The sequence below is a fragment of the Erysipelothrix piscisicarius genome, from assembly GCF_003931795.1.
In the GTDB taxonomy this organism is placed as follows: Bacteria; Bacillota_I; Bacilli_A; order Erysipelotrichales; family Erysipelotrichaceae; genus Erysipelothrix; species Erysipelothrix piscisicarius.
On sequence record NZ_CP034234.1, the window covers coordinates 115344 to 230686 of the forward strand.

107 protein-coding genes, 11 tRNA genes and 10 pseudogenes (2 of these 128 cut by a window edge) are annotated in these 115343 nt (G+C 35.8%); 29 read left to right on the plus strand and 99 right to left on the minus strand.

Features of this window, described 5'->3' with window-relative positions:
• Positions 1–465, plus strand: partial view of a TraB/GumN family protein gene (locus EEI45_RS00530; protein ID WP_125163721.1) — the 3' portion only. The gene continues 678 nt to the left of window position 1, outside the view; only the last 465 of its 1143 coding nucleotides appear in the window; its start codon lies off the left edge, out of view; its stop codon occupies positions 463–465.
• Between the two features lie 42 nt (positions 466–507).
• Here the strand turns inward: EEI45_RS00530 and EEI45_RS00535 are convergent.
• Positions 508–1436: pseudogene (locus tag EEI45_RS00535) on the minus strand (IS30 family transposase).
• Between the two features lie 85 nt (positions 1437–1521).
• Here EEI45_RS00535 and EEI45_RS00540 point away from each other — a divergent pair.
• A pseudogene (locus EEI45_RS00540) lies at positions 1522–2829 on the plus strand (IS3 family transposase).
• A 594-nt stretch (positions 2830–3423) separates the two neighbouring features.
• Here the strand turns inward: EEI45_RS00540 and EEI45_RS10045 are convergent.
• The 16 genes from EEI45_RS10045 to EEI45_RS00620 form a co-directional block, all read right to left on the minus strand.
• Positions 3424–3741 (minus strand): acyltransferase family protein, encoded by a 318-nt coding sequence (locus tag EEI45_RS10045; protein ID WP_125163722.1) that lies wholly within the window; start codon positions 3739–3741, stop codon positions 3424–3426.
• Positions 3738–4790 (minus strand): NAD-dependent epimerase/dehydratase family protein, encoded by a 1053-nt coding sequence (locus EEI45_RS00550; protein ID WP_125163723.1) that lies wholly within the window; start codon positions 4788–4790, stop codon positions 3738–3740. The genes EEI45_RS10045 and EEI45_RS00550 overlap by 4 nt, the downstream gene beginning before the upstream one ends.
• A 162-nt stretch (positions 4791–4952) precedes the next feature.
• Positions 4953–5945, minus strand: coding sequence for a 2-hydroxyacid dehydrogenase (locus tag EEI45_RS00555; protein WP_125163724.1), 993 nt, complete (start codon positions 5943–5945; stop codon positions 4953–4955).
• A 21-nt stretch (positions 5946–5966) separates the two neighbouring features.
• Complete coding sequence (locus tag EEI45_RS00560; protein ID WP_125163725.1) at positions 5967–7010, minus strand: AEC family transporter; 1044 nt, start codon at positions 7008–7010, stop codon at positions 5967–5969.
• A 393-nt stretch (positions 7011–7403) separates the two neighbouring features.
• Entirely contained in the window at positions 7404–8138 is a 735-nt protein-coding gene (locus tag EEI45_RS00565; protein ID WP_125163726.1) for an IspD/TarI family cytidylyltransferase, read from the minus strand.
• A 230-nt stretch (positions 8139–8368) separates the two neighbouring features.
• Complete coding sequence (locus EEI45_RS00570) at positions 8369–9508, minus strand: CDP-glycerol glycerophosphotransferase family protein (RefSeq protein ID WP_125163727.1); 1140 nt, start codon at positions 9506–9508, stop codon at positions 8369–8371.
• A gap of 17 nt (positions 9509–9525) precedes the next feature.
• Complete coding sequence (locus tag EEI45_RS00575; protein WP_228410407.1) at positions 9526–10407, minus strand: LicD family protein; 882 nt, start codon at positions 10405–10407, stop codon at positions 9526–9528.
• 55 nt (positions 10408–10462) lie between these two features.
• Positions 10463–11137: a sugar transferase gene (locus EEI45_RS00580; protein WP_125163728.1), complete on the minus strand. Its 675-nt coding sequence runs from the start codon at positions 11135–11137 to the stop codon at positions 10463–10465.
• The gene (locus EEI45_RS00585; protein ID WP_125163729.1) at positions 11130–12341 is read right to left on the minus strand and encodes a DegT/DnrJ/EryC1/StrS family aminotransferase; all 1212 of its coding nucleotides are present in this window, start codon (positions 12339–12341) and stop codon (positions 11130–11132) included. Before EEI45_RS00585 ends, EEI45_RS00580 begins: the two co-directional genes overlap by 8 nt.
• Complete coding sequence (locus EEI45_RS00590; protein ID WP_228410408.1) at positions 12331–14190, minus strand: polysaccharide biosynthesis protein; 1860 nt, start codon at positions 14188–14190, stop codon at positions 12331–12333. The genes EEI45_RS00585 and EEI45_RS00590 overlap by 11 nt, the downstream gene beginning before the upstream one ends.
• A 225-nt stretch (positions 14191–14415) precedes the next feature.
• Entirely contained in the window at positions 14416–15420 is a 1005-nt protein-coding gene (locus tag EEI45_RS00595; RefSeq protein WP_125163731.1) for a stealth family protein, read from the minus strand.
• A 41-nt stretch (positions 15421–15461) separates the two neighbouring features.
• Positions 15462–17213, minus strand: coding sequence for an EpsG family protein (locus EEI45_RS00600; RefSeq protein WP_228410409.1), 1752 nt, complete (start codon positions 17211–17213; stop codon positions 15462–15464).
• A 231-nt stretch (positions 17214–17444) separates the two neighbouring features.
• Positions 17445–18269 carry a helix-turn-helix domain-containing protein gene (locus EEI45_RS00605; protein ID WP_125163733.1) on the minus strand — a complete coding sequence of 275 codons (825 nt, stop codon included), beginning with the start codon at positions 18267–18269 and terminating at the stop codon, positions 17445–17447.
• A gap of 493 nt (positions 18270–18762) precedes the next feature.
• Entirely contained in the window at positions 18763–20388 is a 1626-nt protein-coding gene (locus EEI45_RS08780) for a hypothetical protein (protein ID WP_228410410.1), read from the minus strand.
• 290 nt (positions 20389–20678) lie between these two features.
• Positions 20679–21803 (minus strand): hypothetical protein, encoded by a 1125-nt coding sequence (locus tag EEI45_RS08785; protein ID WP_228410411.1) that lies wholly within the window; start codon positions 21801–21803, stop codon positions 20679–20681.
• Between the two features lie 128 nt (positions 21804–21931).
• A complete protein-coding gene (locus tag EEI45_RS00620; RefSeq protein WP_125163734.1) occupies positions 21932–23380 on the minus strand; it encodes a helix-turn-helix domain-containing protein in 1449 nt (482 codons plus the stop codon).
• A 168-nt stretch (positions 23381–23548) separates the two neighbouring features.
• Between EEI45_RS00620 and EEI45_RS00625 the strand changes: the two genes are divergently transcribed.
• The gene (locus tag EEI45_RS00625; RefSeq protein WP_125163735.1) at positions 23549–24862 is read left to right on the plus strand and encodes a helix-turn-helix domain-containing protein; all 1314 of its coding nucleotides are present in this window, start codon (positions 23549–23551) and stop codon (positions 24860–24862) included.
• Between the two features lie 115 nt (positions 24863–24977).
• Here the strand turns inward: EEI45_RS00625 and EEI45_RS00630 are convergent, their stop codons facing one another.
• The 5 genes from EEI45_RS00630 to EEI45_RS09855 all read right to left on the minus strand — a co-directional run bounded on the left by EEI45_RS00630 (position 24978) and on the right by EEI45_RS09855 (position 27985).
• Positions 24978–26723 (minus strand): MucBP domain-containing protein, encoded by a 1746-nt coding sequence (locus tag EEI45_RS00630; RefSeq protein ID WP_125163736.1) that lies wholly within the window; start codon positions 26721–26723, stop codon positions 24978–24980.
• Positions 26724–26941: 218 nt separating this feature from the next.
• Positions 26942–27091 (minus strand): hypothetical protein, encoded by a 150-nt coding sequence (locus EEI45_RS08510; protein WP_164503741.1) that lies wholly within the window; start codon positions 27089–27091, stop codon positions 26942–26944.
• A 45-nt stretch (positions 27092–27136) separates the two neighbouring features.
• Positions 27137–27577, minus strand: a complete 441-nt coding sequence (locus EEI45_RS00635) for an HXXEE domain-containing protein (protein ID WP_125163737.1) — start codon at positions 27575–27577, stop codon at positions 27137–27139.
• A gap of 39 nt (positions 27578–27616) precedes the next feature.
• Positions 27617–27835, minus strand: coding sequence for a hypothetical protein (locus EEI45_RS00640; protein WP_125163738.1), 219 nt, complete (start codon positions 27833–27835; stop codon positions 27617–27619).
• 24 nt (positions 27836–27859) lie between these two features.
• Positions 27860–27985 (minus strand): hypothetical protein, encoded by a 126-nt coding sequence (locus tag EEI45_RS09855; protein WP_267128130.1) that lies wholly within the window; start codon positions 27983–27985, stop codon positions 27860–27862.
• 64 nt (positions 27986–28049) lie between these two features.
• On the opposite strand from EEI45_RS09855, the gene EEI45_RS00645 reads away from it, so the two are divergent.
• Positions 28050–28610, plus strand: a complete 561-nt coding sequence (locus tag EEI45_RS00645; protein ID WP_125163739.1) for a TetR/AcrR family transcriptional regulator — start codon at positions 28050–28052, stop codon at positions 28608–28610.
• A 114-nt stretch (positions 28611–28724) separates the two neighbouring features.
• Here the strand turns inward: EEI45_RS00645 and EEI45_RS00650 are convergent, their stop codons facing one another.
• The 6 genes from EEI45_RS00650 to EEI45_RS10050 all read right to left on the minus strand — a co-directional run bounded on the left by EEI45_RS00650 (position 28725) and on the right by EEI45_RS10050 (position 33696).
• Positions 28725–29612, minus strand: a complete 888-nt coding sequence (locus tag EEI45_RS00650; protein WP_125163740.1) for a choline kinase family protein — start codon at positions 29610–29612, stop codon at positions 28725–28727.
• An 892-nt stretch (positions 29613–30504) separates the two neighbouring features.
• On the minus strand, positions 30505–30783 hold the full coding sequence (locus tag EEI45_RS00660) for a hypothetical protein (RefSeq protein ID WP_125163742.1): 279 nt from the start codon (positions 30781–30783) through the stop codon (positions 30505–30507).
• Between the two features lie 594 nt (positions 30784–31377).
• A complete protein-coding gene (locus EEI45_RS00665; protein ID WP_228410412.1) occupies positions 31378–32316 on the minus strand; it encodes a hypothetical protein in 939 nt (312 codons plus the stop codon).
• Between the two features lie 32 nt (positions 32317–32348).
• Positions 32349–32774, minus strand: a complete 426-nt coding sequence (locus EEI45_RS00670; protein ID WP_125163743.1) for a hypothetical protein — start codon at positions 32772–32774, stop codon at positions 32349–32351.
• 84 nt (positions 32775–32858) lie between these two features.
• Complete coding sequence (locus tag EEI45_RS00675) at positions 32859–33083, minus strand: hypothetical protein (RefSeq protein WP_125163744.1); 225 nt, start codon at positions 33081–33083, stop codon at positions 32859–32861.
• 349 nt (positions 33084–33432) lie between these two features.
• Positions 33433–33696 (minus strand): recombinase family protein, encoded by a 264-nt coding sequence (locus EEI45_RS10050; protein WP_125164892.1) that lies wholly within the window; start codon positions 33694–33696, stop codon positions 33433–33435.
• A 536-nt stretch (positions 33697–34232) separates the two neighbouring features.
• Between EEI45_RS10050 and EEI45_RS08790 the strand changes: the two genes are divergently transcribed.
• Positions 34233–34313 (plus strand): DUF4314 domain-containing protein, encoded by an 81-nt coding sequence (locus EEI45_RS08790; RefSeq protein ID WP_228410553.1) that lies wholly within the window; start codon positions 34233–34235, stop codon positions 34311–34313.
• Positions 34314–34508: 195 nt separating this feature from the next.
• Here the strand turns inward: EEI45_RS08790 and EEI45_RS00695 are convergent, their stop codons facing one another.
• The 6 genes from EEI45_RS00695 to EEI45_RS00720 all read right to left on the minus strand — a co-directional run bounded on the left by EEI45_RS00695 (position 34509) and on the right by EEI45_RS00720 (position 39390).
• Complete coding sequence (locus tag EEI45_RS00695; RefSeq protein ID WP_125163745.1) at positions 34509–34988, minus strand: hypothetical protein; 480 nt, start codon at positions 34986–34988, stop codon at positions 34509–34511.
• Positions 34989–35539: 551 nt separating this feature from the next.
• Entirely contained in the window at positions 35540–35848 is a 309-nt protein-coding gene (locus EEI45_RS00700) for a hypothetical protein (RefSeq protein ID WP_125163746.1), read from the minus strand.
• Positions 35832–38015 (minus strand): N-6 DNA methylase, encoded by a 2184-nt coding sequence (locus EEI45_RS00705; protein WP_125163747.1) that lies wholly within the window; start codon positions 38013–38015, stop codon positions 35832–35834. The genes EEI45_RS00700 and EEI45_RS00705 overlap by 17 nt, the downstream gene beginning before the upstream one ends.
• Positions 37994–38320, minus strand: a complete 327-nt coding sequence (locus EEI45_RS00710; RefSeq protein WP_164503742.1) for a hypothetical protein — start codon at positions 38318–38320, stop codon at positions 37994–37996. The genes EEI45_RS00705 and EEI45_RS00710 overlap by 22 nt, the downstream gene beginning before the upstream one ends.
• Positions 38301–39149, minus strand: a complete 849-nt coding sequence (locus EEI45_RS00715) for a DNA-methyltransferase (protein ID WP_125163749.1) — start codon at positions 39147–39149, stop codon at positions 38301–38303. Before EEI45_RS00715 ends, EEI45_RS00710 begins: the two co-directional genes overlap by 20 nt.
• Before the next feature lie 40 nt (positions 39150–39189).
• Positions 39190–39390, minus strand: coding sequence for a helix-turn-helix domain-containing protein (locus EEI45_RS00720; RefSeq protein WP_125163750.1), 201 nt, complete (start codon positions 39388–39390; stop codon positions 39190–39192).
• 529 nt (positions 39391–39919) lie between these two features.
• Between EEI45_RS00720 and EEI45_RS10055 the strand changes: the two genes are divergently transcribed.
• Positions 39920–40138 (plus strand): phage NrS-1 polymerase family protein, encoded by a 219-nt coding sequence (locus tag EEI45_RS10055; RefSeq protein ID WP_407644013.1) that lies wholly within the window; start codon positions 39920–39922, stop codon positions 40136–40138.
• Here the strand turns inward: EEI45_RS10055 and EEI45_RS00725 are convergent.
• The 24 genes and pseudogenes from EEI45_RS00725 to EEI45_RS00830 all read right to left on the minus strand — a co-directional run bounded on the left by EEI45_RS00725 (position 40104) and on the right by EEI45_RS00830 (position 52431).
• Entirely contained in the window at positions 40104–40529 is a 426-nt protein-coding gene (locus EEI45_RS00725) for a single-stranded DNA-binding protein (RefSeq protein WP_125163751.1), read from the minus strand. The two genes, EEI45_RS10055 and EEI45_RS00725, sit on opposite strands and share 35 nt — an antisense overlap.
• Positions 40480–40704, minus strand: coding sequence for a hypothetical protein (locus EEI45_RS00730; RefSeq protein ID WP_125163752.1), 225 nt, complete (start codon positions 40702–40704; stop codon positions 40480–40482). Before EEI45_RS00730 ends, EEI45_RS00725 begins: the two co-directional genes overlap by 50 nt.
• Positions 40705–40847: 143 nt before the next feature.
• Positions 40848–41186, minus strand: coding sequence for a TraM recognition domain-containing protein (locus EEI45_RS00735; RefSeq protein ID WP_228410554.1), 339 nt, complete (start codon positions 41184–41186; stop codon positions 40848–40850).
• Between the two features lie 24 nt (positions 41187–41210).
• Complete coding sequence (locus EEI45_RS00740) at positions 41211–41603, minus strand: hypothetical protein (protein WP_125163754.1); 393 nt, start codon at positions 41601–41603, stop codon at positions 41211–41213.
• A gap of 68 nt (positions 41604–41671) precedes the next feature.
• Positions 41672–41845 (minus strand): hypothetical protein, encoded by a 174-nt coding sequence (locus EEI45_RS08515; RefSeq protein WP_164503743.1) that lies wholly within the window; start codon positions 41843–41845, stop codon positions 41672–41674.
• The gene (locus EEI45_RS08520) at positions 41846–41986 is read right to left on the minus strand and encodes a hypothetical protein (RefSeq protein WP_164503744.1); all 141 of its coding nucleotides are present in this window, start codon (positions 41984–41986) and stop codon (positions 41846–41848) included.
• Positions 41987–42647: 661 nt separating this feature from the next.
• Positions 42648–42723: transfer RNA gene (locus EEI45_RS00745), tRNA-Phe, on the minus strand.
• A 2-nt stretch (positions 42724–42725) separates the two neighbouring features.
• Positions 42726–42802: transfer RNA gene (locus tag EEI45_RS00750), tRNA-Met, on the minus strand.
• A 70-nt stretch (positions 42803–42872) separates the two neighbouring features.
• A tRNA-Ser gene (locus tag EEI45_RS00755) sits at positions 42873–42961 on the minus strand.
• Positions 42962–43016: 55 nt separating this feature from the next.
• A tRNA-Ile gene (locus EEI45_RS00760) sits at positions 43017–43093 on the minus strand.
• Between the two features lie 33 nt (positions 43094–43126).
• A tRNA-Met gene (locus EEI45_RS00765) sits at positions 43127–43203 on the minus strand.
• A gap of 29 nt (positions 43204–43232) precedes the next feature.
• Positions 43233–43309 (minus strand) — tRNA-Pro (locus EEI45_RS00770).
• A 5-nt stretch (positions 43310–43314) separates the two neighbouring features.
• Positions 43315–43391: transfer RNA gene (locus EEI45_RS00775), tRNA-Arg, on the minus strand.
• A gap of 40 nt (positions 43392–43431) precedes the next feature.
• Positions 43432–43518: transfer RNA gene (locus EEI45_RS00780), tRNA-Leu, on the minus strand.
• Between the two features lie 5 nt (positions 43519–43523).
• Positions 43524–43597: transfer RNA gene (locus tag EEI45_RS00785), tRNA-Cys, on the minus strand.
• A gap of 198 nt (positions 43598–43795) precedes the next feature.
• Positions 43796–44845, minus strand: coding sequence for an ABC transporter substrate-binding protein (locus EEI45_RS00790; protein ID WP_125163755.1), 1050 nt, complete (start codon positions 44843–44845; stop codon positions 43796–43798).
• Complete coding sequence (locus EEI45_RS00795; protein WP_125163756.1) at positions 44842–45642, minus strand: ABC transporter permease; 801 nt, start codon at positions 45640–45642, stop codon at positions 44842–44844. Before EEI45_RS00795 ends, EEI45_RS00790 begins: the two co-directional genes overlap by 4 nt.
• On the minus strand, positions 45642–46487 hold the full coding sequence (locus EEI45_RS00800) for an ABC transporter permease (protein ID WP_125163757.1): 846 nt from the start codon (positions 46485–46487) through the stop codon (positions 45642–45644). Before EEI45_RS00800 ends, EEI45_RS00795 begins: the two co-directional genes overlap by 1 nt.
• A gap of 115 nt (positions 46488–46602) precedes the next feature.
• A pseudogene (locus EEI45_RS00805) lies at positions 46603–47529 on the minus strand (ABC transporter ATP-binding protein); the annotation flags it as partial.
• 12 nt (positions 47530–47541) lie between these two features.
• A complete protein-coding gene (locus EEI45_RS00810; RefSeq protein WP_125163759.1) occupies positions 47542–48075 on the minus strand; it encodes a helix-turn-helix domain-containing protein in 534 nt (177 codons plus the stop codon).
• Between the two features lie 160 nt (positions 48076–48235).
• Entirely contained in the window at positions 48236–48544 is a 309-nt protein-coding gene (trxA, locus tag EEI45_RS00815) for a thioredoxin (protein WP_125163760.1), read from the minus strand.
• Between the two features lie 65 nt (positions 48545–48609).
• The gene (locus tag EEI45_RS00820) at positions 48610–49488 is read right to left on the minus strand and encodes a diacylglycerol/lipid kinase family protein (protein WP_125163761.1); all 879 of its coding nucleotides are present in this window, start codon (positions 49486–49488) and stop codon (positions 48610–48612) included.
• A gap of 146 nt (positions 49489–49634) precedes the next feature.
• Positions 49635–51749 carry an LCP family protein gene (locus EEI45_RS00825; protein ID WP_125163762.1) on the minus strand — a complete coding sequence of 705 codons (2115 nt, stop codon included), beginning with the start codon at positions 51747–51749 and terminating at the stop codon, positions 49635–49637.
• Positions 51721–52431 carry a hypothetical protein gene (locus EEI45_RS00830; RefSeq protein WP_125163763.1) on the minus strand — a complete coding sequence of 237 codons (711 nt, stop codon included), beginning with the start codon at positions 52429–52431 and terminating at the stop codon, positions 51721–51723. Before EEI45_RS00830 ends, EEI45_RS00825 begins: the two co-directional genes overlap by 29 nt.
• 125 nt (positions 52432–52556) lie before the next feature.
• Here EEI45_RS00830 and yfcE point away from each other — a divergent pair, with 125 nt between their 5' ends.
• Positions 52557–53096, plus strand: coding sequence for a phosphodiesterase (yfcE, locus tag EEI45_RS00835; RefSeq protein ID WP_125163764.1), 540 nt, complete (start codon positions 52557–52559; stop codon positions 53094–53096).
• A 59-nt stretch (positions 53097–53155) separates the two neighbouring features.
• Here the strand turns inward: yfcE and EEI45_RS00840 are convergent, their stop codons facing one another.
• The 7 genes from EEI45_RS00840 to EEI45_RS00870 form a co-directional block, all read right to left on the minus strand.
• Positions 53156–54823: an LCP family protein gene (locus EEI45_RS00840; RefSeq protein ID WP_228410413.1), complete on the minus strand. Its 1668-nt coding sequence runs from the start codon at positions 54821–54823 to the stop codon at positions 53156–53158.
• A 127-nt stretch (positions 54824–54950) separates the two neighbouring features.
• Entirely contained in the window at positions 54951–55601 is a 651-nt protein-coding gene (locus EEI45_RS00845; RefSeq protein ID WP_125163765.1) for a hypothetical protein, read from the minus strand.
• A gap of 128 nt (positions 55602–55729) precedes the next feature.
• Positions 55730–56524 (minus strand): hypothetical protein, encoded by a 795-nt coding sequence (locus tag EEI45_RS00850; protein WP_125163766.1) that lies wholly within the window; start codon positions 56522–56524, stop codon positions 55730–55732.
• Positions 56518–57222 carry an ABC transporter ATP-binding protein gene (locus EEI45_RS00855; RefSeq protein WP_125163767.1) on the minus strand — a complete coding sequence of 235 codons (705 nt, stop codon included), beginning with the start codon at positions 57220–57222 and terminating at the stop codon, positions 56518–56520. Before EEI45_RS00855 ends, EEI45_RS00850 begins: the two co-directional genes overlap by 7 nt.
• Entirely contained in the window at positions 57215–57586 is a 372-nt protein-coding gene (locus EEI45_RS00860; protein ID WP_125163768.1) for a GntR family transcriptional regulator, read from the minus strand. The genes EEI45_RS00855 and EEI45_RS00860 overlap by 8 nt, the downstream gene beginning before the upstream one ends.
• A 56-nt stretch (positions 57587–57642) precedes the next feature.
• Complete coding sequence (gene argS, locus EEI45_RS00865; RefSeq protein WP_125163769.1) at positions 57643–59283, minus strand: arginine--tRNA ligase; 1641 nt, start codon at positions 59281–59283, stop codon at positions 57643–57645.
• A gap of 15 nt (positions 59284–59298) precedes the next feature.
• Positions 59299–60150: a DegV family protein gene (locus EEI45_RS00870; RefSeq protein ID WP_125163770.1), complete on the minus strand. Its 852-nt coding sequence runs from the start codon at positions 60148–60150 to the stop codon at positions 59299–59301.
• 110 nt (positions 60151–60260) lie between these two features.
• On the opposite strand from EEI45_RS00870, the gene EEI45_RS00875 reads away from it, so the two are divergent.
• Positions 60261–60337 (plus strand) — tRNA-His (locus tag EEI45_RS00875).
• A gap of 36 nt (positions 60338–60373) precedes the next feature.
• On the opposite strand, the pseudogene EEI45_RS00880 reads toward EEI45_RS00875, so the two are convergent.
• Positions 60374–61276 (minus strand): annotated as a pseudogene (locus EEI45_RS00880) (LysR family transcriptional regulator).
• Between the two features lie 146 nt (positions 61277–61422).
• Between EEI45_RS00880 and EEI45_RS00885 the strand changes: the two are divergent.
• A complete protein-coding gene (locus EEI45_RS00885) occupies positions 61423–62802 on the plus strand; it encodes a pyridoxal phosphate-dependent decarboxylase family protein (RefSeq protein WP_228410414.1) in 1380 nt (459 codons plus the stop codon).
• 85 nt (positions 62803–62887) lie between these two features.
• The gene (locus tag EEI45_RS00890; RefSeq protein ID WP_125163772.1) at positions 62888–63817 is read left to right on the plus strand and encodes a hypothetical protein; all 930 of its coding nucleotides are present in this window, start codon (positions 62888–62890) and stop codon (positions 63815–63817) included.
• Between the two features lie 34 nt (positions 63818–63851).
• On the opposite strand, the pseudogene EEI45_RS00895 reads toward EEI45_RS00890, so the two are convergent.
• A pseudogene (locus EEI45_RS00895) lies at positions 63852–64778 on the minus strand (IS30 family transposase).
• 88 nt (positions 64779–64866) lie between these two features.
• Between EEI45_RS00895 and EEI45_RS00900 the strand changes: the two are divergent.
• Positions 64867–66194, plus strand: a pseudogene (locus EEI45_RS00900) (IS3 family transposase).
• A gap of 134 nt (positions 66195–66328) precedes the next feature.
• On the opposite strand, the gene EEI45_RS00905 reads toward EEI45_RS00900, so the two are convergent.
• Genes EEI45_RS00905 through EEI45_RS09865 form a run of 3 tightly spaced genes read right to left on the minus strand, consistent with a single transcriptional unit; the run spans position 66329 to position 68578 of the window.
• Complete coding sequence (locus EEI45_RS00905) at positions 66329–67399, minus strand: NAD/NADP octopine/nopaline dehydrogenase family protein (RefSeq protein WP_125163773.1); 1071 nt, start codon at positions 67397–67399, stop codon at positions 66329–66331.
• Positions 67400–67419: 20 nt separating this feature from the next.
• The gene (locus EEI45_RS09860) at positions 67420–68166 is read right to left on the minus strand and encodes an MFS transporter (RefSeq protein ID WP_267128131.1); all 747 of its coding nucleotides are present in this window, start codon (positions 68164–68166) and stop codon (positions 67420–67422) included.
• On the minus strand, positions 68138–68578 hold the full coding sequence (locus EEI45_RS09865; RefSeq protein ID WP_267128132.1) for an MFS transporter: 441 nt from the start codon (positions 68576–68578) through the stop codon (positions 68138–68140). Before EEI45_RS09865 ends, EEI45_RS09860 begins: the two co-directional genes overlap by 29 nt.
• A gap of 169 nt (positions 68579–68747) precedes the next feature.
• Between EEI45_RS09865 and EEI45_RS08795 the strand changes: the two genes are divergently transcribed.
• The 5 genes from EEI45_RS08795 to EEI45_RS00930 are packed head-to-tail and all read left to right on the plus strand — an operon-like array spanning position 68748 to position 72736.
• Entirely contained in the window at positions 68748–69515 is a 768-nt protein-coding gene (locus EEI45_RS08795; protein ID WP_228410415.1) for a BglG family transcription antiterminator, read from the plus strand.
• Complete coding sequence (locus EEI45_RS08800) at positions 69502–70626, plus strand: BglG family transcription antiterminator (RefSeq protein ID WP_228410416.1); 1125 nt, start codon at positions 69502–69504, stop codon at positions 70624–70626. Before EEI45_RS08795 ends, EEI45_RS08800 begins: the two co-directional genes overlap by 14 nt.
• A 12-nt stretch (positions 70627–70638) precedes the next feature.
• Entirely contained in the window at positions 70639–70923 is a 285-nt protein-coding gene (locus EEI45_RS00920; protein WP_125163774.1) for a PTS sugar transporter subunit IIB, read from the plus strand.
• Positions 70924–70934: 11 nt separating this feature from the next.
• Positions 70935–71387, plus strand: a complete 453-nt coding sequence (locus EEI45_RS00925; protein ID WP_228410417.1) for a PTS sugar transporter subunit IIA — start codon at positions 70935–70937, stop codon at positions 71385–71387.
• Positions 71388–71389: 2 nt separating this feature from the next.
• The gene (locus EEI45_RS00930) at positions 71390–72736 is read left to right on the plus strand and encodes a PTS galactitol transporter subunit IIC (RefSeq protein ID WP_125163775.1); all 1347 of its coding nucleotides are present in this window, start codon (positions 71390–71392) and stop codon (positions 72734–72736) included.
• A gap of 65 nt (positions 72737–72801) precedes the next feature.
• Here EEI45_RS00930 and EEI45_RS00935 read toward each other — a convergent pair whose 3' ends face one another.
• From EEI45_RS00935 to EEI45_RS00940, 3 genes are all read right to left on the minus strand, one after another.
• On the minus strand, positions 72802–73305 hold the full coding sequence (locus EEI45_RS00935) for a ribonuclease E inhibitor RraB (protein WP_228410418.1): 504 nt from the start codon (positions 73303–73305) through the stop codon (positions 72802–72804).
• A 46-nt stretch (positions 73306–73351) separates the two neighbouring features.
• Positions 73352–73522: a DUF695 domain-containing protein gene (locus tag EEI45_RS08805; protein WP_228410419.1), complete on the minus strand. Its 171-nt coding sequence runs from the start codon at positions 73520–73522 to the stop codon at positions 73352–73354.
• Positions 73523–73632: 110 nt separating this feature from the next.
• Positions 73633–74535: a nucleotidyltransferase family protein gene (locus EEI45_RS00940; protein WP_125163776.1), complete on the minus strand. Its 903-nt coding sequence runs from the start codon at positions 74533–74535 to the stop codon at positions 73633–73635.
• Between the two features lie 183 nt (positions 74536–74718).
• Here EEI45_RS00940 and EEI45_RS00945 point away from each other — a divergent pair.
• Positions 74719–74792: transfer RNA gene (locus tag EEI45_RS00945), tRNA-Thr, on the plus strand.
• Positions 74793–74853: 61 nt separating this feature from the next.
• Here EEI45_RS00945 and EEI45_RS00950 read toward each other — a convergent pair.
• Positions 74854–75423, minus strand: a complete 570-nt coding sequence (locus EEI45_RS00950; RefSeq protein WP_125163777.1) for a hypothetical protein — start codon at positions 75421–75423, stop codon at positions 74854–74856.
• Between the two features lie 247 nt (positions 75424–75670).
• On the minus strand, positions 75671–76120 hold the full coding sequence (locus EEI45_RS00955) for a hypothetical protein (protein WP_125163778.1): 450 nt from the start codon (positions 76118–76120) through the stop codon (positions 75671–75673).
• Between the two features lie 137 nt (positions 76121–76257).
• Here EEI45_RS00955 and EEI45_RS00960 point away from each other — a divergent pair, with 137 nt between their 5' ends.
• From EEI45_RS00960 to EEI45_RS00985, 6 genes are all read left to right on the plus strand, one after another.
• The gene (locus EEI45_RS00960; RefSeq protein WP_125163779.1) at positions 76258–76746 is read left to right on the plus strand and encodes a GNAT family N-acetyltransferase; all 489 of its coding nucleotides are present in this window, start codon (positions 76258–76260) and stop codon (positions 76744–76746) included.
• A gap of 92 nt (positions 76747–76838) precedes the next feature.
• The gene (locus EEI45_RS00965; RefSeq protein WP_125163780.1) at positions 76839–77459 is read left to right on the plus strand and encodes a TetR/AcrR family transcriptional regulator; all 621 of its coding nucleotides are present in this window, start codon (positions 76839–76841) and stop codon (positions 77457–77459) included.
• The gene (locus EEI45_RS00970) at positions 77443–78201 is read left to right on the plus strand and encodes a phosphopantothenoylcysteine decarboxylase domain-containing protein (RefSeq protein WP_125163781.1); all 759 of its coding nucleotides are present in this window, start codon (positions 77443–77445) and stop codon (positions 78199–78201) included. Before EEI45_RS00965 ends, EEI45_RS00970 begins: the two co-directional genes overlap by 17 nt.
• The gene (locus EEI45_RS00975) at positions 78198–78746 is read left to right on the plus strand and encodes a flavoprotein (RefSeq protein ID WP_125163782.1); all 549 of its coding nucleotides are present in this window, start codon (positions 78198–78200) and stop codon (positions 78744–78746) included. The genes EEI45_RS00970 and EEI45_RS00975 overlap by 4 nt, the downstream gene beginning before the upstream one ends.
• Positions 78743–79498 carry a type III pantothenate kinase gene (locus EEI45_RS00980; RefSeq protein WP_125163783.1) on the plus strand — a complete coding sequence of 252 codons (756 nt, stop codon included), beginning with the start codon at positions 78743–78745 and terminating at the stop codon, positions 79496–79498. Before EEI45_RS00975 ends, EEI45_RS00980 begins: the two co-directional genes overlap by 4 nt.
• Positions 79488–80105, plus strand: coding sequence for an ECF transporter S component (locus EEI45_RS00985; protein ID WP_125163784.1), 618 nt, complete (start codon positions 79488–79490; stop codon positions 80103–80105). The genes EEI45_RS00980 and EEI45_RS00985 overlap by 11 nt, the downstream gene beginning before the upstream one ends.
• A 29-nt stretch (positions 80106–80134) precedes the next feature.
• Here EEI45_RS00985 and EEI45_RS00990 read toward each other — a convergent pair whose 3' ends face one another.
• From EEI45_RS00990 to EEI45_RS01065, 16 genes and pseudogenes are all read right to left on the minus strand, one after another.
• Positions 80135–80668 (minus strand): GNAT family N-acetyltransferase, encoded by a 534-nt coding sequence (locus EEI45_RS00990; RefSeq protein ID WP_228410420.1) that lies wholly within the window; start codon positions 80666–80668, stop codon positions 80135–80137.
• 280 nt (positions 80669–80948) lie between these two features.
• Positions 80949–81512: a Maf family protein gene (locus EEI45_RS00995; RefSeq protein WP_125163786.1), complete on the minus strand. Its 564-nt coding sequence runs from the start codon at positions 81510–81512 to the stop codon at positions 80949–80951.
• Positions 81513–81541: 29 nt separating this feature from the next.
• Positions 81542–82267, minus strand: coding sequence for an NYN domain-containing protein (locus tag EEI45_RS01000; RefSeq protein WP_125163787.1), 726 nt, complete (start codon positions 82265–82267; stop codon positions 81542–81544).
• Positions 82268–83602, minus strand: coding sequence for a sensor histidine kinase (locus EEI45_RS01005; RefSeq protein WP_125163788.1), 1335 nt, complete (start codon positions 83600–83602; stop codon positions 82268–82270).
• The gene (locus EEI45_RS01010; protein ID WP_125163789.1) at positions 83599–84255 is read right to left on the minus strand and encodes a response regulator transcription factor; all 657 of its coding nucleotides are present in this window, start codon (positions 84253–84255) and stop codon (positions 83599–83601) included. Before EEI45_RS01010 ends, EEI45_RS01005 begins: the two co-directional genes overlap by 4 nt.
• Positions 84256–84265: 10 nt before the next feature.
• Positions 84266–85587, minus strand: a pseudogene (glmM, locus tag EEI45_RS01015) (phosphoglucosamine mutase).
• A 13-nt stretch (positions 85588–85600) separates the two neighbouring features.
• On the minus strand, positions 85601–86992 hold the full coding sequence (locus EEI45_RS01020; RefSeq protein WP_125163790.1) for a CdaR family protein: 1392 nt from the start codon (positions 86990–86992) through the stop codon (positions 85601–85603).
• A complete protein-coding gene (cdaA, locus tag EEI45_RS01025) occupies positions 86973–88133 on the minus strand; it encodes a diadenylate cyclase CdaA (RefSeq protein WP_125163791.1) in 1161 nt (386 codons plus the stop codon). The genes EEI45_RS01020 and cdaA overlap by 20 nt, the downstream gene beginning before the upstream one ends.
• A 122-nt stretch (positions 88134–88255) precedes the next feature.
• On the minus strand, positions 88256–89941 hold the full coding sequence (locus tag EEI45_RS01030; RefSeq protein WP_323368221.1) for an ABC transporter ATP-binding protein: 1686 nt from the start codon (positions 89939–89941) through the stop codon (positions 88256–88258).
• Complete coding sequence (locus EEI45_RS01035) at positions 89925–91451, minus strand: ABC transporter ATP-binding protein (protein ID WP_228410421.1); 1527 nt, start codon at positions 91449–91451, stop codon at positions 89925–89927. Before EEI45_RS01035 ends, EEI45_RS01030 begins: the two co-directional genes overlap by 17 nt.
• Positions 91452–91706: 255 nt before the next feature.
• Entirely contained in the window at positions 91707–93650 is a 1944-nt protein-coding gene (locus EEI45_RS01040; protein WP_125163793.1) for a DUF2207 domain-containing protein, read from the minus strand.
• A 41-nt stretch (positions 93651–93691) separates the two neighbouring features.
• Positions 93692–94260, minus strand: a pseudogene (locus EEI45_RS01045) (LemA family protein).
• A gap of 121 nt (positions 94261–94381) precedes the next feature.
• Positions 94382–94875: pseudogene (gene smpB, locus EEI45_RS01050) on the minus strand (SsrA-binding protein SmpB).
• Positions 94796–96985 (minus strand): ribonuclease R, encoded by a 2190-nt coding sequence (gene rnr / locus EEI45_RS01055; protein ID WP_125163794.1) that lies wholly within the window; start codon positions 96983–96985, stop codon positions 94796–94798. The pseudogene smpB and the gene rnr overlap by 80 nt, the downstream one beginning before the upstream one ends.
• A 30-nt stretch (positions 96986–97015) precedes the next feature.
• Positions 97016–97243, minus strand: coding sequence for a preprotein translocase subunit SecG (secG, locus tag EEI45_RS01060; RefSeq protein WP_125163795.1), 228 nt, complete (start codon positions 97241–97243; stop codon positions 97016–97018).
• Between the two features lie 237 nt (positions 97244–97480).
• Positions 97481–97687: a helix-turn-helix domain-containing protein gene (locus tag EEI45_RS01065; RefSeq protein WP_013852454.1), complete on the minus strand. Its 207-nt coding sequence runs from the start codon at positions 97685–97687 to the stop codon at positions 97481–97483.
• A gap of 300 nt (positions 97688–97987) precedes the next feature.
• Between EEI45_RS01065 and EEI45_RS01070 the strand changes: the two genes are divergently transcribed.
• Positions 97988–100339: an anaerobic ribonucleoside triphosphate reductase gene (locus tag EEI45_RS01070; protein WP_125163796.1), complete on the plus strand. Its 2352-nt coding sequence runs from the start codon at positions 97988–97990 to the stop codon at positions 100337–100339.
• Entirely contained in the window at positions 100329–100874 is a 546-nt protein-coding gene (gene nrdG / locus EEI45_RS01075) for an anaerobic ribonucleoside-triphosphate reductase activating protein (RefSeq protein WP_125163797.1), read from the plus strand. Before EEI45_RS01070 ends, nrdG begins: the two co-directional genes overlap by 11 nt.
• A 196-nt stretch (positions 100875–101070) precedes the next feature.
• Here nrdG and EEI45_RS01080 read toward each other — a convergent pair whose 3' ends face one another.
• Positions 101071–101802, minus strand: a complete 732-nt coding sequence (locus EEI45_RS01080; protein WP_125163798.1) for a tyrosine-protein phosphatase — start codon at positions 101800–101802, stop codon at positions 101071–101073.
• A 245-nt stretch (positions 101803–102047) separates the two neighbouring features.
• Here EEI45_RS01080 and msrA point away from each other — a divergent pair, with 245 nt between their 5' ends.
• Positions 102048–102581: a peptide-methionine (S)-S-oxide reductase MsrA gene (gene msrA, locus EEI45_RS01085; RefSeq protein ID WP_125163799.1), complete on the plus strand. Its 534-nt coding sequence runs from the start codon at positions 102048–102050 to the stop codon at positions 102579–102581.
• Positions 102582–102960: 379 nt separating this feature from the next.
• On the opposite strand, the gene EEI45_RS01090 is transcribed toward msrA, so the two are convergent.
• Together EEI45_RS01090 and EEI45_RS08810 are read right to left on the minus strand one after the other, a co-directional pair.
• On the minus strand, positions 102961–104229 hold the full coding sequence (locus EEI45_RS01090) for a glucose-6-phosphate isomerase (protein ID WP_228410555.1): 1269 nt from the start codon (positions 104227–104229) through the stop codon (positions 102961–102963).
• A 24-nt stretch (positions 104230–104253) separates the two neighbouring features.
• Positions 104254–104592 (minus strand): annotated as a pseudogene (locus EEI45_RS08810) (S1 RNA-binding domain-containing protein); the annotation flags it as partial.
• 78 nt (positions 104593–104670) lie between these two features.
• Here EEI45_RS08810 and EEI45_RS01095 point away from each other — a divergent pair.
• On the plus strand, positions 104671–105135 hold the full coding sequence (locus EEI45_RS01095) for a divergent PAP2 family protein (RefSeq protein WP_125163801.1): 465 nt from the start codon (positions 104671–104673) through the stop codon (positions 105133–105135).
• Positions 105132–105371: a NifU family protein gene (locus tag EEI45_RS01100; RefSeq protein ID WP_125163802.1), complete on the plus strand. Its 240-nt coding sequence runs from the start codon at positions 105132–105134 to the stop codon at positions 105369–105371. Before EEI45_RS01095 ends, EEI45_RS01100 begins: the two co-directional genes overlap by 4 nt.
• A 59-nt stretch (positions 105372–105430) precedes the next feature.
• Here the strand turns inward: EEI45_RS01100 and EEI45_RS01105 are convergent, their stop codons facing one another.
• From EEI45_RS01105 to EEI45_RS01120, 4 genes are all read right to left on the minus strand, one after another.
• A complete protein-coding gene (locus EEI45_RS01105) occupies positions 105431–107236 on the minus strand; it encodes an ABC transporter ATP-binding protein (protein ID WP_125163803.1) in 1806 nt (601 codons plus the stop codon).
• Positions 107223–109388, minus strand: coding sequence for an ABC transporter ATP-binding protein (locus EEI45_RS01110; protein ID WP_125163804.1), 2166 nt, complete (start codon positions 109386–109388; stop codon positions 107223–107225). The genes EEI45_RS01105 and EEI45_RS01110 overlap by 14 nt, the downstream gene beginning before the upstream one ends.
• A 250-nt stretch (positions 109389–109638) precedes the next feature.
• Positions 109639–111426, minus strand: coding sequence for an N-acetylmuramoyl-L-alanine amidase family protein (locus tag EEI45_RS01115; protein ID WP_125163805.1), 1788 nt, complete (start codon positions 111424–111426; stop codon positions 109639–109641).
• 248 nt (positions 111427–111674) lie between these two features.
• Positions 111675–113023, minus strand: a protein-coding gene (locus EEI45_RS01120) for an IS3 family transposase (protein WP_125163806.1) whose coding sequence is annotated in 2 segments (ribosomal slippage) — positions 111675–112549 and positions 112549–113023 — 1350 coding nt in all. Because the reading frame shifts where the segments join, the coding sequence is not laid out codon by codon here.
• Positions 113024–113087: 64 nt separating this feature from the next.
• Between EEI45_RS01120 and EEI45_RS01125 the strand changes: the two genes are divergently transcribed.
• On the plus strand, positions 113088–114026 hold the full coding sequence (locus EEI45_RS01125) for an IS30 family transposase (RefSeq protein ID WP_125163807.1): 939 nt from the start codon (positions 113088–113090) through the stop codon (positions 114024–114026).
• A 33-nt stretch (positions 114027–114059) separates the two neighbouring features.
• Here EEI45_RS01125 and nadE read toward each other — a convergent pair whose 3' ends face one another.
• Positions 114060–115343: the 3' portion of an NAD(+) synthase gene (gene nadE / locus EEI45_RS01130; RefSeq protein WP_125163808.1), read on the minus strand. Its footprint extends 471 nt past the window's final position; only the last 1284 of its 1755 coding nucleotides appear in the window; the start codon falls outside the window, past its right edge; it ends in the stop codon at positions 114060–114062.

Genomic DNA, 115343 nt, shown 5'->3' on the forward strand with positions numbered 1-115343 from the left:
CTTTATGAACTAAATCAAATCCCCGCAAAGAAAAAATTGAATTTATCAGGTTGGATCGTACCGGGAATAATTATTTTATTACTGGTTGCGCTCACGCTTAAAAATCCACACATGGCTCTTAACGATCTTTTGGTGTGGTTTGCATTAAGCGGTGGCCTTGCAACCCTTGGTGCAATCATTTGCCTAGCACACCCGCTTACAATTCTCACAACAGCCCTTACCGCATGGATTGGGACACTCTCCCCCGTTTTAGGCGTCGGTATGTTTGCAGGTCTTATGGAAGCATATCAACGTCCACCAACATTCGAAGATTTTGATGCCTTATCCACGCATGCAACCCAACCGAAAATGTGGTTTAAGAACAAAGTTTTACGTATTTTACTAATTTTTGTAATTACATCACTCTTTAGTTCAATCGGCACATTTATTGCCGGTGGAAATATTATTGGTTCACTATTCAAATAAAAAGAGTTCAGTACTTTAGTGCTGAACTCTTTTTATCTTTTATCAAATCTCAACCGCACCACTTTCACTTTTATTAAAGTCTATCTCATAGGCCGTTTTGAAGTCAAATATTTTTCGCGGCATTGAGTTAATTTTGAAGCAAATATCATCAAGATATTGTTGCGCTATATCATACATTGATTTTCCTTTTGGTATAAACCTTCTAACGATTGCATTCGCTCGTTCATTGGTTCCACGTTGAAAAGAACAGTATGGATCACACTTATATAGTTTCACACCCAACCGCTTGGCTGTAATTCCTAATGTTTTAAATTCAAGTCCATTATCTACTGTTATCGATTTCGTGGTTATATTATTCTCTTCAATAAATTTTCGAATTAAGTTTGATGTGTAATAGTCATATCGATATTCTGCTTTAATAAGCCAGGTCATTCTTGAGCAGCGGTCTACAATGGATATAATCGCTGCAGATTCATGTTTCTTACCGATTATAGAGTCGATTTCGAGATGGCCAATCTCGTTACGTTCCTCAATGTATTTAGGTCTAAGGCTAATGGAAGTACCGTTTTCTCTTCAAGTTCCATCTCAAGTGATTCATCATTCCACTAATTCTCTTTTACGTTTTCGACGTTTATAGCACATTCTATTTGGTTTATATCAAGTTTACCTTGATTAATCCAGTTATAGACTTGCTGCGATGAAACACACGGTTTATATGGATGATATCGTTTATAGTTACTCAAGCATACTTCTACAATGAACTTTAGGATCATAGTGAGAATGCAGATATTCGATTAAGTGGGAATATTTTCTCGAATATCAATCGTTCGTTTCTTATAGACATTATTTTATATCTAGAAATCGTAGAATGAGATATATTGAGTTTACGTGCTGCCTTGCGCATAGAGTAGCCGATGCTTAATAGAATATCAATTTGGTCTTTCATTTTTATCTAATTGTTTATACTTCATATGGGAGCTCCTTTAGTGAACCGCACGAATCTTGGACAAAGATGAGGAGGTGCGGTTTTATAACTAAGCTAACACGAAAACAAAAATTGAAATATATGAAAACGAAAGTTAGGACAATCAGTATGTTCATTAGTAAATGAGTATGGTATTAATAAATCAAGTATTAAATATTTGGTAAGACTTATCGATCAACATGGACCCAATGTTCTAAGACGAAACAAAAATCACTTTTATTCTCATGAATTTAAGTCAGAAGTAATAAATCGGATATTAATGGATGGAGAAAGTACAATAGCTATCGCCATCGAACTTGGATTAAGTTCTGATGGATTGATTTACAATTGGATTAAAAATTATAAAGAAAACGGCTATAATGTCATAGAACGGAAACGAGGTAAACCATCTATGACAAAACCAACTAAACTGTTAACAGTTAATGATGAACTAAAGGCATTGAAGAAAAACAAGTATTTGGAAGCGGAGAATGAATATTTAAAAATTGAATGCCGTAGTGAAACAAGGGTGGAGCGCGAAAGAAGAAACCAAAGTAGTTTCCTTACTACGACAAAATATCCCTTAGAGATTCTTTTAAAATATCCGGACTCGCTCGATCTACTTACTACTTCTACGTTTCAAAATTGATTTTGATACCAAAACGACGAACTCATGCAAGAGATTATAGAAATCTATTATGATCACAAGGACGATATGGTTATCGTAGAATTACTTTAGAACTAAATAATCGAGGAATTCGTGTAAATCACAAGAAAGTCTTGAGACTTATGAATAAAATGGGATTACATTCAATCATAAGAAAGAAACGTAAGTATTCTTCATATAAAGGGACAGTGGGAACCATTGTTGAGAATCGAGTTCAAAGAGATTTTGAAGCTGATAAACCCAATCAAAATGGTTTACGGATATCACTGAGTTTAATGTGCAAGGAAGAAAATCTATCTTTCACCAATACTTGATGCATATGGTAGATACATTGTATCTTACAACATATCTACAAGTCTAATTTGGATCAAACTAGAGACGTGCTTCACAAGGCATTTTCTTGTAACGATACGCAAGGAACAATTATTCATTCGGATAGAGGATGGCAATACCAACATCAATTTTATGTGAAAGAATTAGAAGCACATTCGATGATTAGAAGTATGTCAAGAAAGGAAATAGTATTGATAACGGACTCATGGAGGGCTTTTTTGGGCTACTAAAATCAGAAATGTATTATGACCAAGAACATAAGTATAAAAAGGTAGAAGAATTAGTTGATGCAATTGATGAATATATCGACTCTTATAATAACAAGAGAATTAAGAGCAAACTAAAAGGACTGACCCCTGTTCAATACAGGAATCAATCCTTAAATTTAAAAGATAATTAGCTTGTCCAAAATTTGGGGTTCAGTTCATAGTCGGGTGGGCTCCTTTTATTATACAAAAACAACCGCACCTTGGGTGGTGCGGTTGAGATTTGAATTTAGGATCCGTCAAATATTGTATAATTAGAACAGAAATGACTATAACAGCAAATGACTGACAACCTAGCATATACCTCGAAATCAAGATTGAAAAAACTTTAAAAAATGGTATTTTCGTAATAATTAAATTCACAGGACCTAGAGAGACTAATATTACTAGAGATATAATCAAGATAAATGAAGGCATTTTTTCGTTTTTGTAAACAAGTGGACCCAATGTTGTTCCAAATAGAAACACTGGAATTCTTGAGAGTAGAATTTCATAATATCTGTATGCATCTGAATTCAAATAGAGAAAAAATGCGAGTCCAATCGTGTAGAGAATAATTGAAAAATAAATTATATTTTGCCTTCCAGAATTAATTTGTTTATAAATCAGAGGATAAATTAAATAACAGATAGATATTATTAGCAAAAACCAAAATGAACTTACATTTCTATTCATAAATAGAATTTGCTTTAAAAATAAATCTAGAGTGTAGTTTCCAGTCGCTAACATCAAGAAAAAAAAGGGATCGCTACAAAAATATAAATCTTACAGAGGCGACTAAATCGTCGTTTGTAGAACGCTTGTAACGATTGATTAGGATTTTTTTTCATAGAATAATATAAGGAAACCCCTGACAAAATCAAAAATAAATCAACACCCATATTACCTCTCTTAATGATATTAATTATCGTCCAATTATAGCTAATCTGCTTTGGAAATGACTCCCAAATGTGAAAAACAATTATCCAAATTATAGTAAATCCGTATAACTGATCTCTATACTCACTAAACATACCCCATGTTAATGAGTTTTTTTGATTACTCATTGATTTGTTTCCCTCTCATCTATTGTTAACGATTCTAGAAGTCTAGAATATGCTTCTCGAATTTCTATCTTAGGACTCCAACCTATTTTTTTTATCTTGTCACTGTTAAGTTGCATTTTATTAATTGGCGCATACATTGTGCTCTCGTCAAGATCGAAAACAACTTTTTGATTACTACCATATTCATCAATTAACCATTGTGCAACGTCTTTTATACGCATTGAATCAGAATCTCCTGAAGCATTATATATTTCTCCAGAATCGCCATCCGCTAGCAATACTAGAATTGCTTTTAACGCATCGGTCAAGTAGCAAAAATTAACAACCGTTTCTCCTGTGCTTTTTAACACGATATCATCATTTTTGATGATACAATCACAAAAATATTTGAAGACTCTGTTTTCATTTTTTGTTATTCCCGCACCAAAAGTTTGAGCTAACCGTAAAGAGGTTACATTTACATTATACTCTTGGCTATAAGAATAAGCTAAAAGTTCAGTTAGGCGTTTCGATTCTGGGTATGAGCTTCTTAATGAGGTTAATGGAATTAATCCAAGATTATCCTCTTCCACATTATCACATTCGATTGTTCCATAACTTTCCATAGATGACACATTCACCATGCTCTTTACATTATTTACTCTAGCCAAATTTAATACATTCATTGTCCCAAGCACTATCGACTCAATAGTTTCGACAGGATTATTGACAAAAAAACTAGATTTAGTTGGTGCCGCCGTATGAACAATATAGTCAATTCCCAATTCAGAAATATTAATATTTTCAATGGATTTTTCGATATAACGTACCGATTCGTAGCCTGGATAAGTTGATAATTGTTCTCTTGATCTGTCTCTATCACGAACAAGAAGTACAATTTTAATGTTCGAATTATAAATCCTATTTCTGAGCAGAAACAATTTAGCCATAATGCTTCCAATCAAACCTGTTCCACCAGTTATTAAAAAAGTATTTGCGTCAAATTTTTCCCATTTCACTTCCTCAGATTCAATAATTTCAACTAAATCCTCATACTCTACTCGATTCATAATTCATCCCCTATCTAAGTATAAAAAAAGAACTACTCAACATTACTATTATATCTAAGAGCAACTACCCATTCAACCTAATCAAGAGTATTTTGAATATTTATTCAAAAAAAAATCAACTGTCCAAAATATAAACAGTTGATTAAATTTCATGTTTCTAAACTATACTAGTTGATTTTTTGATTCGCCTTTTTCGATAAATTCTTGAAGGTTTTCATATGAATATTCAACCATGTTACTTACGGCTTCATCTGTGTATGAACCAACATGTGGTGTTACAAGTACACGTGGATAAAGATTATTCAAACGTGTTTGTAATTCATCAAATGCTTCTCCAGATAAATCTTTATTGAAGTATTTTGTTTCATTCGCAAGAACATCCGCTGCAAATCCTTGGATTTTACCAGATTCAACTGCATCAAGAATATCATTAATGTTTTGAAGTTCTCCACGTGAAGTATTCATAACAATAACGCCATCTTTCATTTGAGCAATTTTCTCTGCATTCAAGAATTCATCATTTGAACCTTTAAAGTAAGGCATATGCATTGAGATGATGTCAGACTCTTTTAATAGTGTTTCAAGATCTACTTGAGTACATGTATCGCCAAGGTAGTCTTTTTCAACAACATCGTACCCGATAACATTCGCACCAACGCCTTTGAAGATTGTAGCTGCGGTAAATCCGATTTTACCTAAACCAATAATCCCAACCGTTGATTTACGAATTTCTTTACTAAACATAAAGTCATCAATTTTAAAGTTTCCATTATGAGTGTTGTTTGCTGTGTACTGAGTATGACGTGCAAGTGTTAATGAAAGTGTTAATGCTAATTCAGCAATCGCATTTGGTGAATAAAATGGTACATATGCAACTTTCAAGCCAAATTCTTTAGCGGCTTCTAAATCAATATGGTTATATCCTACTGTACGTGTTAACACATACTTAACGCCATAATTTTTATAAATTTCTAAATTTTGGCGATTTCCTGGGCAATTACCGCGAAGCATTACTGCTTCACAACCTTCTGCCATATGAACTGTTTCGTCATTTAGCATTTTTTCTGTTAAGACTAAGTCAAAATTAAATTTTTCATTTAATTCCACAAAGAATTGTTTTTCTACTGGTCGAACACCGTAGCATAATAGTTTCATTTTAAATCTCCTTTTTGATTCTTAGATAATTCCTACGCCATGTAATGCTGTAAGAATTACTAACCATAAAATGATTGCAACAATCGATAATACTGTAGCAACAAGTGATGCGTTTGACGAGAATAATGCTTCTTTATCAAAGTTAATTGCATAACTTACTGCAACGGTTGCAGGTGGAGTTGCCAACATGATAATAACACCAGTGATTGCAACATAGTCTAATGGTAAGAAACCAATTTGCTTGAAGATGATCATAATCACAAGCATAATTGCAGGAACAATTACCAATTTACCAATTGAGTAAATCCATACGTTAGCGTCTTTAGTTGCATCTTTAAGTGAGATTTTTGCTAAAGTCATACCGATTGCTAACCATGCAAGTGGTGATGATAATGATGATAAGTAACCAACAGCATTCATAAACCATGGAAGTGTAGCATCTAAACGTAAGAATGCAACGGTCTTCGCAGTTTCACCAGCGCCTACTGTAACTTGTGGTAAGCTTGCTTGGAACATCCAAATTAAGAATCCTAAGAATGTTGCAATAATGATTGGATTAAGAACAATTTGTTTTAAGTTTTTCTTCTCGAATTTTAGACCTGAGAATAAGATGTAGCCATATGAGTATAAGAATACACGGTATGCTACGTTAAATAAGTTTGCGTAAAGTGCGCCTTCATTTCCTAAGAAAGCTGAAATAATAGGAATACCGAAGAATGTTGTCGATCCGAAAATTGTAAGTCCACGCATTGCATCAAGTTTATCACCTTTATATTTAGCTGTATAAGCTAATGTGATAAGAATTAAAAGTACATATGCAACAAAACCAAAGATGAATGAGTTTAAACCAACAGTAAAGGTTTCAGGTTTAATATCTGTCATAAATGCTTTAAATGCTAATGCTGGTAACGCAACATTAAGCAATACTGCAGTTAATGCTTTTGATGCATCATCTGTAACTTTATTTGTTTTCTTTAGGTAGTAACCTAAAAGGATAATTGATATTGTTGAGAATATCGCACCTAGAAATGCCTGATCAGACAGGACTTGTTTTATAATATCCATTAATTTCTCCTCCGTTAATTGATATTTCAAAAAGCACATTTGCTTCCTTAGCGCTTCTTGGTATAAACATAATACTCCCATAACGTTGCCTTATGGTGTGATAACGAAAAGTATTATAGACTTTTTGCGTCAATTATCACATATTTAAACCATATTTACCTAACTATGTGAATTATATGCTGTTTTTTAACAAATTAATCGTGGTTCTAATAAATATAAGACAATATTAATCAAATATGATCAGATGGATAAACTCAAAATGAAATATGAAAGATCTATTTTTAATCGCCTTAATCTACTATTCATCAAAAATCGACATAAATTTTAGTTATGGCGAGTATTTCATATCAAATAACAAAACATCCCCAATTTCTCAGAGATGTTTTGTTATTTTTAAGATAAGACCTGTCCTTCTTCTCTTTTCTTATTCAAATTGTATAGTGCTTCAAAAATAAAATAATCTTCATAGTTCGTGATTTTGATATTTGAACTATTCCCTAAAACAAATGACATCGCATGATTATATTTATACATCATGCTGCATGAATCGATATTATTTGTAATGCCCAGATCCATTTCTTTGAGATGTGTATTATAGATATCTTTCATAAAAAATGTCTGAGGTGCTCTTGCATAAAATAAATCTTCTCTCTTTAAGACTTCCATGATTTTGGCTTTATCTTCACTCTTAAATACTGTTTCGGTAGCTGGAGCAACGGTTACTGCAGCTCCATGAGTTCTTGTGGTAACTATATTTTCTAGTATAAGATTTTCTGATATTATAGGGCGAACACCATCATGGATTAGCACGACAGTATTTTCGCAAGTTCTATCGTCCTTATATACAGCATCGAGTCCGTTAAATATTGAGAGCTGGCCAGTCTCTCCTCCCTCTACAATCCACTGAACCTTGTCTAGAGAATATTCAGCTACAAGTTCTTTCATGTAATCTATGTATTCTGCAAGGATAGTAACTACAATCCCATCAATCGCAGAGCAATTGTTGAATTTTTCTAATGTATGAACAATTATTGGCTTATCATCAATATTTAAAAACTGCTTAGGTTTTTCAGTATTTCCCATTCTACTACCGGTTCCACCAGCAAATATAAGTGCTATATTCTGCATTATTTCCTCCTATATTATTTGTATAATTAATTAACCCTCTAAATTAACGCCTCTTTTTTCAGATAGATAATCGATTATTATCAATCGATATAAAGCAGTAAAGTTAGATATCTAAATGTAAATTAAAATATTCAGAAGTTTATTCAAAAATAACATATAAATAAACTGACATAATTGTAAGAGAATCATCCTTGAGTTTCCTTACGAAATCTTTAAATCCTAAAACTCAATTATTTATGAATACCCTCTCTTATTGTTTTTCTTAATATATACTCACCAATTGACTTTGTGGCTTCTCCAGATTCAAAGGACTGTAAATCTTTATGGTGTGAAACCAATTTCTGCTGATAATCCTCATCGTTAAAATCCGATATATTTTGAATTAACTTATCAAATGTGAGTGCTAATGAATATGGCCAGGAAGACGGATCCGTATAAAATTCTCTCTCTTTTTCTTGATATTCTGCAATATCTGTTGAGAGGAGAAAAACTGGTTTATAAGAAAGCGAAAAATCCCACATACATGATGAAAAGTCAGTAATAAGAACATCACTTGCCAAGAGTAATTCTTGCATATCTGGATAATTAGAGACGTCAATGATTCGAGGATCATTGACCTTAGATGTCTCATAATAGTGACTTCTATATAGGATAACCCATGACCCTTTCATTTTTGCTTCAAGTGTATCTAAAAGCAGGTCAAAGTTAAACCTCTCGAGTGCAAAATCAGTTACATTTCTAAATGTAGGTGCTATTAATACAACCTTTTTATTTGCGATATTGAGGTTGTTTTTGACCTGTTGAGCTAGCGATTCATTTCCGTTAACTAAGATATCATTTCTTGGCATTCCCTTTTCCATTATCTCCCCGAGATAATCAAAGGATTCATGTAGTGTTTGACTTGAGAATGCTTTACTACTTGATAAATATAAATCAACTCTACGATTTTTATCTCGAACATTTTTGGCATTGAAAGAACTTCCATCTTTTCGAGATGTCCCAACCTTTTTATAAGAACCGCCACCATGCCAAGTGTTTATTACAGTCTGACCCTTTCTTTTCGGTATTATTGACCAACTCTCGGAGTTTTCAACTACAATATTTGCAGTTAAAACGTAATAAATGTACTTCAAACTCTTATATCTAACTTTTTTAATAGGGGCATCAAAATGAAACTTTTCAGTACTCTCAAATGCCCATATTAAATCTAATTTATTAGAATAATCCTCTAAATATTCATAAATATACTTCTGATTACATCCATATTGCTTACCATTATAGGCATTGAAAATAATCCTGTTTTTTTGAATAGGAAAAACAAAAAAAATCTTTAAAGCATTACGAATGAGAACAATTAAATAATATTTCAAACAATCATCTCCTCTCTTTAATCTTTAATACAGTAATATTTATTTTTAAACTTGTGATATGGTTCTTCAGTATTAATATATGCAATATTATGTTTCGCAATTCTTTCTTGTACTGGTGGCAACGCCATGTAATCACCAAAGATTAAAGTCAAGTATCGATCATAACCCTTAATCACAGGTAAGCTAAGGTGTTCAAACGGAACTCTAACTACAGACTCAAAATCATCCTTAGGATGTAATGTTGTCATTCCTCGGATACTACCAATTAATTCAGTAACCTCATCCGAGTCTTCCCACCGATGCTTAGTCATTCGTCTTTCAGCACGTTTCCAAATATTGTATCGAGTCTTTTTCCAAGGAACTACTGCATAGATAAAACCCGTCACTATTAGAATAGCCTTTCCTTTGTTATCTGGAAGTCTCTGAGTATTAAACAAGGCAAATATAAAAGCATTATAAAGTTGAAGCAATCTTTTTACTTTACTTTTTGGTGCTCCATCTATCGGCATTATTTCAATACCAATAGAATGAATAACATCATCATTTATACTATGTTTATTTATGAATGTTGTTTGCGTATCTTTTATTCCAATTCCAGCATCATGATAATTAGATTTTAAATCTGATCTTACCAGTACATACTGCGAATTAATAGACTCTTGATTCCATATTTTTGATAATTTTTCATAATCATCACGTGGCATCATAAGATCTACATCATCATCCCACGGGATAAAGCCATGATGACGAATCGCACCAATCAGTGTTCCACCTAGTAGAGAATACTGCAAATTATGCTCAGTACAAAACGCATCAAAATATTCCAAAATTTCTAAATTCTTTTCTTGTAGTGCCTTTAATTCTGTTTCTTTAACATCGAGTAAATCAAAAATTTCCACAAACTTCAACCTCTTTTCGTTTCAACTTACAATCACAAACTTAATTAAATCTAAATTAACTGAAAACAACTTTTTTTATGGTTTTCAATATTAACTTTACGTCATATAAAACCGAGTATTTTTCTAAGTAGGTTAATGAATTGTTTAATTTTTGTGGTAACAATACCGTTTCGTAGTAATCGATACGATCTGAATTTTCTTCTAAAAATAACTCTTCATCTCTTAGTTCTATTGAACTAATATCCGTAATACCAGGTTTAATCGTGAATAGTTTTAGGTGCTCATCGCTATAATACGGAAGATATTTAGGCACCTCTGGTCGCGGACCTACAAATGACATTGTTCCAAATAACACATTAAATAATTGTGGCAGTTCATCAATTTTGTACTTTCTTAGAACGCGGCCTGGCTTCGTTACCCTTGGATCATTTCCTACAGTAACCAGTGGACCAATCTTATCCGCATCCGGTACCATTGTTTGAAACTTATAAATGTTGAATAATTTCAAGTTTTTCCCCATCCGCTGTTGTTTATAAATAATTCGATCTTTTGTAGATAATTTTATCCATATTGCAGCAATAATAAATATTGGTGATAATACTATGATTCCCAACAAACTAAAAAGTAAATCAAAAATTCTTTTTGTAAATCGTTTAAATAATGATATTTTACGCTCTGAACCAGTAACTAAATTTATTTTACTATCGATAACACTTTGGTAATTAGTCATTTAGAACCTCAATTAAATTTTCAACAACATATTCTACGTCTTCAAGAACCATCAAACTGTTTAATGGTAATGTGATTTCATTCTGATAGAAATTGTATGCAGCTGGATAGTCATCTATTTCAAAACCTAAATTTTTATAAGCAGTTAATAGAGGAAGTGGTTTATAGTGTACATTTGTTGAAATTCCTCGTTCCGCCAATTTAATAATTATGCTATTTCTTTCCTTTTCGTTTATACCATCTATACGAATAAAGTAAAGATGAGAACTAGAATCTTGATACTCGTTCAAATGATCAAGATGTAAGATATTCTTAAATTTTCGATCGATTTGTTCGTTGTATGAATTTACAAGATGATTTCTAACCTCAAGAATATCATCGTAACGTTCAAGCTGAGAAATTCCGATTGCTGCTTGAATATCAGTCATATTACATTTGTAATTCGGTGCGATAATATCGCATTCCCAAGAACCCGGTACATTCTTCGCAAGAGCATCTTTCGATTGCCCGTGTAAAATGAGAAGCATATATTCTTTATATAGTTCTTCATTAACAATAAAACTTTGATTTCTCCATGTTACAGCGCCGCCTTCTGCCGTGGTTAAATTTTTCACAGCATGAAAAGAGAAAGCTGTAAAGTCCGCAACTTCTCCTGACATTTTCCCTTTATATTTAGCGCCAAATGAATGAGCTGCGTCAGCCATAACAATTATTCTTCCAAATGATGATTGAAGATTATTGTTTGGTGTAAAGAGTTCTTTCTTTCTTTCAACAATTTCAAATATTTTATCATAATCACACATTATTCCAGCAATATCCACCGGAATAATCACTTTCGTTTTCTCTGTGATTGCTTCTTCCAATAACTTGTAATTCATTTCTGGTTTTCCTTCTTGAATATCAACAAGAACGATTTTAGCACCTACATGATGAATCACACTTGCGGATGCAGTATAAGTATAGGCACTCGTAATTACTTCATCTCCCGGCCCTACACCTAAAAGACGTAACGTCATTTCCATTGCCGCTGTCGCAGAATTCATTGTCACAACTTTATCAGTATTACAATATTCAGCTAATTGTGATTCAAATAGTTTAGTTTTAGGGCCTGTAGTAATCCAACCCGATCTCATCGCTTCAACCACAAGTTCTATTTCTTTTTCGGAAATATCAGGTGGTGAAAATGGAATGTTTCTAGTTTTCATTATTCTTCTCCTTATGAGTGTATGTCGGTACGACCTTATGTAAATTTAAGGATATTTCGCTATCCTCCATTAAAAGTAGCGACTCTAATGTTTCCAACGATTCATTTATTGTTTGTGAGTCAGTTATAATCGGATTTGCTACATAGATTAAATTATTCTCAGTTTTTTTAAGACCTTCTTCCGACATAAGTAATTCTTCATATAACTTTTCTCCCGGACGTAATCCAGTAAATTTAATCTCGATTTCTGTATAGGGTTGGAATCCACTCAACTTGATGACTTGTTCTGCGAGATTTAATATTTTTACTGGTTTACCCATATCTAAAACAAATATTTCTCCACCGTTTGCATAAGCAGCTGCTTGAAGTATAAGACTGACTGCTTCTGGAATTGTCATAAAGTAGCGAATAATATCCGGATGTGTTACGGTAACTGGTCCCCCTTGTTCAATCTGTTTTCTAAATAGAGGTACAACCGAGCCATTTGATCCCAAGACATTTCCAAAACGCACCGCAACATATTTAGTTTTAGAATTCGCGTCTTTACTCTGAAGCATCATTTCGTTAAAGCGTTTTGTCGCTCCCATAATATTTGTTGGGTTAACTGCTTTGTCAGTGGAAATGTTGACGAATAACTTTACGTTATTTTTATCTGATAAATCAATTAGATTCTTTGTTCCAAATATATTGTTTTTAATCGCTTCCTTTGGAACATACTCCATAAGTGGTACATGCTTGTGAGCAGCTGCATGAAAAACAACAGTTGGCTTTTCTTGTTCAAAAAGACATTCAAGTGCATCCAAATCACGTATTGATGTTATTACTGCTTTCACTTCTATCTTAGGAATATCTCCAGAACGCATGAGCATATTCAGTTCTTGTTGAATTTCATACAAACCATTTTCATTAATATCAAGTAGGATTAATGACTCGGGAGAGTATTTAATTAGCTGTCTAACAAGTTCTGACCCGATTGATCCCCCTGCTCCGGTTACTAAAATTCTTTGCCCATCTAATTGCTTAAAAATACCCATATCATCAATTACTATCTCAGGTCTATTGAGCAAGTCACTAATTTCTATTTTACGAAGACTGTTTTTTAGATTTTTGTTTTGAATCAACTTTTGTGCTGATTCTACTGTCTTTACGTCCACACCAATCTTTATTAGTTTATTTATTATTTCCTTTTGAGTATTTAAGGGTTGTGATGGCATCGCAACAAAAACACACTCGATGTCATATTTCTTCACAACTTTTTCAATATCATCATGATTTCCAAGAACAGGGACAGAATAGATGATACTATTTTTTAAACTTGGATTATCATCAATAAAACCAATTACTTTATATCCATATTCATTATTTCGGCTAATTTCATTTAAAATCATTTGACCCGCGCTACCAGCGCCATAAATCAAGATTGAGTGGAGTTTTTTTCCTTTTACCGCTACCCGTTCTTTCTTGTCATAATAGTAACGAACAACAAAACGAACTGAAAGCTGTAAGAGTGTATTAAGCCCAGTAATGATAATCATTGCTCGAGCACCAATCAGCTCATTGTTTCGAATAATTATTATCACCCAACAGGATAAAAATGCCATAATATTTGCGAGTCCGATTCGAATCGTTTCATGGACCGATATTTTTCTCCAAACCATCTTATCCAATGAAAACATTTTGTAGAAGATGAGATACACAACAAGGATTAACCCAACTTCAAAGATCCCAACTCGTTGATATAATAAATCCATTGCATAATGTGAATTATTAAGTATCGATAATCCACAAACAATTGAAAAAATTAAAACCAAAATATCAAAAACCACCATGACAACTTTATTCTTTTTCATTAATTTCCCCAAACCTTCCCCTAATAGTGCTTTTAAGTGTATATACAACGAAAATATTATATCACATAATATCAATAAATATCGGTTAATCAATGTGACATTCCCGTACACAATCTTCACAACAATCACAAATAAATGCTTTTTCTAAGCCTGTTTACTCATTCAATCAAAAATAAAATGAGCTCCGATTGTATTCGAAGCTCATTTCCATGTTTATTAACTCTATTATTTTTTTTCGAATTCACTTATCAATGAAAGTTTTGAGTCGAATGCAGCAGTAAGTGTCTCAATGATAGTATCAAGATCATCGCCATTGTAATGGTCATTAAGACAGACCATCTTGTACTTCGTATCTTTGATTGCTTGAGCGCCTTTTTCAGCTTCTTCAAGGCTGTCAATGAGGAAACGATCACCAATTTTATGGCTTCTTGGCATGAAATTCCCCTCACACATCTGCCATTCTTTAATGACCCATTGGTTTACATCATATTTATAATCTCGAATTTGGTGTAGACATGTTTGATGTAATACATCATATTCTTTTTCCCAAATTGTTTCAAAAGTTGATTTTAAAAACGAAGTGGGGAGATGTTGTTGGTAAAGTCCTGGGAACCGTGACCAAGGTGTAAAGATGAGATTTAAAGCATTCAACACACCATTTCGGTAATTATACCACTTCCATGGATTCTTTTTAATCACTTGTCTTTTACTAAAGTTTTGATTAATGACACCAATATCATTAATCATAATATTCGAGATTGTATCATACCGCGCAGGAACAATAGGATTAATTACTGCAGTATCACAAGGGAGACCCTCTTTAAAAAAATCTTCCGGTTTCATTGGCTTGTTAATAAAGGTATCATCATTAAAATAAACGAAATGCTCACTTAGTCCCTCGATTCGATGCAAATTTAATTCAATTACATGTGATGAGAACGTTGGTAAATATTCTTTTGGAATATAGTCTTCATGTCGAATAATTTTTAACTTGGGATGTTCTGTGTTTAAAAAATCCGGAATATGTCCATAAGTAACGAAGTAAATCTTATTAACCCAAGGGGTGTATGCTTCAATAGCTCTAAACCAGTACTTAAATATACCCCAATCACGATAATCGTTCACAACTGGATCTATATTATTGTCTTCTAACTTCATACGATCCCTAAGCCAATTTTCGTCACTACCATCTACCCACGGAACTACAAAATCAATTTTTATGTTATTCATCCAGGAATTCCTCCTTACTTTTGAACTTTTTTCTTAATTCTTTACTCATATAGTTCCATCCAAATGACATTTCCATCATAGTCTATATATTCTCGCGAATATTTTGTTGTTCCAATCGCGATACCATTTGAATCAAAAGGAGTGATAGACGAATAAAATTTATCGGTAAGAATAGAACCATTTTGGTCAACTATGGAAAAATAATTTGAAAACGGTGTTTGAATCATGTAGTAAGAGCGATCATTGAAAATTAAGTCCTTATAGGAAGCACCACGCCAAACTGTATTTTTATTGTATGCATCCAACTCTTTATTCTCTATTACCTTGTGTTTATGAATGATAGTCATCGGAAAATGTTTGAACTCTCTCTCTAAATCTTGAGAGAACTTATTCTCTATTTCTGTCCTAACCAATTCAGAATCAATGACCAATGGGTTCCCTATTTTTCGATAGAGCTTACTCGTAAAAGTCCGTTCCCCAATCGTTTCTTCAACAAAAGGACCATAAATTTTAAATCTGCTTTTCGCAGTTGGCAATTCCACGATTTGTCCTTTTTCATTCACAATACCGTAGGTTAGATAATCTTCGCCTTTTTTCACTTTTTTGCTATCTGGAAATTTTACGGATAAGTGAGCAAGATTTGGGTCATAAAGTGCTTCTTGAGTATAAACAGTACGCATTTTATGTTTTTGATAATCTTTAACTTTAACTTTTACTAATTCACTATTTTGAACCTCAAAAGCATACATGTTATTAAAACTTGCATAGTTTTTTTGGAAAATAGTTTCAAAATTTAATCGAGTTGATGAGTATTCATAGCCAGTGCGTTTTACCTGTTTCGTTAACTCATTATAGAACTGAATTCCACTAAATCCTAGAATTGCAACGAAGGCTAACTTATATAGCTTTTTATCCTTATAGAGGCCTAAAATCATAGGTATAACAACCACTGTTCCATAATAACCAAAAACAGTCACTCGAGTTCCAAGTACTTTTGAAAATGGCAAATAGAAATATAACAACATATTTAGAATAACAAAATCAATTAAACTTTTTTGTTTTTCGTAACTTTCGATTAGCTTATTGTAATGAAGCATCGTTACTGCAAAAATTGAAAATCTCAATAAAAAAGGAACACTTAAGATTTTTATATTTTCTGCATCAGAATAAAGAAGAAATTTTGATAAAATAGGAACATTTTCAAAAATAGAAAAGAAAGCTGGCGTATATACTAAACGTGTTAATGGAAACAATATAAATATTATAGTGAAAATTTTAAAATTCCATTTAATTTTTGTCGCTATGTAAATAATTGGAACTATTAACGCAGTTCCATGTATGAAGAACAATAGAGCTGTTGTTAATCCTTTAATTTTCCAATCGAAATTACGATCTCGATTAAAGTAGACATACATTGCTCCAACAATAACGATAACTTGTCGTAACGCACCCAAATTCCAATATAAGAAAAATGTTGAGAAATAAAGTAACGTTGCCATTTCAAAATAATCAGAACTGTCTTTAATCCAAAGTAACGCTACAAGAAGAATTCCTGTACAAAGTAGTCCTGAGAAGACATGATAATTCATACCGACTGCACGACCTGCCAACATCAATACTTTAAACAAAGTCTCAATTTTTGGTAAACTTGCAAACGATTCATTGATCCGATGAGGATCAATGGACTCATAAATTGTCTGATATGAAAAATAATCTGCACCCACACCAAATCTTAAAAAGATAATTAAGACAAACGGTAGTGCAGCAACTATAAATTTTTTCTTTGAGTCCAAGTGTTTCCCAAAGTATAAAAATGCACATAAGTAAATAAAACTAAAATAATACACAATAAGCTCCTCACATTCATTAAACTGCTAGATTAATATTCATCAATGATTAAGAATAAAACTAATATTCTCGTTAAATACCAATAATATAATACCATATTATTAAAGGCAATACTTTTATTGTATCTTTGAATTAAACAATCCAGTTCTATGCCCATTAGCATGTGAGGCTAAATCTTACAGTCCTTTTTGATATGCGGCTTCGATTAAATCATACTCATCCGTAATGGCTTCTAAGATCCCATACGTATCAACAACGCTTACGCCGTGTTTTTCAAAAAAATTCATGATTGCGGAAAAATGTTTGTATTCATCGCTTTGTGGATAAAAAAGACGATCAAGGTTTAACGTATAAGTCTCTTTACGATCTGTTGTAAGAAGCAGATAGAATGCTTCTCTTCCGACAACAGTTTGTCTTCTTCGATAATTTAATCCTTCGTGCGTGCCGGGATCATACCCTTCATTATTAAAATAGATTTTGATCGAATCAATTGAATCATATGGAATTTGTTTCGTTTTACGTTTGCCCATAAAACTTAGGAATGAAGCAGTTAATTTCAGTTTTGTACCTACATATACCTCAATGCCCTGATTCCAAACGGTAAAGTAATTGTAGTAGTCTTTGAAATTTCGAAAACCAATCAAACTCACCATCCCATAACAATACCCAAACGTCAATAAAACAACAAGCAGATGTGGCTTGATTGCATAGGCCACAAAGCATACAAGTGTCGTCAAAAGAACAAATATTACGAAAAAGACTTTCGATCTATTTTGACCAAAACTAAAGGGGATTGGAAACGTTTCTTTTCCCTTCACCAATTCATCTAAGGGAATCCCAAGTATTTCACTAAGGCGGACTAAATTATCAATAGACGGAAGACTTTCGCCTCGTTCCCATTTGGAAATTGATTGCCGTGAAATGTTTAATTTTTCTGCTAACATATCTTGACTCATCTTTTGTTCTGTCCGGTAGAATTTAATTTGTTGGTTTATTATCATAATCACCACTCCTTCTATCCAAATGCTAGCACAGTACCGTTTTTTAGCCTAGAACCTTTTAGTTGCGACATAGAAAAAACTACTTAGGAGTAGCTTTCTCTTAAATTATAGTGTTTGACATAAAAATATAACGCAATGCCATTGAGAATAAACTCCACGAGACAACAGCCCATGATAATCGTAAACATTGTTGGTGCTATATCCATTATCGTACCGAAATCATCATGATTCACTAAGCGGACGATAGAATAATATTCACTCAACAAAAACAAGATTGGAAAGATAAACGATAAAGAATAGTAAAGTTACCAATGTTTCATGCGTCCCGTTAAACTCCTAAAGAGATTCAACAACACAATCAAAACAGAACAGATACTTGTAATTACCCATAGATATTCCATTTGCATTCCCTCCACTCGATTAACTCCATTCTACCATGTATGTAAAAGTAAAAACAAACAGAATCAATCTGTTTGTTTTTACTCATTATTGTTTATTTACGACGTTTCTTATAACCTTTGAACACAAAGAGACTCCCTATTCCAATCGCGAGATAAGGTGTCTTTAACGATGCAATTCCAGTATTAGGAAGGGTCGTATTGGGTTTCTCGGATTCTTTGGGTGTATCTTTCGGTGTTTCCTTAGGCTCTTCTTCGTAAGGTTTATAAGGATTGTCTTCTGGGGTTAAAATCCCAGTATGAACCGCAACTTTTAAGGGTTCGATGGCTGGATGACCATTGATTGCCACTGCAAATGAATTCCATGCCGTAAGGCTTGGTGAATCTTCCAAGATGCGAGCTACCACATCAGGATTGGTAATTTGTGATTGGAATGTAAATTCGAAATCTTGAAGTTCAGAAAGGTGTTGTTGATCTTTTAATTCAATCTTAAAACTTTGAACTGTGCTCCAGTCTGTGATATCTGATGCCAACATCCAGTTTGGTTCCTCTGTGTTTTGATCTACAATCACATCAAATCCTTCCGTTGTAAGGACATCATTTAAATCCTGACGACTTGGATTCGATGTCGTACTATAGAACACATTAAACAACGATTCATCGACGCCAATCGGTCCACTTAGACTTACATCAAATTCACTGTTACGCTGCGTAAAGTCTGTGATTCCGCGATCACCAATATTTGGCAAAATATCCATGAGTACAAATTGATCAATCACTTTTCCGGTACGGTTTTTAAGTTGAATTTTGTAATCAATTTTATCGTTTAATTCAACATGGGCACGGGTATCGTAAAGTGCATCGTGTTCATTTTTGACCCACTTTTTGATTTCCAGTTGATAATCTGAAATCATTTGATAATGATTTTGGCTTTGAAGCATTTGCTTTGATTCAAAAACGGATTGCGTTGTATGACGATCGTAATCAACCATCAATGTATCTTGAATTGTAGGATTGGAGACCGCAAGGGTTTCAAAGGTCTCATTTGCTTCAAGTAATGTAAATATTTTAAAATTAAGATCTTGCAGATCGCCTGCGATATCCACATCAAAAATTTGACTGGTGGATTCATAAGGTGCAAGTTGTTTTAGATTCCACGTAATGTGGTAAACATCATGGTTCCCACGACGTTGCGCAAGTCGCTCAATCGATTGAATGTTTCCTTGTGGATTGAGATCTTTAAACTGCACACTCTTCGGAACATAAATAATTGAATGAACGTTATCCTTTACTGCACCAACAGATGATGGCTCATTTACTATTTGAACCTTGAGTTTATTCGATCCCTTATAAATTTGACCTTTATATTGATCTAGTAATTCAATACTGTTGGTTACTGTTGGATGATATGCTTCATGATTTTCAGTGACATTTGCCCAACGCGGAGCAGCAAGGAAGTGAAATCCTTCGAACCACGCATTGACACGCCCATCTGGGAAGGTAATGGTGTAATCATTTTCGGCATTGTCTTTAAAATCATAAAGTTCACGAACTAAAGCCGTACTGCTTCCATAACGAAATGCCGTTTCAATATCCATCTCATTTTTTAATTCCGTAATGTTTTCCTTCGCATCTTCACGCCATGTGTCTTTGATGGCAAATGTATAAGTAGGCATACGAGAAAGTCCATTGTTTTCTTGTGGAAGGGGTTCATCAATCATCATTCCTGGAACAGTGGTCTCAAAATCGTATTGAATATGCGCAATCTGAGTTGTTTCAGGTAAATTCTTTTGTTTTAAGATTTCTTCGCGGGTAATAATTTGATCATGGCTTAGATCTTTAAATGTTGCGATGATTTGTTTTTGATCATCATAGACATGAGCATGAAGGATTGGTTGTTCATGCAGTGGTGTGGCATCCCCATAGTCCGTTGTTGGTCGATAATCAAAGCGTCCGGGCGCTAAATGATTCTAAGCGTAAATGTTTATTAATATAGTAGTTCCACTTGTACTCAACATAACGATCGTCTGCCCCATGTTCCAAAGCTGTCATTTGATGGGGCGTAGGTTAATGTTGCCCAAGGGTATACAGTTGGGCGCTTATTCAGTGCTTCAAAATCCGTTGAGTGTTTACCAAATGGATCAATCGGGCTAAAGTGTCCGGGAACATACCAATTCCCATCTACCTCAGGTGTTTCACTTTCAGATGGATATAATGTGGTTTCCGCATACCCTTGATCGTCCAGGGTCACATCATCCACATTTATAAATTCAAGTCGTGACGTCACACCGACACCTGACACTGGTTCATCTAACGATCCCGGTTTCTCTTGATAATTTACCTTTAGATTTTCATAAAATAATGTTGTTTCGTTTTGATCTTGTTCTTGGTATGAAGGTGCATCAAAATACCACGTTAACGTACGTGTATCCAGATCGACTAAATCTGGAGAGGGTCCTTCAATCATGCCTTTGTATTCTAAAGATTCATGATACGTTTCTTGAATCTTAATTTGCGTTCCCGCTTTGATATAAAGTTGTCCTTGTGGTTGACGATCAATTTGTGCTTTGGTAACCCACACACTTTCCATGCCTGGGCTAAGTCCTAAAGAACCCTGATACTTCTGATTCTTTAATCCTTCATATGCTTTCGTTATCTTTAAAGGACTGCTCGCTTGCACTTGTGTCTTTAAATTAAGGGTTGGGTTGGTCCGTTGATCCGTTGAGACCTTAATCTCAAACGATACATTTTCCGTCGTTTTGGTTGTACCATTGGGTACGCTAAAAATTAAGGGAACTTCAAGGTATGTACCTGATTCAAAGACTTCTCGTGTTATTTCAAGTCCAGTGTTGGTAGCACTGACGTGATATAAATCACCCAACGCATTCTTAATAGAGGTTATGTCCATTTCCACAAAATCTTGCATGAATACCTCAATTTTTAGATTTGTAAATGTTGTGTGAGCTCCTGTTGCCTTAAGTTTCAATTCAATACTGTTTTTTTCACCACTATTGAACGTGTCATAGGTCATGCTTGCATGACTTTCAAGGTTAAACGCCTCAAAATTAGCGCTTAACGGAACTATGGATAGAAGTAATAAAAAGCTGGATAATGCAATCATCAATTTCTTTTTCATCATCACACTCCTTTGTTTCATCATTATATAAGGTGTCATGAAAACGAGACATTCTAGATTTACAATCGCATTGTATTTTTTGGATTTTAGCCTCCCAAACAGAGTTATAAGACGCTGTATTCTCAACCTTACTTAGGTTGTAAATTATGATTTTCATGCATATTAAGGGTTTGGTGGCATGTGTATAATGCTTCTAAAATCATCACATATTGATTTTGCGTTGGGTAATCATCCACCAAGATGATTTGGGGGTATTCTGATCGCACAGCATTTCCAACAATGATATCGTAAGCATCATGTTGGATTTCGCAAGCACTACAACATGTCACAATAAAATCTGTTGTATTTAATTGAAATCTTCCAAACAAATCACTTTGAAGATACCTTGCATGATGTTCACCCAAATCTGAGAAAAATAGAATTGATATTTTTCTGGGGATGAGTTCAAGCATCTCTGGACAATTCATAATGGTCCAATACAATAGATCATTTAAATATAGTTTGGGATCAAGTTGAACCACCGGTTCCACAGATTCGATCGCACCTAAAAAATGACTTTTGAGCCAGGGTCTTTCCTTATCAAGCCCATTCATAAATTCTGCAATCCGATCGATAAACAACGATGTTTTAAACGGGTAAAGCATATAATTATTGAGCAATGTTTGATGCGTCGTTGTAATAAACGCTTGGGTTGATGGTGATAAATTCTTCTGTGTCGCTTCCATAACATGGTTCAGAATTTTCTGTGTATATGGCTCTATAATGCTTGGATTTAATACTGGTGTATGATAATACATCACTTCTGAGAGACTTTGAATACAGATATGCGCATCAAATTCTCGATAGTCTTTAAAGATGGGTTCAAAACATGCATCTTGGATGGATGTTTTTTCCATTAGACAGAGATTACTGTGATAACCTTGACGTTCTCTTAACTCTGATACCGCAAATAAGGTCACACTAAAAACAAGGGTTAATCGATCGTAGTAAATACCTCTTGCCTGAAAGATGTGTTGAATCATGGCCGTACAGGCTTCCGTATTCATTTTTAAGATTGAGTCAAGATGTTCCGATCCATACAATTCCAAAACCATACATGTTACAAATTTACGAATATAATGTTCTTGATCTGAAACAATGCTTACAGGAGCAAAACCATTGCGTTGAATTTGAATTCCATTGGATTTAAAGGATGCGTTTATCGCACGAAGTGACCGATAAAACGTGGATTCACTGATAAAAAATTGTTCCATTCGGAGTTCATTGGATGTATTAGGATGTAAGAAAATATCCACAAATAATGAAATCGAAGTCGCCCTTAACAAAAATGTTCGTAAGATTTTGTCGTTAAGTTTTTGATTGTACTGATCAACGTAGTATCGTCCATGTAGATTTTGAATTTTCAGTTCCGGTTCCCATTCTTGGGCAATTTGGTCTAAATAATTATAAATTGTTTTTTCCGAACAACCGCATTGTTTGGATAACTCCGCAATCGAAGCTTGCGGCCTATCATCACTGTTTAAGTATGTAATAACACGATAATGATTTCTATCTGTCGTATTAAGTAATGTCCACATATTCCCCTCCACAATCATATCGTTACAATTATACCTTCAAAACACATCATTATTTTAATGATATGCCCCCCTAAAACGCAGTTCATATTCCACACAAACTTCAAAGTGCTTATAAATCACTTTTATGGTATTTGTGCTATAATACGATTAATAATGGGAAGTAGTTCTTTGAAACAACTTGTAAGTTATAAAACACAACGTTTGTTGCTGATAATGGAAGCTTTAACCTATTCGAAGTCGATTTATATCTCCGAGATTCAAAACATAAATCAATGCAGCCGTACTACCATATACGATGATATTGATTTTTTAATTAATGAATGGGGATCTTATCTTGAACTAACAACCGATAAGACTCAGCTCTCGATGCGTAATTATGCGATGTGTGATTTAATTGATTTTAAGACCGACTTACTCCAGTCTGAGTTTTCCATTAACCTACTTATTCATATTTTTTTAAATCCTTACTGTACCTTATACGATCTTGTAGATTCGCTTCAATATAGCGAATCCTATATTCGCAAACAAATATCAGAAATCAATATGTATCTTACGGTCTACAACAGTCAAATTTTCTATGATCCGAAAACGCGAAAATATGCACTGATTACCTATAATTCATTTACATTTTGTTTTCTCATAGCGGAAATATTAATTCTTATGGATATGCCTGATGTGCTGCCAAAGATTGAAATCTTTATTGATGCGAAATTTTGGAATCAGTTTAACGAAGCGGATATTTTCTTATCCGCTCATTCCACCGAAATACTCCAATGTGCACTTAATGTCTGTAACCTTCGCATCAACCAGAAATTTTACTCTATGGAACGTCTCAGTCATGATTATCAAACTGCCAAAGAAATGTTGATTCTTTCAAATTTTCTCGATGAAACACGAGAATACTTTGATGCCCATATTACAAAATTTTTAAAAGAAAATGGATTTATTTTAAGCAAACTAAAACTGAAAGAGTTGTTGGATTTATATACGATTATTGTCATTAAAGCGTATCTTTTCCCTGAAAAAATTGATCGATTCTCCAATCGCTTTGATTTATTTTATCAGAAGTTTAAAAGAAACAATCCCTATTTCGCAGGCATCTTTGAACAATACCTCGATAATTTCCAAATCAAGTTTAAAATTAATGTTCGTGAGTATGCTGGTGAAATCATGTTTGAACTTTATTCTCACGTCCATGATTTACGAAAATATCCAATATTAAAAATTGGAATCTATAGTGATTTGGGGATTAATCACAACCAATCTTTACTCCTAGGAATTCGTAAACACTTTACCGTTCAAAACTTACAAATCTATAATCCCTATGATCATTACGATATTGTCGTTACAACATCAACCGCCCATGTCAGTCAATTTCATAATTTTGATGAATTGATTACAGTTTCTGACTTGCTCGGACAATATGATTTTATGGAAATCTATAATGCGATTTATCGAAAAATTGATCTTGTTGCACCATAAAAAAGACTGATTAGAATGGAGTAGTAAACTAAAAGTAGACAAGTAAAAAAGACTTGTCTACTTTTAGTTTACTACTCCACCCTAATTTGTGTATCTTTTTCGACACTTACATTCCCTAACGTGATGCAATGCTTTTCTTACGAATGAAAAGCCCAATTACAATAAAAACAATTCCAATCTGACTTAAAATCAGTCGTATGCCCGTTGGTGGCAGTAACGTCTCTTGATGATCTTCAGTACGCACCGCTTTCACAGGCTTCTTTGAATCAACCTTAACCGCTTCGGTTTTTTTATCCACAACCACCACATCGTCGTGCTGTTGGTTGGGGCTATCTGGTTCTGTTTCATTTGGAATGTCTATCTCTTCAGACGGTTTGTCTCCAGGTTTCGCAATCACTGCTTCGTCCACCTTCTGATATTGAAGCGTTATCGGTTCCATCTCAACTTCAAATGTTTTCGGTAACAACGCGACATCAAACAATGACTGATAGCCTGCACGATTGAGATCATTCCAATCAATCACATCATGATGATCTCCTTCAATGACATCCGATTGAGCGAGTTCTTTTCCAGACACATCAACATAATGGATTGTCAGTGATACTTTAAGCGGATCTAATGAAACGTAATGGATGGATTCATCATTAAACATAAGTTCTGAGGCTCCATACATTGTGGATGCATAGCCACGAATGCTTGGTAGAAGGACCGCTTGCGAAGATCCAATGGATCCTGATAACCTAATCGGATCACTGAGTTCCACTCCAGTCTTTGAAGAAATAAATCGAACTTCTCGTGTGAGTGTTTGAAGTATTTCAAAATTAAAAATTAAATGTGAACCTTTAAAGGGTCCAGACTCAACATTCAATACGGCGCGATATTGCCCAGGAATTTGGCTAATGGATTGATCAATATAAATTCCCTTGTCATCCACATGATCATCAAGCACTAAATCCGAAATATACGCCGAATCATTTCCTTCTACTTTATAGAGTTTAAAATTTGTTGTTTCATTATGCTTTACTAATTTTTGATAAAGGTTATCTGAAGAAAGATGCACCAAATCCCCTTGTGAAATCCCTTGTTCAAAATTATATGTTTTTTGTTGGTCTCGAACCTTATAATTTATGAGGTTATCTTGGAGTAATTCATACTCCTCATCCGTTAGGTTTGTGATTTCATTAAGCATTAGATTCACATCCTTTAATTTTGGACCCTCAAAAAGATTTTCAGGTAGCGTCTCGCTCTTCAATCCATATACATTAAACTCCTTAAGCACATCGCGATTTGGAATGTTTGTAGGCCCCTTAACAAATGAATTTCCAACTGCGAGATTTGTAAGTCGGGGCAGACGCGTCAGTGACTTTGGCAATTCGAATTTTGGACTATCCGATCCCGTTAACTGAACACTAAAATCTTCAAGCAAAGGAATTTCATCAAATCGGTCTGGAATGGGTCCCAACATTTGCTTATACCCTTGAACATTCAGTCTAACCAACTTCGGTAATGTAAATACCGCTTCCGGGAACGTCTCCAACTTAGCGGATTTGCCCGCAGCATTGAGATTAATGTATGTAATATTACTGAAGTGTTCGATACCCTTCAATGATTCGATTGATGCCGCTTGTTCAGCTGTTGGGGAAATACGTGTAACACGATTAATCGCAGTAGCGGTTAACGGCGTCGATTCATCTTTAATCATCGCTTCTTTTACCACATTTTTTCTTAATGTGGGGTCTTCAATCAGATCTTCTACAGTCATGCCAATAATTGACACAGAGGGATCAAGGGCTTCAATCGCCTTGAACTGAGTTATTGATAATACAACACCTAAAAATACAATCGTTATGAACTTTTTCATAGCGCCTCCTTATATGTGTATTCGTTAGAATGCATCAATACTCCAACGACTTGATTATAGCCCATAATAAAAAGGTTGCACCTCTTATGCATACGTGCATATCCCAAAAGCAATAAACGCTTGTATTAAAAAAATAAAAAACCCTTCACTTACTTAGAGTAAAGGGTTCAATATCATTTTTGGGGAATTATTTTAATCCCCCCGTGATCTTTAGCATACTAAATTTGGTTAATCATCCAAGGACGGTTCATTTCTTCCTTCGAGAATGGATACGGTGAGTTCTTATCTGCAAGCACTTTATAACCAAGAAGCGCTACAACTACAAATGAAACAAAGAGCATTACTCCGATTCCTAAAGCCCAATCCAATCCACTAAATAAACTATTTGTAACGCCATAGTAGATAAAGTAAATTCAAATTGGAACATGTCCAAGTAATAACGCAAAGTTACCCGGTGCATAGAAACTCTTCAACATCTTCGCAACTCCCACATGAACAGGAACTTGTGTTAATCCAACAAGAACTCCTCCAAGGCCAAACCAAATATGATTTGGGAAAAATACAGGAAGGAGATAAAAGATATATGATGTAATCATATTCCCAATCATCACAGAGTTTTGATTTTGTGGATATCGTTCTGGATTTTCACTCTTCATTTTCTCTACATTAAGAAGTATTGGCATTCCCCCTGGGAATCCAAACTCTTCAAATTGATGAACAGTCATTGTAATAAAGTTCATTAACAAGAGTCTTTGAACGACTGTAATATCGTTCCAAATAAAGAATAATGTTATTGCGGCAACCAGCCAAAAAAACAATCCGACTGAGTCCCAATTTCTTCTTAAAAATTTCATTTTATGATTTGCCTTTCTTTAGTTTATTTTAGAATTACACTACTTCTGATTTTCTGTTAGCTCTTCAATTAAACTTGACACTTTCTTTTTAAATGCAGGAACAGGAATCATTGTTTCCACCTCTGCAAGTGTCTTATGCTTAAATTGCTTAATTACAGGGCGTTCAAGTAACGAACCTAAATGTTTTGTAGCAATTTCAAGACCTTCTTCATTGGTAAGCACTTCTTCGAGCGTACTGTTTTCATTAAATTTTGTCATCATTATCTCCTTTGATTTGCTTCTTTATTTTGTGGCCAATTTGATCCCTTCATAAAACTCCATCGCTAAATGCAAGGAATGACCGCTAACAATATCGTCTGGAACACCTGCTGGCCAATAGACAGCCATTTGACAATGCGAAACTTTCATCGGCTTGTCTAAATCAAACGCGAGTTTTTTCCACATATTGTCTAAAATTTTAAAGGAGGTTTTTATGGATAAACGATTCTTAGAAAATAAAAGAGTTCGAAAAAATATTGAAGAGGCTCTATTTGTTTTACTTAAACGAAAAAAGTTTTCGGAAATAACCGTATCAGATATTGTGAATGAAGCAAATGTAGCACGTGCTTCTTATTATAGAAATTTCGAAAATAAAGAAGCCGTCATTGAATCTTATATGGAGCGACAACGCCAAGAAGTCACGGAAAAAATTCACTTCACGGATCGTATTGACGATCTATTTATTCACGAAAAGCTAACAACAAGTCTTGAACATTACTTAAAGCAGAAGCATTATATTCTATCTCTTTATGAAAATGGATTCGGGACCCTAATCTTAGAAGAATTAAATCGATTTGTCGAAGACATTTTAGGTGACATGCCAAGTCATTCTGTAGAACGTTATAGTCTCTATTTTTTATCGGGAGCAATGTTTAACATGACCATTCAATGGTTAAAAAATGGCGCTCTTGAATCCGCGCATGAAATGTCTACGGTATATATTGAATTTTTAAATGGTCTTCATTTAAAAGTTATTCATCCTGAAAGCAATTAAGGAAATTGGGAGTGTCTCGATTGCTTATTATGATCATTTTTTCAAATACACGCATTAAAAAAATCAGTTTATTTGCTCCGCAGTGAAAAGGGAACAGTCTAAACTGATTTTTTATTATAGGTTATAAAATTGTTCTGCTTGTTCTACAAACAGTCGAGTGTACATTGCATAATTTTCAAAGAAATCACCGACATCTGTACCGTTATGTTCTTGGAAAATTGCCCAATTCATCCAATAGAATCCTGTAACCGCAAAAGTTCCGATAAAATGATGTTTGTCCGCTGCACACATTGTTCCACCTGCATATTGATCAAGAACCTTTAGAATCGTTGGGTAATCATACGGTGAACAAACAATAAAGGTCGCAAGATCAACAGCTGGATCAGCACCCATTGCGAACTCCCAGTCTATTAAATAAAAATTATCATCTTGGAAAAGAATATTAGTCGTGTAAATATCATTGTGACAAAGCGTCTTTGCATAACCTTCGCGTGAAACACACTCATAAATGCGCTCTACGCGTTCACTTAAATCATCATAATCCGAGAAATGGGAACGACCAACATCACCAATTTCTTGCTTAAAGTCTTTAATTTTTTGAAATAAATCAAACTCCCATTCGCCTTGAATGTTTGCATCATGAAGGTAACGTACTTTCTCAATCGCAACCTTAACATCTGCTTCGCTCATATAATCAAAATAGCGCGCATTTTCAATATAATTCGATATCTTCCAGCCCTCAGTTTGATCCATAAATACAAGACTGTTATCTAAGCCGAGTTCTTTCGCTTTCAATTGAGCATAGAACTCACTTTTTCGATTTATATAGGCGTCGGTTTCAACACCGGGTTCTCGATAAACATATTTAATACCATCGACTTCAAAGGTATATGAATGGTTGGTTAGCCCACCAAATAGAGGGGTGAAATTTAATATTGCGTCAAAGTCACATTTTAGAGTTTTCGCAATGTTTTGCATGTAATTCGTGATGATTTCTGCCATCTGTAACGCTCCTGTTACTTAGTCTCTTTATTATATAATAAACTTTACATAAAAGAACGCTTTTAGGCATGAATTAAGCAATATATGTACTGATTCGATACAAATCCTCTACTCTGATAATTCGATGGAACTAGACCGATACAACGCACTCACATTAGGACATTCTATCGTTTCAATCAGTCCATCATTATTCAAATCATAAAATACTGTTTGTCGTTTAAATATATCTATTGTTTACAAACATTCTTACTTAAAAACATTACATCCAAATGCGAAATGAAACTATAATAAACTTAGAATTTTGATAATAATAATCGGTAGTATTATGAAAAACACGCTCCATATAATTTGGAGAAAGAAGGATATCCATATATATGTCATAACACAAAAATCCACACCAAGATTATTAAAGGACTTTACAAGAATATTAGCTTTTGACTCTATATAGATAAGGTTGAAAACAGATAAAATACTAAGAGCCATATACAAAGAAATAAATGGCGTAGTTTGTATGCTCTCCACACTATTTGATATCATGATTATTCCAATTAAAATCCAACGTGCTATTTTTATGTGTGGCATCATGACAAAAATGGTACTCGTTATTTTAGTGTGTGAATCAACTGCATGTGAAATTTCATGTACTCCCTTAATGTACTTGGACCCCGCGAGTTTTCGGTTCTCAATATAAATCTTATTCTGGAGATATGAGTATGAAAAAGTCTTACTATCGGTTTCTATCATAAAGCTTGGACCCTGATATTTATCAATAAAACCACTCAAAATTTCATAAATATCATATTTTTCCACATATTTAAAGTTTATACTCTTTTCAAGAATTATTGAAATTATTTCTAGTCCTATAATCATTGAGAAAAGAACAACTATAACGCTATACATGATTATCTTTTTCACACTCTGTAATAAAGCTTGAAAAATAGAAAAAAATAATTAACGAAGGTAACGTAATGATAGAGTCTACCTTCATGAGAATACCAACTTTGATGTAATAATATCCAAAAAAAATAATGCATGCAAACAGTTCAAGTAAATTTTGGAATGAATACTTTATTTCAAATATCTTCAAATATTTTAATGGCACAAACTTAAATCCATTCAGTCCTTTAGTAACAACAATTATTGAGATTCCTAGAAAAATATAGTACTTCATATCAACCCCACTAAATTGATACAAGAATAAATATAAACATGTATAAAAGATGGTTATCATTTTATATCAACTTAACCGTAAAAATACTGTAGATGATTGCGATAGTGAGAATAAACAAGATTATTTTTTTCATTTTAAACTTCTTTCTATTCTGAGTCTAATGTAACGACAATGTTGTCTAACAATTTTTATTATTACTTTTTATTAAACTTTACGAATTGATTTTTACAATATTTTGAACACAAAAAAAGCATAAAATCGATAATACTAATTTTATGCGTCTCCTCCCCCAAAAAATTATTTGAACAGTGTATACATCCTTCACTGTATAACTAATTATTTCTTATAGGATAAAAATATCACATTCAATAGATTTGTTCAATTCCTTTTACTAAGTAAATTCAATAGATTATAAATACTCATGATGTTTGATTTGATTTCCTAGTTGCTACTCGATCGATACAACGCACTCACATCAGGACATTCAATCGTTTCAATCAGTCCACCACTTTTCAAATCGTAGACATACTGTGTGTAGTTTGGCTTGGATTCAAAGTTCCCAAATAGAACAAGATTTTCTTTACTCGAATCATATCAATACTGAGACCAATAATGATACTGTGCGGTATCACTTATTGGCTCAAGTTTAAGATCCCGACGCTCCATAGTATTTAAATCAATCATTCGAAGTTCGTGACGCTCACTTTTAATGTAGAGCTTGTTATTGATGATAGAATTTTGTACATCACTTGTGAAGGATGGTCCAAATCGCTTAAAATCTGAGATCGACTCAACATTCAAATCCTTATCAATTACAAGAAGCCGGTCTTCTATTGAGCCAATACTATCTGGGATTGGGACATTATCCGCTATATACAAATAAAGATATAGTTTTTCTGAATCCGTGATGAGTTGTGAGGTATAGTGGCTTGATTCCAATGTTTCAGACATCTTCTCAATCATTTTATTTTCAATATTATATCTGTAGAGCTTTCGTTTAATTCCACGTTCAGAATGTTTTTGATTATGGTTATTTTCCGTAAGTACATAAACATCAGAACCAATCACTACAAGAGAAGTTGCTTGTTCATCCTCAATATCGAAAAGTTTCTCGTTGTTCTTATATATTGATGTCAAATAATTTGTAGGTTCCGATCTAAAGCCTTGGTTATCAATGAAATACAAATTTTCTTCATAAAGATATACCTGTGAATCAATCGCATTCAAAGAGGGTTCGAAGTTGTATACTTTTTCGTCTTGGTTCGATAATTTTCCCTTTATAAATTTATCGGATGATATCAGATAGTAAAAATTATTATCAATTTTTAATTTATAAAAATTTCCGCGATATTTTTTCGAGCCTAGAACATGCCCACTCTTATCGAGAAACTTAAACTCCGTGTGATTCAATAAGTTTAGAAATTCTGGTGATTTTGCGCTATGAAAAGTATCGTTCCCTAATACTATTGTTTTAGTATCTTTAAGTGCATTTGTGGAAGGTGTTGAAGAACAGCCTGCAATAAGTAATATCATTAGAATACAGTAAGATAATTTTTTCATGGTATCTAGTACCGTGTTCTTTCAAAATAACTACTATTTAAGATATCTTTTAGTGCAACGAACTTTCCACCATTTGAGTCAACATCGTAACCTGGCCATTGGTACGCACACCAAACTAACTGCGAGCAATTCACAACGCCATCCCAACATTTTTTATTATTTATACTACTGTTATAGGGTAAATTCACTAAACGTTCGGCTCCTATAAGTGCACCTCTTTTTGCATCTATTGAACCGACAAATTCTAAATATGAATCATATAAATTGACAACAAGACCGATTTCTTTTCGACTTGTTTTTCGTGAAAGTTTACCACCACCAGGCGCTTCTATAATTGTGTCAGAATCTCCAAAAAAACCAACATGACCATGACTCCAACCTGAACTCACAGCTTGAATAAAATATGCATTACCAAGTGAAGCGGGCGGCAACAAATAACCCGACTTAGCACTGGGAGTGGATCGTTTCGTTCTTGCGATTTGTGATTGATTTCCCAGTGCTCCTGAATCAATAACTTACTCATAAAACTCATCAACCATCGCTTCTAGTTCCAAATTATTTTCAAGTGCTGCATCAATCAGATGATGCTCCATTTCTTCCGCAGAGGTGCCCATAACAGTCGATAATTTTTGAATCTTTCCCACTGTATCATTATCATAATTTGCTCCTGTTACCTGTTTAAACGCTACCATCATAATACAAATAAGAACAAATAAACTCGTAATTCTCATAACTTTCATAATAATCCCCCCTTTTGATAAAAAAATAGTAGCAAACCTACAATTGATTTTCAAGAGCTTCCTTTTCCGCTTAATCAAAGTTCATCTTACGGTCGTAATGTTTAAAATTAAAACCCCAATACGCGACGATACTCGATAATATTTCAATTATAGTTTCTCATCTAGAACTATTGTTCTTTAACCAAATCAATCTTATTTGAAATCTTATAAAAAAAAACATCATAATTTAATATGATGGCATATTGAAGCTCGATGATCCTATTTATCCAAGTTAAACTACAATGGTTCACTAAACCAATAAGCAAATAAAAACAACCTCTTTACCTTCGGTAAGTAAAAAGGAACTGACCTAGTTCCCAGTCTTAGTATCTATTTTTTCTTTAAGACTGTATAATTGCACATCATGTTTTTCAAAAAGTTCTATTAATACGATTAAATCTTTCATACTTCTTGTTAGTCGATCTAAATTATGGATTACAACCTTACCAATTAATCCATCTTGAATATCTTGTAACAGCATATTCATTTCTCTACGTTTTAAATCTTTAGCTGAAAAACCATCATCAATATACTTGACTACCTCTTCCGTAAATTCATCCGAAAAAGCATTAATATATTAGTCTATCCGTCTTTCTTGTTCTCTTAAATTATATCCGTTTTCTGCCTGATCGTCAGAACTAACTCTACAATATACAGCCACACATCTTTTTTTATTTATCATTATGATTTCCTACTCCTTCTATTACAAGTAGGAGCGCCCCACACAACTAGCTAGTAGAGTAATCATATCAGACTTTGTAAAAGTCTATCGTTTTTTGTTGAATACAGAAAATACAAAACGCACCCTTAAAGGGGACTTCCCTTAGGAATTTTCCTGAACAGTCCTAAAACGAGCGAACACAGCGACTCCACAATTGGCAGTCGTTGTGTTTTTTTATGTTACAATCACTTGCTATTAAAGCCCTTTAGAGTGATATACAGACTACCAAAAGAATATGGAGGACAGAATTATGTTTCCAACTCAAAAACAAATAGAGAGCGTCAAAAAACGCTACCCGAAAGGGAGTCGTGAGGAACTCATCAAGATGAATGACACAAATGCCCCAACGAAGGCACACAAGGCACAGTAACAGGCTTTGATGAAATTTTGTGCGATGGGACAACGGTTCAACACTGAACGCCATTTACGGCGAGGATGTGGTGCGCATTATTGGAGGTGAACAAAAATGATAGATAAACATAAGATTTTAAAAATTGCAAAGAAACATATCGTACAGTTGCCAGAACGCGGTGACCTGAAGGCTCATAACACCGACCGTGAAGACTCCGGTTTGGTGTTTGGAAGACGCCCTCATCGCCGCCTACGAGCAGTGTAGGAAGGACTGTCAGAGGGAACAAAAATCATAACTTGCAAACAATCTTTACTCATGTGTTTTCTAACCAACAAATAAAAGACCTGCGACAGTCAGAATTGGTTATCACAGGTCTGTTCTTATTTTCGTTTAGTTTATAAAATTCATTAATATATGCCCTGATATCTTCAATCATGTTGATATCGTTTAAATAAGGGACTGTTCTAAGATGTATCAACGATGCAGACGACATGAGAATATCTTGACTAAACCGTTCTCTAATATTGTCACTTTCTTTAAACTCGGGAAAAACCGATTCGACAAAGTTATTTTGATTTTTAAAAATATGACTTTCATTGATTGATTTAACATTGTGTTTCATTTCCACCATCATATTTCCTTCTAGTATTGAAGAAGATGGTTTAATCCACTCCAGAAATGTTGAACGTGACAACTCGTTCTTGATTTCAGTAATTCTAGATTCATCAGCTAAAACTGAATAAATAATTGGTTCTATTTCCAGTTCTTTAGGTTTGAAAGGATTACTTTTCAACCTGCCTCTACCAGTACGTGAGTCATAGTATAAATGCAAGGTTGGATAAAACTTGTATCCAAAATACAAATTCACTAGCAAAAGCACAACCTAAGATGTTTACAGCTACCTAAAGAGTTGCTTTTTTCAAGTTGTTTACTCTGTCGTGCTTGATTGCATTGTAAATCTTGGTTAAATTCTTTGAATCCTGCTTAAATTCTAATGGAATAAGAGTCAGTCTTTCCTCGTCATCAAAAAAGAAATACTAAAAATTCAAATAGAGAACCTTTTCTGATAACTGATAATTATTATCGATATACTTAAAGGCATCACCAATTAAGTTATTGCTACTAGTATCAGAATTGTCCCACAGGTAAATCTCTTTCATTACGGATTCAAATTCAACATTTGCTCCCAACATTAGACTAGATCAATCTACTGAGTACACTTGAAGATTATCTTCGCTAAAATGAATGCTATCTCTCATGGACAATAATTCGTTTTCAAGTCCCTGTTATATCTGCCAAAACATCTTAGCTTTTTTCAATAATTCTGCTTTTTCGATTTCATCACTATTCATTGTCTACGCCTTCCTTGGTAACCCACTTTGTTGTTATTTTTGATACCTGTGCACGCAACCGTACTGCTGACTCGAAAGTTGATACCAATTCTGGTAAAACATCCTCTAATCCAAATTGCTGTAATACGATACGATTATAATTTAACCAGTCTTTATCATGCAGCTGATTTAATATACTTGGAACTTGTTTATGAGATATTTTTTCCCATTCATTAATTATTATTTTTTTAGATTTTTCATCTAACAAACTATGATTCAACATGATGCTGTCTAATATGCCATCTTTAGTTGTATCTAGCACCCCTAGACCTCTTCCAAACCCTGTGGCTAATCATAAATTGACCAAAATAACTATTTAGCAACGCATGCAGCAACTGTTTGTCTACATTATCGTCATCTATGACCTTAAACACCGTGAGTCTTTGGTTAACGATTATATTGTCGGATAGCATTGACCAAAACAATCTTTGATCAGGGTTCAACGAAGTTACAAAATCCCCATATACAGGTTCTGGATACTGATACCAAACATTCAATTGCATTTGTGATTGTGTTTTTGGTTGATTTTCAAATCTATTTATATAGTTGTAAGCTCCAGAAGAGATTTTATTTAATTCTTCCTTCGTTTTTCTAACGAAGAAAACCTTAGCATCAGCACGAGCATAAAAACCGTTTACGGATGTAGGAGTCTTTAATAACTCTCTGGTATACTGTGGCTCAATATTATAAGATGAATCAGGATCATAAAAGAAACCGTCATTTGTTGACTTTACACCTCTTTTACCTTCGAAAATATTTTTCATAGGTACTGTTTTAGGTAAAATTTTCTTGAACCAAGACATATCATTAAATAATACGTTTAATGACAATCCGTTTTGTATGAAAGAGTTAATCTCAGATTGAGTATAATTTTCAGCACTAAGATTATCATCTATAGTACCTATGAGAATTGAATCTGAAATATTCTCTATTTCTTTTGAGGATAAAGAATTCAGTTCTTTATTTATTTTTATAAATTGAACATTATTATTATTAGATTCTGATTTGCTCAATATGATAATCGTAGTAACTACATCAGCATTTTGGAACCATCTTCCCTGACCAGAAATAATAATTTTCTTTACTTCAAACAATTTAAATAATGTCTGGATATAGTTTTTTTTCTTTTTGGTTTTTAACCATGAATTTGATGTGATTACAGCAGCCACACCCGAATCCTTTAATATTCTTTCTATGGCTATAATTCCAAACTCGTACCAATCATTCTTTAAGTTGAGAATAGGTATATTTTTAAGTTTTAAATATTCATTAATTTCTTTCATTCTGTCTTTTTCTGCTTCATCAATCCGTTCGCTTCTTATAAAAGGGAGATTTGAAACCACAAAATCAAACGCTGGAACATTCACATTGACAGTTTCGCCGTCATCAGGATTGACTATCTTTACACTTTTTAATGACGATAAACTAAGTAAGTCCTTTTGAAATATAACATTGGGTAAATTTAGACTCTCTTTGGACGACATCGAGATATTAGCAACTTGAAGAGGCATCTTGTATTTATCGGCTGCCCAAACTTGATTGTGTGCCTTTTTAATTCCTTTGGCATTCTCATATAGTGACATTGCAACATTAACAATCGTACCCGAACCAACACAAGGATCAATGAAATAGGAATTTAAATTTGAAACAGATGATTTAACCAGCAAAGAAGCGAGTTTCTTAGGTGTTGTATATAGTCCCATTAATTCTCGTTTAGAGACTTCGACTATACTTTCTAAAGTTGTCTGAAATTCTTTTTGGTCTATATTGTTAAATTGTTTTTTCTCTAAAAATGAAGCATACTCCCTTATAACTAATTGGGCATTATCGGACAAAATAACATCTTGATTATCGCAGTGCAAAATTGTATAGAAATCTGAAGTCTTAGTAGCTAAATTGAATTGTTTAGCAATTTCATCAAACGAACGACTCTCGTCAAGTAAATAATTTAGAGCGTCATTGACAACATTATGCCTATCCTTAATAAAATTGCTGAAGGTAATTCTATTTATCCAATTAATTAATATATTTTTTGAGTAAATTTTAGTTTTTTCTTTTAAACTAACATTGGTTCCTTTTTTAGAACTAAACTCTAGCAATTCTGTTTCAAACCACCTTTTGATAAAAACTTCTAGTGTCCTATCTCCTAGTCCTAAATAAAAGTCAGCTAATTCATCTGAAAATTTTTCAGCAATATCTTCAGCTATACTTTCTGCTGAAGCTAAAACAGGAACAGTGGTAATAACTTGTTCAATAAACAAACTATTAAGATGTACAATCACATTAAGAAGAAGTTTTTGCCATTTTTCTCGATGTTGAATTACTTCTTCACGCGTACGATTATCAAATAAATCATTCCATGCCTTACTTTCAACCCATTTTCCATCTTGTTCTCGGTAATAAACAATTACTTGCTTAAAATTCCACAAAACAAAGGCATTCGTTTTGAGTCTATTTGCCTTGTCGACAGCATTGCTATAAAGTTCGGGTCATTAATGACTGTATCAGGCATTTTCAATTCCCAACCCAAAGCAACTTTATTCTGTCTTTTATCCACATAATATAATACATCAGGAAACAGTGTATTAGCACGTTGGTCAAAGGTCCCCGAACGGCTTAATGATTGTTCTCCCGATGCTTCTTTGAAAACAAAATCATTCTTAGCAAAAATACGTTGTGATTCCTTGATTAAGTCTATTGCTTCACTTCGTTCATTAGCTTTTAATTGTGGCATTATCATCACACTCCTCAAAAATGTTTTGTTTAATAATTAAAGCTTTTTCTTCATCAGATAAATTATTATACGCTGTTTTAATCCTTGCTTTAGAGGTGTTAATATAGTCAATGTCCTTATTTTTAAATAACTTAGAATGTTCATTCTTTTCTATTCCAATAAAATTTCTCCCCTCTTCAATAGCTGCAACAAGGAATGAGCCACTACCCGATGTATTGTCTAAGACTACATCCCCTGGATCGGAATACGTTCTGATAAGATAACGCCCTAACTCAACAGGCTTTTGAGTTGGATGAATTACTTCACCTTCGGACTCCGCCGTTTTAAAATAAACAATATCAACCGGATATCTTTTACCATCACTTTTAACGTGAATCGGCTGAAAATCGCCATAAGACCCAGTTAATTGGTTCTTCCTAATACCTTTATCATAGGCCTCTCCATCTCTCATTTGTGGATTATATGTTGGCTGCTTTCTGTAAAAAACCAAAATTTCTTCAAACTTTCTAAGGGGCTGTTTTTTAGCATTTAGAAAATTAGTAGCTTTTGATTTTTCCCAAATAATCTTATACTTATATTCTTTAGGATTAGACAGCATCAATTGTGCTGAAAATAATCCTGATGCAGTAAATACCATTGCTCCATTAATTTTTACAATACGATGATACTCATTCCACAATTCATCCAATGGAATTAAGCTATCCCATTTATTTTGGGTTGTTCCATATGGCAAATCTACTAAAAGCATGTCAACAGAAGAATCGGGAATCTTCTTCATTACTTCAAGTGTGTCACCTTCAGTTATTGAATTAATAAATCTATTTTTCATATGCTTTTTCCTTCACGATTATATATCTTTATGATTTTTACTATTGAATATATGAAACAATGTCTCCAAAGTCACAATCAAGTTCATCACAAATCTTCATTAAAACGGCAAGACTCACAATTTGATCTTGTCGCATTTTTGTCATTGTATTAGGTGCTACATTAATTGCTTTACGCAAGTCTGCAGCACTCATTTTTTTATCTATGAGCAGTTTCCATAACTTGTCATAAGAAAGTCCCATATTATAAGCCTCCATTACTTTTAAGTTCTTATATTATAACATCCGTGGCTCATTTTCTCTACATAGATTCGCAACATCTTACGAATTAGAGCTTGACCACCGTGTCAATCAAGAAAAGTTCAATAGTACGGCGCACCGGATTGTGGAGCACTTTCCAAATTCATATATCGAGATTACCCCAAGTGGAACAGGTTTGCGGATAATCATTCTTGCTTCAACCAAAATAGTCTTCAATCCAGCCATTCACCATGTGAAGAAAGGTGATGTGGTTGAAAACAACGATGTTACGAACCGGCTGATTGAGAATTATCTCATGCGTAAACTGCCAAAATCACCACCTGTATCGAGATCCCACCCGTTCCAACTTACTAACCGATGATGAGGTTTTACACAAAGCGATGGATGCTCAAAATGATGAGAAATTCCACAAACTCTGGGCTGTTTTTTTTGTAACTATTCTTCTCCAAGCAAAGCAGACGTGGACTTGTGTTCAATATTGAGATTTTACAGCAATGGAAATGCATAGCAGATTGACCGTCTATTCCGTAGATCATGCTTGTTCCGTGAAAAGTGGGACTCTATGCGTGGTAGAGATACTTATGGCAAGGTCACTATTCTGAAATCACTTAAAGATAAGAAGGAATTCTACACACCTGTGCTTATCTCGAACGCTCCTAAAGGTGTGTTATTTTGCAGTATTAAATTTTTGACATTTAACTCTCAAATATTTCCTCTTCGTTTTCTTTAACTTTTATATATTGTTTTGGAACGAAGCTAACTTTTCGGATGGGTACACGATCTTTATAATGCTTAATTCCGTCTTTTTCCCAGCTTTCATTTATGATGCTTCCTATTATTTCTATAGGGTCACCAGACTGGAAGTTTCTTAGTATAAATGATGCTGTCTCATTCCATGCTACACAACTTATAAAGGTATTCTCAAAGTTACCCTCTCTGTTTTGATAGTCGTTTCGAGTAATAATGTTCACGAGCATTTTATTGTCTTCTTTGCCTACATCATTTTGTACCATTTCACCATAGATTGTTCCTGTAATTATTACTTTATTTGCTATTGATATTAGTCTCCTTTTATTCTGACTTTTGGATAAATTTTGATATTTCTTTTGCGATATTTTCATCAATACTAATCATTGCAAGTTCGATTTCCCTTTTCATTTCTTCAGTTAATGTACCATTTAAAAAATCTTTGACATACGGTAACTTTGCATCGATATAGTTTTGAGTGATGACTTCAAGTTTTGCATCATTAATCGATAATGAATTAGGGTTCTTGTTCTGGTTTGCTGAAATCACATTGTATATATCAACACCATTAATGACTTTTAAGTTTTCAAACCCTACATTACGACCTTAATAACCGCTTCTTTTCAGTTTGACTGGAAAACTTTTCTCATAATATGCGATGAAACGTGCTTTAAGGGGTCTGTTAGGATTTTTCATGATGATTGCATCTTTATAGTCTTTAATACTTCTTCAATGGTCATCAGCTCTCGTTTAATAAGGTTTGTACTTGTTGAATGATTAGTACTAGTACCATAACCACCTCGATAAGAATTATATTGGCTTTTTGTTTCTACAGTAATAGTACCGAGCGCTTGTGATACTCGTTTACCAAAGTCTACATCATCAGCATTCTTAAGGATCGTTTCTGCATTATTTCCATATATTCTTTTGATTTGAGTGTAATCTTGAAATACCAATGAAAACGTAATACCAAACCCTTGATAAAGGGATAAGTATTTTTCCATACCCTTTATTGCTGGAATGTTTACGATTTCCTCCCCCTCAACTCGGTATGGTCATTTTAATTTACCTACTTCATTTGAACCATCTGATTGAGTAGCTTTCGCTATGACTGCTAGACCCTCTACGTGTTGTGTAATCACAAGTGAAGCAATACTACATGCAGAGGCATTGTTTAGAGGCAAATTAAGAAATGTAAATGTTTGTTGATTGATAGTGTCTTCTAAACTATTGCTTTCTAATGTACTAAGGATTGCCCCTAGTTGATTGTTCTTAAATGATCTAACCGCTAAATCTTTACATACAGCAACTACTGATGGAAAATGTCGTAAATGTCTTGGAGCAAACTGTACAACTAAAAATATACATGAAATGATCCACCCTATAGACGTACCAAAGAAGAAACTATTCATTCCGCCTATGTCTTCACGCTTTATAGCAAGGATCATTTGTTATGCAATAACTAAGGTGATTTTCTGACAAGGGCAAGAACATTATTACTTTCTGTGGTTGCACCTCAATGAAGTGCATCAATATGTTTATCCCAACAGTCAGATACATCAGTAAATAAATTGTACTTATCTGAATATTCGGTATCATCAAGACTATAGTTTTTAACATCAATACTAAGATTATCAAAAATTTGTTTTACCAAGAAGAGCATCTCACCTTTAGGCTCTAATATAATCATCTATACATTAGACTTAGCATTGTAGAGTATTTCTGTAATTGATATTGATGTTTTTTTACCACGTCGTGCTGGAGCTATCGTTAATGCAGATTCAGGTGTTGTATCAAAATAATGTGTATTCGTTTTGTTTTCATAGTACACGAGCCTTCCGCTATGAATCTTGTTATTATTGTAAAAATCTTTAAATAAGTATGCGCGAAAATTTTCTTTAATTTCTTTGATATCAACCCATGCACCAGAACCACGAAAATCACCTTTGATTTTTTTATGTGCGCTTCTTTTGCTCTTTTTCTTGCATCAATATTTAGTGAAATTAAAATATAAATAATTTCACTACTTAATAAATACTGACATTCTATATTCATAAGCGATGGAAGAATGTTTGATACAATATCTTTTCCTGAACTACTGTTGCAAGACATTAACACAATATAGGAAATGAGACACAAAACAGTATTGTGAGTTCTTCTCACCTTGAAATGGAATAATCACTTCGTCACTAATAAATAGTGTATCAATCACGTGTTCTGTATACGAAGGGTGCAGTCGATAAGGTATCAAGAAAAATTTCCATCTAAAACATCAAGAACTTTTTTTACTTCAAGTGAGTTAATTCTTTAGTGACAGTGAGTTCATCGTTGCTTAATACTGAATTCATTGACGCTCGTATGATTTTTATGTTTCTAAAACGTGTCTTTTTAATTTATTTAAATCAATCTCATCGCTTGTAGTAAGTACTATTTAAATTGAATCCCAAATACAAAAAAACCACTCAATGAGTGGTTTTTCTTATCGGTTTAAATGGTGGCCCCAGTCAGAATCGAACTGACGACACACGGAGCTTCAATCCGTTGCTCTACCGACTGAGCTACAGGGCCATTGGTTGCGGGGGCCGGATTTGAACCGACGACCTCCGGGTTATGAGCCCGACGAGCTACCAGTCTGCTCTACCCCGCGATATGTTTAATGCTATGTCATTATAGCATAACTGGTATATAATGCAACCTTATTTCGTAAAGAAATAATATGGCGGAGGAGGGGAGATTCGAACTCCCGCACGCTCTCACGTCTGCTGGTTTTCAAGACCAGTCCCTTCAGCCACTTGGGTACTCCTCCATAGAGTTATTTGCATTTTAATGTAATTAAATTCCGATGATCCTAAGTGTCAAATTGGTGGACCCTGTAGGACTCGAACCTACGACCAACCGGTTATGAGCCGGTAGCTCTAACCAACTGAGCTAAGGGTCCGCTACATCGGTATTACGCTTTTCAAAATAGAAATGGTAGCGGGTGTGAGATTCGAACTCGCGACCTTCCGGGTATGAACCGGACGCTCTAGCCAACTGAGCTAACCCGCCATAGGAATATTTAATTTTAATAATAAAATTGGTCGGGATGACAGGATTCGAACCTGCGACCCCCTGGTCCCAAACCAGGTGCACTACCAAGCTGTGCTACATCCCGAAAATTGGCGCGCCCGACAGAAGTCGAATCCATAACCTCTTGAGCCGTAATCAAGTGCTCTATCCAGTTGAGCTACGGGCGCATATACATCGATTTAAATTAGAACTCCATCAATAAAGTAATGGTGGGGATGAAGGGACTTGAACCCATACGAAGTTACCTTCAACGGATTTTAAGTCCGTTGCGTCTACCAATTCCGCCACATCCCCATTACTGGAGGTTCCTATCGGATTTGAACCGATGATCACAGAGTTGCAGTCTATTGCCTTACCACTTGGCTAAGGAACCATTAACTGTGTCGCGACATATTAACTCGATGTTTGTCTTTGTTGTTGTCGTTTCTCACTGTGCTTTTACATTATACATCATCAGTATAGAAATGCAACACTTAAAATACAAAATAATACATTTTTTTTAAAAAAGATTTAATTGTTTCTTTAATTCAACAAAAAGGGCCTTTTTAGCCCTTTTTGATGCGTTTTTTCGTTATTTTGTCGCTTTAATTCTTTGCCAATAATCAGAAAGAATTACTTTCATGTTTTGATCATAGAAAAACTCTTCGTCCTTATCGTAACCTGTTCGTGTGACATAAGAGTCAATTCCATTGAATGCTCCATCAGCTCCTGTCACATCATCAATCACAGATTGAATCGGACTTGTATATCCAATTTCTTCGGTAATACGCTTTGAGACGTCTTCTGAAATCATAAAATCGATCCATTTATGTGCTAAATCTGGATTGGGTGCGTCAATAGGAATAACCATTGCATCCACCCATGTGTTTGTTCCTTCAGAAGGCGAATAATAGTCCATGTCAGGGTTTTCGAGTAAAATCGCATTCGCATCCCCTGAATACATAACCGCAATGTCCTTGGCACCACCAATCATTTGATCAATGATTTCATTGGTACCGTAAACGGGATCCATGGTTTGTTTCATTTCAATTAACCAATCATTTGCTTTTTTGAGTTCTTCCTCTTGTGTTGTATTCATTGAAAAGCCTTGTGCTTTCAAAGCGATCATAAAGGCATCACGTTCTGAATCATAGAAAAATAATTTGCCTTTATATTTTTCGTTCATTAAGATATTCCAACCTTGAGTTTCAAGATCGTTGCGGTCTACAGTGTTCTTATTATAGAGAATACCAACATTTCCCCAGAAGTATGGAACTGAGTATTCATTGTCAGGGTCCATATGACGTCCTTTAAGGCTTGGAATAATTTTCTCATAGTTTGTAATCTTTGAGTAATCTATTTTTTGAAGCATTCCCTCCTCACGCATACGTTGCGTCGTATAGTCAGAAGGTACAATCACATCAAATTTTGAACCATCTTGAAGCTTATTATACATTTGTTCATTTGATAAGAATTTTTCATAAATAACACGAACGTTGTATTTGTTTTCAAATTCAGGAATCAACGATTCATCAATATACTCACCCCAGTTATAAACACGGAGTTCTTCTTTGGTTTCTTTTGCACCACATCCGGTTAACACAAGAAGTGATGCAAGCAATGCTACTAAGATTTTTTTCATGAAACAGCCACCTTTCTCTTACTACGTTTCAGAATTGGTAATACATTTATAATGATTAACACAACAGTAATGATCACAACGATAATGGTCGAGAGGGCATTCACGGTTGGGTTAATTCGTTTTGACATTTGATAAACAAGAATTGAAATATTGCTTACACCATTTCCGGTAGCAAAGTATGAAATTACAAAATCATCAAACGACATTGTAAAAGCGATAAGGGCTCCCGAGATAATTGCAGGTGTTAGTTGCGGTAAAATAACCTTACGCAGCGCTCCCGTAGGCGTAGCCCCTAAATCCATAGCAGCATCCGCCAAACTTGGATCTAATGACTTTAGCTTTGGTAAGACTGTAAGGATGACATATGGGGTACAAAATGTTATATGGGCAACAAGCATAGTACCAAACCCTTTTTGGAGGCCCTTCACGGACGCAAACAATAGCATGAAGCTAATTGCCGTTACAATCTCTGGATTAAGAACAGGAAAGTTATTAATGGTCAAAATCGATTTCTTAAAAATTTTCTTATGTTTACTCAATCCAATTGCTGTCATTGTTCCAACGACCGTTGCGATAACCGTTGTAATTAGGGCAATGAAAAGCGATGTTCGAACAGCAGCAGTAATATCGTTACTCTGCGAGAGTTTTCCATACCATTTTGTTGAGAATCCCGACCATGACGTCAACGAACGTGAGTCATTGAAGGAAAACACCATCATGACAAGAATCGGTCCATAGAAGAAAATGAGCATTAAGATAATTCCCAATGGCCCTATCCAACGATTTTTTTCTTTCATTAGAGTTTCCCTCCTTTTGGTTTTGATTCATCGTATTCACGATCAAATTTATTCGCAAAATGCATTGAGAGCATAATAAGGACAGCCATGATTAATGAGATAGCACTACCGAAATTATAATCACCAATATTGATAAATTGATTTTCAATTAAGTTACCAATTAAAACATAACTTCCGCCACCCAAGAATTGAGGAATGACAAAGGTCGAAAGTGATGGTAAGAAGACCAGCGTAATCCCGGAGATTACCCCCGATAATGATAAGGGGAAGACAATCTTACGGAAAGTTTCAAAACGATTTGCTCCAAGGTCATAACTTGCCTCAATCAGTGACTCGTCCATTTTCGCTAAAACATTATAGATTTGCATAATCATAAAAGGCAGGAAATTATAAACCATCCCTAGGATAACCGCAAAATCTGTATTCATCATTTTAAGTGGTGCAATCCCAAACAACGCAAGGAAACTATTTATCAGCCCCTTGTCTGAAAGAATACTAATCCAAGCGTACGTCCGAACGAGCATATTGATCCACATCGGAATGGTTACCAAGAGAATCAGGAGTGTTTGCATCCGTTCTGAACGCCGTGAAATAAAATAAGCTAAAGGATATCCTACTAAGAGACAGATGACGGTTGTTATCCCTGCAATTCTAAATGAATAAAGAAGTACTTTTAGGAAGACGGGATCAAAGAATTTTTTAAAGTTAATAAGACTAAACTGGAATGGAATCATTTGGTTCCCTACAGTCGTAAATGCATAAAATACAATTAAGAGCATTGGCACGACAATAAATACTGACATCCAAACTACATAGGGAATAACCAGTGGTCTATATTTCTTCATTAATACGACTCCATCGTGTACATCACATGGATGTCTTCAGGGAAGAAATGGATGCCAACTTCTTTGCCTTCTTCTGAATTATCCGTTGTATGAATGATAAAGTCACGATGCTCTGTTTAACGACAATTTCGTAATGAACACCCTTGAATAGGATCGACTCAACAACTCCCGTTAATTTTCCAAGCTCCACATCAACAATATCAATGTCTTCAGGTCGGATTACGATATCTACCACTTCATTATTTGAGAAACCTGCATCAACGCATTCAAACTGAACACCATCAAATTCCACAAGGCGATCTTCAATCATCGTTCCTTCGATGATGTTTGAATCTCCGATAAATGTTGCGACAAAACGGTTTTCAGGTTCATTATAGATATCCATGGGTTTTCCAATTTGTTGGATTTCCCCTTCATTCATCACGACAATTTTATCTGACATGGTCAACGCTTCTTCTTGGTCATGTGTAACATAAACAAAAGTAATACCCACATTTTCTTGGATTTCTTTAAGTTCACGTTGCATTTCTTTACGCATTTTTAAGTCCAATGCCCCTAAAGGTTCATCGAGTAGAAGCACCATTGGTTCATTCACAAGCGCTCGAGCAATCGCGACACGTTGTTGTTGTCCTCCTGATAAAAGTGTGACAGGACGGTGTTCAAAGCCGCTTAACCCTACAAGATTCAACATCTTCTCAACTTTTTGCTTAATAATATCTTCGTTTGTTTTCTTAATGCGAAGACCAAATGCGATGTTGTCATAAACATCCATGTGCGGAAAAAGTGCATACCGTTGAAAGACTGTATTAATCTCACGTTTATAAGGAGCTAATTTCGAAATCTCAATGCCTTCGAAATAGACTTCACCAGAACTTTGCTCTAAAAATCCACCTAAGATTCTTAAAAGTGTTGTTTTTCCACAGCCAGAAGGGCCAAGTAGCGTCACAAACTCATTTTCAAAGATATCCAAGTTGATCCCTTTTAAGACAAGCTGATCTTCAAAGCCCTTCACAATATTTGTAAATTGAATTAATGCTTCCATATTCTTCCTCCTTTAAAATACAGGGGGTGTACACACCCATATCACACGTGCTCGTTGTTGATGTTCATTAACCAAGACGTGATTACGATTTCCTTTTATGTAAAAAGTTTGTCCTTTTGAAATCGTTATTGTTTCATCTCCATACCTTAATGATACCTTACCTTGGAGTACATATCCAAATTCTTCCCCTTCATGCGGTAAGATTTCATTGGATTCACCACCTGGCTCGAGTTCTAAAAGGATGGGTTCCATCTCGTTTTTTTGCGCATTGGGTACAATCCAATGGATTGTCGAATCATCGCGTTCATCAATAAAATAATCATCTGCAGTAAATACAACTTGCTCAGCAGACTCTTCTTTAAAGAAGACTGACAAATTCGTGCCCAGCGCCTCCACGATATCGTTAAGTGTTGCAATGGATGGGGACGTTAAGTCATTTTCAAGTTGTGATAAAAACCCTTTGGTTAATTCACTACGGCTTGCGAGTTCCTCTAAGGTCAGACCATTTTTTGTGCGCAACTGTTTGAGTCGTTTTCCAATTTCCATAGTTCCTCCCTTGTTTAGTGTTGGTAAACTTTTATATTAGTAAGTATAAACACAAACTAATTATACATAATGGTTTCTAAAATGCAAACGAATTAATAGAAAAAATGTAAAAATAAAAAGACCAACGGAGTGTTGGTCTTTCTTTGGTTTAAGATTGCGTTTATTGTGCTGAACGAATAAATTTTTCAAGCTCAGGTTTTGGTAAAAATCCTGTCTTGCGTCCAACAGGTTTTCCATCTTTAAAGAGAATTAAAGTAGGAATTGACATAACGTCGAAACGTTGTGCTAGTTCGCCTTCTTCATCCACATTAACTTTTAAGATTGTTGCTTCATCTGCCATTGTTGTTGAAAGTTCTGTCAAGATTGGAGCGATCATCTTACATGGTCCACACCAGTTAGCATAAAAATCAATAAGTACTACGCCATCTTTAACGGCTTCATTAAAATCATTTTTTGTTATATTTTTCATTTGATAGTGTCCTCCTATTTGCTTAGTTATTATATCACAAGTATTTCATATGTACCTTAATATGCTCACAGAGCATTTGGAACACGTAACTTAAGTTTTCCATCTAGAACACGTGCATGGACGGTTGAATATTCAAAGACTTCACCATCACATCCTAAAGCTACAGTTTGATTGCATTGTATCTTAATTTCTTTCGCTCTAAAGCTTGTCACGACGTCAAGATCCAAATGCTCTCCCTTATAATACATTGGCAGCAATTTAGGAAGACGTCTTGCTGGTACATCTTCTACGATAGAGACATCGAGTGCACCATCATTAATAATGGCTTTAGGTGCGCTTTGAAATCCATTTCCATAACAACGACCATTCATAACCGAAATGAGAAGGGCATTGTGTTCGCTTTGGGTACCATCCGCTTCAACTATACATTGGATGGGCTTTTTACGAATAAGTTCGTAGATTGCATAATAGATATAAATCAATTTGCGAGGAAACCATGTTTTACGCACTGCATTTACATCACGATTAACTTCTGAATCCACACCCATATTCATACAATTTAAAAAGCGGTGACCGTTGGCTTCGCCAATGTCAATGTGTTGTACAGACCCGTTAATGGTATCTTCAAGTATTTTCTCAAGGGGATGGTTATAGTTGATCATCCGCCAAAAATCATTACCGGTACCTACAGGTATAATTGCTAATTGTACGTCTAAATCTAAACCGTTAAGAATTTCATGTGCGGTCCCATCGCCACCTACAGAGTAAATAACGACATCATTCCCATGATATTCTTCCGCAATTTTTTGTGCGTGATCTGGATATTCTGTATAACGCAATTCATAGTTGTCTTCTTTGTCTTTAAAGTTATTGTCTATCCATGCTTCGACGTCACGATAACGTCCTACGCCTGAAGTTGGATTAATGATAAATACGTGTTTCATGATTTCGACCTCAATTCACATATTTTTATTATGGTACAGATGACCTAATAATACAAGAATGAAAGCCTCTATTTTCATAGAGGCCTCACGATTCTTAAGTATTATAGCGAATATTTTATATTTTGTGTTACCCATGTGCATCCAATTTATTCATTGGAATTCTGATTTTCGGGTTTCTCCGATTCTATTCGAACCGATACAACGATATTGCGATGTTCGCCTTGGTAAAGACCTGGACGAATACTTTGCGACTCGATGATCGCAGTGGTGTCCCCGGATGGAATGGCTTCAATGGTAAATCCATTTCCATTCGCCCATGCGATTGCATCGGCTACCGTATCTCCAATAAAATCAGGAATTGTAACACCTTTGGGTTCTTCAACCTCTGATTTCACGACTATTGTAAGTTCAATATATGTTTGTTTTTGGTGATAATCTCCAGGTTCTACACTTTGATAAATTATTTGTCCATCACTGTAGTAGTCTTGATAAGAATCTGAATTTTGATCAATCTCATTGAAAACGACCGTCACGCCATTATTTTGAGCCCAACGTTTAATCTCACTGCGTGACATTGATGTTAGATCAGGTACAACATTTGAACGCTCTGTTTCTTTATCTTTGTCTGTATCTTCAAGACGTTTCGGTACGACATCACCTGGATAGTAGAGCCCTTCCTCATTTTGACTTGGATTAAAAAGCGCTGAACGATACGGTTTTGATTGTTTGAAACTAAATGTCTTAACATCTAGATGATCCGCGTCGTGTTTCAAGTTATCGCTAATGACATCACGCGCTACTTGGACATCGCGCATATATGGATGGGAAACATATTTTCCACTGTAGCCATCATCAATAATTTCCCCTTCACCTTGAAGTTGGGTCGATACAATTCTAAAGGTATTATACGGAGATACCGGTGATTTCTCGATATTTTGTAATGCGTATCCCATAAGCGATGTAATATCGTTTATGGATATATTCATTTGAAGATTATCCTTTGCGGCATCCAATACATTCACAAGTGTATTCACATTACGTGTACTTAAAATTTGATTTGCGAGTTCTTTAATAACATATTGTTGATTCATTTGACGAACATAATCACCACCGGTAAAGGCATAACGTTCACGAGCAAAGGTAATCACTTGCTTTCCATCCATTTTTTGTTTTCCAGCTGGAATCCAAATTTCATGGAATTCTGATGGATTTTCTTCTTTAGGCAATGATCCCCCAAATGCAATCGGTGACTCTAGTTCAAGTCCGCCTAATGTGTCAACTATTTTCACAAGCGCATAGAAATCTGTTTCAAAGTAGAAATCAATATTCACGCCCATAAAATCTTGAACCGAATCAATGAGACATTGACGGCTAAATGCACGTGCATGAGTAATTTTATCGGGATAATTATTCTGACAAGCAATCGGTAGATAAGAATCACGTGGAATGCTTGTCATGGTGATTTTAAGTGTTTCAGGATTAAAAGAGGTTAGGATGATGGAATCAGCGAGTTCTTCATTAACCCCAATCATTAACATCGTAAAGGGTTCCTTTAACACATCTTTATCATTCACCGTTTCTTTGCTTTTTATACTGAACGAGAACATTGCTTTTGAAAACTCAATTGGATTTCGTTCTTCCGTTTCAAGTCGTTTTGAAAGCGAACTAAAGTTTTTCGGTACCACTGCGAATTGAATTTTATCATTTAAACTCGCTATAAGAAGATCGTCATAGGATTTAAACTTGACATACTCAATTGTTCTTGATTCTTTAGCGACATTTTTCTTTACCGCATCTTCAAATTCTTGCGTTGTTTCAACATAACCCAGCGTGCTGTGATCAAGATCTTCTTTTTTCGCACCTTCCTTAAAACTAATTACTGAAAACTCTTTATTTTCCTGCCCGGATTCATTAATCATTTGATTCGCGATTGCATTGGTTTTAAATGTGTAATAGGACCCTACCGATCCAACAATCAACATAAACATTCCAAATACTGCAACTGCTTTTCGGAAAAAACGAATTCGTTTCGCATACCCTAAAAGGAAAAATAAATTAAGAATTAAAACAAGCAATACGATAATTGTGATTCCGAGCATAAAGTACTTGCTGTGTAAATTAACGTATCGTCCAATGACAAATAATAATGCAATATAGATTATATTCACGACTACTGTTAGAAGCAATCCAAATATTGGTCGATGAATGAATGAGGGTCTACGTTGTTTTGTTTTAGTTTGCTGCTTCTTTGACTTGCCCATCGTCTACCTCCATGATTGAATACAATCCATCGTCATCTTTCGTTACATAAATATCTGCTTTCTGTTGAAACTCCGAGACATTTAAAACATCCGAGTCTTTATATTTCCATGTTATCGCAACACGATATACAGGAATCGAACGTTCAACATCGTTTGTTACGGTATTGACCGTACCATCTTCTTGTGTCCCCAATTCATCTTCTTGCTCAATTAGAACTAACGTGTCTTTTTTGGCACTTGCGGTCGATGAAGCAACTTCAAGTGTTTTGTCTAATTTCCCTTTTTCTTTATAGTAACGCATATCGTTATAGAATGTATCCAGTGCCTGACCATAAACCCAGTCAAGGTCTTTATGAATATACTGCATGCCTCCTACATCATTAAAGCGCAACTTATTGGTCCATGTATAAAAATCCGCAACAAAGTTTTGAGCGATAAGCTCTGAAATCACTTTATCATCTCTTGGATCTTCTTTCAGTTTCGAGGTAAGTTCCTTATAGAGTTCTTTTTGATACTCAGTTGCATTTTTACGCAGCGAATAGAAACTATTCTCGCTTGTAGTACCCCCATCAATACTTGTTTTTGATTGGTATGCTCGGTACGCAAAAAAACCACCTACACTCAAAGTTGTAAGTGAAAGAATTAAAATAAAAATGGTAAGACCTTTACTGTGTTGCTTCATATTTTCACATCCTCTATTTATTCTATCATAAAATGTTCGCTCATAATTATCAATTAACGATTGGAAAATCCCATATTTTAATATGTTTGATGGTATAATTTCATTACATATGACTGGAGGAAAGCATGAAAACTTTAATTATTTCTGATATACACGGTAGCATCGACCGTTTAAATGATGTTCTCAACACACCCTTACCTTATGATCGCATTTTACTGGTAGGGGACCTCATGTATCATGGACCTCGAAATCCAATTCTTGCGGATTACAATCCGAAAGCTGTTTCCGATCGATTGAACCAACTCACATGCCCCATTATCGCAGTGCGCGGAAACTGTGACAGTGAAGTGGATCAAATGTTATGTCAATTCTCAATAATGCAAGACTATACGGTGACAGAATGGAATAATCTTACCCTCATGGTGACACACGGTCACCTTTTTGAACCCGATATTGAGGGCCCACGACACGGCGTAGACCTCTTTATTTCTGGACACACACACGTGCCTGTTTTGAAAAAAATAGACCATACAACAATATATAATCCTGGATCCATTGCACTTCCTAAAGAAAATCATCCAAACACGTATGGATATCTGGATGATCGTGTCCTCACAACGTATACACTTAATCATGATGTCTACATGCAAGCTGTAATTGACTAAGATGTGTTCAATCTTAGATTAGAATTTGAAAACAACCTGAAGTGGTTGTTTTCTTTTTTTTACTTATTCACGATTTTAATGTGGATTGCATTTACACCTTCGTTATAAAATCCGGGCTTAACATCTTGTTCGAGCACTTGATTGTTAATGTAATCATGCTTGAACTCTGGGGAGTCCGGTTTGATTACATCAAAGGTAACTGAAACATGGTTTTTATCCGCCCACGATTGAATTTCTGATTGAGAGAGGCCATTAAAATCTAAGACATCAACGGCTTGTGCACTGCGCTCACTTGGTTTAAGCACCGTCAAAAGCGGACCGGTATCTTCTGAATTTTTCGAAGAAATCAGATCTGTTTGATAAGGTTTACCATAGGTAAACGTAAAGTCGTATTCATTTCGTAAGTCTGCATCTGATTTTAGATTATCCAAAATGACTTTCTTTGCTTGTAAATACTGATTTTCAAAAGGCTTCGCATACCACACACCATTAATAATCGTTCCTTCACCCGCAATCTGAGTTTGCACAACTCTAAATGTTGACATGGGGTCTACCGGAGAACGATCAATACTTTGCAATGCATATCCCATGAGTTTGGAAATGGTTTCAAGTGGAAGCGTCATGGTAATATTTTTCTTCGCCGAATCCAAAACATTTAAGATCGTATTCGGATTTCGTGTCGCAAGAATTTTATTTGCCATTTCTTTAATAACATACTGTTGATTGACTTGGCGGTCAAAATCACCATTTGCCATGTTTTCAATACGACGTTCTCGTGCAAAAGTGACAACTTGTTTACCGTTCAGAAGGTTTTTCCCTTCTGGAATGGTAACACCTTCCATAATGGGCTCACCATCGTCATCGTATTGTTTTTCAAGCGGAAATGAACCCGCAAATGTTGTCGGACTTTCAATTTCTAAGCCACCAATCGCATCTACCATATTTTCAAGTGCATAAAAATCCGTTTCAAACACAAAATCAACCTTAACACCCAGATAGTTTTCAATTTTATCTACCATACATTGTGAACTAATCCCATGAGAATGATTTATTTTATCGTAAGATTCGTTTGGATAACAAGCGATTGGAACATACGAATCCCGTGCAATACTTGTCCTCGTAACTTTAAGCGTTTCGGGGTTAAAGGATGCAAGAATAATTGAATCTGCAAGATCATCATTTAATCCCAACATAAGCATTGTAAATGGCTCTTTAATAACATCCACTTCAGTATTGGATTGTTTTGTAACGGATGTGGAAAACGTAAATAATTCTTTTGATTCCACAAAAGGATTTGACCCATCTGGAATTTCTTGAGTTAATGTGTGGTAATTAAGGGGTAATACCGCAACATCAATCTTCTTCGCACTTACCGCTGATAACAAGTCACGATAATTATCATATTTCTCAAAAACAACATTATCCGCTTTATCCGCGATTTTTTTCTTAATCGATGTTTCAACTTCGGGTTCATTCATGGGTGCATACGCTACTGTTTTACCCTCAAGCACGTCATCCCCACTAAAACTCACAACACTAAATTCACGAACTTCGTCTTTATTAAGAATGGCGTTGGTGATGGCATTGGTTTTAATTGCGTAAAACGAACCAACCGATCCAACCAAAAGCCATACAACAGACAATATTAGAAATACGTATCTAAAAAGTTTATTTGATTTTAAATAACCAAGTATATAGAGAATATTAAGAAGAAGAATAAATACCATAACACTTAGTGTCCCGATTGCAAAGTAACGTCCATGAATGGATGCAAATCTTCCTCAGAAGACAATAAGCCCCAGTGGTAGAATGTTTGAGAGAATAAGCAGTAATGTTCCCACAACACAATTTTCTTTACGCTGGGTTTGTTTCGGTTGAAGTTTGAGTTCCATTTGATACCTCCACAATTGAATAGGTGTCGTCTACCTTAACGACCATAATCTGTGCCGAATGTTGATAATTTTTTGTATCAAGCACGGTTGAATCTTTGTATGTCCATGTCGCATTGACTTGATATGCAGGTACTTCATGGTCATGAAGCAAGAACTTTGTTTTCTTCGAAGTAACCTCGATTCCCGTTACCTCTAGCGTATCCTCAACTTGTTCTCGTTCAATATAAACACGCATATCATTATAGAAGCGATAAAGCGCTTGATCATATACCCAGACTTTAATATCCGGATGTAGAAATTGAATGCCACCAACGTCATTCATTCGAACTTTATTTGTCCACGTATAAAAATCAGCAATAAAGTTTTTCGAAATGAGTTCAGAAATTACCGCATCCGAACCTGATTCAACAGAAGCAAGTTCTTCATAAAGTTCTTTTTGATATGCCGTTGCATTATTTCGAAGACTGTATTGACTGTGGTTTGATATCGTTGCTTTTGTAAGGGTTGTTTGGTACGTCTGCCATGCTTGGATTGCAAAAAAGCCACCCACACTGAGCGTCCCTAACGACAGTACAAAAACAAGAATCAGTAATAATTTATTATTTTTTTCCATAATTACACATTCCTTTACCTTGATTACAATAATGCGAAACCTTTGCAAAGTCAATAAATCACAAAAGTTCACGCATTATCACATGTTTTGCAAAAAAACCCTGATTGTTTATCAGGTTTTTAAATTTGCTACATAACTTCTAACTTATGGTTCCAAAACCAAAGTGTTCCAAAGGTCAAGAACCCACAGACAAGAATTTGATATAAGACCACAAGCGCAAACTCACCAACTGGAATACTTCCACCTTGTAAGAATGCATAAGAATCATAGCGTAATAAAACACTTCCAAACGAAGTATCCACATACGCACCAATTTGTCCGAGAACAATAGCGATTAAAACTGCAATCCCCACAGCAACTAATCCACGATTATTTTGGAAATAGCTTGAATGTGCCACAGCACCTGCAAAGAGAATGACAAGCGAACTGAGCGCAAAGTTTAAGAGGTTATCAATAACCGCAAAAAATGCGACACTCGATTCAAAATACTGTGCAAAGTATTGGGATAATTCCGGCATTGCTTGGCCATAGATTGCAAGACTTCCTGTTGTTGTGAAAGTAATGATGAACAGGGATAGAATTAGGAGTAAACCCATAATCACTGACCAAAAGAACGCCACTAATAATTTTGATGCAAGAATTTGCCAAGTCTTAACCGGTAACGTAAAGAGTCGATATCCGTTTTTATGATAGATGCTTGTATAAAGTACATAGATATTTGCTCGCACGGACATCACTGTCACAATAACTACGAGTGCAAACAACGCTAACGCAATAAAGGTTCCAAAGATTCCAAATCGATCATTAATCGCTAATTGAATCATCAAGATTGTAAGAACACATCCTGCAATCATCATCCCTACAACGGGTGCATACGCTTTATAAGAATCTACCAAATCATTTTTAAATAGTTTTCCTACCATTTGAATTCCTCCCTAAAGATTTCATCAATTGTTTGTCCACGTGCTTCACGTAAATCATCACAATTTTCGTGCATGAGAATCGCACCATCTTTAATGAAGACGACTTCGTCCAAGACACCTTCAATATCTTGAATGAGATGTGTTGAAATGATAAGTAGTGCATCTTGAGTATAATTGCTTAAAATTGTTTCGATAATCGAATCGCGTGATGCAGGATCAACACCTGCAATCGGCTCATCAAATATATAGATACGTGCTTTACGCGATAAACATAAAGCAAGCTGGAACTTTTCACGCATCCCTTTAGACATCTTTGAAACAGGCATGCTTCCATCTAATTTCATCTTAAGGAATAAGTCTTCTAAAACGCCCATATCAAAATCAGCATACATATCACTATAGAGTCTTGCTGCTTTGAGTCCTGTAAGATTGGGTGCTAAGTATTCCACATCAGGAAGATATGAAACAACAGCTTTCGAATCAGGACCAACTGGATTTCCACATACCTGAATATCTCCGTGATAATCACGAAGAAGACCAACAATCGTCTTAATTAAGGTTGTCTTTCCTGCTCCATTTGGACCACAAAGACCCACTATTTTTCCAGATTCCAAATTTAAATTAATATTCTTAAGCACTTGATTTTTTCCATAATGCTTATTTAAATGTGAAATGACCAAACCATTTTCGTTATTCATGTTTCCCAACCTCCCATTCATTTTTAAGAAGGCTTATTGTTTCTTCAAGGTCAAGACCAAGTGTTTTCGTTTTCTCAACAAATACAACACTGTAACGACGTCCCAATTCACTTCTTAACTTCTTAATTATTTCTTGTTTATCTGTAACAAATTTACCATTTGTGCGATCTGTTTCAATCAAACCATCACGCTCGAGCTCATTGAGTGCTTTTTGAACTGTATTCGGATTTACTTTAAAGAATAAAGCAAGTGCCCGGATTGACTCAATGCGATCCCCTGCATTAAGTCGACCCGAGGCAATTTCTAATTCAAAATACTCAATGATTTGTCGGTAAATGACTACGGAACTATTTTTTAGTGACATACCATCACCCACTGTAACACTTAAATAATACAATAGAACAACAAAATGTACAAGAATTACATTTGTTCTGGTGCATTAACACCGATTAAGTTCAAGGCATTACTTAGGGTAATTTTTACCGCTACAAGTAAATTTAGACGTTGTGCTTGTAGTTCCGGGTTACTTGGATCCATAACTTTTACTTCACCATAGAAACTATGGAAGGATGATGCAAGGTCTTGAACATAATTTGCAATCTTATGAACTTCACGTTTTTTCGCAGCATCTGCAACAACAGAACTAAACTCATTAATCTCTTTTAATAAGGCAATTTCTTTAGGATTTGTAAGTTGATCAATGACATCAACATGAGGAACTTCTCCTGCTTGACGTAAAATTGAACAAATACGAGCATGTGCATATTGAACATAGAATACTGGGTTATCGTTTGATTTTTTACGTGCTAGACCAAGGTCAAAATCAAGTGGCGTTGCTAAAGCACGGCTTACAAAGAAGTAACGTGTTGCATCAACACCAATATCATCAACCAGTTCAACAAGACCCAGTGCATTCCCTGTACGTTTTGACATTTTAACTTCAACACCTTCGTCCACAAGACGAACCATTTGAATAATATCAACATCCAGAACATTTGGATGGCCGAGCGCTTCAAGTGCAGCTTGCATACGTACAATATAACCATGGTGATCGCCACCCCATAGGTTTAGTAAATGTGTATAACCACGTTCGAGTTTATAAATGTGGTTTGCGATATCAGGTACGAGATAGGTATAAGATCCATCACTCTTAATAAGGACACGGTCTTTATCATCCCCAAAATCTGTTGAACGAAGCCATAGTGCGCCATCTTCTTCAAACGTTACACCTTTTGCTTTAAGTGCTTCTAAGGATTCCTCTACACGTCCATCATCATAGAGCCATTTTTCACTAACCCATGAATCCATTTCAACTCCAAAAGTATTTAAATCTTCTTTAATGCGCTCTAATTCTAATTTAATTCCAAGTTCTTTAAAATAAGGTACCCATTCTTCTTCCGGTGCATCTAACCATTTGTCACCTTCAGCATCTTTCACATCATTTGCGATTTCCACAATATCGGGTCCATGATATCCATCTTCAGGCAATGCTGCTTCGATACCAAATGCTTGTTTATAACGTGCATAAAGTGAATGACTTAACATCAAAATTTGATTACCAAGGTCATTAATATAATACTCACGAAGTACGTCATATCCTGCAAAGGACATAATACGTGAAAGTGAATCACCCCATGCGGCTCCACGTGCGTGACCAACATGAAGTTGTCCAGTAGGGTTCGCCGATACATATTCATTCAGTAAACGGATTCCTTCCCCTGCATTGGAACGACCATAATCTTTACCAGCCTCAATAACATCATTAATAACACTACCTAAAACTGCTGGTTTCATAACAAAGTTAATAAATCCAGGTCCCGCAACACTAATGGAGTCAACCATCTCATTATTTTCTAATTTCTCCACAATAACGCTAGCAATTTCACGTGGATTTTTACCAACAGGTTTTGTAAGACGCATTGCGATGTTTGTTGAGTAATCTCCCATTTCTGGATTATTAGGGATTTCTAACATTACAAGTCCATCTTCTTTTTCAATACCAAACGCATCAAGAATAATATCTTCGATGTGTCCAACAAGTTTTGTTTCAATTTTATTCATATTAAAGCTCCTTCTCTATATTTTATCTTTAATAAGTTTTTTTCGCCAAGCAATCGCAATGCTGCCAGGTCCAGTATGAGCAAGTACAATAGGATATAAAGGACGTTTTATGACCTCAACCCCAAAATGTTTTTCTAAATCTTTCACAACAGCATTGTAGATTTTTTCTTCACAACCGCCGTCTAAAACAATCCATTCATAATCATCTTTATTCCGATCTACCACAGTGTGATCAAAACCAACGCGGACTGCTTTTTTGTAGGTCCTTACTTTTTCAGCCAAATCAATTTCACCATTTGAAACCTTTAATACAGGTACGATTTTGAGTAAATTCGCAATGGCTGCAGCTGCTGGCGTAATACGACCTCCACGCTTAAGGTAGATAATATTCTCCGGTATGAGTGATGCATACATATCCGCTTCATCTTCGATGAGCGTCCTTATAGCATCCGGTTCCATACCCCGCCTTATCATTTCCTTAACTTCAAGACTTAATAAAAACAATGGGCAACTGACAAATTTTGAATCAATAACCGTTACGCGTCCATCATAATCTTGAGCCAGTCCGCATGCCGTTTGATACGTCCCGCTAAGTTTACTTGAAATCGGTAAAAAGATTATATGGTCATATGTTTTTAAAACGTCATCAAACAATTCAATCAACCTCCCTAAAGGTGGTTGTGATGTTGAAACAGATGATCCGTTTTTCATGGCTTGAATCAATTGTTCACGAGAGATCCCTTCTTCTTCCATATATGCTTTTCCATCGATTGTTAAAGGCATACGTGCTACGATAATCTCATGATCAATTGCTTCTTGCTTTGAAACACCTGCCGATGAGTCTGTGATAACAGCAATTTTCATCATAAATGTCCTCCATTAGTATGATTACTATATCATATTTCTTATATAATTCACTATTTTTTGGTGAGCGCCTTTACAAACGTTTTTTTAAACGCTATAATGGTCTAGCAATGGCGATCGTGGTGAAGTCGGTTAACACACCGGATTGTGGTTCCGGCATGCGCGGGTTCGAGTCCCGTCGGTCGCCCCATATTGAAATTACACCCACTCTTTAGAGTGGTTTTTTTTATTTTCGACGAATATAGGTTTGTTCAATTTCCTGGATAAATGACTTCATGTGGGTCGTCAGGAATTTTTTTTCGTGATAAAGGACTTGAGCGTACATCGAAACCGTAGGAATATCAACGTTCACCGTTTTTAATACGCGTTGTTCGAGTTCTTCTTTTACTGAAAATTCAGGAAGAAACGATAACCCAAGTCCTTTTTTCAAGACAGCGATGATAATTTCTGTATCTCCAACCTCTAAAATCGCATTTCAGTTCACGCGTCGCTTCGCAAGATTGCGCTCAAGTTCATAGCGATACGCCTCACCTTGTTCGGTCAGTAAAAATGGTGCATCCGAAAATTCTTCAAGGTTATAGATTTTTGTACTGCTTACCGTCTCATCCGCACTTACAAACAGAATGGTTTCTTCCTTTTCAAATACTTTTACCATATCTGCACCATAAAGTTGATAATCGAGTGTGAAAAGGATGTCGATTTCGTCTCGCCGTACCATACCCAGCAGTTCTTCTGTTTTTCCGATGATCACTTTAATTTCCACGTTGGGATGTTCCTTGTGAAAATTATAGATAAGGTCTGGAAAAATGCTCGACCCCAACGATCCGACCGTTCCGACGCGAATGGTACCGTGTTCTTTTTTGGTCGATTGATTAAAGATACGCGCTTCCTCAACGGTTCTTAAAACTTCGTTCGCATAAAATATAAATGCCTCTCCTTCTTCCGTGAGGTGAATTTTACGATTCATGCGGTCAAAGAGTTTTGTTTGAAGTTCTTCTTCAAGTTGTTGGATTTGAACGGTCACGGCCGCTTGAGTATAACCTAAGGCATCCGCTGCCTTACTAAAACTTTCTTTCTCCACAACCTTCACAAATGTTTGAAAATGTCTCAGATTCATACGCTCTCCCATTAATTTTTTTTATCCGTTTTATAAAATCTATTAAATTATCTTATTCTATAAGTTATGGTATATTTTCATTAACACGAAGTCAAGTTAATGGAGGTATGTAAATAAAACGATATGAACTCGATGAAGATGCTTCAATTGAAGCTATGATGATTGAATTTGTTAAACCTTTTTATCAAGGTGAAACAAATCCAGGTACCGGACCTGTCTGTACAATCGCACCGGAAGACGTTTTAGATCGTCTTAAAAATCAAGATATGCCGCAACAAGGACGCGACCTCAATTCCGTTGTATCTCAATTGATGACGGATATTTATCCCTATAGTTTACGCAGTGCTCCCCCACGTCATTTTGGATTTATCCCCGGACCGGCTACAAAGGTTTCTGTTTTGGGTGATTTAATGTCGAGCGCTTATAATGTGCATGCAAGTAATTGGGTTAATAGTTCTGCCGCAAGTACGATCGAAGAAAACACCATTTGTTGGCTCACCAAACAAATCGGCTATGATGAACATGCTGGCGGGTTGTTTGTTTCAGGTGGTTCTATGGCAAACCTAACGGGACTTATTGCAGCAAGGGATAAAGTATTGAATGAAGATAACCGACACTTGGGGGTCATTTATCTTTCTGATCAAACACACCACTCTGTGGAAAAGGGCTTAAAAATTATTGGATTTACAAGCCGTCAATTCCGTTTTATTGATACCGATGAAGCCTTTCAAATTAAAACGGACATTCTTGAACGAACAATTTTAGAGGACTTGAACCAGGGATTGGTTCCTTGTTGTGTCGTTGCAACTGCAGGAACGACCAATACTGGAACCGTAGATCCCTTAGATGATATCGGTGATTTATGTAAGAAGTATTCTCTTTGGATGCATGTTGATCGCGCGTATGGAGCGTCTTTCCTTCTTTCAACCAGTCAAGTACACCGCCTTAAGGGAATTCATAAAGCAGATAGTGTTAGCTGGGATGCCCATAAATTACTCTATCAAACTTATAGTTGCGCCATGATTCTTGTGAAAGATAAACAAGATCTTCTCAACAGTTTCGATGCCAGCCCTGAATATTTAAAAGATATTGATGGTGACCGTGTAACAAATTTTGGCTCGATGGGAATTGAGCTTACACGACCGACTCGCGCACTAAAATTATGGCTTTCACTGCAAACTATTGGAATTGAAGAATATTCTCGTCGCATTGATCATGGCCAAGAACTTGCGAATTACGTTCAAGAACGAATTCTAAAATACAATCATTGGGAAATGATCTCACCTGCTCAGTTTTCGATTATTAATTTTCGTTACATCCATCCTGATTTAACGGACGAAGCGTTGGATTCACTCAATACCTATCTCGCAAAGCAAATTGTTGCCGATGAATTTGCAGGAATCTTTACAACCGAACTCAAAGGACACACCGTATTAAGAATGTGTACAATTAATCCGATCACCACCTTTGATGACCTCGATGAAACACTCGACCACCTTGAAACACTCGCAACCCATTATCTCAACACAAATCTTTAAGATTTGTGTTTTTTTGCTTTTTTACCACACTCACACACATTCTAAGAACAATCCAACTATAATAAGAATATAAGGGGGAACACATATGAAATTCTTTTTTAACTATACATTACCGCTTTTTGTACTCCTAACAATCTTGGGCTTTCCAGTTTATTTCCTATCAAAACGAATTCGCTTTAAAAAGCGAACAAAACCAAGACGCTTTAATCAACCCAACTATGCAACACGTCCACACCGGTTTAACCTAACAATCATGGGAGGATACGTCCTGATCGCGTGTCTATGCATCGTCATAACCTTTTATTTAGAAAATTGGCCTCGTTCAATTGAACCGAAAACGCAGTGTCAACAGCCATCTTTAACATTTACCGATCCCGGTGGGTTCTTAGATGCAAAGCCTGAATATGCATTGTGCTTTGATGAACATTCTGAATTAATTTTTGAAGATCCAAACCAAGCATTTGATTCATTCATTGAAGACCATCGTTTTGATCTCTATAAGATTCACCTTAAGTTTAAACGCTTTACACCGATTAACCGAATAACCTATCGGAATTATGCACGATTCGATATCAATAGCGAGCTTGAAGCACCTTATGCACAATTTTTTAAGATTTTTAATCAAAGTATTTATCCAAATACACAGGGCAAAACATTGCGCTTGATTCCGTTTAATGTCGATTCCATTGAATTCAGTGAGAACTATAAAAAACCGGATGGCGATATTGAACGAACTGAAAAAAACCAAGAGTTTGCGATCATCTCCGTAACACTTGATTTACAAAGTGACGACCCAATTATTGATTTCAGAAATGCCTTTACACTTGTCTCTGAAGATGCAACGACCTACCTTCCACCCCGTCTTGTTTTAAATAACAATCACGAACGAATGGACCTCAATGCACGAAACAACCAAGCAACTCTAATTTTTAATGTAAATCAAGATACACATTACAATCTTATATTCGCAACCGAAAATACAGTTCCTCAAAAAGAATTGATTCGAAAGCCATAAAGAAAAAAGTCCACATCGCGTGGACTTTCTTTTATCAAATCTCAACCGCACCACTTTCACTTTTATTAAAGTCTATCTCATAGGCCGTTTTGAAGTCAAATATTTTTCGCGGCATTGAGTTAATTTTGAAGCAAATATCATCAAGATATTGTTGCGCTATATCATACATTGATTTTCCTTTTGGTATAAACCTTCTAACGATTGCATTCGCTCGTTCATTGGTTCCACGTTGAAAAGAACAGTATGGATCACACTTATATAGTTTCACACCCAACCGCTTGGCTGTAATTCCTAATGTTTTAAATTCAAGTCCATTATCTACTGTTATCGATTTCGTGGTTATATTATTCTCTTCAATAAATTTTCGAATTAAGTTTGATGTAATAGTCATATCGATATTCTGCTTTAATAAGCCAGGTCATTCTTGAGCAGCGGTCTACAATGGATATAATCGCTGCAGATTCATGTTTCTTACCGATTATAGAGTCGATTTCGAGATGGCCAATCTCGTTACGTTCCTCAATGTATTTAGGTCTAAGGCTAATTGAAGTACCGTTTTCTTCAAGTTCCATCTCAAGTGATTCATCATTCCACTAATTCTCTTTTACGTTTTCGACGTTTATAGCACATTCTATTTGGTTTTATATCAAGTTTACCTTGATTAATCCAGTTATAGACTTGCTGCGATGAAACACACGGTTTATATGGATGATATCGTTTATAGTTACTCAAGCATACTTCTACCCAATGAACTTTAGGATCATAGTGAGAATGCAGATATTCGATTAAGTGGAATATTTTCTCGAATATCAATCGTTCGTTTCTTATAGACATTATTTTATATCTAGAAATCGTAGAATGAGATATATTGAGTTTACGTGCTGCCTTGCGCATAGAGTAGCCGATGCTTAATAGAATATCAATTTGGTCTTTCATTTTTATCTAATTGTTTATACTTCATATGGGAGCTCTTTTAGTGAACCGCACCCCGAATCTTGGACAAAGATGAGGAGGTGCGGTTTTATAACTAAGCTAACACGAAAACAAAAATTGAAATATATGAAAACGAAAGTTAGGACAATCAGTATGTTCATTAGTAAATGAGTATGGTATTAATAAATCAAGTATTAAATATTTGGTAAGACTTATCGATCAACATGGACCCAATGTTCTAAGACGAAACAAAAATCACTTTTATTCTCATGAATTTAAGTCAGAAGTAATAAATCGGATATTAATGGATGGAGAAAGTACAATAGCTGTCGCCATCGAACTTGGATTAAGTTCTGATGGATTGATTTACAATTGGATTAAAAATTATAAAGAAAACGGCTATAATGTCATAGAACGGAAACGAGGTAAACCATCTATGACAAAACCAACTAAACTGTTAACAGTTAATGATGAACTAAAGGCATTGAAGAAAAAAAAACAAGTATTTGGAAGCGGAGAATGAATATTTAAAAAAATTGAATGCCGTAGTGAAACAAAGGGTGGAGCGCGAAAAGAAGAAAAAACCAGAGTAGTCTCCTTACTACGACAAAAATATCCCTTAGAGATTCTTTTAAAAATATCCGGACTCGCTCGATCTACTTACTACTTCTACGTTTCAAAAATTGATTTTGATACCAAAAACGACGAACTCATGCAAGAGATTATAGAAATCTATTATGATCACAAAGGACGATATGGTTATCGTAGAATTACTTTAGAACTAAATAATCGAGGAATTCGTGTAAATCACAAGAAAGTCTTGAGACTTATGAATAAAATGGGATTACATTCAATCATAAGAAAGAAACGTAAGTATTCTTCATATAAAGGGACAGTGGGAACCATTGTTGAGAATCGAGTTCAAAGAGATTTTGAAGCTGATAAACCCAATCAAAAATGGTTTACGGATATCACTGAGTTTAATGTGCAAGGGAAGAAAATCTATCTTTCACCAATACTTGATGCATATGGTAGATACATTGTATCTTACAACATATCTACAAGTCCTAATTTGGATCAAACTAGAGACATGCTTCACAAGGCATTTTCTTGTAACGATACGCAAGGAACAATTATTCATTCGGATAGAGGATGGCAATACCAACATCAATTTTATGTGAAAGAATTAGAAGCACATTCGATGATTAGAAGTATGTCAAGAAAGGGAAATAGTATTGATAACGGACTCATGGAGGGCTTTTTTGGGCTACTAAAATCAGAAATGTATTATGACCAAGAACATAAGTATAAAAAGGTAGAAGAATTAGTTGATGCAATTGATGAATATATCGACTCTTATAATAACAAGAGAATTAAGAGCAAACTAAAAGGACTGACCCCTGTTCAATACAGGAATCAATCCTTAAATTTAAAAGATAATTAGCTTGTCCAAAATTTGGGGTTCAGTTCAAAGTCGGGTGGGCTCCTTTTATTATACAAAAACAACCGCACCTTGGATGGTGCGGTTGAGATTTGAATTTAGGAAAAAGAGTTCAGTACTTTAGTACTGAACTCTTTTTATTCTATGAAACGTTTGATTTCTTGAATACTCATGTTTTGAATCCCTAAATCTGCCATGCATGGCCCCATTGTCCAACAATCTTTCCCTAATATGGATGAACCCAATGTCACAAGACTGTTCATTATCGAAGTTTCCACATGAATGTGCTGTGCTAATTTGGCCCACGTTGCGAGTCCAAAGGGAATATCTTCCGAATAATATCTTCCCTTCACATCAGCAGGACCTTTAATGGAAGCAAAACTCGGATTCTCTGAAATTACTTGATGAAGATCATCCGATGCATCCGGACCACCTACCCCTTTATTTACCGTTTCAAAATTGTATTCGAAAGCTTCAAGAAGACGGATTCGTTCTTGATCCAGCCCTTCAGTAGTACGCACAACACAAGAAGTAAATCCTTCAGTGTAAAAGTAAAAATCCCCACGGGCCTTTTCAATCCGTCCTGCATTAAGGATACATCCCGGAACATGGATAATAGGATTTAAGCTGTTTAATCCACAAGCAACAATACTTTCCACAGGTTGAATGCCATCATAAAGTTCCGATAATATCTGACAGACGCGCATTGTTTCTTTTGCTGGTAAGACACCAACTTTAAGTGGATCGAAGCGACTCATAATCATCACATGCCCTGGCTCAATGATTCGTGTAGCATAAGGAAGTGTATGTGATTCCGCAAATACAATATTGGCATGATTGCCTATATCATTCATTGCCTTCTTAAATATCAGACTCCCAAATGTCCCTGGAACAATAAAAACGATCTGCCCTTCTTGCAAGCATGGTGCAAGGCGGTATGCATAATCTTTGTGGGCAAAGGCTGGCACGGCAACAAGAATAATCTCTGCATCCGCAACGCCCTTTTGTAAGTCTGTTGTTACAGATGTCAGGGTTGCGGTGCCTTCCACGACACCGGTCACATGAATTTGGAGTGAATCAAAGACCGTTTGCATATTATGTTTAAACTGCGCATCTTCGATTAAAGTAACCGAGTACCCTTTGAGTGTTAAATCAGCGGCGGCTGCGTGAGCACCATTCCCACCACCAATGATCGCAATTTTTTTCATATTCAATCCTCCTTTAATTCCTACATTATAAATCGAGGCGGGGTCCTTGTTTCCATAATGTAATAAGAGACATCGTTTGTGTAACGATGTCTCTTATTATTTCGAGATGCTTTTTCGGGTTTGAGTAAAACGATAAATGACAGAATAAAGATAAAGCCAGCAAAGAGAAAGGTGGATGACGGCGAAATCGTATAAACCAGACTCGTAAGTAATGCCCCGAAAATTTTTCCGAGCATTAATAATGAATTATAGAGGCCTGCCAGTTGGTTCCCTTCCTCAACACTGCGTTTGTTTGAGATTACTGAATTTTGAAGAATAGGAATCATCACTGTGTACATACCAAACCACGCTAACGCAAAACCAACAAAGGGTTTTGATGTCTGGCTAAAGCTTACAATCATAGCGAGCGTTCCCATCGCAATAAACACGGTTTTTAAAAGACCCAACTCAACCGCTTGTTTTTTACGATTGCGACGTCGAATTAAACTAACATTCAACACAACCGCAAACAATCCGGTAATGGCTTTAATAATTCCATTTTGGCTGGGTACAAAGTTGAAAATATCTTTTATATAATAATTAAAACTTTGGTCAAACAAAGTTGTTCCAACGGATGATGTGAACGTTACAATCAATAAAATCAAGACCACATCTTTCATTAAATGACGCGATGACTGAAGGACCTTTAATGGATTGGAGTTGCGAATCATGGACCATTCCATCTTTTCTTCGATTTTCTCATATCGTCCTAAAATAAAATAAAACACCTAGTACAATTTGAAATACCGCTTGAATCACAAACGTGAGTCGCACAGAAAAATCACCAAGATACCCACCAATAAAGAATCCAAGTGCTGCCCCTACACTGACTATAATCGATGAGATTGTTATGTAATGAGATTGGCGTTCTTCTGGTGCTTCATTCACTACATAACTCATAAGACCTACTTGGAATCCTCCAGCGAAAATACCACTTAAAAGTCTCGCAAAATAAATACTATAGCGATTTAACGCATACCCAAAAAGCAATTGAGCAATCGCATAACCAATCGAGGATATCATTAAAATACGTGTCTTTTTCATCCCATTTGCGACATTCGACCACACAAGAGCAAAAATAAAATTTGTAAGACACATCGCCGCAAACGACAAGCCAAAAACATGCGGTGGTAAATCCATCGATTTTAAAAGAGTCGGTGTTACAGGATGCCCCAAATTCTTATCAACTCGCTTTTTACCCTGTCGCTTCCCAACAGACTCCTCACCCTAAGCATGTCCGTTGACAAAGGACAAACACGAACTGCACACTATATAGAATAAAGTAAACTATGTGTGAGAGGTGATGTTGATGGAATTAACACAAAGACAAAGTAGTATTCTGTTGTTGATAATCAATGCACATGATGCAATTACAAGTGATGATATTGCAACTGAACTGAATATATCGAGCAAAACGGTTCAACGGGAAGTTCAGGCAATCGATCACATCCTTAAAAAAAGCAACATGGCCATCACCTCGTTACGCGGTAAAGGTTATCTGATCGATGACTCATACAAAAACGAAATGTGGAAAACCTATTTCTATAATGATGAGTTCGATAATAACGTATTACCGAATGTAAGACAATCTCGAGTTGAATGGATTATTCGTAAAATTGCGAACGGAACTTTGAACAGTACTTATTTTACATTAGAAGCACTTGCTGATAATTTATTTATAAGTTTATCAACACTCAAAAGAGATCTTGTTAGTGTAAGACGGATTCTAAGGGAATATCATATTTTCCTGGAAAATGACTATAAGCGAGGGTTGGTCCTAACCGGTGATGAAAACAGCATTCGTCGCCTCATCAATGATTACCTTGTCATGGAAAAATCTACCATTGACATGAATCGTATTATCGGACAAAATACCCCTCGCATGGATATCATTGAGCGCATTATTGTGACATGCATTCAAGAGTATCAACTCCATCTCACAGATATTGGATTTAAAAATCTTTCGATTCACATTGAAATTGCTTTGACACGCATTGAACAAGATAAGCTGCGTTTAAGCAATACAACCACATCAATTCAAACGGATTCAAAAGCTTATTTATGTGCCGAAGCGTGAAATCATTAATATTTATATCCATTTAAGTTCTCAAAAAAAACTCCATACAGATGTTGATAATGTCAATTCTGAGTCCCATCGCAATTTACAGATCCTCAATGAAGCCCTCGATGACATTTATCGGATTTATGGTAGTGATTTCCGTAACGATGAGATTCTAAAACAAGGCTTGATGACTCACCTCGAAAGTGCGCTCAAACGCATTGAACTTGGACTTTCAATCCGTAACGAATTATTGGATGATATCGAGAAGAATTATCCTTTTGAAATTCAAATTGCGAAAGTTCTTGCCTTTCATTTTTTAAAAACAAACGCAGTAGCCTTTAACTTAGATGAAATTGGGTTCCTCGCCCTTCATTTCTGTGGTGCTCGCGAACGCGCCCGGCACGACGAAAAAAGTGAAACAACACGCGCAATTGTTGTATGCACGACAGGAGTCGGGACTGCAATGCTTCTGAAAGCGAAATTAGAGTCTCAATTTAAAGAGGCACTTGAAATTAAAAAAGTAAGTGCTCTTTATCAACTTGATAAACACGATATGGATGATGTGGATTTGCTTATTTCTACGGTCCACATCGATCGTAATTTAGGGGTTCCTACAGTTGTTGTTTCCGCAATTGTTACCGACCAGGATATCGCACATATTAAGCGATATATCAAAGGCGAACCCACAAACACTCATTCTGTCGCAGATTTATTCGACGAGAAACTTTTTTTAGTTAATCCTGATGCGCAATCACCTCAAGAACTTCTTGAAATGATGAGCCAAAAAGCCCTCACCCTTGGCTATATCGATAAAGCGTGTCAAGAATCGATTCTAGAACGCGAAGCGCTTGGTTCTACTGAGGTCGGTAACCTCGTTTGTATCCCTCACAATATCGAAGGTTCTGTATACCGACCCTCCATTGTGGCATGTGTTCTCGATAAACCCATCCCGTGGAAATATGATCACGTTCAACTTATTCTCATGATTCTCATTGATCAAGACCATCGCACCCAATATTCCGACTTATTCGCAGAACTCTATACGGAAATCGACCATCAATACAAAGTGTCAAACATTATTAAAAATAAGAATATTTCTTATTTGAAATCACTCTTTACTGAGTAGGAAAGGTATTTTATGAAAACTATTATTGTAGCATGCGGCTCTGGTATCGCAACAAGTACTGTTGCCACATCAAAACTTAAAGCAGGACTCGAAGCAAAAGGGCTTCTTGACCACGTTAAATTTATTCAAACTTCACTTGCTGAATTGCCATCCATTGCATCGGATCAAGATGTAATCGTAACTACAGCTCAAGGTGGAGAAGGTTATGGAATTCCTGTTTTATCAGGGCTATCCCTTTTAACGGGAATGGGTGCTCAAGCAACCATTGATAACGTTATTGAAATTCTCGGCTTATAGAAAACGTGGTGATGACAGTGTTTAATGAAGATTTAGTATTTTTAGATTTAGACGTATCATCGCAAGATGAATTGTTTGATCTGATGAATCAACATCTTCTCGATCTTGGATACGTTAATGAAGCTTATTTAGGTGCACTAAAGGAACGCGAAGCTACCTATCCAACAGGACTTGCAGCCCCTGTATGCAGCGTTGCAATCCCTCATGTCGATTCAACATACATTCATAAACCAGGGATTGCCTTTGTACGTGTATCTGAAGCAATCGCATATAAAGAAATGGTTACGGATAATGATCTCAATGTAAAACTGTTCTTTTTCTTACTTGTGAAAAACAAAGAAGAACAAGTGCAAATTTTAAGTAAACTTATGGGGACATTTTCCGATGACGATTTCTTAAATCAATTATTACAAGGAAAAACGAATCAGGAAATCTTAGATATTTTAACTAAAGGAGTAGCATAGTCATGTCAATTTTAAATTTTATTGTTGACCTTGGTCCTGCTGTAATGATGCCGATCATCTTTACCATCTTTGCGTTAGCGCTCGGGGTTAAGTTTAGTAAAGCATTTAAATCAGGATTAATGGTTGGTATTGGTTTTATTGGATTAAATATCGTTATTGAATTACTTACAAAGAATTTGGAACCTGCTGCAAAACAGATGGTTGCGAATTTTGGTCTAAACTTAACGGTTCTTGATGTTGGTTGGCCTGCAGCAAGTGCTATTGCATTCGGTTCTGCTGTTGGGGTATTAATTATCCCTGTTGGGATTTTGGTTAACATTCTTATGTTATCAACAAAAACAACAAAAACGGTTAACGTTGATATTTGGAACTTCTGGCATTTTGCCTTTACAGGTTCTCTTGTTTTGATGATTACCAATGATTTAATTGTGAGTCTATTAATGGCAGCCTTTAATATGGTGATTATCATGGTTATTGGAGACCGTACCGCACCACTTGTTGAAAAACAACTTGGGTTCCCCGGTATTTCAATTCCACATGCATTTACCGCATCTTTTGCACCCATCGCTTATGTTTTAAATGCAATTATTGATAAAATTCCAGGTATTAATAAAATTAAACTTGATGAAAAAGCATTCCAGAAAAAATTTGGTATGTTTGGTGATCCTGCAATCCTTGGTACTGTTGTTGGGATTTTATTAGGTCTTGTTGCCGGTTATGATTTCAAAGGGATTACAAACCTTGCAATCGTGATGGCGGCTGTTTTAGTCTTAACACCAAAAATGTCCGCAATTCTTATGGAAGGTTTAATGCCCATTAGTGAAGCAGTTCAAGCTAAAATCCAAAAGAAATATGGAGAAAACTCAAACCTTCTTATTGGACTTGATTCAGCAGTCGGTGTTGGTAACCCTGTTACCCTTACCATTTCACTTGTAATGGTTCCCATTACAATTATTCTTGCCTTTATCATTCCAGGTAACCAATTCTTGCCGTTCGCAAGTCTTGCTGTTTTACCATTTATGTTTGTTTTAATTGCACCTCTTTGTGGTGGAGACTTCTTCCGTACACTGATCGTTGGAATCTTTACCGTATCGATTGGTCTTTTAATTGGTACAAATATTGCTCCAATCTTTACTGAAGCTGCAAAAGCAGCCAACTTTGCAATCCCAGGCGGTTCTGCATTGATTTCAAGTATTGATTATGGTAGTTCATGGTTACCATTTATGATGGTAAAACTTGTTGAGTATAAATGGATCGGTGTTGCAATTGCCGGTGCTATCTCAGCGGTTCTTATGGTTTGGAACCGTAAGTTAATTCTTAAAGAACAAGCAATTAAAGATCAAGCTTAGTCTCTTTTCGATTAAAAAAATAAAAAGGATTGAATTCGGTAATGGTGCCGATTTCAATCCTTTTTTTATTTGTGAACGTTGCAATACCAACCTTCGTATGATCCGTTATATTGATTCGTGAGGGATACGATGTGTTGTGAAATACCATTCATAGTGGGTAATGTTGGAACAATTGAAGCAATCATTCGGGTTTGAATCAAACCATCTTCCCGTGGCTCGATGGTTTGGGTATGTGCAAATTGTTCAAAGTGTTGACTGAATAGTTGTGCATCTTCTTGTCGTTCAAACACCGTTAACACTTCGACATCCCGTTCTACTTCAAATCGTTCTCCTTCGCGTTCAAGGTTCAAACAAAGATTTTGATTGTAGATCATCGCTAATTGATATTCGTTGGGGAATAGAACACTTTTGTAGATTTCAAAATCATCATGTTCACGAACAATGACACCCATGACTTCTTGGGGGAAGCGTTCTTTGAGGATGGATTCAAGACTTATACACGCTTTTGAAACAAAGAAATAGTCACAAACATCATTTCCAGTTATCGCTCCAATTAACTGAACATCCATAGGGCTTAAGAAATCTGTGACAGCAGTTTCAAATTCATTTAGGGTATCAAAAAGCTAACTCCGTAGGAAATCCGTTGTCTCGCCCGTTATACGGCTTTCTAACAACATAGAGATGGGGATCATCCGGTTCAATAACAAGGGCATTAAGATCCACACGAACACTGTGTGGTTTTTCATCCATTGTGATTGGATAAAATTGAAAATTTGATTCATACATAACAATAACCTACCTTTATGTTTCTATAATACGACAGCTTTTCAATTAATGCCACCGTGTATCGATAAAGCCATAAAAAAAAGCTACGATAATTCGTAGCCTTTTGTAAATTATTTATCCCAAAGTTTTTCCGGGTATGTACCATCTTCTTGGAACTTCGCAAACTGCGCAAGAACCATTGGTTTATCTTCTTGATAGGTTACACCGAACCAACGATCGGGTGTATCTAAAATCTTAACTGATAATTTACCATCATGGATTAAAGATCCCACATCATTAGGGAGTAATGCTTCTGATTTCATAGGGTTTTTCGCAACATCTTCTTTTAAGAATGTTTCAAATTTTGTTTCCATTAGATCAAAGATTGCCGGTGTAAAGCTCCAGAAGTTCATTGAAACTTGTGTTCCATCAGGAATCAGGGTTTCATCAGGTCCACCAACAACCCCTTTATCTGTACGCTTAATGCCATCTGTTTCCACAATATCCGTTAAGAAACCTTCTACATTTTTACAGACCCCACGCGTTACTGTTCCATTATCAGTAATCGTATTGTCCACAATGTATCCCATCATTGCAGCTTGTTGATCTGTAACTTCTTCATTTAAGAATCGTGCCATTTCCACAAAAGCAGCTTTTCCGTAGTAGTCATCTGCATTAATAATCATAAAAGGTCCCGATACATGGTTCCGTGCAGCAAGCAGCGCATGTGTTGTTCCCCAAGGTTTTTCACGGCCTTCAACCCCTTCAAACCACTCAGGAACATCACTTGTGCTTTGGAAAGCATATTCCACATTAATAAATGGACGAATTTTCCCAACAAGTTCTGCTTCAAAAATTGCTTCATGCTCTTCACGAATAATTAATACAAGTTTATTAAATCCTGCTTGAATTGCATCATAGATTGAAAAATCAATGATTGCCTCTCCATTTTTTCCGAATTTGTCAATTTGTTTTAATCCACCGTAACGGCTTCCCATTCCAGCAGCTAATATTACTAAAGTTAAATCCTTCATACTTGCCTCCTATTTTTTAACATTGTACCACAGTTATAACGCTTTCATCAGTAAAAGTTACTTCTAAAAATTAGTAAAGCATTACTAAATAACGGGAATTCTTAACTAAAAAATATTTCCTTGAAGTTTATTTGAAATAGTATTTGATTTTTTGAATTACATTGAGTATTATAGTAATGCAATGCCGCCATAGTTCAATGGCAAAATAGAGCAATGGTAATGCTCAGTTCCGAGTTCGATTCTCGGTGGCGGCACCATTTTAATTAAAACAAAGCACTTATTGGCGATTCCGTCTCCAGTAAGTGCTTTTTATTTATTTTATGAGGATGGACGTTCAAGAATTGAGGCTGAATTAAGCTTTAGATACTCGCCATCCTTAACATATATCGTAACTGGATCCGTAAAATTATTATTTTCAAGTATATCATCAACATTGTGATTGGATGTTGTTGTGATTTCATAATAACCACTTAATTCAGTTTGTAGTTTATACGTTCCCGCTTCTAAATGCTCACCAATCTTATACATGCCATCGGCCTGTGGGTTAAGTTTCGGTGATGTGGCATAAGGATATAAACGTGCTTTTGATACTTCAATTGTTTCGTTTTCCTTTAACGTGATAATTGAGTTTCCTTTAAAATTATCATTACTCTTAATTTGAGTCGCATTTTGATTTCTTATTTCAAAATACCCTTCTTGATCTGTCAGAAGCATATATTCTCCTGGCTCGAGATCCGTTCCCACAATGTAGTTTCCACTCTCAAGTGGAAATTCTTGAGGGCTTGCACTCGCTTCAAATGTTACTAAGAAATATAGACATGCGCATGCAACGATTAATACAAAAACACTTAAAAAGATTCTTCTCTTAATTTTTTTAGTTTCTTCCATGGACATCGCCTCCCAAACAGTACTAAGCATACTTCTTTTACACCTTAAATACTGCCCTTTTCTTGTCCATCTTGAGATAAAAACCGTAAAACGGATGTGATTTGTAGCGACTTAAATAAGTTTCTTCCTTAAATGTGCTTGCTTTATTGGTTATTTTAGAAATCGATTTGGTTCAAGCGCATATCGCTTACATGAGAATCTAGTTATTTTATAAAAAAACCAGGTCTAAAGACCTGGTTTTGATTCTTTAATGGGATCCTCTCAATGTAAAACCATCAAGGTACCATTGTGCATACACTGTATTGCGATCAATAATCTCAAAAATTTGTGTCATTAATTGTGTCGCAGATTCTAAATGCTCTACACTCTTTTCCGGTAGAATGTGTTCTTCCGCAATATCAAATTTCACGACCAATGCATCTGTTTCATTCGTGATGCTCATACGCGCTTCCACATCTGTATCGCCAATTCTAAATTCAATATCAGCATAGGATGTTCGATAGGCAAGTTTTTCGATTGTGGAATAGATATTTCCATCCACAGTTTCGGTAATCCAATCGTGATAATCCCCTTCTTTCGGATGTGTTATTTCCATTTTAGTTTTATAACTATCCACAAGATCCATGATATTCTCAATTTGTCCAATTGTTTTATCTGAGGCTTCAAGTACAATACCAAGTCCTATAATTGTATTCATCGTATCCTCCTTTAAAGTAAAACACATATACAATACCTAATCGTTTATGTAAAGACACACGCGCTTGGGAATTTTCCATAAACATTCACCAAGTTCAAAGGGGACACATGATAAACTGTCTTAAAGGAGGGGTAACTATGAATAAAAAGAATCAACCAGCTTTTATACACTTATCAGAATCCTTACATCTTGTGAAATTTGATGTTTTGTCCGATGAAGCACGATCATGGATGGAAAACGAAGATTTGATGTTTGCGCTTCGCGGCGATCGTATGATTTTTTCGGATCAAGAAGTCGAATCGTATTATGCAAATCTTGCTGAGAATGGTGAGCTGTACTATATAGAAATTCTTCATGGGGATACCTTCCATCAATGTGGTAGTATCGCCCTTATTCGAAATCAGATTAAGATTATCATCGATCCAAAATATCAAAACCAACATTTTGGAACTGCTGCGGTCGAAGGATTGTTATTTCGAGCAACCGTATTAGGTATCCCCGAAATCTTTGCACAGGTTAGAAACCACAATACGTTTTCTTTACGCTTATTTCAAAACCTTGGATTCAAAATTCTTGATGAAGCCGATCAAGTCATTACATTGTGTTGTGAGACGAAGCCATTTTGATGGCTTTTTTTATTTGCGCTTGACTTAATGACATCAGTGTCATAAAATAAGCTTAGAAAAATGACACTGGTGTCATTAAGTGAGGTGTTTCGATGACTCGTGTTTCAAATGAAGCAATGCGAAAGGCAAAATATGAACTGATTCTCGAGAAAGCACGCCTTGTGTTTTGCCGTAAAGGGTATGCTGGCGTTACGATGAAAGATATTATCGAAGAATGTGAGATTAGTCGTGGAGGAATTTATCTTTATTTTAGCTCTGTCGAAGAAATATTTAAAGATGTTGTCTTATCCCGAGAACGTCGTAAATTCAAAGGGATTCGTGACTCTGTTCATCAAAATGTTGATTTTTTGGAATTGTTGGACGCTTATTTTCTAACGCAGAAGAAACGTCTTCTCAATATGAGCGAGAGTTTATTACGAGCCATGTATGAATACAACTTTACGCATCGATCTGAAGCAGATTTTGCATTTCGTGAGGCTCAAGTGGATAGCATTCGTAACACACTTGAGGAGATGTTGTCTTTAGGGGTTAAACAAAATTATGTTGTAAGTCCCAATATCGACGCGCTCCGCGGCCATATGATGTTTATGATTGAAGGGTTAAGTGTGTATTCCCTTTTAGGAGGGCTTACCGAAGCAAATGTTGATGAACAATTTAAACAACTTCGGGCCATGATTTTAGCAAAGGATGTCTCTTATGAAAACGAATTTTAATGTATGTATTACTTCTGGTGGAACTTCTGAACCCATCGATACGGTTCGTCGCATCACCAATACCTCAACGGGTCGTTTAGGAAGCAAAATTGCGGATGCATTCATTGAAGCAGGGGCAAATGTTTATTATGTCTATGCACGAGGCAGTGCCCTTCCTACCCTGTCGTGTCGACAATTTGAAGTGGATACGGTAGCCTCCGTTTCTAGAGTGCTTACACACATCTTTGATACCGTTTCTTTTGATGTAATGATTCATGCTATGGCTATAAGTGATTATGAAGTGGATGCAATTACGTCTCTTGATCGCATGACATCCAATGTTTTTGAATTCTTGCAACAGAATCCACAACCAACAAAAGAAGATATTAGACAAGTTTTATTGGATTCAAAAGAACCCATGAGTGGGAAGATATCTTCTTCCAATAAAAACCTGGTACTGACCTTGAAACAAACACAGAAGGTCATAAACCAACTTAAACTAAAACAACCCGATGTTTTTTTGGTCGGCTTTAAATTATTATCCAATACAAACTTAGAATCCTTAAAAATCGCAGCCGAATCTCAAATAAACCAGGCTGGAAGCGACCTTGTTGTTGCGAATCGGTTAGAGGATATTCATCACAGCGAACACATAGCGTACTTTATTGATAAAACCGGCTTGATTCACCAAGCGCATACCAAGGAAGCCATTGCGTCTTCACTCGTACAATTAGTCTACACACAGAGTCAGGAGTCAATATGAAAACAATTATATTAGGTGTTAGTGGAAGTATTTCCGCGTATAAATCTGCAGATTTAGCCAACGAGCTGACAAAACGCGGATATACAGTCCACGTTATTATGACCCATTCTGCACAAGCTTTTATTACCCCTTTAACGTTCCAGTCACTCACTAAAAATCCTGTTCATTATGATGTATTAAGTGAGGGTGATCCAAATAAAATCATGCATATTGACCTTGTAAAGTCTGCAGATCTTCTTTTAATTGCACCAGCTACCGCAAATATTATTGCGAAAATCGCTCATGGCATTGCCGATGATATGTTATCAACAACAACGCTAGCCGTGCATGGTATTCCGAAACTCATTGCACCCGCTATGAATACTTATATGTATGAAAACGAAGCAACACAAGATAACTTAGAACTTTTGGAAAAACGAGGTTGGGTTGAAATTGAGCCAAGAAGTTCAGTACTTGCATGTGGCGATCAAGGAAAGGGAGCACTTGCCGAAATTGATACAATTCTCGATCATGTTGATGCTTTATTTCAAGGAGTTTCCGCATGATTTGTGTGATTAATATTGGGAATACTAATACCGCATTTGGATTTGGTGAACATGAATTATCAGATCAATTTACCATTCCGACTCATGCTTACCAAACCCAAAATGATTTCTTAAAGTATTTTGAAATGCAAAATAGACATCAAAAGATTAATGTTTGTATTATCGCATCCGTAAGAACTGATAAAACTCAATTAATTAAAAGTTCTATGGATTCCTATTTCAAACTGAATGCGAAAGTTTTAGAACACAGCGATGATTTTGGAATGGACTTCTCCCTTTATCCCGATGGAAACCTGGGTATGGACCGTATCCTCGCATTGTATGGTGCAAAAGAACTTTATGGCAACGACATTGCTGTTTTTGATTTAGGAACAGCCACGACCGTTAATGTGCTCTCAGAGAATCAATTTAAAGGTGGCGCTATTATGCCAGGGGTACGCCTGGGTTTAAGCGTTCTGGGTGAAAAAACTGGACTTCTTCCGACCATTAATCTTAATGATACACCTCATTACCTTGGTCTCAATACAGAACAGAATATATTATCAGGTGCATTATATGGTACTGCCTCCATATTAAAAAACTACCGTGCGCTTATATCTGAAGATTATCCAAGCACAACCTTTGTCGTAACCGGTGGCAATTCAAAGGCAATCTTACCGTTATGTAATGGATCTTGGCATTTCGAACCCGACTTACTACTACAAGGCCTCCTCTCATGGTGGATACAAAAAGGAAACAATTATGAAAGCTAAAAAGAAAACGCTCAATTATACCCTCTTTACCCTTTTTGCCGCGATTATCATCCTACTATCAATGACACCCCTTGGGTTTATTCATCTCGGCTTTATAAAAGCAACAATTGTACATATCCCTGTCATTATCGGTTCAATTATCCTTGGGCCAACGGCGGGTGCGGGATTGGGTTTAATCTTTGGGATAAACTCAATGATCAACAACACCCTTAGCCCATCCATTCTATCATTCGCATTTTCACCACTTGTTCCTGTTATTGGTACAACATCGGGAAGTCCCTTAGCCCTTGTCATTGCACTTTTCCCTCGTATTTTAGTCGGTGTTATTCCTTACTATATTGTGGAAAGTCGTGTCATTAAAAACGATTCAGTACGTTTAGGTCTTGCTGGATTCCTTGGTTCCATGACCAATACAATATTCGTAATGGGGCTCATCTATCTTCTCTTTAAAGATGCCTACGGATCTGCGCGTGGTATTGCAGGTATTGCAGTTACAAAAGCAATCCTTAGTGTTATCATTATCAACGGGATTCCAGAAGCGTTTGTATCCACAATCATTACGATTCCTGTAGCGAAGGCACTCTATAAAATACGAAGAAATAAATAAAAAATCTCGACGAAATCGAGATTTTTTATTTATTCTACATACAACTTGGTATACTTTTCTAACAATGCCTTGGGTAATGTAAAACCATACATTTCCTTAATTTTGAAGCCAACATCAACCGCATCCACATCTTTCGCAATGGGTAGATAAAGAAGATTATAGATAACACCATAAGCTTCCCATGTATACTCTGTTACGACCGAATCATTTTGTTCATAAAAATCAATACGCTTCGTTCGAATAATACGATCATCCTCTGTTTCCGCTTTATCCGGTCTTTCACTCTCAATGAGTAACCCGTCCCCATCAAGTGTCTCCCGTATTTTCTGTAAGAACAACGTACCGATGCCTTGTCCTCGTCTTGCTTGGGTAACAGCATAATAATCTAAAAGTGCAACGCGTTCATCTTCAACCATGACTAAAACGGAGTAACGTCCGTCTTTAAACATCCGTTTAATACTGTGTAACGATCTCAATTCATCATCTGGGAAATCGTTGATCATAAAATTGTTGTAGATGGGAATGAACGCCTCATAATCCAATTCTTTTATTTCGTAATCCACATTAATACCTTCTACTTTCATTCTCTATGTATATCATGACATATTGAGCAAAATATGCAAATGCGTAAAAAAAAATAACGAATGAATCGCTATTTTTATTGTAAATAAAAGATGCCCCACGCACCTTCTATTCCTTCATTTGAAAGGCATGATAGTTTTGCTACCAATAGTTATTACTTCCTAACAATACCTTAGTTTATTGAAATTTAGGTTAAATATGGTATAAAAGTTATAATTTTTGATATAAAATGCATAAAAAAAAACGAATTTCTTCGTTTTTTTACCACTCGTTGTGGATTAACTCTTGATTTACTTGAGATATTGGAAGTCCCATTACCGAGTAGAAATCTCCAATAATTGACTTCACAAATACAGAACCAAACCCTTGTATACTGTAACTGCCAGCTTTATCTAAAGGTTCTTTAGTAGCAACATAAGCATCAATTTCTGCTTCTGTTAGTTCAAAGAATTCAACTTCAGTTTTTACTGAGAACACACGTTTGCATTCTGATGAAACAAGACATACACCTGTAATGACGTCATGTTTTGATCCGGATAATTTCATTAATGTATTTTTTGCGTCTTCTTCATTTTTGGGTTTTCCTAGGACTTCTCCATTGAACACAACGACGGTATCCGATCCTAAAACAACACAATCTTGATAGTTTTCAAACACACTTAATGCTTTCTCTTCAGATATTCTTTCAATTTGCTCCTCAACTGTAAGTGATAAATCAAGGGTCTCATCACTGGTTGGTGAAACAACATTAAAAGCCACCCCAAGTTTCGTTACTAATTCACGTCTTCTTGGTGATTGACTCGCTAAAACTAATTTCTTATGCATACAAATCCTCTTTTCACTTATATTATAAACTATTTGTTTCGGATGTACACATGTTTAACATTACTATTTGGAATCCTTCTTTCGTCGATGTCAAATTGTCCAAGTGCTTTGATGAGCGGGGTTAGTTGGTAATAACCATAATTCCGAGGATCAAAATCCGGTTGCTTTTTCATAATTAAATTCCCTAAATCCCCCATAAAAACAAAACCATTATCATCTGCGAGATCATTTACTGATGAAGCAATCAGTTGATGTAATTTATTTTTCTTATCAACTGAAAGTTTAGTTTTAGAATCAACACGCTCCGTTTCAACCAAGTCAATAATTTCTATATAAATGAATTTATCGCATGAAGCAATAAAAGCGCTTGGTGTCTTCTGTTCGCCAATACCGATAACATACTTGCCCGCTTCTCTTAAACGCACCGCTAAACGCGTAAAATCGCTATCAGAAGAGACAATGCAAAAGGATTCAACATTTCCTTCATACAAAATATCCATCGCGTCAATAATCATCGCGGAATCGGATGAATTTTTACCTGTTGTATAGGAGTATTGTTGGATTGGTGTAATTGCATGTTCCAATAAGTGGCTTTTCCAACCTGAAGCCGTTTGTTTCGTCCAGTCTCCGTATATTCTTTTAACGGTTGGCGTACCATAACGTGCAACTTCTCTTAATACACCGCCAATATTAGCATATGGAACGTTCTCTGCATCAATCAGTACAGCAATACGTGAATCAATTTTTTGTTTCATTTAAATTCCTGCCTTTCTAATTTCAAAAACTACGCCTTCATCGACGTTTGAAGCACTAACGACATAACCATAATTTGTCGCTACTTTATTTACAATAGAGAGCCCCAGTCCAAATTGACCTCCCTCTCCCTTTTCATAAGCATTAAAAATTTGTTCTGTTCGGTTTTCATTAATGGTCGAACCATCATTGTATACGGATAAATAATCATTCTTTAATGTAATCACAATTTTGGTTTCTGCGTAACGTAATGCATTATCAAGAAGATTTTCTACCACAACACGCCATGGTTCTTCCGTTCCAAAAAACACATTCTGTTCTTCTGCATTTAAAATTAAGTCAATTTCTGGTCTTATTTGACTTGAAGAAACGATTACAGATTCCATTGTTTCTCGCAGTTCAACATTACTATCCTGATCAATTTGTTCGTGGGTCATATAATCCATCCGATTCAACATTAATAGATTATAGACTTTTTTCTCTAACCGGTCAGCATGTTGAATAATAACATCCACTGATTTTTCAAGTGTTTCGTAAGGATACACGCCGTCTTTAATCGCTTCACTGTATGATTTAATTGTTGCTATCGGTGTTTTAAGATCGTGAGATATATTTTGAATCATCTCTTCTTTTACACGTTCTTGCCGCTTTAACTCTTCATTCATTTCGACGAGAACATCTGCCAATTCTCCGATTTCATCATGACGCTCAATATTCAATTCCGCATCCTCATTACGTTTGATTTTTTCGATGTACGCACGAATTTGATTTAAAGGATGGATAATATAACTTACCCATACAAGTAACAGTAAAAATACAACACCGATGATAATCAAAATCATATTAATTATGTTATTAAGTAATAACGATTTAAACTCATTTTGGTAATTTCGAGAAATTAGTGTCGCAATGCTAGCTTGTTTATCAGGGATGTTTGTAATTGTATAGAGGCTACTATCCTTAAAACGATAGTTGATGCTCTGTTCCAACTCAACTGCATCCATTTGAATTTTAACTTGTTTGAGTAAATCGACATTAATCAAACTTAAACCATTTGATTTGATACTGCCATCTTTGTTACGGATAACATGGATAATGTTTGGGTCATTAGCTCCATATAAATCGACATCATCTAAGCCCCGTTTATAGTTATAAATAACATTCTGTTGCGTTCGATGAATTAAGTCATACATTTGCTTATCCACAAACTTATCGATATTCAGTGATAACGCTCCAAAAAAGAATACTAAAAAGAAAGCAAACGTAAAAACAACAATTGCAATTAATTGCTGTGTTAACGATAGCTTTCTAATAAACTCACGAATATTTCTCATCATCCAAGACGATATCCAAATCCGTATATTGTTTGTATATTAAGACCAGGCATTTTTTTTCGAAGACGTCTTAAGGTATCATCAACAACTCGATCTGACCCAAAATAATTGGTTTCCCATACATGAACAAGAATTTGTTCACGTGTAAAGGCGACACCTCTATTTTTGACGAAAAGCATCAGGAGATCAAACTCTTTTGTTGTAAGTTCAAGTTCATAGCCATCTTTGCTCGCTTTACGTTGTTTCTCATCAATGACATAACCATCAACTTCGGTTTGAAGATCTTGATTATAAGAACGTTTAATAATGTTATTAACACGCAATACCAATTCCTTGGGCGAAAAAGGTTTTGTAATGTAGTCATCACTTCCCTTTTCCAAACCAATGATTCGATCAAACTCTTTATCTCGCGCAGACATAAAGATTACAGGTGTTGCAGGTGAGTGCATTTTTATCCGTTCAATCAAGTCAAAACCACTCTTATCATCAAGCATAATATCCAAAATCCAAAGATGAACATCATCATCTTTGACATGAGCATTTGCTTCATCATATGTATAATAAGAGCGGACTTCATAACCAGCGTTTTCTAAATAACTTTTGACAAGCTCATTTAAATCTTTTTCATCTTCTACAATACTGATCACATATTTCATATTATCACCCTTACTCAATGTTATTGATTACATTAATCATATCATTGACATAGTGTTCACACAAATCATCTGTTTGTGCTTCAACCATGACGCGGACAAGTGGCTCTGTACCTGAAGGTCTTAGAAGCAAACGACCTTCATCACCAAGTTCATGATGAATTCGTTGCTCTGCTTCTTTAACAGCTTCATGGTTCATAACTGCTTGTTTATCATTAACACGAACATTTTGAAGAAGTTGTGGGAATCGAATACATTCCGAACCGAGCTCTGCTAATGTTTTCCAGCTTTTGATGCTACTTCCGCAATAACAAGTGCCGTAAGTACACCATCACCTGTTGTCGCATAGTCTTTTAAAATAATATGTCCCGACTGTTCTCCGCCAAGTTTAAAATCATTCTCATTCATCGATGCATAAACATGCTTATCACCAACGTCTGTAGTAATTACATTCAAACCCGATTTTTGACATGATTTTAAAAACCCTAAATTTGCCATAACAGTTGATACAATTGTGTTTTCTTTAAGTTGCTCTCTTGATTTAAAGAAACGACCAAGAATAAATAAGATTTCATCACCATCAACCATTTCACCTTTATGGTTAACTGCTAAACAGCGGTCTGCATCACCATCAAAAGCAAATCCCATATCTGCTCCTAACTCTACGACCTTTGCTTGCAATGATTCGGGATGTGTTGATCCACATTCCGTGTTGATATTAATCCCATCCGGATTATTATTCATCACAGTCACCTGAGCGCCTAAATCTTTAAACAGTCTTTCCGCAGAAGATACAGCCGATCCATTTGCGGTATCAAGAACAATTTTTAATCCATCAAATCGCACATCAATTAAAGATTCGAGATATTGAATGTATGTTTCTAATCCTTCCGGAAATTCCACTACACGTCCAATTTCATTGCTTTGGGCAACATCGATGGAAATTTCACCATCGATGTATGCCTCAATTTTTTCTTCTAATTCTGCCGATATTTTCATACCCGTCGAAGCAAAGCATTTTAAACCGTTATCGTAGTAAGGATTGTGACTCGCAGAAATCATTACACCTCCTGCGAAGCCTTCGTTTTTTACTGCATATGCTAGTGCCGGTGTAGCACAAACACCTAGTAGATATACATCAGCACCCATTGATGTCGCCCCTGCAGCAATTGCACTTGCGAACATTCCTGACGAAAGTCTTGTGTCTTGTCCAACTACAATTCTCTGCCCTTTAAACGAGTAACCCAAGTATTGTCCCACTTTAATTGCAATATCTAAACTCAGAGCATCATTCGCTTTACCGCGAAGTCCGTCTGTTCCAAAATACTTACCCATAAATACTTACCTCTTATTTTCTAAAACTAAATACTGCCGTTTCTTTTGTTGATTTAACTGAGTAGAGTGACGATGTTGGATCGTTATACTCAACATAAAGTTTCACTTCTTGATTATCACCTGGTTCAATGTCACGCATATCAATATATACTTTAACGTTCTCAGGTTTGAATTTCTCAATATTTTCTTTGGTTCCAAATACTTCTAGAGATGTTGTTGTCGCAGTCTTTTGATCACCCGAAGTACCTGGTGAGATTTTTAACTGGTTGACATTATGAACAAATAGAATTGGAATATCATCAAATTTCTTAGTTTCCCCTTCACCGAGTTTGATATCAAAGTTAACTTTTGAAACCGTACCATGACGGACTCCTGAAGGAAGACTAATATTATGAACGAGTTTCGTATCTTTTGTTAAACCGCTCGCTTGAATTGGAACTTTAATTTCTTCAATACTATCAAGTACCGATTGCTGTGCGTAAATTGTCATCGCTTCATTATCCATCGATAGCGATGCAATTGCCTTACCTTCCGGAATATCACCTTGGAAGACGGGTTTAATCGGAACTGTTTTATTCGGTGATGTTACATCTACCTTCGCTTTGACAGTCTTCGGTAGTACGTCAACAGTTGTTAAGCGTTCTCCTTGTTGATTGTATGCAACGATTTCTGCGTCTGTTGTGAACTGTTCAGTTTGTCCACTTACATCAATCAATGCTTTTACAAAAGCAACTTGAGCCATTGTTTCTTTCGAGGCTTTAATTGTAACATCTTGTGTTTCGAGCTCAGGAGTACCTAAGACATATTGGCTTCCGAGTTTTTTTTGGTTTACAAATTCTGTACTTAAGGTCATACGTTTTGCCTCTTTGATTCGAATTGTAACATTCGCAGAGGCTGGTGTTATCGTTGTTCGAATTCGTGCAGACGTAATATTTGTTTTGTAATTTACTTGATGTGTACCTTCTGCAAGTCCACTTAAGTCAAGTTCAACCTTAAGATCGTTTTGTGGGTTTACCATTGATATATCACTATAATCCCCAAACACAATCACATCAACCTTTTCATCAAAGTCCACAACTTCATACATTTCAGAGTTATATTTTACAACAACTGGGACATCTGGAATTTGACGTGCTTGGTTCACAGGTGATGGTGTTGAAGCAGAAACATTGAATGCAAAATAAATAAGCAATGCGACTGCAAACGCAACAAGTTTAGCGTGTCGAGGGTTAAAGAGAATACGGTCAAACCATGCACTTAACCAACGTAAAACGCGTAAAAATGCATCGCCGACTGATTCCGTTAGATTCGTAATTTTTTCAGATCGTTCTGCGATAATCTGCGCAAGCTCAAGTTTATCCTCAGAATCAAATTTTTTATTCTTTTTATCTTTCTTCGGACTCATTTGGCTCACCTCCTTCATCGTTTAGTTTATCGGATGAATTCGTATCATCTACGGTCGTTACGGGATCCACATTTTCGGACGTTTTTGATTCATCTTCTTGAGGAGCACTGGTTTCGCTACCTATTACAGCTTTAGCGTCATCTCCAGTTTTATCTTTAGCATCGTTATCTTTAGGTTTCTTTTTGAAAATACCCATTAATTTTGAAAAGTCTCTCTTTTCAGCATTTGATTCTACAGATTCAGTTGATTTAAGGTTTAAATCTGAGCTATCAACTTTTTCAATCTTAATAGGATCAACATTTAATTTTGATAAGTTAAACTTACGCTGTTTACGATGAGCACCTAAGCTTTGACTTACTTCTTTTTCGCTATTTTGGATTAACAAATTGAGATACTCTCGAAGACTTGCTGCATCCATTTCGCGAAGTTTTCCACCCTCAGCAATTGAAATTGTCCCTGTCTCTTCAGAAACAATAATTGTTACCGAATCGGTAACTTCACTTAATCCAATTGCAGCACGATGGCGTGCACCATAGCGCGTTGGTAAATCTTGAGCGGTTGGTGGGAAATATGCAGATGCACATGCAATTCGATCCCCTTGAATAATTACAGCACCATCATGTAAAGGCGTCGACGTAACAAAAATTGAACATAAAAGTTCAGAAGTAACGGATGAATTAATTGGAGTTCCTGTTTTAATATAATCCGCTAATGAATGCCCTTGTTCTAGTGTGATAAGTGCACCTGTTTTGCGTTCCGCTAGCACTGTTGCAGCATCCACAAGTTCATCCACAAGTTTTTCCTTTTCATTACCTGATAAAGAATGGAGCGCAGAAAAAACAGATGTTTTCCCGAGTCGTTCCAACATTGCTCGAATTTCTGGTACAAAAATAATAACTACGACCAAGAATCCATATTGAATCAATAGATCGAGTAGCGCTTTTAATGTAGTGAGACTTAGTTTATGAGCAACAAAACGCATCGCAATGATTAATACGATACCTTTGAAAATTTGAACAGTTCGAGAGTTGTTTCTAACAATTCTCAGAATGTAATAAACCAAAACCCAAATAATTGAAAAGTCTACGATAGCCTTTAAACTATTGATAATTGATTGAAATGTTATTAAGGCGAATGGCATAAGAACCTCCTTATTCTCATTAATTATATCACGCTATCGGTGAATATTCATGACTGTCTATAAGAATATCATATTTTGTGTTTTTATTAAATATATTCATAAGATTGTCACATAACTTCACATCAGTACTGACTCGTGTAGAGTTCATAATAAAAGCCTCTAAGTTCCATCAGTTCCTCGTGTGTCCCTTGTTCGACAAGCCTTCCCGATTTCATAACAAGAATCATATCTGAGTCTGTTACCGTTGAAAGTCTATGTGCTACAAAAAATGTTGTGTGAGATTTCATGATCTGGGTGAAGACATTTTGAATATGTCGTTCCGTTACAACATCAACGCTGCTTGTTGCCTCATCGAGTATAATGATTGGAACATCCATTAAAAGAGCACGCGCAATTGTAATAAGTTGCTTTTGACCTAAAGATATATTTTGTGACCCCAGTTTTATAGGGGCATCGTATCCACCATCAAGTGACATAATATAATCATGACATCCCGCTTGTTTTGTCGCACGAATAATTTCTTCCTCCGTCGCTTTTTCATTGCCATAAGAAATATTCTCACGGATTGTACCCTCAAACAGCCACGGATCTTGTAAGACAATTGACATCGTCTGACGAATACTTGATCGAGACACATCATTTACTTCTAATCCATCAATGAGTATTGAGCCGGAATCTGCATCATAGTATCGCATCAATAAATTTAGCAGTGTCGATTTCCCCGCACCGGTAGGACCGACAATCGCAACTTTACTTAAAGGATTTATTTGTAAATTAAGATTTTCTATAATGGTATGTTTTCCATCATATGAAAAATTAACATCATCAAATGCAACTGTCTTTCCTTCTAATTTTGTTTCTTGAAGACAATCTACTTCGTTTGTTTCGTTAAAAACCTTTTGTTGCCGCTGATAACTTGCTCTCGCTGCAATAATTTGCGAAATAATTGCGCTGAATTCATTAAACGGTTTTGAGAACATCATCGAATAACTCAAAAAGCTTGTCATCAACCCTACTGTAAGGGTGTTATTTAATACGCCGAAAGCGCCCGTTAATCCTAATAAAACATAGGATAAGTTGTTCATTAATCGAGTTGTCGGGTTGGTTAATGCAGACATGAATTGTGCTTTTTCACCAACCTTGTTTAGTTCATTGTTAATATTTGAAAATTCTTGAATGGCTTGGTTCTTGTAATTACTTGTAAGCACAAGATGATAATTGTCGACAAATTCAGAGGTTTTACCACTAAGTTTCCCGGAAAGCTCTTGTTGTTTTTGGAAGTAGCCAAACGATTTTCGAGAAATTAATTTCGAGGTAAAATAAACGATTGGCACCATCACAAATACCACCAGACTCATTACTAAGTTAATACGAATCATGTAATAAGCTGCAACCAAGACTACGAAGACGCCACCTAAAAACTGTGTCAACAAAAGATACATTCCATCAATAATCAGTTCACTATCCATAACAAATAAATTTTGAAGATCTCCATGCGCATGTTGATCAATAAATGAAATTGGTAAGTGCGTAATTTTCTTCATGAGATCACTTAGCAAATTTGATACAAATCGAACTGAAAAACGATTCGCCATACGGTTTGTCCCCCAGCTCAAAATAAAGTGCATAAAATACGCCACCGCGGTGTAGCTTAACATTTTTGTGGCAAATTGGAGATCGACATTTTGATATCCCACCATGCCATCTATGGCTTTTCCTAGGAAATATGGAGTTATAACCAAGGCGAAGCTCGAAATGATGCTCGCTAGGACACATAACAAAAGAAGTTTTTTATTGTTTCTCATCATTTCCCTCCTCTTGCAATGCGTTGATGCGTCTGTATAAATCACAACTCTCTAGAAGCGTTTGATGGTTTCCTTGTGCGATGATGACGCCGTTATCGATCACAATAATATTTTCAGCGTTCATAACCGAACTCGTCCGCTGACTAATGATGATTTTGGTACTTTCCCCATAATAACGTTCTAAATTTTCACGCAAACGCTTATCTGTGAGGTAGTCCAACGCACTGAATGAATCATCAAAAATTAGGAGGCCTGGATTTTTCGCAAGGGCTCTTGCGATACTTAGACGTTGACGTTGGCCACCGGATAAATTCGTTGCACCTTCCTGAATTTGAAAATCTAAACCTTTATCAATTAATTCTTTCCCTTCAGCATGATGAAGTGCACTCACGACATCTCGCTTCTGTTCCATTTCTATGTTCTCCTCCATTGTCAAACTTAGAAATGAAGCACTTTGAGAAACATAACCAATATGTTCTCGTAATGAATCTATAGAATAAACCTTAATATCTTGATTATTAATTTGAATGCTTCCCTCACTCACGTCATATAAACGTGGCAAGAGTTTTACTAAACTGCTTTTACCACTCCCGGTGAGACCAATAATACCTAATGTTTCTTTGGGTCTGATTTTTAGATTGATATCTTTGAGTACATTTCTATTGGTATTCGGATATGCAAACGATACATTTTGAAATTCGATGTCCAAGGGACCAGCATATAGACCTTCTTTCCCTGATATATCCATACTGGACTCTAAGTGTAAAATCTCATCAACGCGCTTCTTAGAGGTATACCCTCTAGCAAAAATCATCACGAGGTTCATAAAAACGATGAGTGTCATAACAAGTTGAGTACAATAGTTAATAACGGCAACCATTTGGCCTTGTGTCATGAATCCTTCATTGATTTGGAGTGCTCCAGAATAAACTAATACCACAAGAACGAGATTCATCATAAACGAGGTGAGCGGGCTTGATAGGGTAGACACAAAACCAACTTTTAGTTGTTTCTGTTCTAAAGACTTATTACGACGTGAAAAATTATTAATTTCTCTCTCAGTCTGAGAAAAAGCACGAACAATTCTTACACCACTAAGATATTCTTTAACTTTTTGACCGACTTGATCAAGTTTAGACTGTGCATCAAGATGATAGACCATCGAAAAACGCATAAACAAACCCACAACGATAAGAAATAGAGGAAGCGTAAACAATAACTGCTTTCCAAGTATTGGGCTAAGATGGTAAAGCGCATAGAGACTTCCTAACATAATCATGGGTGCTCGAACCGCAAGCCGAATGGTCTTAGCAATCATTTCCTGAATTTGATTCACATCCGTTGTAACACGCGTTGTGAGCATTGAACTGGAAAATAAATCTGTATCACCAAGTGATAATGAATTAATTTTTTCAAACAACGAAAGACGAATACGCCCTCCTACCTGCTGTGATATTTGTGATGCCAAATATTGGCAGACAATTGATGATAAATAACCCAAAATTGTAAACAAGCAGCATGAAACCACTTATTTTATAAATATAGTTTAAATCATTGCCCACAATTCCGACATCAATTAACTTGACCATCAAAAGTGGCAAGAGCAGTTCAAAAACTGCCTCAATGAACTTAAAGATGATCGCGATAATTGTTTTAAATTTATAGCCTCTAAAAAAATCCATCATAACCCCCTATATACATTACTAATATTATACCTCATATTTTATTTTCCTGAGTATAAAGAAAAAGCATCTCTTACGAGATGCTTTTACCAGCTTCCACCACCGGTACCGCCAAATCCTCCTCCGGAGAATCCGCCACCGCCGCCAGAGCCAAATGACCCTCCACCACCTGAAGAGGCAGTTGGTGCAGGTATTGAAACCATAGAAGCCTGTAATGTATTCATCGATCGACTCAAAGAATGCCACATATAGTATGTAGAGAAATTCGGTTGAGATGAAATATACCAGTCCGGTTGTTGGATTGCAATGGATTCAAATTTCTTAGACCAAACATCCGTTACACCCAGAACATAAGCATATGGAAGGATATCATAGAAGATTTCAGGAGTTTCTTCAGCCAATGCTTCAAGACGACTTTGCTCCGCAACCTCAATAAAGCGCTTGAGCCCTAGAATCTGTCCATACCATTCTGAACCGATTTTTGTTCTTCGGCCCATATTCGCAACACTTACAACACTTATTAAGAAAAAAACATACGCCAAAATCATTGGAAGTGGATTTTTAAAACACCATCCGGTTGCGATGGTCAATGCGACGGTCGCAATTGCGCTTATGATAAAAAACAATAGGGACATACTCTTAGGTTTTCGAGTTCCCGCAACACCATCAAATGACGTAGCGTAATAACCAAAAATTCCGAGCACCATAAACAAACTATATCCCATTATCCCAAAGATATACGCATCATCCTCAATACCCATACGTGCATAACCTACTGATGCTAAAACGATTGCAATACCAATGGGTGCCACAAACATACCGATTGTTTTTAAAACAGTTGAAGATTTCGAAAAAATACGTTCTTCTTTATTCTGTCTGAATCTCAGTGACAAGGATGCCGTAGCATTACTAATTACGTTCCCAAATTTTGTATTGAGTTCTTTCGTTGTCACTTCTTCTCGATTTTTAAAGAGTGCATTAAATACACGCAATTCTTCACGATTGCGGACATCCGATAACTCAGCAATTTTTGTTAATTTTATATTCTTTCCTTTTTCATCCAATTCCTCAATTGTTAGATAGCCCTTAGATGCCCAGTAAATGATTAACGAGACAATATCATTGGACTTCGAATAACCGCGATAAACGTATCCAGTTTCAGCACTCGAAAGTCCGTAAGGCGCACTAAATTCAACCGTATCCACAATTGGATATTCACGACCGTACTTGAAGAAAAGTATAGCCATGATTAGCGCTAACACGCCCGCTATCCCAACAGTAATTGGGGTCTTATCGAAAATTGGAAAAACGAAATAGTTATGAGGTAAATCCAACCACACACTCAACGCCTCTTGATAAAGGGGTTGATTAAAGGATCCTGTGATTGTTGTTCCATCTACTTTGTATTCCACTGGTAGATTATGCGCTGTTGCATAAAACTTGGGTGTTGCATCAAAAGACTTTGGCATTTGGATTTTAAATGAAGTTTTCATCATTGGAAAATCCCAGTACTGTGTAATTAAATTTTGATATAACAAATCACCTTGTTCTAATTCTAAGTCTCTTGTGTTAATCACATACGAAAATTCATAGCGTTGAGAACCTTGTAAAAATTTTCCGGGTGTCCCAATTTTTAACACTGCACCATCACTATTATGATCTATCTCCACATCACGATTTTTCACACGAATGTCAGAGGTCGGAAATACATAATCTTTAGGACCATTACCAAAATCATAATCGTTATAGCGGTCCGCTATTGTAACAAAAATCCCTTGTCTTGGTTCATAAAAATATGCATCCAATACAATATTAACGTTTATACGACCATCTTCTTTGACATCTAAAGCGATATCAAACGATTCTCCGACAACTGGAAAACCATAATCTTTATAATGATTCTGAATATCAGAAGAAGTAGGACTCGGTAAGCTCGCGACTTTACTCCTTGTTTCATTTGCTGATAAAGGAGTGATGAATAATGTTAGAGCGAGTACCATTGCAAATATTAACTGTTTTATACGCTTCATAAAAGAATCCTCCTTATAAAAAAGGGAGTAGCCTCCCTCAATTAGAACTGAACTTTAACGTTTTGACGTTCTGTGTCATTATCAACTTCATAAAGAGGTTTACGTGCAAATCCGAACATATTCGCAAAAATATTTGTAGGGAATGTTTCACGTTTTATATTATATTGACGTGTAACACCATTATAGTACTTACGGGATTGTTCAATTTCTGTTTCGATCGTTTTAAGTTGACCTTGCAAATCCATAAAGTTTGTATTTGCTTTAAGATCAGGGTAGCTTTCTGTAAGCGCAAATAGACGTCCCATTGTTTTACTTAAATCACCTTCAGCAGCTAACTGTTCTTCCATACCTTGAGCATTTACCGCTTTATTTCGTGCTGCAATGACATTTTCAAGTGTATCTTTTCATGACCTGCATATCCCTTAACCGTTTCAACGAGGTTTGGAATTAAGTCATAACGTTTTTTCAAATATACATCCATTGTTGAGAAAGCTTCCTCAACCATATTTCGAAGTTTAACTAATCCGTTGTAAGCTGAAATCGCAAACAAAGCAATTACAACTACAATCGCTAAGATTATCATCCAAAGTTTCATATTCAACACCTCCATGTGTTATCTTGATAGTACAACTTAATCAGAAATAAGTCAATAAATCCTCTAGAGCATTCGTGCATTTCTAAATTTGTAACCAATCATTCCTCCCCTTAAAAAAAAGAAGCATAAATGCTTCTTATCGTTTCATCGCTTTCTCAATGTCTCGTTTAATACTTCGTTCTTTTTCAACTTGGCGTTTGTCAAAGAGATGCTTCCCTTTTGCTGTCGCAATTTCAAGTTTAGCACGACCTCGTGATAAATGGAGATCTAACGGAACAATTGTGTACCCTTGAAGTTGTTGAGCTTTAACAAGTTTTCAATTTCATGTCGATGCAACAATAACTTACGCTCGCGGGTCTCATCATGATTAAATCGATTTCCTTGTTCAAACTGAGCGATATGCATTCCCTTAATATAGGCTTCACCGTTAACAATCGAGATAAAGGCATCTTTTAATTGAACCTTACCTTGTCGTACAGATTTAATTTCTGTACCTGTTAGAACAATACCCGCCTGATAACGATCTTCAATATAATATTCATGAAATGCTTTACGATTTTTTGCGACGACGGTCATTAATTCTTCGCCCCTTTCGCTTTTCTTTATATTTTGTTTCATTCGGACGTTCATTGCGCTTGAAACTGTCCTTGTTTGAGTTTGGTTTACGACGACTTATTTTCTTTTGACCGATGATCTCAAAATTAACAACATGTTCAAGCTCATCAACCGAAACAAGTTTTACTTTAAGTTTTTGACCAATTGAGTATGTTCTTCCAGTTCGCTCACCAATCATTTTTTGTGAAGGGCCATCAAAGGTATAAAAATCATCATTTAAATTTCTAACATGGATGAGTCCTTCGACTGTATTGGGGAGCTCCACAAAAATTCCAAAATTACTAATCCAGCTAATGAAACCAACATACTCTTCGCCAATTTTATTAGACATAAATTGAGCTTTTTTAATCTTCTCAACTTGACGTTCTGCATCTAAAATCGAGCGTTCTTTCTTCGACACATGCAAACCAGCTTCAATCGTAAACTGCTCATCTTTTTCTAATTTAGAAAAATCATGTTTAACAGCATATTGTTTGATTCGTTGGTGTAGTAATAAATCAGCGTAACGTCGTATTGGAGATGTAAAGTGAGTATAGTCTTCTAGGGCGAGACCAAAATGGCCAAGCGGTTCTTGACTGTACTTCGCTTTGGTCATCGAGCGCAACATAAGACGTGATACAACAGGATATTCTGGTTTCCCTTCAAAATACTTCAATGCTTTTTGAATTTCTTTAGGGCTTATCTCTTCTAAATTCCCTTTAAGGCGATAACCGAGAATACGAAGTGTATGACTTAACTCTTGCATCTTTTCACGGTCAGGTGCTTCATGGACACGGTATAATACTGGAATCGATTGATAACGGCAGTGTTGTGCCACAACCTCATTCGCAATAACCATAAAGGATTCAATCATCTCTTCTGCTTCACCACGTTCTCTTAAGAAAATATCCAATACATTTCCTTCGTGATCAATAACAAACTGACTTTCGGCGCTATCAAAACCAATTTGACCTGCTTGATTACGCTTGTATTGAAGACGTCGTGCACAATCGAGCATCATACTTACCATATCTTGAACTTCACCAAGATCGGGTGATGTATTTACCTCTTTATAGCTCATACGACGTTTGGAACAAATAACAGACTCATAAATGTTATAGTCAATAATTTCCCCTGCATAACTGATATCCATCTGACATGTCATCGTCAATCGATCGACGTTAGGATGAAGCGAACAAATACCGTTAGAAAGTTCTTTCGGCAACATTGGGACCACACGATCAACCATATAGACTGAGGAACTACGTTCATAGGCACTTCGATCTAAAGCAGTTTGAGGTTGAACATAATGGCCAACATCCGCAATATGGACATAGAGACGGTATCCACCGTTTAATGCCTCCATATAGATCGCATCATCCAAATCTTTCGCATCTTCACCATCAATCGTAATAACATATTGATCACGATGGTCCATACGATGTTTCGTTTCATTTTGATCAATTTCAGTCGGAACATTCTTCACTTCATCTAAAACTTCTTGTTTAAACTCATTATCAATGCCATAAACAAAAAGAACACTTAGAACATCCATTCCTGGTTCATCCGCTTGACCTAACACAGAAACAATCGCTACATGAATGCGCTCACCAACTGAAGTGATACGACCAATACAACGATCATTTTTCTTCAAATCATGATTCAATGGATCATACTCAACTTTAAATGTAATTTTGTTATCATAAGGAATAAAGAATAATTTTTTTCCATCTTTTTTCATCGTACCTAAAATTACATCACGGTTTCGTTTTAATGATTTAATCACAACGCCAAATCGTTTTTCATTGCTTTTAATTTCGAAGAGTACATCATCCATATCGAGCGCTCCATTAAAATCATCTTTCCCGATATAAAATGAATCACTTAGTGTTTCCGCAAACGCAAATGTTTCTCGGACAACACGAAAAGAACCAATACCATACTTCACATTATCAATATAGTACAGATTTTCACCATCCATGACAATCTCTTTCCCCAAAGACATTTCTTCAAGTACCTCATTAATTTCATCAACATTTAATTTTTTGTTTTCAACTACGCTCTCTATAAACGTACTTAACAACACTTGTTCTTTTAATGACTCCAACTGAGTCTTTACTGCTTCATAATTTTTATATTTACTCATAAAAATAAAAACCGCTTTAAGCGGTTTCTCCTATACTTGTGTTTTTAGGATAAACAAAACAAGAGCAAAGAATATAATTCCTGCACCCATTGTTAGATTAGAGATAACCTTCTCAGCACCACGTTCTTTTGTGTTCGAGAATAAGTCCAATCCTTTTCCGCCTGAGAAAGCGCCTGTAAATCCTTCTGATTTTCCACTTTGTAATAGAGATAAAACAATTATAACCGCAGATATGATTAGTAATAATACTTTTGCCATAATATCCAACCTTTTCTATCTTTTCTAGATTAATTTTAACAAATATTCATTCAAAATACAATTTATTCTTATATATACCAAAAACACCTTACATATATGTCAATCATTCTAACCGCTACATAAATAATATTATCCATATTATTAAACTATCCTTATATATATATAATAAAAACCAAGAGATCACCCTCTTGGTTTTAAATAAGTATCACGAATCGATAACCCCTCACCCATTCACCACTAGATATCATAAACAAACTCCAAGATATCGCGTGGTTGACACTTCAATTCTGTGCAGATGGCGTTCAAGGTTGAAAACCGAATCGCTTTGACACGAGAATTTTTTAATTTCGAAAGGTTCACTTCAGAAAGCCCTGTACGTTCCGACAACTCTTTTAGAGTCATTTTACGATCTGCCATGACCCGATCTAGTCTTACAATTATCACTTCGTCACCCCTATCTTTCTAATTTGATTATATCACACAATGATAATCATCATATATTTTCACGATTTTCATTTATACACTGTATAAGGCATTATAACCTAAAAAAAACAAGAAAAAACATGAATGTTTCTTGAATTAATAACGACTATCATTAAATATTATACGCTTTTACTTGTTAAGTAGTGTACTAATCGATTGCGACCCCATTTCATCTTGGCAAGATTTCTATCTAAATGTATGATAGATATACAAGATAATCATGGATAAAAGTCCGTGATCAAAATACTGTAGGAGGTAAAAATGGAAGGATTAGAACACCTAGAGGAAATCACGATACTAAAGCGTGATAATCAAAAAATGAAATTTAATGGCGAGAAAATTGCAATTGCAATCAAAAAAGGTTTTGATTCACTCGAATCAAATAAATATTCAAACGATGATGCAAACCACGTCTACATGGAGGTTTTAAAACAAATCGAAGAAATCGCAGTGCATGAAGACTATATTTCCATTGAACATATTCAAGACTTAATTGAACGTGAACTACTCCGTCAAAATTATACTGATGTTTACGAATCATTTTCCCAATATCGTAATCGTCGAAATGAATCACGAAAAATTTTCATCTCTAAACAGCATAAATTTTTGAAGGCAATTGAAAAATTAAACCAAAAAGAGGCCGTCGATGAAGATTCCAAGCGTGAGAATGCTAATGTTGATGGAAACAGTCCAATGGTGATGATGTTGCAGTTTGGCTCAACTGTTTCTAAAGAATTCGCAAAAGCTTATCAAATGAGTGAGGATTACTATGAAGCCCATGATGCTGGACAAATTCATATTCATGATATGGATTTCTTACCCATGGGAACAACAACCTGTAACCAAATTAATCTAGAACAACTCTTTGAGGATGGCTTTTCAACAGGACACGGACACTTACGCAAACCAAAGGATATCATTTCGTATGCCGCATTGGCCGCAATCGCAATTCAATCAAACCAAAATGACCAACATGGAGGACAAAGTATTCCTGCATTTGATTATTATATGGCTCCTGGTGTGCTTGCGACCTTTAAAAAACAATTCAAACAAAAGCTTTATGATTTTTTAGAAATAACAGAACACCTCGACGAAGTTGATTTTTCGAAAGTTATTAAGCATATTGACCAGCTGCCATCAATCACCGTTGACATCCAAGCGTTTGAACCCCTCATGAAAAAGAATGATGTCTTAATGAACTTGGTGGATAAGGCTTATGATAAGGCTCTAAGAACTACTGATCGTATTACATTCCAAGCAATGGAAGCATTTATCCACAACTTAAACACCATGCATTCTCGTGCAGGTGCTCAAGTTCCATTTAGTTCAATAAACTTTGGAACGGACATAACACCTGAAGGTAGAATGGTTATGGAAAACTACCTTAAAGCACTTGATAAGGGACTCGGTAAAGGGGAAACACCTATTTTCCCAATCTCCATCTTTAAAATTAAGGAAGGTGTCAACTACTATCCTGAAGATCCAAACTATGATTTGTTTAAACTTGCAATTAAAACATCCGCAAAACGTCTTTTCCCAAATTTCTCATTTATTGACTCACCATTTAATAAACAATATTACAAAGATGGTCGTTATGAAACTGAAATCACGTATATGGGCTGTCGTACACGTGTAATGGGAGATGTTACAGATCCAGAACACGAAGAAGTAACCGGTCGTGGTAACCTAAGCTTCACATCTATTAATCTTGTGAGACTTGGAATCAAGCATGGAATTCTGAATCATGACGAACCGGACTTTGATGGTTTCTATAAAGAACTTGAACACCTTATGGAACTTGTGAAAGATCAATTGCTTGAGCGTTTCGAAATTCAATGCAGTAAATCCGTATCGAATTTTAAATTTTTATTGGGTCAAGGGGTTTGGAAAAATTCAAAAGATCTTAAGCCTAAAGACAACCTACGTAAAGTATTAAAACACGGTTCACTTGCATTTGGATTTATCGGTCTTGCAGAATGTCTAAAAGCGTTAACGGGTGCACATCATGGTGAAAGTCCTGAGTCCCAACGTATTGGACTTGAAATCGTTGGATTTATGCGTGATTTAGCCGATAAATACACTGAAGAAGAACAACTTAACTTCTCACTCATTGCAACTCCAGCCGAAGGTTTATCAGGTCGATTTGTTGGTATTGATCGTTCAATTTTCGGATCAATTCCAGAAGTTACTGACCGTACATACTATACCAATTCATTCCATGTTCCTGTTTATTATGATATTTCTATCAAAGATAAATTGGCAATTGAAGCACCTTACCACGCACTCACAAATGGTGGTCATATCACTTATGTAGAGCTTGATGGGGACACGACCCAAAATCTTGAAGCATTTGAAGAAGTCGTGCGTATGATGCATGACAACGAAATTGGATATGGTGCAATCAACCATCCCGTTGATCGCGATCCAATCTGCGGTTATACAGGAATCATTAACGAAGAATGTCCAAGTTGTGGACGACTTGAAAACGACGGTGATTATGGATTTGAACGCATCCGTCGGATTACCGGGTATCTTGTTGGGACTCTAGATCGCTTTAATGATGCAAAACGTTCTGAAGAACACGACCGAGTTAAACATCGCTATGAAAATTAGATTGGCTTCATTTATTTCAGACTCCATTGTGGACGTTGAAGGGATACGCTCTGTAGTTTTTACACAGGGCTGTCCTCACAACTGTCCTGGATGCCATAATCAAAGGTCCATTCCTTTCGATGGTGGTGAGCTTATTGAAGTTGACGAAGTGATTCAACAAATTCTTCGAGCTGATTTAAAACGAGTGACCTTTTCAGGTGGTGAACCCTTTGTCCAGGCTGAACAACTTTATTTCATTACGAAAAGACTAAAAGAAGAAGGCTACAACTTATGGTCATACAGCGGTTACACCTTTGAAGCACTCTTACGTCATCGAGATCCTTTTGTACAAAAATTTCTTTCACAATTAGACATTCTCATTGACGGACGCTTTTTAATAAAAAAGAAAAACCTCGCTGCGCTGTTCAGAGGTTCTACAAACCAACGAATTATTGATGTTCAAGCATCACTCCAAAAAGGTGAGGCCATTATCGCCGAAAAATACCGTGATGAATTCTCAGAAAAAACTGAACGGGTTAACGATATCTTTATATAAAGAAAGCACCTTAGCGAACTAAGGTGCTTCTTTTATATTAAGGGGAAAGAATTCTGTATGAATATTATTATTGTTGTTATTCATAAGGGGATATGAATATTTTGGAGAAGAGGTTCATACAGGTAAGATTTTTTCTTACACCTAGAGTATACAAAATAATTGTGTTATTGATACTCTAAAACTATGTTAGATTATGTTATCGCTCAGTGTAACGATCGCGCATCGCTGCAAGTTTATCAGCATCCAATCCATACTCTTCTTCGAAATAGGATTCGTATGATCCATATTTTTCAAGGATAGCTGAAAGTGCACTCTTTAAATAGCCCGGCTTAATAATGAGTCCTGGAACTTTATATAGTAATGTTTCCACAGTACGTCCTTCTTTAAGACGACGCACTTCGTTTTCAAAGATTGCGTCATAAGCTTCCATAGAAAGCATGTAATCATAAATAATTGCATCTTCATGCATACCGAGCGCTAATTGGATTAATGCAGTTGCGACACCGGTGCGATCTTTTCCAGCAGTACAATTATGTAAGTAAGGAACAGCATTGTCTTCCTGTAACACTTTAAAAACATTTTGATATGCAGGATTTGAAAAAGGTAATTTTTCGTAAAACTCAATCATACTTTCGGAAGATAAAACAGTATACGGAACACTTGGATCTTCTTCAAACCCTCCAAGATGTAATGATGCGGAAATATCATGAACATTCTTTGCAAGTCCTTCTTTACGTTCATCCTTATCCAACTCTGTTGGTTCTCTAAAATCATGTAAATTTTGAATGTTTAATGTTTTAACGTAAGCACGATCCGCTTCTGTCAAATCACGATATGAACCAGAACGATAGAAAATACCCGTCTTAATTTTTCGGCCATCTTTTGTCGGGTAACCACCAAAATCTCTAAAATTTATTAATTCACTCATAGTAATTCCTCCATTTAAGCATTGTATCATAAATCACGTTTTAACGTAAAATTAACAATTCCTTCATCATATTATAACGATTATACACTATATTATTAAATAGAGCACACGCTCATAGAATACAATCGACTCCATGATCGTATTCTATCCCAGCATAGACCACTGGGTTTAAGGCACTTCAAAGTGCCTTTTGCTTTAGAAATACACTGGAGTTATGGTATCTTTTAACCATAGGAGGTACTACAATGAGAAATCCATATACACGAGAATTACGAACAATATTTGTAGCCGGTGGCTGTTTCTGGGGAGTTCAAGAATATTATAAGCGGTTAAAAGGAATTGAGAATACTGCTGTGGGTTATGCAAACAGTAATCAAGAAGACATTTCATATCGTGATGTTTGTTCAGGTAACACAGGGGCCGTAGAAGCTGTAATGATTCAATACAATCATGCAGTCATCTCTCTTGATGCAATCGTCGATCACCTTTTTCGAATTATCGATCCTACCAGCCTCAACAAACAAGGTAATGATATCGGGACACAATACCGTACTGGAATCTATTTTGAACACGAGAGCGATCACGAACATCTTGAATCCCTATTAATTGCATATCAAGAGCGATATTCAAAACCACTTGCAGTTGAAGTGCTTCCACTTTTAAACTTCACAAGGTCTGAAGAAGAGCATCAAGATTATCTAGAAATGAATCCTGGTGGATATTGTCACATTGACTTTTCACGTGCTAAGAAAACTGAGTTAAAAGAACAACAACATTGATAACGTGTTTTAGATTGAATTTGTGGAAGTTTATTATTAATTTCACATATTTGTGCTGTTCGTGTTTAACACGATACAAATAGAGGCTGATTGTGTCTGAATTCATGTTTTTGTTGATTCTCATAATAAATCCTACTATATAATATTCTTGTGAATTAGATTTTGATTTAATTCAGTATGATATCATCTTTGGTAGGATGATTGATTCTAATACTCAAATCGTTTAATCTCATCTAAGTTATCGATTAAACACAACTTCCTTTTTCAACAAAAGGTTTAATTAAGGCAATTGTGCCTGTCCTTAATCAAAAAATTCCCTTCAACTTCAATTCGAATGGAATCATAAATAATAAAAAACCACCAGATTGGTGGTTTTTTATTATTTACCTAAAAGCTTAAACATGTTTTTCTTATAAACTTCAACACCGGGTTGATCAAATGGATTCACATCCAACATATACACCGACATTGCAAGTGCTTTAAAGAAGAAGTACATCGCATAACCTAAGTTCTCTTCATTGGCTTTATCAATATGAATAAGAACATTGGGCACACCACCTGTTACTTCATGTGCCTCTAAAGTTCCTTCGAATGCTTTCTCATTAATCCAGTGCAAACTCTTACCAGCCAAATAATTCATTTGGTCTAAGTCATCTTTTTCAGTCGGAACGACCATATCAGCAATAGGTTTATCCACAAGAACAACAGTCTCGAATAAAACTTTATTCCCGTCTTGAACAAATTGCCCCATTGAATGAAGGTCGGTTGAGAAGTTTACACTTGCAGGTAACAAGCCTTTTCCATCTTTTCCTTCTGATTCTCCAAAAAGTTGTTTCCACCACTCCGCAAGAAACACAAGGTGTGATTCATAACTAACAAACATTTCCACTGATTTCCCTTGCTTCTCAAGCATACGACGTACAACAGCGTATACATATGCAGGGTTGGCAGATAAATCAGGATTATTTAACTCAAATGTTGCCTTCTTAACACCAGCCATAAACTTATCAATATCTAAGCCAGCTGCTGCCATTGGTAATAATCCCACAGGTGTAATAACTGAGAAACGACCCCCAATATCATCTGGGATTACAAACGATTCATATCCCTTGGCATCTGCTTGGGGTTTTAAAAGTCCTCGTTCTTTGTCCGTTGTTGCATAGATACGTTTAGAAGCATCTGCGCCATATTTCTCTTCCATAAATTGGCGAATCATTCTAAATGCTAATGCTGTTTCGGTTGTAGTACCGGATTTGGAAATTACATTACATGCAACTTCTTTATCTTTAATATAGTCTAAAATACGAACTACAGAAGTTGATGAGAATGTATTCCCAACATAAATAATCTCTAAATCATTTTTTGGGAAAGGCCCTTGAATCATTTCAATCGCCGCACGACTTCCCAAATAAGAACCGCCAATTCCACAGACAAGTAAAACGTCAGCTTGATCTTGAATGCGTTTTGCACATTCTTTAATACGTGCAAACTCTTCAACATCATAGCGTTCTGCCCAATCAAGCCAACCCAGGTAATCATTACCTTTACCGCTTCGTGAATGAATCATTTCATGAATACGACTCACATCGTCTTGATAACTTAATACATCTTCTTCTAATAAAGCATGTTTTAAATCTACTCTAATCATTGGATTCTCCTTTTCCGATAACCACTGAGGCATCATATCCGCAAGCGTTTCAAAGCCAATGGAATCACTTGGGACTAAAGGTCTCTTGTGATCTTTTGACTGACGATCTTTACGTGAAGAGTAATTCAATGCTTTCAACGAGAGTCGTAATTGATGTGGTCCTTCACTCACATCAATTATTTTCGCAATGATACGTTCACCTTGGCTCACAAATTGGCGAATATCACGCACAAAATCATCTGAAATTTCAGATATGTGAATTAATCCAGTTGTATTTTCATCGATTGAGACAAAGGCTCCATAAGGCTGAATTCCTGTAATGGTCCCCTCAACAATCTGTCCGTTCATATACATTCTTTTCATAAATCTCTACCTCAATAACATTGTTATTATAACACAGTATCTAATGTATGATATAATAACTTCCGAAGAGGTGACCACATGAGCGATAATTTTTACCCCATTGTTTCTGCACTTGTTGCAAATATTTTAGCTCAAGTTCTAAAACCATTTTTCCACTATTTAAAAACAGGCGAAAAGAACTTAAGTATGATTTTTGAAAGTGGTGGCTTTCCAAGTTCCCATACCGCTCTTGTTATTGGTTTAACACTTGCACTTGGATACCAATCTGGCTTTTCTTCGCAATATTTCTTTATTTCACTTGTCTTTTCATTAACAGTGATTTATGATGCTGCGAATGTACGCTATTACGCCGGACAAAACATTAAAATTACCAAACAATTAATTCAGGATATTGAAGTCTTAACACAAACAACATTAGAGAATCCAATTTATAGACAAAAAATAAAAGAAGTCCTCGGCCATAAATGGGTTGAAGTCGTTGGTGGCTTTTTACTAGGCTTTATTACTGCTTCACTACTCTACTTTATGAGGATACCATCATGACCCTAGAAGAACGCATTATTGAATCTCTCGATAAAATACGTCCCTACATCCAACGTGATGGCGGTGACATGGAGTTTGTCAGTGTTGATGAGCACGGTGTTGTTACCGTTAAACTCCTCGGTGCTTGTATCGGCTGTGGATTAATCGATTATACTTTAAAAGGCGGTGTTGAAGCCTTACTCATGGATGAAATTCCTGAAGTTACCGGCGTTATTGCCCAAAATTATTTTGAATGAGAACTAACGTTCTCATTTTTGCATTCGCATCTCCAATAAAAAAGACTAGGGAAAATTCCCTAGTCTTCTTCTGAAAATTGACTGTTGTAAAGTGTTGCATAGAATCCATTTTGAGCAAGTAACTCATCATGACTTCCCTTTTCAACAATATCCCCTTTATCCATCACAAGGATTAAATCAGCGTTTCGAATTGTTGATAGACGGTGCGCAATAATAAAACTTGTGCGTCCTTCCATTAAAACATCCAATGCTTTTTGAATCAGAACCTCTGTACGTGTATCTACGGAACTGGTAGCCTCATCAAGGATGAGGATTTTTGGATCCGCAAGAATCGCACGTGCAATCGTTAAGAGTTGTTTTTGTCCTTGAGAGATATTGGTCGTTTCTTCATTAAGAACAGTTTGATAGCCTTCTGGTAGTGTACGCACAAAGTAATCAACCTGAGCCTTCATAGCTGCCTCGTGGACTTCTTCATCCGTTGCATCCAATTTACCATAGCGAATATTTTCATTTATGGTATCGCTATACAACCAAGTATCTTGAAGAACCATCCCAATTAAATTATGAAGATCCTCACGTTTAAGATCACGAATATCATGATCATCAACCTTAATCGATCCGGAAGTTACGTCATAGAATCTCATCAAAAGTTTAACAATCGTTGTCTTTCCAGCGCCCGTTGGACCTACAATCGCAATCTTTTGACCTGGCTTAACGTCGGCACTGAAATTATTAATAATCGTTACATCTGGATCATATCCAAAATTAACATTTTCAAAGAAAACATGACCTTCTACCTTACTTACATCAATAACGGTATCTGCATCTTCAACTTCTTCAGGTTCTTCTAAATAGTTAAAGACACGTTCCGCAGCAGCAAGAGATTGTTGGAACGTAGAAGATAAGTTACCCAATTGCGCAATCGGGTTCATAAAACTTCTCATATATTGAATGAAAGACTGAATATCCCCTACACTAATAATTCCGACGGAAGCAAAATAACCACCAAGAATACTTACCACAACATAACCGAAGTTCCCAACAAAGTTCATAATTGGGTGAATCATCCCGGAAAAGAAACTACTCTTCCAAGCGGCATCGTAAAGATTATTATTGTGATCATCAAATTCTGCAATTGACCGTGCTTCACCATTGTATGCTTTCACAACAACATGGCTTCCATACATTTCTTCAATATGACCATTAAGGGATCCTAGATATTTTTGTTGATTTCTAAAGAACACTTGTGATTTCGACATAATGAAGAAGATAAGTCCAAAGGAGAGTGGTAAGACCAATAATGCCGCTAAGGTCATTTGCCAGTTAATCGAGAACATCATGTAGAGAATCCCTACAATCGTCGTGATAGATGTAATAACTTGAGTAATACTGCTTGTTAAGTTCTGATCGATGACATCGATGTCATTGGTAACAAGGGAGAGCACTTCCCCTGTTGTCGTTCCATCAAAATATTTTAACGGTAGTTTCTCGATTTTTTCATGCATACGTTTACGAAGGTTGTATGTTAAGTCACGTGATACACGTGCCATAATCCACCCTTGAATATAACTAAAGAGTAAACTTGCAAGATAGATACCAAGTAGCCATAACACGATTCCTTTGATTTTATCAAAATCAACCGAGCCAACTCCCTGTACTTTCGCCATTAATCCCTCAAATAAAACGGTCGTTGCTTGACCCATTACTTTTGGACCCACAATCGCGAAGATTGTGGATAACAACGCAAAGATAATCACAACAATCATTTTTACACTGTATGGTTTAATGAGTGCAATCATTTTTTTAAGAACTGCTTTAGAATTTTCTGGTTTCGAAGGTTTTACTGAAGCTTTATTTTGATTCATAGTTTAATTCCTCCTCCGATAGTTGTGATGATGCGATTTCATAGTAAGTTGAACAGGTTTTCAATAACTCGTTATGAGTTCCCTTACCAACAATTCGTCCCTCATCTAAAACGATTATTTGGTCTGCATCCATAATTGTGTTGACACGTTGGGCAACAATAAGCAGGGTCGCATGATTTAAGTTTTCATGAATTGATTTACGTAGAAGTTGATCTGTTTTAAAGTCTAAAGCTGAGAAGCTGTCATCAAAAATAAAGATTGATGCATCTTTTACAAGTGCTCTCGCAATACTTAGACGTTGTTTTTGACCACCTGATACGTTTGTACCACCTTGGGCAATTTCATAATCAAGTCCATCTTTTTTATCAAGGATGAAATTTGCTTGCGCAATTTCAAGTGCCTTCGTTACTTCTTCATCTGTTGCATCTTCTTTACCGTAGACAAGATTTGATTTTGCGGTCCCTGTAAGAAGCACACCTTTTTGAGGTACATATCCGATTTCTTCACGTAAATCATGGGTTGATACATCTTTAACATCGACTCCATTTACCTTAACGGTACCCGAAGTGACATCATAGAATCGTGGTACTAGGTTAATTAAGGTAGATTTACCGGATCCGGTTGAACCGATAAATGCAGTTGTCTCTCCTGGTTTTGCCACGAAGTTTATATCATGAAGTACATATTCATCCGCATCACCATATTTAAAGTCTACATTCTCAAATTCAACGAGTCCACGTTCTGAAGCGTTAAATGTTTTTGCTTCAATTGGCTCATGAATTGTATTTTCTGTATTAAGCAATTCATTAATACGATTCAATGATACAACAGCACGTGGTACAAAAATAAACATCATTGCGATCATTAAAAATGACATAATAATTTGCATTGAATATTGCATGAACGCCATCATATCCCCAATTTGAAGGATTCCTTCAGAGATTTGATGTGAACCAAACCAAATGATGGCAAGCATTGTCGCATTCATAAGGAAGTTCATCAGCGGCATCATCAATGACATCACACGGTTGATGAAGCGCGCAAGATCAGCACGTTCCGAGTTTGCTTTATCAAAGCGTTTATTTTCAAAATCTTTGTTTCCAAATGCACGAATAACCATAACACCACTTAGATTTTCTCTAAAAACTAAGTTCAATCGATCTACAAATTTTTGCATAACCTTAAACTTAGGTACCGCCACAAAGTAAATAACAACTAAAAATGCGAGGAGGGCAGCACATGTTACGACGATAATCCATGTCATCGATGTATCTCGTTGAGAAATCATAATAATTCCACCAATTGCCATAATTGGCGCATAGAAGAACATCCGAATTCCCATTGTTATCATCTGTTGAACTTGTGTTACATCATTGACAGTTCGAACGACCATCGATGATGATGAAAACTTATCAAACTCTTCCAAAGAAAAGCTTTGAACTTTCTCAAAAATTTCTGTACGGAGATTTTTAGAAAAACCAGATCCGATTTTAGCAGATACGAATGCTACCGCAATGGTTGCATTCATACCGATAATCGTAATTCCGATCATTCCGCCACCTTTTTTTAAGATATATTGATTTTGCATTGTTGGAATGTCTTTTCCGAGTTCTTCATAGAACATTTTCGCGAAAACGACACCCGTTTGTTCTTTCAAACTGTCTTCCATCCCGGCAGCCTTTTCATATGCTAATGCTTTGGTTGCAGGATCCATGTATTGAAACATTGGTGTTAAAGCATACATTTGTTTGATGTCAAAATCATCTGTGATTTGACCACTCAATGCAGGCATTTCTGAGCCTGAACCTTCGCCAAGATTCATTAAGGTCCAAACACTCTCACCTACAAGAATATCTGTTGCTTCGCGATCAATATTTTGTTTAATAACATATCGATCACCACTCATCTCATATGATGATGAGAATGCTTTACCTTGTTCTTGTGGCAATATCGCTACAATTAAGTCATGACCATCTTTGCTTATTTCATCGGGACTTGCATGTTCAACACCATTTTGTTGAATACCAACATTAACGATATGAGACATGTAATTTGGTAACTTCAAATCCGCGAAAGCTTGGACAAACAAGAACGCAATTGAAATGAGTATTGCACCTAAGAATGGTTTTAAATTTTTTAGGACTCGTTTCATATACTAACCTCTTTCTTATCTATGCATATCTTAGCACATCAAAGTTTAGGTTATTTTATTAAACCCTCACATTAAAGATGTTTCAAAAATATTACATATTGTAGTTCACTATCGATATAATGAACAATGTTCATTTATTAGTATATTCCTATTTTTTTTATTGTGCAATACATTTACTTAAAAAAATGTATAAATATTTATACAAATCCGACTTTCATAAATTGATAAAAAAAATAGACGGCTTTACCGTCTATTTTAAACTTCCATCACTTTTAAATGTATACTTTTTCCCATTAATGGTCTTTGAACCTGTAACCATCATTCCTGAGTTATCAAGGTAGTACCACTTATTTGAGACTTTCTTCCAGCCTGTTGCCATAGCACCGGATTTCTCAAGGTAGTACCATTTGTTTGAGACTTTCTTCCAACCTGTTGCCATTGCGCCGGATTTCTCAAGGTAGTACCACTTGTTTGAGACTTTCTTCCAACCTGTTACCATTGCACCGGATTTCTCAAGGTAGTACCATTTGTTTGAAACTTTCTTCCAACCCGTTACCATTGCACCAGATTCATCAAGATAGTACCATTTATTCGAGACTTTCTTCCAACCTTTCGCAACCGCTCCGGATTTCTCAACATAGTACCACTTATCGTTTTTCTTATTCCAGCCTTCTTTTAGCGTTTGATTTTTTTCTGGTTTTGCTTCATCCACCGGTTTTTTCTGATCTATTGGTTTCTTCTGATCACCCGGTTTTTCTACTTTAATAGGTCTTTCAGGTTCAACCTTGCCATCTCCCTCCCCTTTTTGGAAAGATTTAGCGATTGAATCAAGTTCTAACTGAATGCCTTTAATTTCCACCATCGTTCGAGCATTTTGAATCATATTTAAAAAGACGTCTCGATTCACAAGTTTTACTTCTTTATTCTTTACTTTTTCTCCTTGTACGAATTGAGAATCAAAGATATTAGATTCTAAGTAATCGCGAAGTTTTTCTTTTTCTGCCTCAACTACGGTTTGATACGTTCTATAAAATCTCTGAAACACATCTAGTTTTCGAATATCACCTGCCCTTTGAATATACAACTCAAGAAGTTCGTGGAATTTTTTATATTTTTCTTTCGAATCTTGAGTTGTTTTTAGAGATTCAACTAATTCATTAGCTTGTTCAAAATCTGGATAAACATCGCGTAGCATTTGAATTTGTCGATTTTTTCTCAATGTAGAGAGTTCTAAGTGTAATGGATGTAGTTCTTTTTCCATAAGATTTTCAAGGCGTTTGTAATCAATAAACTCGCTCACACCTTGTGCTAGCACGCGGCTCACTTCCACAATTTTATCTTGAATGTTTGAAGCTTGGTATTCTAAGAATGACTCGTGGGTCTCTGGAAGGAGACTCACTTCAAAATAAAGGTCATGAATCGTTCTCAATCGACTTCTTAACGGGACGATGAGCGCTTCAAGTGGTGCTCTTCCTTCAACCTTATTCTCGTACTTAACAAGTGTACGGTGTGATGTTTTATGGTTCACGAGCAAATCAATATAAGCTTCATCCAATTCCGGAAATGTTAATTTCCCATAATCTTCAAGATACTTTGCCTCTTGCGTAAACCTATGGTAGCTCAACCCTGTAGCAATACGCTGAATTTCTTGTTTGAGTGCTAAATGGGTTCCGTACAATCCATTTTCTTCAGATTCAATCTCTTCAATCAATGAATTAATGTCATTGTTGATTGACTCAACACCACGATGATATTGTGCCTCATTGATTAAAAAGGGCTTTATTTTTTGAATCACTAATTTTTTAGTTTGTTCTTTATATGATTCGATCATTTCTTGAAACATATCATCATGAATTCCAGGTATGATTGGAAATCCATCAATTCCAGGTATGCTTGGCAATGTTCCGATTTGAGTTCCTGCTATAGGCTCAACTAAAAAATTGGGCGCATCTGCAAACGCTGTTTGTAATGGCATTGCTGTTAAAAGTAAGCATGACATAAGGCTTACTTTCGGAAATAGGTGTTTTTTCTTTTTCATAATTTATCCCCCTCTTGTATTTCCACTTCTAGAATAATATATGATGGCATAATTTGTAAATACATTCTGAAATATACTCTTTTCAGTAGTAAATTTAGTACTATAAACAATACTTTTTGAAAGAAAAACCACCTTTTCGGATGGTTTTCCTAAATTCAAATCTCAACCGCACCACCCAAGGTGCGGTTGTTTTTGTATAATAAAAGGAGCCCACCCGACTATGAACTGAACCCCAAATTTTGGACAAGCTAATTATCTTTTAAATTTAAGGATTGATTCCTGTATTGAACAGGGGTCAGTCCTTTTAGTTTGCTCTTAATTCTCTTGTTATTATAATAGTCGATATATTCATCAATTGCATCAACTAATTCTTCTACCTTTTTATACTTATGTTCTTGGTCATAATACATTTCTGATTTTAGTAGCCCAAAAAAGCCCTCCATGAGTCCGTTATCAATACTATTTCCCTTTCTTGACATACTTCTAATCATCGAATGTGCTTCTAATTCTTTCACATAAAATTGATGTTGGTATTGCCATCCTCTATCCGAATGAATAATTGTTCCTTGCGTATCGTTACAAGAAAATGCCTTGTGAAGCACGTCTCTAGTTTGATCCAAATTAGGACTTGTAGATATGTTGTAAGATACAATGTATCTACCATATGCATCAAGTATTGGTGAAAGATAGATTTTCTTCCCTTGCACATTAAACTCAGTGATATCCGTAAACCATTTTTGATTGGGTTTATCAGCTTCAAAATCTCTTTGAACTCGATTCTCAACAATGGTTCCCACTGTCCCTTTATATGAAGAATACTTACGTTTCTTTCTTATGATTGAATGTAATCCCATTTTATTCATAAGTCTCAAGACTTTCTTGTGATTTACACGAATTCCTCGATTATTTAGTTCTAAAGTAATTCTACGATAACCATATCGTCCTTTGTGATCATAATAGATTTCTATAATCTCTTGCATGAGTTCGTCGTTTTTGGTATCAAAATCAATTTTTGAAACGTAGAAGTAGTAAGTAGATCGAGCGAGTCCGGATATTTTAAAAGAATCTCTAAGGATATTTTGTCGTAGTAAGGAAACTACTCTGGTTTTCTTCTTTCGCGCTCCACCCTTTGTTTCACTACGGCATTCAATTTTTTTAAATATTCATTCTCCGCTTCCAAATACTTGTTTTTTTTCTTCAATGCCTTTAGTTCATCATTAACTGTTAACAGTTTAGTTGGTTTTGTCATAGATGGTTTACCTCGTTTCCGTTCTATGACATTATAGCCGTTTTCTTTATAATTTTTAATCCAATTGTAAATCAATCCATCAGAACTTAATCCAAGTTCGATGGCGATAGCTATTGTACTTTCTCCATCCATTAATATCCGATTTATTACTTCTGACTTAAATTCATGAGAATAAAAGTGATTTTTGTTTCGTCTTAGAACATTGGGTCCATGTTGATCGATAAGTCTTACCAAATATTTAATACTTGATTTATTAATACCATACTCATTTACTAATGAACATACTGATTGTCCTAACTTTCGTTTTTCATATATTTCAATTTTTTGTTTTCGTGTTAGCTTAGCCATAAAAAACCGCACCTCCTCATCTTTGTCCAAGATTCGGGTGCGGTTCACTAAAAGGAGCTCCCATATGAAGTATAAACAATTAGATAAAAAAATGAAAGACCAAATTGATATTCTATTAAGCATCGGCTACTCTATGCGCAAGGCAGCACGTAAACTCAATATATCTCATTCTACGATTTCTAGATATAAAAATAATGTCTATAAGAAACGAACGATTGATATTCGAGAAAAATATTCCCACTTAATCGAATATCTGCATTCTCACTATGATCCTAAAGTTCATTGGGTAGAAGTATGCTTGAGTAACTATAAACGATATCATCCATATAAACCGTGTGTTTCATCGCAGCAAGTCTATAACTGGATTAATCAAGGTAAACTTGATATAAAACCAAATAGAATGTGCTATAAACGTCGAAAACGTAAAAAGAGAATTAGTGGAATGATGAATCACTTGAGATGGAACTTGGAAGAGAAAACGGTACTTCCAATTAGCCTTAGACCTAAATACATTGAGGAACGTAACGAGATTGGCCATCTCGAAATCGACTCTATAATCGGTAAGAAACATGAATCTGCAGCGATTATATCCATTGTAGACCGCTGCTCAAGAATGACCTGGCTTATTAAAGCAGAATATCGATATGACTATTACACATCAAACTTAATTCGAAAATTTATTGAAGAGAATAATATAACCACGAAATCGATAACAGTAGATAATGGACTTGAATTTAAAACATTAGGAATTACAGCCAAGCGGTTGGGTGTGAAACTATATAAGTGTGATCCATACTGTTCTTTTCAACGTGGAACCAATGAACGAGCGAATGCAATCGTTAGAAGGTTTATACCAAAAGGAAAATCAATGTATGATATAGCGCAACAATATCTTGATGATATTTGCTTCAAAATTAACTCAATGCCGCGAAAAATATTTGACTTCAAAACGGCCTATGAGATAGACTTTAATAAAAGTGAAAGTGGTGCGGTTGAGATTTGATAAAAGAAAACCACCCTTTCGGATGGTTTTTAATTAGAGATTATAGATTATATTCATTAATTTCAATTCAGTCTCTGTAAGATGTAACGCGTATTGACTCTCACGATACGGTGTCCCAAATGCACAATCTGATACCATTACAATCGGCGGCATTTGTACACGTTTATAGACTGCCGTATTCATCGTCTTAAGAACCCATTTTAAATCATCGATAAACATTTTACCATTTTCTAAACCGTATGATGTTAAATACTTCCCGAGTTCCGACTTATAAATCGATTGATCGAGATATGATTTAAGTATGGCTTCCAACTGTCCATGCATGAGGGCATTGACCAACGCATCATGGTATCCCCATTTCATGGGATCAAATTGATCTTGCGCAAGTTCCGCACTCGGTGCAAACTCCCAATCGACACGATCTTCCATTTCGGTAGGAATCAGATTTTGAGGAACAATTTCTGTACCTGCAATACGATTTAAAGTACGACCAATCATACCGACTTCCATTTTTGTGAGATCGCCTAAAATGGCGAGTGCACCGATTGCATCTCCATAAAGGGTTGCATATCCAAGTGCCACTTCAATCTTATTACCATTATTCATCACAACACCATTTTCAAGACTTGAGATGGTCATGAGCGTATGGCCTCTAAGTCGTGCTTGAACATTTTCAAATGCGAGTCCTTGTACGTCTTTGTAGCCACCAAACGCCATACTCTCAACCGTTGCATCGGTCATTGCAGCAATTGGGATTTCCAAGAACTTAAATCCTAAAACGTTACTGAGATGATATGCATTATTTTTGGTTATGTCGCGATTGAACTGGCTAGGCATTGTTACCCCCACCACACGATCTTTCCCTAATGCCTTAACAAGTAACGCAATGGACACACTACTATCCAATCCTCCCGAAACACCAACAATCCACTTTGGTCCATAGGGTAGTGCTTCTTCATCAAAGTAACGAATTGCTGAAATCAATGCATGATACATCTTATCGTCATCGTCGGGTGTATTTGATGCTTGAGAATTTAAATCGAATAGATCAAGTGTCTGTTTAAAATTAGCATCCAAATATGTCACCGATTCAGGAGATACAATCATACTTCCACCATCAAACAGTACAACATTCTTGCCGTTATTTTGCATCCCTGTCGCATTCACATAAATAAAAGGTATGTCCAAATTCTGTCTTTTAATTTCTGCTAAGCGCATGGATTCCTTATTTTTGTGCCATGGTGAACATGAGATGTTAATCATGAGATCGGGACTGTGTTGCATCATTAACGCGGTAGGTTTTAAATCACTTGCATC

What these genes read in the sequence shown, in the direction of transcription:
- EEI45_RS10045 (WP_125163722.1), bottom strand. Translation starts at nt 3,741, where the DNA reads ATGAGTAATCAAAAAAACTCATTAACATGGGGTATGTTTAGTGAGTAT.
- EEI45_RS00550 (WP_125163723.1), bottom strand. Translation starts at nt 4,790, where the DNA reads ATGAATCGAGTAGAGTATGAGGATTTAGTTGAAATTATTGAATCTGAG.
- EEI45_RS00555 (WP_125163724.1), bottom strand. Translation starts at nt 5,945, where the DNA reads ATGAAACTATTATGCTACGGTGTTCGACCAGTAGAAAAACAATTCTTT.
- EEI45_RS00560 (WP_125163725.1), bottom strand. Translation starts at nt 7,010, where the DNA reads ATGGATATTATAAAACAAGTCCTGTCTGATCAGGCATTTCTAGGTGCG.
- EEI45_RS00565 (WP_125163726.1), bottom strand. Translation starts at nt 8,138, where the DNA reads ATGCAGAATATAGCACTTATATTTGCTGGTGGAACCGGTAGTAGAATG.
- EEI45_RS00580 (WP_125163728.1), bottom strand. Translation starts at nt 11,137, where the DNA reads ATGACTAATTACCAAAGTGTTATCGATAGTAAAATAAATTTAGTTACT.
- EEI45_RS00585 (WP_125163729.1), bottom strand. Translation starts at nt 12,341, where the DNA reads ATGAAAACTAGAAACATTCCATTTTCACCACCTGATATTTCCGAAAAA.
- EEI45_RS00590 (WP_228410408.1), bottom strand. Translation starts at nt 14,190, where the DNA reads ATGAAAAAGAATAAAGTTGTCATGGTGGTTTTTGATATTTTGGTTTTA.
- EEI45_RS00595 (WP_125163731.1), bottom strand. Translation starts at nt 15,420, where the DNA reads ATGAATAACATAAAAATTGATTTTGTAGTTCCGTGGGTAGATGGTAGT.
- EEI45_RS00605 (WP_125163733.1), bottom strand. Translation starts at nt 18,269, where the DNA reads ATGATAATAAACCAACAAATTAAATTCTACCGGACAGAACAAAAGATG.
- EEI45_RS08780 (WP_228410410.1), bottom strand. Translation starts at nt 20,388, where the DNA reads ATGATTGATGAACCCCTTCCACAAGAAAACAATGGACTTTCTCGTATG.
- EEI45_RS08785 (WP_228410411.1), bottom strand. Translation starts at nt 21,803, where the DNA reads ATGAAAAAGAAATTGATGATTGCATTATCCAGCTTTTTATTACTTCTA.
- EEI45_RS00620 (WP_125163734.1), bottom strand. Translation starts at nt 23,380, where the DNA reads ATGTGGACATTACTTAATACGACAGATAGAAATCATTATCGTGTTATT.
- EEI45_RS00630 (WP_125163736.1), bottom strand. Translation starts at nt 26,723, where the DNA reads ATGAAAAAGTTCATAACGATTGTATTTTTAGGTGTTGTATTATCAATA.
- EEI45_RS00635 (WP_125163737.1), bottom strand. Translation starts at nt 27,577, where the DNA reads ATGAAATTTTTAAGAAGAAATTGGGACTCAGTCGGATTGTTTTTTTGG.
- EEI45_RS00640 (WP_125163738.1), bottom strand. Translation starts at nt 27,835, where the DNA reads ATGACAAAATTTAATGAAAACAGTACGCTCGAAGAAGTGCTTACCAAT.
- EEI45_RS09855 (WP_267128130.1), bottom strand. Translation starts at nt 27,985, where the DNA reads ATGAAAGTTTCGCATTGTCAAATGGCTGTCTATTGGCCAGCAGGTGTT.
- EEI45_RS00645 (WP_125163739.1), top strand. Translation starts at nt 28,050, where the DNA reads ATGGATAAACGATTCTTAGAAAATAAAAGAGTTCGAAAAAATATTGAA.
- EEI45_RS00650 (WP_125163740.1), bottom strand. Translation starts at nt 29,612, where the DNA reads ATGGCAGAAATCATCACGAATTACATGCAAAACATTGCGAAAACTCTA.
- EEI45_RS00660 (WP_125163742.1), bottom strand. Translation starts at nt 30,783, where the DNA reads ATGAAGTACTATATTTTTCTAGGAATCTCAATAATTGTTGTTACTAAA.
- EEI45_RS00665 (WP_228410412.1), bottom strand. Translation starts at nt 32,316, where the DNA reads ATGATATTACTTATTGCAGGCTGTTCTTCAACACCTTCCACAAATGCA.
- EEI45_RS00675 (WP_125163744.1), bottom strand. Translation starts at nt 33,083, where the DNA reads ATGAAAGTTATGAGAATTACGAGTTTATTTGTTCTTATTTGTATTATG.
- EEI45_RS00710 (WP_164503742.1), bottom strand. Translation starts at nt 38,320, where the DNA reads ATGCCACAATTAAAAGCTAATGAACGAAGTGAAGCAATAGACTTAATC.
- EEI45_RS00715 (WP_125163749.1), bottom strand. Translation starts at nt 39,149, where the DNA reads ATGAAAAATAGATTTATTAATTCAATAACTGAAGGTGACACACTTGAA.
- EEI45_RS00720 (WP_125163750.1), bottom strand. Translation starts at nt 39,390, where the DNA reads ATGGGACTTTCTTATGACAAGTTATGGAAACTGCTCATAGATAAAAAA.
- EEI45_RS00725 (WP_125163751.1), bottom strand. Translation starts at nt 40,529, where the DNA reads ATGAAAATATCGCAAAAGAAATATCAAAATTTATCCAAAAGTCAGAAT.
- EEI45_RS00740 (WP_125163754.1), bottom strand. Translation starts at nt 41,603, where the DNA reads ATGATCCTTGCTATAAAGCGTGAAGACATAGGCGGAATGAATAGTTTC.
- EEI45_RS08515 (WP_164503743.1), bottom strand. Translation starts at nt 41,845, where the DNA reads ATGATTATATTAGAGCCTAAAGGTGAGATGCTCTTCTTGGTAAAACAA.
- EEI45_RS00790 (WP_125163755.1), bottom strand. Translation starts at nt 44,845, where the DNA reads ATGAAAAAAATCTTAGTAGCATTGCTTGCATCACTTCTTGTGTTAACC.
- EEI45_RS00795 (WP_125163756.1), bottom strand. Translation starts at nt 45,642, where the DNA reads ATGAAAGAAAAAAATCGTTGGATAGGGCCATTGGGAATTATCTTAATG.
- EEI45_RS00800 (WP_125163757.1), bottom strand. Translation starts at nt 46,487, where the DNA reads ATGAAGAAATATAGACCACTGGTTATTCCCTATGTAGTTTGGATGTCA.
- EEI45_RS00810 (WP_125163759.1), bottom strand. Translation starts at nt 48,075, where the DNA reads ATGGAAATTGGAAAACGACTCAAACAGTTGCGCACAAAAAATGGTCTG.
- trxA (WP_125163760.1), bottom strand. Translation starts at nt 48,544, where the DNA reads ATGAAAAATATAACAAAAAATGATTTTAATGAAGCCGTTAAAGATGGC.
- EEI45_RS00820 (WP_125163761.1), bottom strand. Translation starts at nt 49,488, where the DNA reads ATGAAACACGTATTTATCATTAATCCAACTTCAGGCGTAGGACGTTAT.
- EEI45_RS00825 (WP_125163762.1), bottom strand. Translation starts at nt 51,749, where the DNA reads ATGGGCAAGTCAAAGAAGCAGCAAACTAAAACAAAACAACGTAGACCC.
- EEI45_RS00830 (WP_125163763.1), bottom strand. Translation starts at nt 52,431, where the DNA reads ATGAAGCAACACAGTAAAGGTCTTACCATTTTTATTTTAATTCTTTCA.
- yfcE (WP_125163764.1), top strand. Translation starts at nt 52,557, where the DNA reads ATGAAAACTTTAATTATTTCTGATATACACGGTAGCATCGACCGTTTA.
- EEI45_RS00840 (WP_228410413.1), bottom strand. Translation starts at nt 54,823, where the DNA reads ATGGTATTTATTCTTCTTCTTAATATTCTCTATATACTTGGTTATTTA.
- EEI45_RS00845 (WP_125163765.1), bottom strand. Translation starts at nt 55,601, where the DNA reads ATGGAAAAAAATAATAAATTATTACTGATTCTTGTTTTTGTACTGTCG.
- EEI45_RS00850 (WP_125163766.1), bottom strand. Translation starts at nt 56,524, where the DNA reads ATGGTAGGAAAACTATTTAAAAATGATTTGGTAGATTCTTATAAAGCG.
- EEI45_RS00855 (WP_125163767.1), bottom strand. Translation starts at nt 57,222, where the DNA reads ATGAATAACGAAAATGGTTTGGTCATTTCACATTTAAATAAGCATTAT.
- EEI45_RS00860 (WP_125163768.1), bottom strand. Translation starts at nt 57,586, where the DNA reads ATGTCACTAAAAAATAGTTCCGTAGTCATTTACCGACAAATCATTGAG.
- argS (WP_125163769.1), bottom strand. Translation starts at nt 59,283, where the DNA reads ATGAATAAAATTGAAACAAAACTTGTTGGACACATCGAAGATATTATT.
- EEI45_RS00870 (WP_125163770.1), bottom strand. Translation starts at nt 60,150, where the DNA reads ATGATGAAAATTGCTGTTATCACAGACTCATCGGCAGGTGTTTCAAAG.
- EEI45_RS00885 (WP_228410414.1), top strand. Translation starts at nt 61,423, where the DNA reads ATGATTGAATTTGTTAAACCTTTTTATCAAGGTGAAACAAATCCAGGT.
- EEI45_RS00890 (WP_125163772.1), top strand. Translation starts at nt 62,888, where the DNA reads ATGAAATTCTTTTTTAACTATACATTACCGCTTTTTGTACTCCTAACA.
- EEI45_RS00905 (WP_125163773.1), bottom strand. Translation starts at nt 67,399, where the DNA reads ATGAAAAAAATTGCGATCATTGGTGGTGGGAATGGTGCTCACGCAGCC.
- EEI45_RS09865 (WP_267128132.1), bottom strand. Translation starts at nt 68,578, where the DNA reads ATGGATTTACCACCGCATGTTTTTGGCTTGTCGTTTGCGGCGATGTGT.
- EEI45_RS08795 (WP_228410415.1), top strand. Translation starts at nt 68,748, where the DNA reads ATGGAATTAACACAAAGACAAAGTAGTATTCTGTTGTTGATAATCAAT.
- EEI45_RS00920 (WP_125163774.1), top strand. Translation starts at nt 70,639, where the DNA reads ATGAAAACTATTATTGTAGCATGCGGCTCTGGTATCGCAACAAGTACT.
- EEI45_RS00925 (WP_228410417.1), top strand. Translation starts at nt 70,935, where the DNA reads ATGACAGTGTTTAATGAAGATTTAGTATTTTTAGATTTAGACGTATCA.
- EEI45_RS00930 (WP_125163775.1), top strand. Translation starts at nt 71,390, where the DNA reads ATGTCAATTTTAAATTTTATTGTTGACCTTGGTCCTGCTGTAATGATG.
- EEI45_RS00935 (WP_228410418.1), bottom strand. Translation starts at nt 73,305, where the DNA reads ATGGATGTTCAGTTAATTGGAGCGATAACTGGAAATGATGTTTGTGAC.
- EEI45_RS08805 (WP_228410419.1), bottom strand. Translation starts at nt 73,522, where the DNA reads ATGTATGAATCAAATTTTCAATTTTATCCAATCACAATGGATGAAAAA.
- EEI45_RS00940 (WP_125163776.1), bottom strand. Translation starts at nt 74,535, where the DNA reads ATGAAGGATTTAACTTTAGTAATATTAGCTGCTGGAATGGGAAGCCGT.
- EEI45_RS00950 (WP_125163777.1), bottom strand. Translation starts at nt 75,423, where the DNA reads ATGGAAGAAACTAAAAAAATTAAGAGAAGAATCTTTTTAAGTGTTTTT.
- EEI45_RS00955 (WP_125163778.1), bottom strand. Translation starts at nt 76,120, where the DNA reads ATGAATACAATTATAGGACTTGGTATTGTACTTGAAGCCTCAGATAAA.
- EEI45_RS00960 (WP_125163779.1), top strand. Translation starts at nt 76,258, where the DNA reads ATGAATAAAAAGAATCAACCAGCTTTTATACACTTATCAGAATCCTTA.
- EEI45_RS00965 (WP_125163780.1), top strand. Translation starts at nt 76,839, where the DNA reads ATGACTCGTGTTTCAAATGAAGCAATGCGAAAGGCAAAATATGAACTG.
- EEI45_RS00970 (WP_125163781.1), top strand. Translation starts at nt 77,443, where the DNA reads ATGAAAACGAATTTTAATGTATGTATTACTTCTGGTGGAACTTCTGAA.
- EEI45_RS00975 (WP_125163782.1), top strand. Translation starts at nt 78,198, where the DNA reads ATGAAAACAATTATATTAGGTGTTAGTGGAAGTATTTCCGCGTATAAA.
- EEI45_RS00980 (WP_125163783.1), top strand. Translation starts at nt 78,743, where the DNA reads ATGATTTGTGTGATTAATATTGGGAATACTAATACCGCATTTGGATTT.
- EEI45_RS00985 (WP_125163784.1), top strand. Translation starts at nt 79,488, where the DNA reads ATGAAAGCTAAAAAGAAAACGCTCAATTATACCCTCTTTACCCTTTTT.
- EEI45_RS00995 (WP_125163786.1), bottom strand. Translation starts at nt 81,512, where the DNA reads ATGCATAAGAAATTAGTTTTAGCGAGTCAATCACCAAGAAGACGTGAA.
- EEI45_RS01000 (WP_125163787.1), bottom strand. Translation starts at nt 82,267, where the DNA reads ATGAAACAAAAAATTGATTCACGTATTGCTGTACTGATTGATGCAGAG.
- EEI45_RS01005 (WP_125163788.1), bottom strand. Translation starts at nt 83,602, where the DNA reads ATGATGAGAAATATTCGTGAGTTTATTAGAAAGCTATCGTTAACACAG.
- EEI45_RS01010 (WP_125163789.1), bottom strand. Translation starts at nt 84,255, where the DNA reads ATGAAATATGTGATCAGTATTGTAGAAGATGAAAAAGATTTAAATGAG.
- EEI45_RS01020 (WP_125163790.1), bottom strand. Translation starts at nt 86,992, where the DNA reads ATGAGTCCGAAGAAAGATAAAAAGAATAAAAAATTTGATTCTGAGGAT.
- cdaA (WP_125163791.1), bottom strand. Translation starts at nt 88,133, where the DNA reads ATGCCATTCGCCTTAATAACATTTCAATCAATTATCAATAGTTTAAAG.
- EEI45_RS01030 (WP_323368221.1), bottom strand. Translation starts at nt 89,941, where the DNA reads ATGATGAGAAACAATAAAAAACTTCTTTTGTTATGTGTCCTAGCGAGC.
- EEI45_RS01040 (WP_125163793.1), bottom strand. Translation starts at nt 93,650, where the DNA reads ATGAAGCGTATAAAACAGTTAATATTTGCAATGGTACTCGCTCTAACA.
- rnr (WP_125163794.1), bottom strand. Translation starts at nt 96,985, where the DNA reads ATGAGTAAATATAAAAATTATGAAGCAGTAAAGACTCAGTTGGAGTCA.
- secG (WP_125163795.1), bottom strand. Translation starts at nt 97,243, where the DNA reads ATGGCAAAAGTATTATTACTAATCATATCTGCGGTTATAATTGTTTTA.
- EEI45_RS01070 (WP_125163796.1), top strand. Translation starts at nt 97,988, where the DNA reads ATGGAAGGATTAGAACACCTAGAGGAAATCACGATACTAAAGCGTGAT.
- nrdG (WP_125163797.1), top strand. Translation starts at nt 100,329, where the DNA reads ATGAAAATTAGATTGGCTTCATTTATTTCAGACTCCATTGTGGACGTT.
- EEI45_RS01080 (WP_125163798.1), bottom strand. Translation starts at nt 101,802, where the DNA reads ATGAGTGAATTAATAAATTTTAGAGATTTTGGTGGTTACCCGACAAAA.
- msrA (WP_125163799.1), top strand. Translation starts at nt 102,048, where the DNA reads ATGAGAAATCCATATACACGAGAATTACGAACAATATTTGTAGCCGGT.
- EEI45_RS01090 (WP_228410555.1), bottom strand. Translation starts at nt 104,229, where the DNA reads ATGATTAGAGTAGATTTAAAACATGCTTTATTAGAAGAAGATGTATTA.
- EEI45_RS01095 (WP_125163801.1), top strand. Translation starts at nt 104,671, where the DNA reads ATGAGCGATAATTTTTACCCCATTGTTTCTGCACTTGTTGCAAATATT.
- EEI45_RS01100 (WP_125163802.1), top strand. Translation starts at nt 105,132, where the DNA reads ATGACCCTAGAAGAACGCATTATTGAATCTCTCGATAAAATACGTCCC.
- EEI45_RS01105 (WP_125163803.1), bottom strand. Translation starts at nt 107,236, where the DNA reads ATGAATCAAAATAAAGCTTCAGTAAAACCTTCGAAACCAGAAAATTCT.
- EEI45_RS01110 (WP_125163804.1), bottom strand. Translation starts at nt 109,388, where the DNA reads ATGAAACGAGTCCTAAAAAATTTAAAACCATTCTTAGGTGCAATACTC.
- EEI45_RS01115 (WP_125163805.1), bottom strand. Translation starts at nt 111,426, where the DNA reads ATGAAAAAGAAAAAACACCTATTTCCGAAAGTAAGCCTTATGTCATGC.
- EEI45_RS01125 (WP_125163807.1), top strand. Translation starts at nt 113,088, where the DNA reads ATGAAGTATAAACAATTAGATAAAAAAATGAAAGACCAAATTGATATT.